106 protein-coding genes, 2 tRNA genes and 1 rRNA gene (1 of these 109 running past the window's edge) are annotated in these 115,343 nt (G+C 54.8%); 54 read left to right on the forward strand and 55 right to left on the reverse strand.

The window, feature by feature from the left end:
• Positions 1-113 (forward strand): 5S ribosomal RNA (gene rrf / locus AB8846_RS08270); the annotation flags it as partial.
• 106 nt (positions 114-219) lie between these two features.
• Here rrf and AB8846_RS08275 read toward each other — a convergent pair.
• From AB8846_RS08275 to AB8846_RS08305, 7 genes are all read right to left on the reverse strand, one after another.
• Entirely contained in the window at positions 220-978 is a 759-nt protein-coding gene (locus tag AB8846_RS08275) for an amino acid ABC transporter ATP-binding protein (RefSeq protein ID WP_014171880.1), read from the reverse strand.
• Positions 979-985: 7 nt separating this feature from the next.
• Entirely contained in the window at positions 986-2,089 is a 1,104-nt protein-coding gene (locus AB8846_RS08280) for an amino acid ABC transporter permease (protein WP_063143615.1), read from the reverse strand.
• A gap of 9 nt (positions 2,090-2,098) precedes the next feature.
• Positions 2,099-3,280: an amino acid ABC transporter permease gene (locus AB8846_RS08285; protein WP_370732498.1), complete on the reverse strand. Its 1,182-nt coding sequence runs from the start codon at positions 3,278-3,280 to the stop codon at positions 2,099-2,101.
• A 67-nt stretch (positions 3,281-3,347) separates the two neighbouring features.
• A complete protein-coding gene (locus tag AB8846_RS08290) occupies positions 3,348-4,373 on the reverse strand; it encodes an amino acid ABC transporter substrate-binding protein (RefSeq protein WP_023333654.1) in 1,026 nt (341 codons plus the stop codon).
• A 473-nt stretch (positions 4,374-4,846) separates the two neighbouring features.
• Positions 4,847-5,068 carry a lipoprotein gene (locus AB8846_RS08295; RefSeq protein WP_063143613.1) on the reverse strand — a complete coding sequence of 74 codons (222 nt, stop codon included), beginning with the start codon at positions 5,066-5,068 and terminating at the stop codon, positions 4,847-4,849.
• Between the two features lie 303 nt (positions 5,069-5,371).
• Positions 5,372-8,485, reverse strand: coding sequence for an efflux RND transporter permease subunit (locus AB8846_RS08300; RefSeq protein WP_370732499.1), 3,114 nt, complete (start codon positions 8,483-8,485; stop codon positions 5,372-5,374).
• Between the two features lie 11 nt (positions 8,486-8,496).
• On the reverse strand, positions 8,497-9,636 hold the full coding sequence (locus AB8846_RS08305; RefSeq protein WP_023333652.1) for an efflux RND transporter periplasmic adaptor subunit: 1,140 nt from the start codon (positions 9,634-9,636) through the stop codon (positions 8,497-8,499).
• Positions 9,637-10,024: 388 nt separating this feature from the next.
• Between AB8846_RS08305 and envR the strand changes: the two genes are divergently transcribed.
• Positions 10,025-10,744, forward strand: a complete 720-nt coding sequence (envR, locus tag AB8846_RS08310; RefSeq protein ID WP_331411125.1) for an acrEF/envCD operon transcriptional regulator — start codon at positions 10,025-10,027, stop codon at positions 10,742-10,744.
• On the opposite strand, the gene AB8846_RS08315 is transcribed toward envR, so the two are convergent.
• The 14 genes from AB8846_RS08315 to AB8846_RS08380 all read right to left on the reverse strand — a co-directional run bounded on the left by AB8846_RS08315 (position 10,660) and on the right by AB8846_RS08380 (position 23,574).
• On the reverse strand, positions 10,660-12,741 hold the full coding sequence (locus AB8846_RS08315; RefSeq protein ID WP_063143611.1) for a bifunctional diguanylate cyclase/phosphodiesterase: 2,082 nt from the start codon (positions 12,739-12,741) through the stop codon (positions 10,660-10,662). The genes envR and AB8846_RS08315 overlap by 85 nt on opposite strands.
• Before the next feature lie 137 nt (positions 12,742-12,878).
• Positions 12,879-13,043 (reverse strand): DUF2556 family protein, encoded by a 165-nt coding sequence (locus AB8846_RS08320; protein ID WP_008502862.1) that lies wholly within the window; start codon positions 13,041-13,043, stop codon positions 12,879-12,881.
• 177 nt (positions 13,044-13,220) lie between these two features.
• On the reverse strand, positions 13,221-13,517 hold the full coding sequence (gene fis, locus AB8846_RS08325) for a DNA-binding transcriptional regulator Fis (protein ID WP_000462905.1): 297 nt from the start codon (positions 13,515-13,517) through the stop codon (positions 13,221-13,223).
• Positions 13,518-13,540: 23 nt separating this feature from the next.
• Positions 13,541-14,506 carry a tRNA dihydrouridine synthase DusB gene (gene dusB, locus AB8846_RS08330; protein ID WP_023309409.1) on the reverse strand — a complete coding sequence of 322 codons (966 nt, stop codon included), beginning with the start codon at positions 14,504-14,506 and terminating at the stop codon, positions 13,541-13,543.
• 330 nt (positions 14,507-14,836) lie between these two features.
• Positions 14,837-15,577, reverse strand: coding sequence for a carbonic anhydrase (locus AB8846_RS08335; protein WP_370732627.1), 741 nt, complete (start codon positions 15,575-15,577; stop codon positions 14,837-14,839).
• 128 nt (positions 15,578-15,705) lie between these two features.
• Positions 15,706-16,587, reverse strand: coding sequence for a 50S ribosomal protein L11 methyltransferase (prmA, locus tag AB8846_RS08340; protein ID WP_370732500.1), 882 nt, complete (start codon positions 16,585-16,587; stop codon positions 15,706-15,708).
• An 11-nt stretch (positions 16,588-16,598) separates the two neighbouring features.
• Positions 16,599-18,050 (reverse strand): sodium/pantothenate symporter, encoded by a 1,452-nt coding sequence (gene panF / locus AB8846_RS08345; RefSeq protein WP_032650448.1) that lies wholly within the window; start codon positions 18,048-18,050, stop codon positions 16,599-16,601.
• Entirely contained in the window at positions 18,040-18,282 is a 243-nt protein-coding gene (locus AB8846_RS08350) for a YhdT family protein (protein WP_063143609.1), read from the reverse strand. The genes panF and AB8846_RS08350 overlap by 11 nt, the downstream gene beginning before the upstream one ends.
• Before the next feature lie 108 nt (positions 18,283-18,390).
• A complete protein-coding gene (gene accC, locus AB8846_RS08355; RefSeq protein ID WP_010436177.1) occupies positions 18,391-19,740 on the reverse strand; it encodes an acetyl-CoA carboxylase biotin carboxylase subunit in 1,350 nt (449 codons plus the stop codon).
• A gap of 10 nt (positions 19,741-19,750) precedes the next feature.
• Positions 19,751-20,212: an acetyl-CoA carboxylase biotin carboxyl carrier protein gene (accB, locus tag AB8846_RS08360; RefSeq protein WP_010436174.1), complete on the reverse strand. Its 462-nt coding sequence runs from the start codon at positions 20,210-20,212 to the stop codon at positions 19,751-19,753.
• A gap of 21 nt (positions 20,213-20,233) precedes the next feature.
• Complete coding sequence (gene aroQ / locus AB8846_RS08365; protein WP_370732501.1) at positions 20,234-20,686, reverse strand: type II 3-dehydroquinate dehydratase; 453 nt, start codon at positions 20,684-20,686, stop codon at positions 20,234-20,236.
• Positions 20,687-20,920: 234 nt separating this feature from the next.
• Positions 20,921-21,520, reverse strand: a complete 600-nt coding sequence (gene msrQ / locus AB8846_RS08370; RefSeq protein WP_213328838.1) for a protein-methionine-sulfoxide reductase heme-binding subunit MsrQ — start codon at positions 21,518-21,520, stop codon at positions 20,921-20,923.
• Entirely contained in the window at positions 21,521-22,522 is a 1,002-nt protein-coding gene (msrP, locus tag AB8846_RS08375; protein WP_063143606.1) for a protein-methionine-sulfoxide reductase catalytic subunit MsrP, read from the reverse strand.
• A 77-nt stretch (positions 22,523-22,599) separates the two neighbouring features.
• A complete protein-coding gene (locus AB8846_RS08380; protein ID WP_063143605.1) occupies positions 22,600-23,574 on the reverse strand; it encodes an MDR family oxidoreductase in 975 nt (324 codons plus the stop codon).
• A 182-nt stretch (positions 23,575-23,756) separates the two neighbouring features.
• Between AB8846_RS08380 and csrD the strand changes: the two genes are divergently transcribed.
• From csrD to tldD, 8 genes are all read left to right on the forward strand, one after another.
• Positions 23,757-25,697 (forward strand): RNase E specificity factor CsrD, encoded by a 1,941-nt coding sequence (gene csrD, locus AB8846_RS08385; protein WP_370732502.1) that lies wholly within the window; start codon positions 23,757-23,759, stop codon positions 25,695-25,697.
• 281 nt (positions 25,698-25,978) lie between these two features.
• Positions 25,979-27,022 carry a rod shape-determining protein MreB gene (mreB, locus tag AB8846_RS08390; protein WP_000913396.1) on the forward strand — a complete coding sequence of 348 codons (1,044 nt, stop codon included), beginning with the start codon at positions 25,979-25,981 and terminating at the stop codon, positions 27,020-27,022.
• A gap of 62 nt (positions 27,023-27,084) precedes the next feature.
• Positions 27,085-28,101, forward strand: coding sequence for a rod shape-determining protein MreC (gene mreC, locus AB8846_RS08395; protein WP_023309400.1), 1,017 nt, complete (start codon positions 27,085-27,087; stop codon positions 28,099-28,101).
• Positions 28,101-28,589 (forward strand): rod shape-determining protein MreD, encoded by a 489-nt coding sequence (gene mreD / locus AB8846_RS08400; protein ID WP_023309399.1) that lies wholly within the window; start codon positions 28,101-28,103, stop codon positions 28,587-28,589. The genes mreC and mreD overlap by 1 nt, the downstream gene beginning before the upstream one ends.
• A 9-nt stretch (positions 28,590-28,598) precedes the next feature.
• Positions 28,599-29,192 (forward strand): nucleoside triphosphate pyrophosphatase, encoded by a 594-nt coding sequence (locus AB8846_RS08405; RefSeq protein ID WP_370732503.1) that lies wholly within the window; start codon positions 28,599-28,601, stop codon positions 29,190-29,192.
• On the forward strand, positions 29,182-30,651 hold the full coding sequence (rng, locus tag AB8846_RS08410) for a ribonuclease G (protein ID WP_010436156.1): 1,470 nt from the start codon (positions 29,182-29,184) through the stop codon (positions 30,649-30,651). The genes AB8846_RS08405 and rng overlap by 11 nt, the downstream gene beginning before the upstream one ends.
• 42 nt (positions 30,652-30,693) lie before the next feature.
• Complete coding sequence (gene yhdP / locus AB8846_RS08415; RefSeq protein ID WP_370732504.1) at positions 30,694-34,497, forward strand: AsmA2 domain-containing protein YhdP; 3,804 nt, start codon at positions 30,694-30,696, stop codon at positions 34,495-34,497.
• 84 nt (positions 34,498-34,581) lie between these two features.
• Positions 34,582-36,027 (forward strand): metalloprotease TldD, encoded by a 1,446-nt coding sequence (gene tldD / locus AB8846_RS08420; protein ID WP_196367259.1) that lies wholly within the window; start codon positions 34,582-34,584, stop codon positions 36,025-36,027.
• 47 nt (positions 36,028-36,074) lie between these two features.
• Here tldD and AB8846_RS08425 read toward each other — a convergent pair whose 3' ends face one another.
• Both AB8846_RS08425 and aaeR read right to left on the reverse strand, forming a co-directional pair.
• A complete protein-coding gene (locus AB8846_RS08425) occupies positions 36,075-36,689 on the reverse strand; it encodes a YagU family protein (protein ID WP_063143600.1) in 615 nt (204 codons plus the stop codon).
• A 219-nt stretch (positions 36,690-36,908) separates the two neighbouring features.
• A complete protein-coding gene (aaeR, locus tag AB8846_RS08430; RefSeq protein ID WP_063143599.1) occupies positions 36,909-37,835 on the reverse strand; it encodes an HTH-type transcriptional activator AaeR in 927 nt (308 codons plus the stop codon).
• 179 nt (positions 37,836-38,014) lie between these two features.
• Here aaeR and aaeX point away from each other — a divergent pair, with 179 nt between their 5' ends.
• From aaeX to AB8846_RS08455, 5 genes are all read left to right on the forward strand, one after another.
• Complete coding sequence (gene aaeX / locus AB8846_RS08435; RefSeq protein WP_003860416.1) at positions 38,015-38,218, forward strand: p-hydroxybenzoic acid efflux pump operon protein AaeX; 204 nt, start codon at positions 38,015-38,017, stop codon at positions 38,216-38,218.
• Between the two features lie 7 nt (positions 38,219-38,225).
• Positions 38,226-39,158, forward strand: coding sequence for a p-hydroxybenzoic acid efflux pump subunit AaeA (gene aaeA / locus AB8846_RS08440; protein WP_063143621.1), 933 nt, complete (start codon positions 38,226-38,228; stop codon positions 39,156-39,158).
• 5 nt (positions 39,159-39,163) lie between these two features.
• Positions 39,164-41,131, forward strand: coding sequence for a p-hydroxybenzoic acid efflux pump subunit AaeB (gene aaeB / locus AB8846_RS08445; RefSeq protein WP_370732505.1), 1,968 nt, complete (start codon positions 39,164-39,166; stop codon positions 41,129-41,131).
• Between the two features lie 90 nt (positions 41,132-41,221).
• On the forward strand, positions 41,222-42,676 hold the full coding sequence (locus tag AB8846_RS08450; RefSeq protein ID WP_370732506.1) for an NAD-dependent succinate-semialdehyde dehydrogenase: 1,455 nt from the start codon (positions 41,222-41,224) through the stop codon (positions 42,674-42,676).
• A gap of 45 nt (positions 42,677-42,721) precedes the next feature.
• Positions 42,722-42,994: a barstar family protein gene (locus AB8846_RS08455; protein WP_063143598.1), complete on the forward strand. Its 273-nt coding sequence runs from the start codon at positions 42,722-42,724 to the stop codon at positions 42,992-42,994.
• Positions 42,995-43,056: 62 nt separating this feature from the next.
• Here AB8846_RS08455 and yhcN (AB8846_RS08460) read toward each other — a convergent pair whose 3' ends face one another.
• The 3 genes from yhcN (AB8846_RS08460) to argR all read right to left on the reverse strand — a co-directional run bounded on the left by yhcN (AB8846_RS08460) (position 43,057) and on the right by argR (position 44,544).
• Entirely contained in the window at positions 43,057-43,323 is a 267-nt protein-coding gene (gene yhcN, locus AB8846_RS08460) for a peroxide/acid stress response protein YhcN (RefSeq protein ID WP_023333630.1), read from the reverse strand.
• Between the two features lie 111 nt (positions 43,324-43,434).
• Positions 43,435-43,698 carry a peroxide/acid stress response protein YhcN gene (yhcN, locus tag AB8846_RS08465; RefSeq protein ID WP_023309389.1) on the reverse strand — a complete coding sequence of 88 codons (264 nt, stop codon included), beginning with the start codon at positions 43,696-43,698 and terminating at the stop codon, positions 43,435-43,437.
• A gap of 375 nt (positions 43,699-44,073) precedes the next feature.
• On the reverse strand, positions 44,074-44,544 hold the full coding sequence (gene argR, locus AB8846_RS08470; protein ID WP_023309388.1) for a transcriptional regulator ArgR: 471 nt from the start codon (positions 44,542-44,544) through the stop codon (positions 44,074-44,076).
• A 397-nt stretch (positions 44,545-44,941) separates the two neighbouring features.
• Here argR and mdh point away from each other — a divergent pair, with 397 nt between their 5' ends.
• Positions 44,942-45,880 (forward strand): malate dehydrogenase, encoded by a 939-nt coding sequence (mdh, locus tag AB8846_RS08475; RefSeq protein WP_370732507.1) that lies wholly within the window; start codon positions 44,942-44,944, stop codon positions 45,878-45,880.
• Between the two features lie 58 nt (positions 45,881-45,938).
• Here the strand turns inward: mdh and degS are convergent, their stop codons facing one another.
• From degS to zapG, 3 genes are all read right to left on the reverse strand, one after another.
• Positions 45,939-47,006, reverse strand: a complete 1,068-nt coding sequence (degS, locus tag AB8846_RS08480) for an outer membrane-stress sensor serine endopeptidase DegS (protein WP_063143597.1) — start codon at positions 47,004-47,006, stop codon at positions 45,939-45,941.
• A gap of 91 nt (positions 47,007-47,097) precedes the next feature.
• Positions 47,098-48,465 carry a serine endoprotease DegQ gene (gene degQ, locus AB8846_RS08485; protein ID WP_063143596.1) on the reverse strand — a complete coding sequence of 456 codons (1,368 nt, stop codon included), beginning with the start codon at positions 48,463-48,465 and terminating at the stop codon, positions 47,098-47,100.
• Between the two features lie 172 nt (positions 48,466-48,637).
• A complete protein-coding gene (gene zapG / locus AB8846_RS08490) occupies positions 48,638-49,036 on the reverse strand; it encodes a Z-ring associated protein ZapG (RefSeq protein ID WP_008502832.1) in 399 nt (132 codons plus the stop codon).
• Between the two features lie 189 nt (positions 49,037-49,225).
• Between zapG and zapE the strand changes: the two genes are divergently transcribed.
• The 5 genes from zapE (at position 49,226) to sspB (ending at position 52,931) form a co-directional block, all read left to right on the forward strand.
• On the forward strand, positions 49,226-50,350 hold the full coding sequence (gene zapE / locus AB8846_RS08495) for a cell division protein ZapE (protein WP_331411135.1): 1,125 nt from the start codon (positions 49,226-49,228) through the stop codon (positions 50,348-50,350).
• 294 nt (positions 50,351-50,644) lie between these two features.
• Entirely contained in the window at positions 50,645-51,073 is a 429-nt protein-coding gene (gene rplM / locus AB8846_RS08500; RefSeq protein WP_006178824.1) for a 50S ribosomal protein L13, read from the forward strand.
• 15 nt (positions 51,074-51,088) lie between these two features.
• Positions 51,089-51,481, forward strand: coding sequence for a 30S ribosomal protein S9 (rpsI, locus tag AB8846_RS08505; protein WP_003860436.1), 393 nt, complete (start codon positions 51,089-51,091; stop codon positions 51,479-51,481).
• Positions 51,482-51,789: 308 nt separating this feature from the next.
• Positions 51,790-52,428, forward strand: a complete 639-nt coding sequence (sspA, locus tag AB8846_RS08510; RefSeq protein ID WP_023333624.1) for a stringent starvation protein SspA — start codon at positions 51,790-51,792, stop codon at positions 52,426-52,428.
• 5 nt (positions 52,429-52,433) lie between these two features.
• Positions 52,434-52,931, forward strand: coding sequence for a ClpXP protease specificity-enhancing factor (gene sspB, locus AB8846_RS08515; protein ID WP_032639781.1), 498 nt, complete (start codon positions 52,434-52,436; stop codon positions 52,929-52,931).
• A gap of 29 nt (positions 52,932-52,960) precedes the next feature.
• Here the strand turns inward: sspB and AB8846_RS08520 are convergent, their stop codons facing one another.
• Positions 52,961-54,379: a glutamate synthase small subunit gene (locus AB8846_RS08520; protein ID WP_063143594.1), complete on the reverse strand. Its 1,419-nt coding sequence runs from the start codon at positions 54,377-54,379 to the stop codon at positions 52,961-52,963.
• Positions 54,380-54,388: 9 nt separating this feature from the next.
• Positions 54,389-58,849 (reverse strand): glutamate synthase large subunit, encoded by a 4,461-nt coding sequence (gene gltB, locus AB8846_RS08525; protein ID WP_063143593.1) that lies wholly within the window; start codon positions 58,847-58,849, stop codon positions 54,389-54,391.
• A gap of 688 nt (positions 58,850-59,537) precedes the next feature.
• Here gltB and AB8846_RS08530 point away from each other — a divergent pair.
• Positions 59,538-60,479, forward strand: coding sequence for a TIGR01212 family radical SAM protein (locus AB8846_RS08530; RefSeq protein ID WP_370732508.1), 942 nt, complete (start codon positions 59,538-59,540; stop codon positions 60,477-60,479).
• Here the strand turns inward: AB8846_RS08530 and AB8846_RS08535 are convergent.
• Positions 60,459-61,961 (reverse strand): helicase HerA-like C-terminal domain-containing protein, encoded by a 1,503-nt coding sequence (locus AB8846_RS08535; protein WP_370732509.1) that lies wholly within the window; start codon positions 61,959-61,961, stop codon positions 60,459-60,461. The two genes, AB8846_RS08530 and AB8846_RS08535, sit on opposite strands and share 21 nt — an antisense overlap.
• Positions 61,962-62,098: 137 nt before the next feature.
• Here AB8846_RS08535 and AB8846_RS08540 point away from each other — a divergent pair, with 137 nt between their 5' ends.
• Complete coding sequence (locus AB8846_RS08540; RefSeq protein ID WP_370732510.1) at positions 62,099-63,736, forward strand: dihydroxyacetone kinase subunit DhaK; 1,638 nt, start codon at positions 62,099-62,101, stop codon at positions 63,734-63,736.
• Between the two features lie 90 nt (positions 63,737-63,826).
• Here the strand turns inward: AB8846_RS08540 and AB8846_RS08545 are convergent, their stop codons facing one another.
• The 5 genes from AB8846_RS08545 to pepA all read right to left on the reverse strand — a co-directional run bounded on the left by AB8846_RS08545 (position 63,827) and on the right by pepA (position 70,485).
• A complete protein-coding gene (locus AB8846_RS08545) occupies positions 63,827-64,846 on the reverse strand; it encodes an NAD(P)-dependent alcohol dehydrogenase (RefSeq protein ID WP_029739607.1) in 1,020 nt (339 codons plus the stop codon).
• An 83-nt stretch (positions 64,847-64,929) separates the two neighbouring features.
• The gene (locus AB8846_RS08550; RefSeq protein ID WP_063143589.1) at positions 64,930-65,433 is read right to left on the reverse strand and encodes a GNAT family N-acetyltransferase; all 504 of its coding nucleotides are present in this window, start codon (positions 65,431-65,433) and stop codon (positions 64,930-64,932) included.
• Positions 65,434-65,556: 123 nt separating this feature from the next.
• Positions 65,557-68,412: a valine--tRNA ligase gene (locus AB8846_RS08555; RefSeq protein ID WP_331411141.1), complete on the reverse strand. Its 2,856-nt coding sequence runs from the start codon at positions 68,410-68,412 to the stop codon at positions 65,557-65,559.
• Positions 68,412-68,855 (reverse strand): DNA polymerase III subunit chi, encoded by a 444-nt coding sequence (holC, locus tag AB8846_RS08560; protein WP_008502815.1) that lies wholly within the window; start codon positions 68,853-68,855, stop codon positions 68,412-68,414. The genes AB8846_RS08555 and holC overlap by 1 nt, the downstream gene beginning before the upstream one ends.
• Positions 68,856-68,973: 118 nt before the next feature.
• A complete protein-coding gene (pepA, locus tag AB8846_RS08565) occupies positions 68,974-70,485 on the reverse strand; it encodes a leucyl aminopeptidase (protein ID WP_032642395.1) in 1,512 nt (503 codons plus the stop codon).
• A 266-nt stretch (positions 70,486-70,751) separates the two neighbouring features.
• Between pepA and lptF the strand changes: the two genes are divergently transcribed.
• The 5 genes from lptF (at position 70,752) to mtgA (ending at position 77,011) form a co-directional block, all read left to right on the forward strand.
• Positions 70,752-71,852 carry an LPS export ABC transporter permease LptF gene (gene lptF, locus AB8846_RS08570; protein WP_063143587.1) on the forward strand — a complete coding sequence of 367 codons (1,101 nt, stop codon included), beginning with the start codon at positions 70,752-70,754 and terminating at the stop codon, positions 71,850-71,852.
• A complete protein-coding gene (gene lptG / locus AB8846_RS08575; RefSeq protein ID WP_063143586.1) occupies positions 71,852-72,934 on the forward strand; it encodes an LPS export ABC transporter permease LptG in 1,083 nt (360 codons plus the stop codon). Before lptF ends, lptG begins: the two co-directional genes overlap by 1 nt.
• Positions 72,935-73,069: 135 nt before the next feature.
• Entirely contained in the window at positions 73,070-75,403 is a 2,334-nt protein-coding gene (gene arcB / locus AB8846_RS08580) for an aerobic respiration two-component sensor histidine kinase ArcB (protein ID WP_063143585.1), read from the forward strand.
• A gap of 232 nt (positions 75,404-75,635) precedes the next feature.
• Positions 75,636-76,289, forward strand: coding sequence for an isoprenoid biosynthesis glyoxalase ElbB (gene elbB, locus AB8846_RS08585; RefSeq protein ID WP_370732628.1), 654 nt, complete (start codon positions 75,636-75,638; stop codon positions 76,287-76,289).
• Positions 76,286-77,011: a monofunctional biosynthetic peptidoglycan transglycosylase gene (gene mtgA, locus AB8846_RS08590; RefSeq protein ID WP_063143583.1), complete on the forward strand. Its 726-nt coding sequence runs from the start codon at positions 76,286-76,288 to the stop codon at positions 77,009-77,011. Before elbB ends, mtgA begins: the two co-directional genes overlap by 4 nt.
• A 38-nt stretch (positions 77,012-77,049) precedes the next feature.
• Here mtgA and npr read toward each other — a convergent pair whose 3' ends face one another.
• From npr to AB8846_RS08645, 11 genes are all read right to left on the reverse strand, one after another.
• Positions 77,050-77,322 carry a PTS phosphocarrier protein NPr gene (npr, locus tag AB8846_RS08595; protein ID WP_003861872.1) on the reverse strand — a complete coding sequence of 91 codons (273 nt, stop codon included), beginning with the start codon at positions 77,320-77,322 and terminating at the stop codon, positions 77,050-77,052.
• Complete coding sequence (rapZ, locus tag AB8846_RS08600) at positions 77,319-78,173, reverse strand: RNase adapter RapZ (RefSeq protein WP_014885397.1); 855 nt, start codon at positions 78,171-78,173, stop codon at positions 77,319-77,321. Before rapZ ends, npr begins: the two co-directional genes overlap by 4 nt.
• 45 nt (positions 78,174-78,218) lie before the next feature.
• On the reverse strand, positions 78,219-78,710 hold the full coding sequence (ptsN, locus tag AB8846_RS08605) for a PTS IIA-like nitrogen regulatory protein PtsN (RefSeq protein ID WP_008501443.1): 492 nt from the start codon (positions 78,708-78,710) through the stop codon (positions 78,219-78,221).
• A gap of 82 nt (positions 78,711-78,792) precedes the next feature.
• Positions 78,793-79,080, reverse strand: coding sequence for a ribosome hibernation promoting factor (gene hpf / locus AB8846_RS08610; protein WP_008501444.1), 288 nt, complete (start codon positions 79,078-79,080; stop codon positions 78,793-78,795).
• 22 nt (positions 79,081-79,102) lie between these two features.
• Positions 79,103-80,536, reverse strand: a complete 1,434-nt coding sequence (gene rpoN / locus AB8846_RS08615; protein ID WP_370732511.1) for an RNA polymerase factor sigma-54 — start codon at positions 80,534-80,536, stop codon at positions 79,103-79,105.
• 47 nt (positions 80,537-80,583) lie between these two features.
• Positions 80,584-81,309 (reverse strand): LPS export ABC transporter ATP-binding protein, encoded by a 726-nt coding sequence (lptB, locus tag AB8846_RS08620; RefSeq protein WP_023309359.1) that lies wholly within the window; start codon positions 81,307-81,309, stop codon positions 80,584-80,586.
• Positions 81,310-81,315: 6 nt separating this feature from the next.
• Positions 81,316-81,870 carry a lipopolysaccharide ABC transporter substrate-binding protein LptA gene (lptA, locus tag AB8846_RS08625; protein ID WP_023333608.1) on the reverse strand — a complete coding sequence of 185 codons (555 nt, stop codon included), beginning with the start codon at positions 81,868-81,870 and terminating at the stop codon, positions 81,316-81,318.
• On the reverse strand, positions 81,839-82,414 hold the full coding sequence (lptC, locus tag AB8846_RS08630; RefSeq protein ID WP_023309357.1) for an LPS export ABC transporter periplasmic protein LptC: 576 nt from the start codon (positions 82,412-82,414) through the stop codon (positions 81,839-81,841). Before lptC ends, lptA begins: the two co-directional genes overlap by 32 nt.
• Positions 82,411-82,977: a 3-deoxy-manno-octulosonate-8-phosphatase KdsC gene (kdsC, locus tag AB8846_RS08635; RefSeq protein WP_370732513.1), complete on the reverse strand. Its 567-nt coding sequence runs from the start codon at positions 82,975-82,977 to the stop codon at positions 82,411-82,413. The genes lptC and kdsC overlap by 4 nt, the downstream gene beginning before the upstream one ends.
• Before the next feature lie 14 nt (positions 82,978-82,991).
• Entirely contained in the window at positions 82,992-83,978 is a 987-nt protein-coding gene (gene kdsD / locus AB8846_RS08640; protein ID WP_032659705.1) for an arabinose-5-phosphate isomerase KdsD, read from the reverse strand.
• 13 nt (positions 83,979-83,991) lie between these two features.
• Positions 83,992-84,969 (reverse strand): calcium/sodium antiporter, encoded by a 978-nt coding sequence (locus tag AB8846_RS08645; protein WP_023309354.1) that lies wholly within the window; start codon positions 84,967-84,969, stop codon positions 83,992-83,994.
• Positions 84,970-85,196: 227 nt separating this feature from the next.
• On the opposite strand from AB8846_RS08645, the gene mlaF reads away from it, so the two are divergent.
• The 7 genes from mlaF to murA all read left to right on the forward strand — a co-directional run bounded on the left by mlaF (position 85,197) and on the right by murA (position 89,990).
• On the forward strand, positions 85,197-86,009 hold the full coding sequence (mlaF, locus tag AB8846_RS08650; RefSeq protein WP_023309353.1) for a phospholipid ABC transporter ATP-binding protein MlaF: 813 nt from the start codon (positions 85,197-85,199) through the stop codon (positions 86,007-86,009).
• 7 nt (positions 86,010-86,016) lie between these two features.
• Positions 86,017-86,799: a lipid asymmetry maintenance ABC transporter permease subunit MlaE gene (mlaE, locus tag AB8846_RS08655; protein WP_023333605.1), complete on the forward strand. Its 783-nt coding sequence runs from the start codon at positions 86,017-86,019 to the stop codon at positions 86,797-86,799.
• A gap of 4 nt (positions 86,800-86,803) precedes the next feature.
• Positions 86,804-87,352, forward strand: coding sequence for an outer membrane lipid asymmetry maintenance protein MlaD (gene mlaD, locus AB8846_RS08660; protein WP_370732514.1), 549 nt, complete (start codon positions 86,804-86,806; stop codon positions 87,350-87,352).
• An 18-nt stretch (positions 87,353-87,370) separates the two neighbouring features.
• Positions 87,371-88,006 carry a phospholipid-binding protein MlaC gene (gene mlaC, locus AB8846_RS08665; protein ID WP_063143581.1) on the forward strand — a complete coding sequence of 212 codons (636 nt, stop codon included), beginning with the start codon at positions 87,371-87,373 and terminating at the stop codon, positions 88,004-88,006.
• A complete protein-coding gene (gene mlaB / locus AB8846_RS08670; protein ID WP_032639716.1) occupies positions 88,006-88,299 on the forward strand; it encodes a lipid asymmetry maintenance protein MlaB in 294 nt (97 codons plus the stop codon). The genes mlaC and mlaB overlap by 1 nt, the downstream gene beginning before the upstream one ends.
• Positions 88,300-88,425: 126 nt before the next feature.
• Positions 88,426-88,680: a BolA family iron metabolism protein IbaG gene (gene ibaG, locus AB8846_RS08675; RefSeq protein WP_023333602.1), complete on the forward strand. Its 255-nt coding sequence runs from the start codon at positions 88,426-88,428 to the stop codon at positions 88,678-88,680.
• Between the two features lie 50 nt (positions 88,681-88,730).
• Positions 88,731-89,990, forward strand: a complete 1,260-nt coding sequence (gene murA / locus AB8846_RS08680; protein ID WP_023309349.1) for a UDP-N-acetylglucosamine 1-carboxyvinyltransferase — start codon at positions 88,731-88,733, stop codon at positions 89,988-89,990.
• Positions 89,991-90,050: 60 nt separating this feature from the next.
• Here murA and sfsB read toward each other — a convergent pair whose 3' ends face one another.
• Both sfsB and ispB read right to left on the reverse strand, forming a co-directional pair.
• Entirely contained in the window at positions 90,051-90,338 is a 288-nt protein-coding gene (gene sfsB / locus AB8846_RS08685; RefSeq protein ID WP_023333600.1) for a DNA-binding transcriptional regulator SfsB, read from the reverse strand.
• A gap of 229 nt (positions 90,339-90,567) precedes the next feature.
• Positions 90,568-91,539, reverse strand: a complete 972-nt coding sequence (gene ispB / locus AB8846_RS08690) for an octaprenyl diphosphate synthase (RefSeq protein WP_370732515.1) — start codon at positions 91,537-91,539, stop codon at positions 90,568-90,570.
• Between the two features lie 257 nt (positions 91,540-91,796).
• Here ispB and rplU point away from each other — a divergent pair, with 257 nt between their 5' ends.
• The 4 genes from rplU to cgtA all read left to right on the forward strand — a co-directional run bounded on the left by rplU (position 91,797) and on the right by cgtA (position 94,637).
• Positions 91,797-92,108, forward strand: a complete 312-nt coding sequence (rplU, locus tag AB8846_RS08695; RefSeq protein WP_003025032.1) for a 50S ribosomal protein L21 — start codon at positions 91,797-91,799, stop codon at positions 92,106-92,108.
• 19 nt (positions 92,109-92,127) lie between these two features.
• On the forward strand, positions 92,128-92,385 hold the full coding sequence (gene rpmA, locus AB8846_RS08700) for a 50S ribosomal protein L27 (RefSeq protein WP_004385076.1): 258 nt from the start codon (positions 92,128-92,130) through the stop codon (positions 92,383-92,385).
• 95 nt (positions 92,386-92,480) lie between these two features.
• On the forward strand, positions 92,481-93,446 hold the full coding sequence (locus AB8846_RS08705; RefSeq protein WP_063143579.1) for a DMT family transporter: 966 nt from the start codon (positions 92,481-92,483) through the stop codon (positions 93,444-93,446).
• A 15-nt stretch (positions 93,447-93,461) separates the two neighbouring features.
• Positions 93,462-94,637 (forward strand): Obg family GTPase CgtA, encoded by a 1,176-nt coding sequence (cgtA, locus tag AB8846_RS08710; protein WP_063143578.1) that lies wholly within the window; start codon positions 93,462-93,464, stop codon positions 94,635-94,637.
• Between the two features lie 32 nt (positions 94,638-94,669).
• Here cgtA and pmrB read toward each other — a convergent pair whose 3' ends face one another.
• From pmrB to dacB, 3 genes are read right to left on the reverse strand one after another with little or no spacing between them, the layout of a single operon-like run.
• Positions 94,670-95,713, reverse strand: a complete 1,044-nt coding sequence (pmrB, locus tag AB8846_RS08715) for a two-component system sensor histidine kinase PmrB (protein ID WP_063143577.1) — start codon at positions 95,711-95,713, stop codon at positions 94,670-94,672.
• On the reverse strand, positions 95,710-96,372 hold the full coding sequence (gene pmrA / locus AB8846_RS08720; protein ID WP_024906362.1) for a two-component system response regulator PmrA: 663 nt from the start codon (positions 96,370-96,372) through the stop codon (positions 95,710-95,712). Before pmrA ends, pmrB begins: the two co-directional genes overlap by 4 nt.
• Before the next feature lie 2 nt (positions 96,373-96,374).
• Positions 96,375-97,808: a serine-type D-Ala-D-Ala carboxypeptidase gene (dacB, locus tag AB8846_RS08725; RefSeq protein WP_370732516.1), complete on the reverse strand. Its 1,434-nt coding sequence runs from the start codon at positions 97,806-97,808 to the stop codon at positions 96,375-96,377.
• 228 nt (positions 97,809-98,036) lie between these two features.
• Here dacB and greA point away from each other — a divergent pair, with 228 nt between their 5' ends.
• On the forward strand, positions 98,037-98,513 hold the full coding sequence (gene greA / locus AB8846_RS08730; RefSeq protein WP_014171793.1) for a transcription elongation factor GreA: 477 nt from the start codon (positions 98,037-98,039) through the stop codon (positions 98,511-98,513).
• A 151-nt stretch (positions 98,514-98,664) separates the two neighbouring features.
• Here greA and yhbY read toward each other — a convergent pair whose 3' ends face one another.
• Positions 98,665-98,958, reverse strand: coding sequence for a ribosome assembly RNA-binding protein YhbY (yhbY, locus tag AB8846_RS08735; protein WP_032614629.1), 294 nt, complete (start codon positions 98,956-98,958; stop codon positions 98,665-98,667).
• A gap of 127 nt (positions 98,959-99,085) precedes the next feature.
• On the opposite strand from yhbY, the gene rlmE reads away from it, so the two are divergent.
• From rlmE to AB8846_RS08765, 6 genes are all read left to right on the forward strand, one after another.
• Positions 99,086-99,712, forward strand: a complete 627-nt coding sequence (gene rlmE / locus AB8846_RS08740; RefSeq protein ID WP_010436004.1) for a 23S rRNA (uridine(2552)-2'-O)-methyltransferase RlmE — start codon at positions 99,086-99,088, stop codon at positions 99,710-99,712.
• A gap of 102 nt (positions 99,713-99,814) precedes the next feature.
• Positions 99,815-101,749: an ATP-dependent zinc metalloprotease FtsH gene (ftsH, locus tag AB8846_RS08745; protein ID WP_010436002.1), complete on the forward strand. Its 1,935-nt coding sequence runs from the start codon at positions 99,815-99,817 to the stop codon at positions 101,747-101,749.
• 98 nt (positions 101,750-101,847) lie between these two features.
• Positions 101,848-102,696: a dihydropteroate synthase gene (gene folP, locus AB8846_RS08750; protein ID WP_370732517.1), complete on the forward strand. Its 849-nt coding sequence runs from the start codon at positions 101,848-101,850 to the stop codon at positions 102,694-102,696.
• Positions 102,689-104,026 (forward strand): phosphoglucosamine mutase, encoded by a 1,338-nt coding sequence (gene glmM, locus AB8846_RS08755; protein WP_331411144.1) that lies wholly within the window; start codon positions 102,689-102,691, stop codon positions 104,024-104,026. Before folP ends, glmM begins: the two co-directional genes overlap by 8 nt.
• A 223-nt stretch (positions 104,027-104,249) precedes the next feature.
• The gene (secG, locus tag AB8846_RS08760) at positions 104,250-104,582 is read left to right on the forward strand and encodes a preprotein translocase subunit SecG (protein WP_023333590.1); all 333 of its coding nucleotides are present in this window, start codon (positions 104,250-104,252) and stop codon (positions 104,580-104,582) included.
• A 9-nt stretch (positions 104,583-104,591) separates the two neighbouring features.
• Positions 104,592-104,678: transfer RNA gene (locus tag AB8846_RS08765), tRNA-Leu, on the forward strand.
• Positions 104,679-104,863: 185 nt separating this feature from the next.
• Here the strand turns inward: AB8846_RS08765 and argG are convergent.
• Complete coding sequence (argG, locus tag AB8846_RS08770; RefSeq protein WP_370732518.1) at positions 104,864-106,210, reverse strand: argininosuccinate synthase; 1,347 nt, start codon at positions 106,208-106,210, stop codon at positions 104,864-104,866.
• A gap of 287 nt (positions 106,211-106,497) precedes the next feature.
• Here argG and AB8846_RS08775 point away from each other — a divergent pair.
• The 8 genes from AB8846_RS08775 to pnp form a co-directional block, all read left to right on the forward strand.
• A tRNA-Met gene (locus AB8846_RS08775) sits at positions 106,498-106,574 on the forward strand.
• Positions 106,575-106,781: 207 nt separating this feature from the next.
• The gene (gene rimP, locus AB8846_RS08780) at positions 106,782-107,234 is read left to right on the forward strand and encodes a ribosome maturation factor RimP (protein WP_032639709.1); all 453 of its coding nucleotides are present in this window, start codon (positions 106,782-106,784) and stop codon (positions 107,232-107,234) included.
• Between the two features lie 28 nt (positions 107,235-107,262).
• Positions 107,263-108,765, forward strand: a complete 1,503-nt coding sequence (nusA, locus tag AB8846_RS08785; protein WP_063143573.1) for a transcription termination factor NusA — start codon at positions 107,263-107,265, stop codon at positions 108,763-108,765.
• Positions 108,766-108,789: 24 nt separating this feature from the next.
• Entirely contained in the window at positions 108,790-111,477 is a 2,688-nt protein-coding gene (infB, locus tag AB8846_RS08790; RefSeq protein WP_370732519.1) for a translation initiation factor IF-2, read from the forward strand.
• 106 nt (positions 111,478-111,583) lie between these two features.
• The gene (gene rbfA / locus AB8846_RS08795) at positions 111,584-111,988 is read left to right on the forward strand and encodes a 30S ribosome-binding factor RbfA (protein ID WP_003024988.1); all 405 of its coding nucleotides are present in this window, start codon (positions 111,584-111,586) and stop codon (positions 111,986-111,988) included.
• Positions 111,988-112,938: a tRNA pseudouridine(55) synthase TruB gene (truB, locus tag AB8846_RS08800; RefSeq protein ID WP_370732520.1), complete on the forward strand. Its 951-nt coding sequence runs from the start codon at positions 111,988-111,990 to the stop codon at positions 112,936-112,938. The genes rbfA and truB overlap by 1 nt, the downstream gene beginning before the upstream one ends.
• Before the next feature lie 154 nt (positions 112,939-113,092).
• The gene (rpsO, locus tag AB8846_RS08805) at positions 113,093-113,362 is read left to right on the forward strand and encodes a 30S ribosomal protein S15 (RefSeq protein WP_003861789.1); all 270 of its coding nucleotides are present in this window, start codon (positions 113,093-113,095) and stop codon (positions 113,360-113,362) included.
• Positions 113,363-113,604: 242 nt separating this feature from the next.
• Positions 113,605-115,343, forward strand: the 5' portion of a protein-coding gene (gene pnp, locus AB8846_RS08810; protein ID WP_063143570.1) for a polyribonucleotide nucleotidyltransferase. 400 nt of this gene lie beyond the right edge of the window; the window shows 1,739 of its 2,139 coding nt (coding positions 1-1,739); its start codon is at positions 113,605-113,607; the stop codon falls past the right edge of the window.

Genomic DNA, 115,343 nt, shown 5'->3' on the forward strand with positions numbered 1-115,343 from the left:
GGCGGCTTTAGCGCGGTGGTCCCACCTGACCCCATGCCGAACTCAGAAGTGAAACGCCGTAGCGCCGATGGTAGTGTGGGGTCTCCCCATGTGAGAGTAGGGAACTGCCAGACATCAATTAAGTGAGAAGGCCATCCGAAAGGATGGCCTTTTTGCGTTTATACGCTGAAAAAACGGTAGGCCGGGTAAGGCGCAGCCGCTACCCGGCAAAGCAAACGACTAATGAATTACCTGCGACAGGAATGCTCGCGTACGTTCTGACTTCGGATGCGCAAAAAACTCATCCGGCGGTGCCTGCTCAACAATCTCCCCGCGATCCATAAAGATCACCCGGTCGGCCACGGTTCGCGCAAACCCCATCTCATGCGTCACGCACAGCATGGTCATGCCGGATTGCGCCAGCCCAATCATGGTGTCCAGAACCTCTTTCACCATTTCCGGATCCAGGGCAGATGTTGGTTCATCAAACAGCATAATTTTCGGTTTCATACACAGCGAACGGGCGATAGCCACACGCTGCTGTTGGCCACCCGATATCTGGCCAGGAAACTTATTGGCATGTTCTGCGATACGTACGCGCTCCAGGTAGTGCATGGCTAATGCCTCCGCTTCCTTTTTAGGCATCTTTCGAACCCAAATTGGCGCAAGCGTACAGTTCTGCAGAACGGTCAGATGCGGAAACAGATTAAAGTGCTGAAATACCATTCCCACTTCCTGACGTACGCGTTCAATATTGCGGATATCTTCATTCAGCTCGATGCCATCAACCACAATGCGTCCTTGCTGATGTTCTTCAAGATGATTAATACAGCGAATGGTTGTGGATTTCCCGGATCCAGAAGGGCCGCAAAGGACAATGCGTTCTCCCTGCTTTACCTTAAGATTAATGTCCTTCAGGACATGAAATTGTCCGTACCATTTATTCACATTTTCCAGCGTAATCATCGCGTCGGCGGGTGTCATAGTTATTTGGCTCATAATTTCCTCAGTGCGGTGTACGCCCGGTGTTAAAGCGCTTTTCCAGATGCTGGCTGTAGCGCGACATGCTAAAACAAAAGATCCAGTAGATCAGCGCTGCAAAGACATATCCTTCGGTGGACATACCCAGCCAGACAGGGTCAACGGTCGCCTGTTGCACGCTGCTAAAGAGATCGAACAATCCGATGATGATCACCAGGCTGGTATCCTTGAAGAGGGCAATGATCGTGTTGACCAGACCCGGGATGACCAGCTTGAGTGCCTGTGGAAGAATGACCAGTCCCTGCGTTTTCCAGTAACCGAGAGCCAGTGATTCCGCCGCTTCGTACTGGCCTTTAGGCAATGCTTGCAGCCCACCTCGCACAACTTCAGCGACATAGGCCGACTGAAAGAGAATCACCCCCACCAGGGCACGGATCAGCTTGTCGATGGTGGTACCTTCTGCCATAAACAGCGGCAGCATGACCGACGACATAAACAGAACGGTGATAAGCGGTACGCCGCGCCAGAACTCAATGAAGATAACGGAGAGCACACGGACGATCGGCATTTTTGAACGCCGTCCCAGGGCCAGTAAAATCCCCCACGGTAGCGCACCGGCTATCCCCACTGAAGCGATAATCAGCGTCAGCGTCAGCCCGCCCCACTGGCGTGTTTCAACGCGTTCTAGCCCAAGGAAACCGCCGTACAACAGCGCCCAGACGATAATCGGATAAACCACTGCCCAGGCGGCAATATAGCGTCCACGATGAGGCAGCTTTTTCCAGAACATGGCTGCAATAGAAACCAGGCCGATAACCAGCGCCAGATTAATCCGCCAGCGCTGTTCATGGGGATACAATCCATACATGAACTGGCCGAAGCGCTCATGAATAAACACCCAGCAGGCGCCGGCTTTTGTGCAGTCAGCTCGGGTTGAACCTACCCAGTTTGCCTGTAAAAACGCCCAGTTCAGCAGGGGAGGAATCAATTCCCACATGAGCCACAGGCAGACAATCGTCAGCAGGCTGTTACTCCAGCTGGAGAAAAGATTCTTACGCGCCCAGAGAACGAAACGTCCACCTGTCGACTTGGCAGGGCGCGAGGAGTGCGACAGTATCGCTTTTGTCATCATGGATCCTTAGCGCTCGACCAGTGCTATACGACGGTTATAAAGGTTCATCAGCAGTGAAATCACCAGGCTGATGATCAGGTAGACAGACATCGTGATGGCGATGGTTTCAATCGCTTGTCCGGTCTGGTTAAGCACGGTTCCGGCGAAGAGTGACACCATATCCGGGTAACCAATGGCAGCGGCCAGCGACGAGTTTTTGACAATATTGAGATACTGGCTGGTCAGGGGCGGAATGATGACCCGTAAAGCCTGCGGAATGATGACCTGGCGAAGCGTCACGGTATGGGGTAATCCCAGTGAGCGTGCCGCCTCGTGCTGTCCATAAGGTACTGCCTGTATCCCTGCACGGATAATCTCTGCGATAAACGCGGACGTATAAATCGACAGCGCCAGCGTCAGGGCTGCCAGCTCGGGAATTAATACCATCCCGCCCTGAAAGTTAAAGCCACGCAGATGTGGAATGTCCCAGTGCAGCGCGGCCCCAAACAGCCAGTGCGCAATTAGCGGCAGGCAAACGACCAGGACAGCTGCCGTGGGCCAGGTTCTACGGAGCTGACCGGTTTTAATCTGATGCTTGCGGTTAAAACGGTATACCCCAGCAGAGAGAGCAAGCGCTATCACAATCGCGCCGATGAAAGCGTACAGGCCTTCACCCACCAGGGGAGAAGGGATGGACAACCCACGGTTACTCAGGAAAAACAACTCAAACGCGTCGACGGCCTGGCGGGGACCGGGAAGGTTACGCAGTACGGCGAAATACCAGAAGAATATCTGCAGCAGCGGGGGGATATTGCGGAACGTCTCAATATAAACAGTCGACAGTTTCCGCAGGAGCCAGTTTTCAGAAAGACGCGCCAGGCCAATAAAGAAGCCCAGTATCGACGCGAAGACGATACAAAGCGCCGATACCAACAGCGTATTCAGTAAACCGACTACGAACACGCGTCCGTACGTGTCACCTTCCTGGTAATCAATAAGGTGCTGAACGATACCAAACCCCGCGCTGCGATCTAAAAACGCGAAACCGGAAGTAATGCCGCGATTATTCAGGTTGGTGATGGTGTTATGGATGAGATACACGGCGATGAGAACAACCGCAACAATAGCAATAATCTGGAATAGCCAGGCGCGGACCGCGGGATGAGAAAAGGATAGCGATCCTTTTACGGCTGAGCGGCGATGGGACATAAAGAAACCTCAGTAACCATGACTCTGGAGTTGGCACTGCCTGAGCAGTGCCCGTTACAGCTATGACTTAACGTACTGGTGGCGCGTACTGAATACCGCCGTTGTTCCAGAGATTGTTCTGGCCGCGTTTGATCTTCAGCGGGCTTTCCGATCCCACGTTGCGCTCAAAGATTTCAGAGTAGTTGCCCACCTGTTTGATGATGTTGTAAGCCCACTTGTTATCCAGCTTCAGATCCTTGCCGAAATCACCTTCTTTACCGAGCAGGTGTGCCATATCCGGGTTGGATGGCTTAGCGGCTTTCTCATCAACGTTTTTAGAGTTGATGCCCATCTCTTCTGCGTTCAGCATGGCAAACAGCGTCCAGCGAACAATGGAGAACCAGTCTTCATCGCCGCGACGAACGACGGGGCCGAGAGGTTCTTTGGAGATCACTTCAGGCAGGACAATCCACTCTGCCGGGTTGCTCAGCTTAATACGTAAGGCATACAGCTGCGACTGGTCAGAGGCCAGCGTGTCGCAACGGCCGGATTCCAGCGCTTTGGCCGATTCATCCGAGCGGTCAAATGTCACCGGGGTGTATTTCATGTTGTTTGCTTTGAAATAATCCGCGACGTTCAGCTCGGTATCGGTGCCCGCCTGGATACAAACGGTGGCACCATCCAGTTCCTTAGCGCTTTTCAGGCCTGCTTTATTGTGGGTCAGGAAGCCGATGCCGTCATAATAGGTCACGCCCGTAAATGACATCCCCATGCCTGCATCACGGGAGGAAGTCCAGGTGGTATTACGGGAGAGCATGTCGACCTCGCCGGACTGCAGCGCCGTAAAGCGTTCTTTCGCCGTCAGCGGGGTGTATTTTACTTTGCTGTCATCGCCAAAAACGGCGGCTGCAACGCCACGGCAGACATCTACATCAATACCGGTAAATTTGCCGTTCGCATCGGCATAAGAGAAGCCAGGCAAACCGTCACTGATACCACATTGAACAAAACCTTTCTTTTTAACGGCATCCAGTGTCGTTCCCGCATGGGCTTGACCGGCTACGGCAAACAACATGCCTGCAGCGGCCAGGCTGGCTATCATCGTCTTTTTCATAATGCATCCTGTGTGGCGAAATTTATCGTTATAGAGGCGTTTTTAAACGCTTAACCTGTCTGTGGCTTTGGCCAACGTTTATAAAGCAAACGTAATGCCAGTTTTGCGTTCGACAAAATAAGAGACGAGTGAACGCTTAATGCTGAGTGTAGACAGGCTTAAATAAAACGAGCGCCCCGAAACGGTGCGAAATTACAACCTGTGCCACAAATCGGAGCAAAAGTTTTGAGTCGGGTCAGGAAAAAGAAGAGATAGTTTCCAGGGTGAATATTGGCAGGGTATTCAATAATATTAATGTGTGAAAATCATCACGATAGAATAAGTAATTTGAATGAGTATGCGAAAAAGTTGTGACTGACTTCAGGCTTGAATTAATTACTTGAATAAATACGGGGCTATTTTTTTACTTATTTGAAAATACTGCACTCATTAAAAGCAAAAGCGCGGCTATAGCCGCGCTTTCTCAACGGATGTTACTTCGTCAGGGCAACAATACCCAGCGTCAAACCTGCTACTGCGGCAGCACCGCCGGCGATAGCACCCGCAGTCTCCCAGTTATCCTGGGTGGTGCCTTTCACACAGGTATTGGTATGAACCAGTCGGCCCTGATCGTCGTAAACCGGTACACATGGAGAGTCGTGCGCGCAACCAGCAAGCAGCGCAGCGAGAAGTGCAACGGAAATGAATCTTTTCATGATGTTACCTCAGTATTATTTCTCATCCGCCATAAAGCCAGGAGGGCTATTAACGAACTGGAGGTTATTTTACCACCGGGGTAAGTCCTCGTTACACGAGGAATAATCTCAAATTATGTAGTTTGTAAAAATCGTGGAGAAAAGTCGGTTTCAGGAGGAATTAATGGAGACATTATGAAGATGTAAGGGGCTGTTTTTACTTAATGCAAATCATCATGTTTTAACACTGCCTTTATGTAAAGCCTAATTTATTGTTTATGTTAAAAATAAAAAAGGCACCATAGGTGCCTTTTCAGGGAAACATTACTCTTTATAGTGAGTAAACCGTCGCCGAACAACCACAAAGAAGACGGGCACGAAGAAAATCGCCAAAAGCGTTGCGGAAAGCATTCCCCCCATAACCCCCGTACCGACGGCGTTTTGCGCGCCGCTCCCGGCCCCGGTGCTGATCACCAGCGGCATGACGCCAAGGATAAAGGCCAGAGACGTCATCAGGATCGGTCGAAGTCGCATCCTGGAAGCTTCCAGCGTGGCTTCAATAATGCCTTTGCCTTCTTTATCCATCAGGTCTTTAGCAAATTCGACGATCAGGATGGCGTTTTTCGCCGATAAACCAATCGTCGTCAGCAGGCCGACCTGGAAATAGACGTCATTATTCAACCCGCGCAGCGACGCTGCGAGAAGCGCCCCAATGACCCCCAGCGGTACAACCAGCATAACGGAGAACGGAATGGACCAGCTTTCATACAGCGCTGCCAGACACAGGAACACCACGATCAGCGAAATGGCGTACAGTGCAGGCGCCTGGTTACCCGAGAGCCGCTCCTGATAAGACATTCCCGTCCAGTCATAGCCGATGCCGGAAGGCAGTTTTGCCGCGAGACTTTCCATCATAACCATGGCCTCACCGGTACTTTTACCCGGGGCTGATTCACCCAGGATCTCTATAGAGGGCATCCCGTTATAGCGCTCCAGTCGAGGTGAACCATAGACCCAGTGAGCGTTGCTAAAGGCTGAGAACGGGACCATTTCCCCATTCGCGCTGCGCACGTAAAGGTTGTTAATATCGCCTGGCAACATACGGAATTTTGCATCGGCCTGTACATAGACCTTTTTCACTCGTCCATGATCGATAAAGTCGTTCACATAGGTGCCACCTAAGGCCGTCGAAATCGTCTGGTTGACGTCAGAAATACTGACGCCCAGCGCCTGCGCTTTTTCCTGATCGACATCCAGCTTGAACTGAGGCGTATCTTCAAGACCGTTAGGGCGCACGCGAACCAGCAGGTCAGGGTGCTCTTTCACCATGCTGAGCAGTTGGTTACGCGCCTGCGTCAGCTGGGTATGCCCCAGGTTGGCCTGATCGATCAATTCAAAGTCGAAGCCCGTGGCGGTACCCAGCTCAATAATTGCAGGCAGGTTAAACGGGAACACAAGGCCATCTTTAATCTGACTGAAGGCTTTCGTCGCGCGACCCACAATGGCTTCGACGCCATTTTCCGCCCCCGGGCGCTCCTCCCAGGGCTTCAGGCTGACGAATGCCATACCGGAGTTCTGACCCTGGCCGCTAAAGCTAAAGCCGTTAACGGTAAAGACGGATTCAACGTTCGCCTTCTCTTTGTTCAGATAGTAGTCCTGAACCTGGTCGAGGACCTGCTGAGTTCGCGTCTGGGTTGCACCTGCCGGGAGTTGAACCATCGTCATAAACACCCCCTGATCCTCTTCGGGCAGGAAGGAGGTGGGCAAGCGCAGGAAGAGCACCGCCATCCCACCGACAATAATGACGTACACCACCAGATAGCGCCCTGTCTTACGCAAAATACCGCTCACGCTGTTGCTGTAGTGCTCCACGCTTTTATCAAAGAGCGCATTAAACCAGCCGAAGAAGCCACCTTTTTTCTCATGATGGTCGCCGGATACGGGCTTAAGCAACGTTGCGCAGAGTGCAGGCGTCAGGATGAGCGCCACCAGTACGGACAACGCCATAGCGGAAACGATAGTCAGCGAGAACTGGCGATAGATCGCCCCCGTCGAGCCGCCAAAAAAGGCCATCGGAATAAAGACCGCCGAGAGCACCATGGCGATCCCGACCAGTGCCCCCTGGATCTGCTCCATCGACTTCTGCGTGGCCTCTTTCGGCGGCAGCTTGTCCTCGACCATGACACGTTCAACGTTCTCAACGACCACGATAGCGTCATCAACCAGCAGACCTATCGCCAGCACCATGCCGAACATCGTCAGGGTATTGATGGAGAAACCAAATGCCGCCAGAACCGCAAAGGTACCCAGCAGAACGACCGGCACCGCGATTGTTGGGATGAGGGTCGCACGCAGGTTTTGCAGGAACAGGTACATGACCAGGAAGACGAGAACGATCGCTTCAAACAGGGTCTTCACCACTTCGTGGATGGAGATTTTTACAAAAGGCGTGGTGTCATAGGGATAAACAACCTTCAGCCCCTGTGGGAAGAACTGCTGCAGTTGCGCCAGCTTGCTCTTTATGGCTGCTGCGGTGTCCAGCGCATTTGCCCCGGTTGCCAGCTTAATCCCCAGACCGGTTGCCGCCTGCCCGTTGATTTTAGTGACCATGTTGTAGTTTTCGCCACCCAGCTCAATGCGGGCCACGTCCTTCAGATGAACCATCGAGCCGTCCTGGTTCACCTTGAGCGTCACGCGGCCAAACTCCTCCGGTGATTTCAGGCGGGTTTGCGCAATGATCGAGGCATTCAGCTGCTGCCCTGGAATGGACGGCGTTCCGCCCAGCTGGCCTGCCGCTATCTGATCGTTCTGCGTTTTCAACTGGTTGATAATATCCAGCGGCGTCAGCTGGTATTTGTTCATCGCGTTGCTGTCGAGCCAGATGCGCATCGCGTACTGAGCGCCAAACAGCTGAACGTCACCGACGCCAGACGTTCGGCTGATGGCATCTTTGACGTTTGAGGCGACATAGTCAGAGATGTCGTTCTGCGTGAGGCTTTTGTTGTCTGAAACAAAACCGGCGACCAGCAGGAAGCTGCTGCTGGATTTCTCCACGCCAATCCCTTGCTGCTGAACCTCTTGCGGCAGCAGCGGCATGGCGAGCTGCAGCTTGTTCTGCACCTGCACCTGAGCGATGTCCGGGTCGGTTCCTGACTCGAAGGTCAGGGTGATGGTGACGTTACCCGCTGAATCGCTGGTGGAGGACATATACATCAGGTTATCGATACCGTTCATATTCTGTTCGATAACCTGGGTCACGGTATCCTGCACCGTTTGAGCGTCCGCTCCCGGGTAGGTCGCGGAAATCGCCACGGCGGGAGGGGCAATGGTTGGATACTGTGCGACGGGGAGTTTGAGAATGGCCAGCCCGCCTGCAATCATCAAAATGATGGCAAGTACCCAGGCGAAAACCGGTCTCTGAATAAAGAAATTAGCCATGTCGTCGTCCCTTAACCGGCTGGAGTCGTGGTGGTATCCGGCGTGGCGACGACGGTTACCCCTGGTCTGACTTTCTGTAGCCCGCTGACAATCACGCGGTCACCGTTTTTCAGCCCTTCCGTCACCAGCCAGCGATCGCCAATTGCCTGAGGGGCCACGACGGTTCGCGGCTCAACCTGGTTTTTATCGTTCACCACCAGCACGGTTGCATCGCCTCGCGGCGTACGGGTCACGCCTTGCTGTGGAACCAGAATTGCGTCCGGCTGGGTGCCTTCATCAATGCGGGCGCGAACAAACATGCCGGGTAACAGCAGATGCTGAGGGTTCGGGAAAATGGCGCGCAGGGTAATCGAGCCGGTACTTTCATCGACCGTGACGTCAGAGAACTGTAACGTGCCTTTCAGCGGATAGGGCTGACCGTTTTCCATCAGCAGTTCGACGCTGCTGGCGGTATCGCCTTTTTGCAGACTCGTCTGTTTCAGGCGCATAAAATCATTACTGGACTGTGTGACATCGACATAAATCGGATCGAGCTGCTGGACCGTTGCCAGTGCTGCGGCTTGTCCGTTCGTCACCAGCGCCCCTTCGGTCACGCTGGATTTCCCGATACGGCCATCAACAGGAGAGGTCACTTTGGTGTAAGCAAGGTTGATACGTGCGCTTTCAACGCCAGCTTTTGCAGCAACAACGCTGGCATCTGCCTGCTGAGCCGTCGCCACGGCCTGGTCATACTCCTGCTTACTGACATATTGGGTGCCTACCAGCGGGAGATAACGTTTTACCGTCAGGTGTGCAATATTGGCCGCCGCCTGAGCCTTCGCCAGTTCGCCTTTCGCGCTGTCATAGGCTGCCTGATAGGTCGCAGGATCAATCTGGTAAAGTGAATCACCCGCTTTTACATCGCTACCTTCCGCGAAGTTGCGGCGAAGGATGATGCCGCTAACCTGAGGACGAACCTCCGCAACGCGAAATGCATCTGTTCTGCCCGGGAGTTCAGTGGTGACAGCCAGAGGCGCGCTTTTCACAATATGCACGCTGACCTGAGGCGCCTGCAGGTGTTGTTGTTGATTTTCCTGACCATCGCATCCAGTGAGCAGTACCGCGCAGACAATGAAACCGGATAAGGGCAAGCGTCTGAAATGATTCGTCATTACTGTTCCTTTAAATACCCATTAACCGATATATGCCGCGAATCGGTATCTGGGGCAGAGGGATAAAAAATAAAATGTAGCTGCGTATAATAATGAGGGTATTTAATGTTTTTTAATTTATAAGTGCGAATGACCATGCTTGTAGAAAAAAATCAGAATCAGACCTGGACCATTCGGGGATATACTTCAGGCATGTTAATCAGGTAAATGCGTTTAATGTTGTCTAATTATTCATTTCGTGAATTTAATTGATTTGATGTATTTGCCTTAATTATAAATTAAGCGGATTGACTTTTTTTGTGCAAAATTAAAACGGATTTTAGTGAATACTTACATTTGCATGAATGCACTATTACCTTTCAACCTTGCGAGTAACGAGTGGTTGCCTATGGCGCGTAAAAAGAAAGAAGAGGCTCAACAAACCCGGCAGCAGCTGATTGAGGCGGCTATCGCACAGTTTGCGACGCGTGGCGTAGCCAGCACGACGCTGACGGATATCGCTGATGCTGCAAAGGTGACGCGCGGCGCGATCTACTGGCACTTCACCAGTAAATCAGAAATATTTAATGCCATCTGGGAGCAGCAATTACCGCTTCGCGACATTATTCGCGACAGGCTTTCTCTTTCCGATAGTGATGATCCATTGTTAAAACTTCGTGAGCAATTTATTACCGCGCTGCAGTATATTGCCCATGAACCCCGGCAATGTGCGCTTTTACAAATTCTCTATCATAAGTGTGAATTTAGCAGTGATATGATTTCAGAGCGTGAAATCAGAAAGCGTATTGGATTCAATGATGACACGCTACGCGCCACGCTGGAGACCTGTATTTCGCGCAATATCATTTCGCCCAAGGTGAATGTTGATCTCACCTTGATCGTATTCCACGGTTTTTTTAGCGGAATAATTAAAAACTGGTTAATGAATAACGACAGTTTTAATCTTTATCAGCAGGCACCCGCTCTGGTCGATAGCATACTGGCGACACTTCCTGTCATTCGCGTGTCGCCTGATGAGGGGGCTTACAGCTCAGCGCCAGGTAACATTTCCCCTCGGGCACAAAGTGCTTCGATGGTCTGCGCGCTGGCGGGTTTACCTAACAGATAACCCTGAAGGGTGTTACAGCCCAGCTCGGTTAAAAAGGCCTGCTGTGCTTCTGTTTCCACACCTTCAGCGACGACCTTCAGGTTAAGGGTTTTAGCGAGGGCCACAATCGCTGAGACAATAGTGGCATCCTCGCTTTCGCCGCTGAGCTCTTTCACAAACGCCCTGTCGATTTTCAATTCACAGGCCGGTAAGCGTTTGAGGTACAGCAGGCTCGAATATCCGGTGCCAAAATCATCAATGGAGGCCTTCACGCCCGCATCCGTCAGCTCTGTCAGCACTCGTACGCTCTCATCAGGGTTGCTCATCGCCGTGGTTTCCGTCACTTCGAGGATCAACATTTCCGGTGGCACACGGTGAAGAGCCAGGCAGTCGAGAACCGTTTTAACCAGCGAGGGTTGTTCAAACTGCAGTGTCGACAGGTTTACCGCCATTGACCAGCTTTGATGCCCCTGAAGATGCCATTCCCGCAGCTGGCGACAGGCTTCATTAATCACCCAGTTGCCAATGGGGATGATCAGCCCCGTTTTTTCCGCTAGCGGCAGAAAAAGGTCCGGCGTCAGTAGCCCCTGTTTAGGATGCTGCCAGCGCAATAACGCCTCGAATCCGAGGACAGGACCCGCGGGGGCGTGAAATTTTGGCTGATAAAGCAGGCGCAGCTCATTGCGATCGAGCGCCATCCACAGATCGTTCATTAACTGGAGATGGGTCTGCGCCAGGGTGTTCATGGAGGGCTGGAAAAAGTGGTAACCGTTACGACCCATATGCTTCGTGTGATACATCGCCGCGTCGGCGTTAAACATCAGCTCACGCTCGGTTTTACCGTCGTGAGGATACAGCGCGATACCAATGCTGAGGGTCACCACCAGTTCATAGGGGCCGAGATTGAACGGGCTATCGATCGCGCGGACCAGCGAATTCGCCAGCGATGCCGCGTCGTCCGGACCTTCTCCCTCGGCCAGCAGAACAAACTCATCACCGCCGATACGTGCAAGGGTGAACTGGCCTTTCAGGAGAAGCAGCAGACGCTGCGTTACGGCGACCAGCAGCTTGTCACCGACATCATGGCCATAGGCGTCATTGATAGCTTTAAAGCCGTCGAGATCCATGAACATCAGGGCAAAGTGGTTCCCTTCACGATCGGCTTTGCTGATGGCCTGATCGAGTCTGTCTTCCAGCAGGATACGGTTGGGCAGACGCGTCAGGGTATCGTGCAGCGCCAGTTGAGCAAGTTCCCGGTTAGCTTCTGCCAGCGAGGAAGCCAGAAGGGCGGTACGTGCCTGAAGGCGGGCATCCAGCATCGACACCAGCAGGGTGATACCCAGAATAGAGAGCGCGACGACGCTAACCAGCACCGCCAGCCAGCTTCCGTTAATCCCCTCATGATGAACCATTGTGGACATGGGAAACTGCGCCGCTTTCATCCCGGCATAGTGCATACCGGCAATGGCAATCCCCATCGTGATGGCGGCCCCCATGCGCATCAGCACGACCTGCGCGGCTTCTCGCCGCAGGCGGAAGGTCAGCCATAATGCCGCGAGCGAAGCGGCAAGCGCAATCGCGATCGAAATGGCCACCCAGACCTTGTCCCAGATAATCCCGGGCATCACTTCCAGCGCCGCCATGCCGGTGTAATGCATAGCAACGATACCGCTGCCCATCACCAGCGCGCCGGGCAGCAGTCGGCGTAAACGTAATTGCTCGCAGCTCACGAGCCATAGCGCAAACAGCGACGAACCCACGGCGATGACCATGGATAACACCGTCAGGGTGGCGTTGTAGCTCATGCTCATGGAGAGGTCCATCGCCAGCATGCCGATAAAATGCATGGCCCACACGCCAATGCCCATTGCAATACCGCCGCCAGCCAGCCAGACGCGGGCAGCGACGCCCTCACTCCCGGCGACGCGTGCAGCCATGTTCAGCGCGGTATACGCCGCAAGGATGGCAACAACAAAGGAGAGGACGACAAGGATATGGTTGTATTGGCTGACCAGCATGAACGGTTCTACTCGAGTGTGGGGTTACGCTAGAGCGGTTAAGAAGGGCGAGACATTATCACCGTCAGGTAATGGCTCAAAGGGATTTAAATCCCCGTTTTTAGTGGGTAATAACGGGGGCTGGCGTAATCGTGCGGTTAGTCGAGTTCGGAGCAGTTCACGAGTTTCAGCGGATTGACGGAGTTCATATTGCGACACTTATCGGTTTCGGTGCTCATCAGTTCAATCCACTGCATCAGGAGTGCATCGAAAATGAGAACGGAGATTGCAAAGACAACCAGCCACCAGTATTTACGAATCATTGTGTCATTCCGCGAGAAGAACGCCAGTAAGGTGGGGGAAATATACACGAAAAACCGTGGTTGAAAAGCGGGATAAGCGAAGGTTTACAATGCGTTGACGGAGAGGCGCAGGTAATAAAAAAGGCGCTTCCCCATGCCGAAGAGCGCCTTTTTAAACAAGCATTTAACTGATTAGTATCAGTTCATGCCGTATTTTTTCAGTTTCTTACGCAGAGTACCACGGTTGATACCCATCATCAGCGCAGCGCGGGTTTGGTTACCGCGGGTGTATTGCATCACCATGTCCAACAGTGGCTGTTCAACTTCAGCCAGTACCAGCTCATACAGGTCATTAACATCCTGACCGTTCAGTTGAGCAAAATAGTTCTTCAGTGCCTGTTTAACCGAGTCACGCAGGGGCTTTTGAGTTACCTGGTCCTGAGAGTTAACGGTAGAAACGGTCAGTACGTCAGAATTTACGCGTTGTTCGAACATAGTTCTGTCAGCTCTTTATTTCATTACGCAAGATTTTCGAAGTATGCCTCCAACGCCTCCAGCTGTACGCTGGCATCCTCTATGGCGTTGAATGTGCGCCGAAACTGGTCATCTGGAGCGTGCTCCTGGAGATACCAGGAGACGTGTTTACGCGCAATTCGGTACCCTTTTGCCTGGCCGTAGTGGTCATGCAGTTCCCGAACATGCGAACAAAGCAAGCGCTTAACCTCTGCCAGAGGCAGCGGGGCAAGCAGCTCCCCAGTGTCCAGATAATGCTGGATTTCCCGGAAGATCCAGGGTCTTCCCTGAGCTGCACGTCCTATCATCAGAGCATCAGCTCCCGTATAGTCGAGTACAGCTCTGGCTTTAAGCGGGTCAGTTATGTCGCCATTCGCGATAATCGGAATGGAAACTTTCTGCTTAACTGCCCGAATGCTGTCGTATTCAGCTTCACCGTTGAACAAACAGGCGCGAGTGCGTCCATGAATGGTCAGGGCCTGAATGCCACAGTCTTCGGCCAGTTGGGCAATCTCTACACAGTTACGGTGTTCCGGCGACCAACCCGTGCGAATCTTCAACGTAACAGGAACGTCCACTGCGCTGACAACCGCCGTCAGGATAGCTTTCACCTGGTCGGGGTATTGCAGAAGGGCTGAACCTGCAAGCTTGCGATTCACTTTTTTGGCCGGGCACCCCATATTGATATCAATAATCTGGGCACCACTTTCCACGTTAATCCGCGCGGCATCTGCCATCTCTTCAGGCACGCTTCCGGCAATTTGCACGGTGCGAATACCTGGTTCATCAACGTGCACCATCCGAAGGCGGGATTTATCGCTTTCCCAAACCTGCGGGTTAGACGACATCATCTCGGATACGGTTAAACCGGCTCCCATCTCATAGCACAGCGTCCTGAACGGCCGGTCTGTAATACCTGCCATAGGGGCTGCGATCAGGCGATTTCTAAGCTGGTGGTGTCCGATGCGCATGAGTTAAGAAATGACCATACTGTGACTGCAAGGCGGCGTATATTACGCATTTTTTGCACGAGATGAAAGGCCAAACTTTGAACAATCCACTGTTGTAGATCAAGGAATCGCCGCTCAATCTTCCTGTTCAAAATTATTCATTATTTAAATCATTAAGTTATACGAGAATGGTTATTTTATGGGCGCTTACAATTTCCCGTAACTTCTCATCATTTCTGAATAAATGCTTCGCTGAAGCGGGATAATCTGCTGTTTTTAGCAGCAGATTTCCCCACTTCTTTGCGATCTGCGTCGCATTTTAGAACATGATCGTTATGCGAAAAATGTGTCTTATTCGACCACTATGCGCCCATGCAGCGACTGTACCGGCCGGTTATTATCGTGATGCATTGTATGGGTGAATCGATCAAGCTGTTCTGCAGAAACCGTCAGGGGCTGCTTTAGCACAATCCAGGTGACGCCTTCTGAACACGGAGGGGTGGTCAATGAACCGCTAAAGCGCCAGTACGTTTTATTTTTTGGCAGCAGTTTATTCAGGTTAAGATCCTGTTTGATGGAGACGTTCTGCTCGGCCTGCTGAGGCATAACGCGCCACAGTTTTTCAAGCTCCGGGTTTGCGGCCCCTTTATCAAACATGACTGCCACTACCGTCAGTTCCCCACTGGCATTTTTATGAACCAGATGCATTTCCATCGCATATTTTTTGCCATGAACGGTGTTTTCGCTCGGCGCGTGGAAATGGAACTGCTGTAACGTCCAGGTTTGCTTATCAAGAGTAAGGGTATCGCGGGTGTCAGCCTGTTCGCTTGCCTGAATGGTATGGCCGTTGTTTGTCAGCGTAACAGGGCCATCAATGTAGTGGGTTTGTAGCGGGGAGAGGTGGGCGTTAGCGGTCGAATCAATATTAATGGGAGACTGGTTCATTCCGCTTTGACAGGTCTTGTATGCCTCGTCCAGTTCGCCCCAGTGTTCCGGCGAACCTTCCCCTTCGTAGCTCCAGTGTGATGCAAATGCTGAAGCCGAGATCATGCTCAGCGCCAGCAGCGCTGCCTTGCCAGTAATGTGTTTCATCATATTCTTCCGGTGAATTTTTATAATACAAATCAACGTGATTTGTAGGGTTATTTTACCGAAGAATGACCGGGGGAGAGAGGATTATCAAAGGGGGAGAGGCGTGGTCAGATGACCACGCCAAATGCTTATTTTTTACGGCCGGTGATGCGGCACCACTCTTCTTTCTCCACCACAGGGTCGAGGGCAAAGAGATCGGCGTAGGCTTCACACACGCTTTCGGCCTGGCTCGCCAGGATACCGGAAAGCCCCAGCAGACCGCCCTCAACGGGCAGCACGCTGATTAACGGGGCCAGCTCGCGCAGTGGGCCCGCCAGAATGTTTGCGACCACCACATCGGCTTTCATGGCGTCTGGCTGAGCATCCGGCAGATACAGCTCCAGACGATCGGAGACGCCGTTACGCTCGGCATTATCGCGGCTGGCCTGAATTGCCTGCGGATCGATATCGATCCCGATCGCTTTTGCCGCGCCCAGTTTCAGGGCTGCAATCGCGAGGATCCCGGATCCACAGCCGAAGTCGATCACTGTCTTACCGTCCAGATCCAGACCATCCAGCCACTGCAGGCACAGGGACGTGGTTGGGTGAGTGCCGGTACCAAACGCCAGACCCGGGTCGAGCATCACGTTGACCGCATTCTCGTCCGGGACGTCGCGCCAGCTTGGACAGATCCACAGACGTTTGCCGAACTGCATCGGGTGGAAGTTATCCATCCACTCGCGTTCCCAGTCTTTGTCTTCCAGCTGTTCGATTTTGTGCACAAAGCCCACGCCCAGCAGAGGATGATTCTCCAGAATCGCGACAACCTCTTTCATATCGGTTTCGGCATCAAACAGGCCAATAACGTCGGTATCACCCCACAGGCGGGTTTCGCCCGGCAGCGGCTCAAAGACCGGCGTGTCATGCGTGTCCTGGAAGGTGATGGAGACCGAACCGGCCTCCATCAGCGCATCGCTCAGTTCCTCGGCGTTAGCGCCGGTTGTGTTCAGTTTTAGTTGGATCCACGGCATGGCAAAACTCTTTATTTATCAGTAGAAATCATAGCGGGCTGTGGGACGGGCTGACCGAAACGGTTCCCCACCACAAACGCCAGTAAACTTAGCAGTAACGAAGGCACAATCGGATGGAAGCCCAGGTACTGAATCTTAAACGTTGCGAGGACGGCATACAGCACACCGCCGACGATCATGCCGCTCAGCGCGCCCGCCGCGTTTGCGCGTTCCCAGTAAAGCCCTAACACCAGCGGCCACAGGAATACCGCCTCAAGCCCACCAAATGCCAGCAGGTTCAGCCAGATGATCATCTCCGGTGGACGCCAGGCGGCGAGCATCATCAGAATGCCGAGCACCAGCGTGGTCCAGGTTGAGATGCGTTTCAGCTTCTGCTCATTATGCATTTTAGCCGGACGCGCGCTAAGCCACAGATCTTTGATGATGGTGGCGGAAGCCTGAAGCAGGTGCGCGTTAACGTTAGACATGATTGCCGCCATCGGTGCAGCAAGGAACAGCCCGGCGGCCCACGGCGGCAGAACCTGCACCATCAGCGTAGGGATCACCTGATCCGGCACGGTCAGGTGAGGTAATACGGCCCGTCCAAGCGCGCCCGCCAGATGCATGCCCAGCATAAGAAGGGCGACAACGACGGTACCAATCACAATCCCGCGGTGAACGGCTTTGCTGTCTTTATAGGAGATACAGCGCACGGCGGTGTGCGGCAGACCGATAACCCCAAAGCAAACCAGCACCCAGAAGGAGGTCATAAACGCGGGCGTCAGGATATCGTCAGCACCATGAGGGCTGACCAGCTTAGGATCAATCTGTTCCAGCGTTTGCACCGCATTGTGTAACCCGCCGGCCGCGTAGATGACGCCAACCAGCAGCACAAGGGTGCCTATCAGCATCACCATTCCCTGCATGGTGTCGTTCAGCACGCTGGCGCGGAAACCGCCAAACGCGGTGTACAGTGCAATCGTGATCCCGAAGATGAGCAACCCGGTCTCGTACTTGATACCCGCAGCCGTTTCCAGCAGGCGTGCGCCGCCAATAAACTGAACGGCAATGGCGCCAACGAAGGCGACAATCAGGCTGATACTGGCAATCCAGACCACCGCACGGCTCTGATAGCGTGCCTGCAGCATGTCGTTCAGCGTAATGGCGTTATAGCGACGGGCGAGAATGGCAAATTTTTTGCCCAGAATGCCCAGCGACAGCCAGATTGTGGGCACCTGAATCATGGCCAGCAATACCCAGCCCAGGCCGTATTTATATGCGGCTCCCGGCCCGCCGATGAACGAACTGGCGCTCACGTAGGTGGCGGTCAGCGTCATCGCCAGCACAAACCCGCCCATCGAACGGCTGCCGAGGAAATATTCGCTCAGAAACGACCCGGTGCTGCGTTTGCGCATGGCATAGAAAGAGAGACCAAATACCACGATCAAATAGACAACCAGCACGGTGATGATTTCAGTTTGCATCACTGTCCTCCAGCGGGAAATCCCGGAAGATAAAACGCACCATCAGCCAGCTGAGCAAAATAAAAATCAGCGGTACTAACAGACATGCCATTTCAAACCAGTGCGGCAGGCCGGTTATGCCTGTGGTTGAGTCTGGTAAGTAAGCGGTCACTAACCATGCAGCGAGATAGAGAAGGGTCAGCCACAGCGCCCAGCGCGCTTCTTTATGGGCCTGAACAAAACGTTTGTCCATTGTTTGTCCCTTGTGGATGAAGAAAGCGGGGATTGTACATGATGAGGCTTTCCAGGCCCCAGAAATAAAAAAGGCCGGATAATCCGGCCTTTTCGCAAAGATGCTGTATTACTTCTCGTGCAGACCGAGTTTTTTCTCCAGATAGTGGATGTTGGTTCCACCATTCTGGAAGTGCTCGTCGCTCATAATGCGCATCTGCAGATCAACGTTGGTTTTAATACCGTCGATGATCAGCTCCTGCAGGGCGTTCTTCATGCGGGCAATCGCCACGTCACGGTTTTCGCCATAGCAGATAAGCTTGCCGATCATTGAGTCATAGTACGGCGGTACGGTGTAACCAGCGTAGATATGAGATTCCCAACGCACGCCAAAGCCACCCGGCGCGTGGAAACGCGTGATTTTACCCGGGCTTGGCAGGAAGGTGTTCGGGTCTTCGGCGTTGATACGGCATTCTACCGCATGGCCTTTCACCACAACTTCTTCCTGCTTGATGGACAGCGGCTGGCCTGCAGCGATACGCAGCTGTTCTTTGATCAGGTCAACGCCGGTGATCATTTCGGTAACCGGGTGTTCAACCTGAATACGGGTGTTCATTTCGATGAAATAGAACTCGCCGTTTTCGAACAGGAACTCGAAGGTACCTGCACCGCGATAGCCGATATCGACACACGCTTTGGAGCAACGCTCGCCGATGTAGCGACGCAGCTCTGGGGTAATGCCCGGTGCTGGCGCTTCTTCGACCACTTTCTGGTGACGACGCTGCATGGAGCAGTCACGTTCTGCCAGATAGATCGCGTTACCCTGACCGTCAGCCAGCACCTGAATTTCGATGTGGCGTGGGTTTTCCAGGTATTTTTCCATGTACACCATGTCATTGCTGAAAGCGGCTTTCGCTTCTGCTTTGGTCATGGAGATGGACTGCGCCAGTTCAGCATCGCTACGCACAACGCGCATACCGCGACCGCCGCCGCCGCCGGACGCTTTGATGATAACCGGGTAGCCAATGCGTTTAGCATGAGCACGGTTAGCATCCATGTCGTCGGTCAGAGGGCCGTCAGAGCCTGGTACGGTTGGAACACCGGCTTTTTTCATCGCGGTGATTGCAGACACTTTGTCGCCCATCAGGCGAATGGTGTCGGCTTTCGGGCCGATGAAGATAAAGCCAGAGCGTTCAACCTGCTCAGCAAAGTTGGCGTTCTCAGAGAGGAAGCCGTAACCCGGATGAATTGCCACCGCGCCGGTGATTTCAGCGGCGCTGATGATAGCCGGGATGTTCAGATAGCTTTTTACGGACGGAGCCGGGCCAATACAGACCGTCTCATCCGCCAGCAATACGTGTTTTAAATCGCGATCCGCGCTTGAGTGCACAGCGACGGTCTTGATGCCCAGCTCTTTACAGGCACGAAGAATACGCAGTGCGATCTCGCCGCGGTTGGCGATAACAATTTTATCCAGCATGTACGCCTCGTTACTCGATGACGACCAGCGGCTCGTCAAATTCAACCGGCTGACCACTTTCGACCAGAATCGCTTTCACAGTACCTGATTTGTCTGCTTCGATCTGGTTCATCATTTTCATCGCTTCAACGATGCACAGGGTATCGCCTACGTTGACTTTCTGACCCACTTCGATGAACGCCTTCGCGTCCGGGCTCGGGGTGCGGTAGAAAGTACCAACCATTGGGGAACGTACGATGTGACCACTGATTTCTGCTGCAGCGGCAGGTGCGGCTTCAGCTGCTGGTGCAACGGCTGCGGAGAGCGCAGGCTGCTGCACTGGCGCAGCATAAGCTTGCTGCATTACCGGGAAGCTAGCGGCTGGGGCTGCACGGCTGATGCGTACAGACTCTTCGCCTTCAGAAATTTCCAGTTCGGAGATGCCTGATTCTTCAACCAGCTCGATCAGTTTTTTAATCTTACGAATATCCATGAGTGGGTTCCGTACTCTTGTTTAGTGTGATTGTGACAAGCGTTTTACCGCTGTCTGTAAAGCGTATGAATAGCCGTCGGCGCCCAGCCCACAAATAACGCCAACAGCGATATCTGACAGATATGAGTGGTGGCGGAACGGCTCTCGGGCGTGCACATTACTCAGGTGGATCTCGATAAACGGGATACTCACCGCGAGCAGTGCGTCGCGGATAGCAACACTGGTGTGCGTAAACGCGGCCGGATTGATCAGGATATAGTCCACAGTGTCTTTAGCCTGATGAATACGGTCGATGAGTGCGTACTCCGCATTCGACTGAAAATGATCCAAATCCACATTCAGTGACGCTGCTTCCGTTCCCAGACGGTTAACAATTTCACCCAATGTTAGCGTGCCGTACTTCTCTGGCTCACGGGTGCCGAGCATGTTCAGGTTCGGCCCGTTCAAAACTAAGATATGGAACTTATCAGTCATTATGCCGCTATCTCCTGCGATTTTCGGGTAAAAAACAAAATATACCTTCGAAGCGCAAATGTCACCTTTTCAGAGGCTTAAAACCGCTGTCAGGCGAACCAAGGTCGCACATTATAACGATTTCGTAGCATTTAGCAGCTAAATACTGGTCTTATCAGGGAAGATTATCAACCGCTATCCGAAAAAGATTTGCGGTTGACGGGGAATCTGCGGGAAAACGCACAGTTTCGCGAACTATCGCCACCACTGGCGGAACTTCTTGTAACGCCATGCTAAAAGCGCCACGGCCGCCAGTGCATATAGGACCGGCTGCGGGGAGAGGATCTTCACCGACCACAGGTAGTGAATGGGGGCGAGGATCGCGACAAGATAGACGAAGTTGTGCAGCAGCTGCCAGCGCCTGCCCAGTTTCCGCTGCGCATATTGCGTGGATGTCAGCGCTAACGCCAGTAAAACCACCCAGCTCACGATACCCAGCGTCAGATAAGGACGCGTCACCAGTTCGCGGCCAAGCAGCGCCAGATTGTTAATTCCCAGCTCCAGCAGGGCATAGCTGGTGAGATGCAGCGTCGCCCAGGCAAAACACCATAGCCCTAACAGCCGACGGGTACGTATCAATAATGGCTGTTTAGCGTAGCGCGCCAGCGGCGAGACGAGCAAGGTGGCCAGCAAAAATTTCAGAGCCATCCGACCGGTAAAATGCTGGATATCCTTCGCCGGGTCTGCGCTAAAGAGCCCCTGGCTGGCGGCCCAGAACAGCCATATAAAAGGAAGCAGCCCGGCCAGATGCAGCAGCACTTTCAGCCAGGTAATCTGTTTTGCCGTTAAACGCACTCAGAAGTTCTCCCGTAAATTGAGACCACGGTAAAGCGAGGCCACTTCATCCGCATAGCCGTTAAACAGCAGCGTCGGCTGGCGCTTCACGTCCAGCGCACCGCCGGAACCAATAAACCGCTCGGTTGCCTGCGACCAGCGCGGATGATCCACGTGCGGGTTCACGTTGGCGAAGAAGCCGTATTCGTCCGGAGCCGCCAGATTCCAGGTGGTTGGCGGACGCTCGCGGGTAAGCTTAATGCTGACGATAGATTTAATCCCTTTGAAACCATATTTCCACGGTACGGTTAAACGGATGGGGGCACCGTTCTGCGGCGGAAGCGCTTTGCCATAAACGCCGACGGTCAACAGGGTAAGAGGGTGCATCGCTTCATCGAGGCGTAACCCTTCCACATACGGATACTCAAGCCCGCCGCCGATAAACCGATCTTTCTGCCCTGGCATCTCGTCCGGCGCATAGCGCGTCTGGAAAGCGACATATTTTGCGTTGCTGGTGGGCTCAACCATCGCCAGCAGTTTATGCAGCGGGAAGCCGATCCACGGCACCACCATCGACCACGCTTCCACGCAGCGCATGCGATAGATACGTTCTTCGAGCGGGAAACGGGTGGTGAGATCGTGGTGGTCCAGCGTCAGGGGTTTCGCCACTTCGCCATCAATCTTCAGCGTCCACGGATCGGTTTTGAGGCTTCCCGCGTTCGCGGCAGGATCGGCCTTATCGAGACCAAATTCGTAGAAGTTGTTGTAGCCGGTGACTTTATCTTCCGGCGTGAGCGTCAGTTTGTTTTGCCATTGGGCGGGTTTGGTAAAGGTGAGCGGGGCGCCGGAAGGGGCCTTCGGCCGATCGTTGCCTTTAAACCAGTCGAGCAGGTCGGCGTGGGCCGCCGGAGAGAGCGTCAGGGCAGTGGCGCTGATGCCAAGCATTTTCAGGATCTGGCGGCGCTGTAGCATAAAGACAGATTCAGACGTTACGTCGGCTTCCGTCAGTTTTCGGTTTTTCATGGCATCCTCCGTCATGCGTTTTTCTAAGCATGACGGAGGAGAGGGATTCGCGCGAATATGTCACGAAAATTTGAAGATTAGGCGATTTTTACCAGCGCACGACCGTGGAACTGGTTGTCCATGATCTTACTGGCGTATTCCGGCGCCTGGCTGAGGGTTATCTCCGTTGCGCTCTGGGTATAGAAAGATTCAGGCAGATCGCGTACCAGCCGTTCCCAGGCTTCATGACGACGGGAAGGCGGGGTCATCACGGAATCCACACCCTGCAGGCGTACGTTACGCAGAATAAATGGCATCACGGTGGTTGGCAGGGCAAATCCGCCCGCCAGACCGCAGGCTGCCACGCAGCCGCCGTAGTTCATCTGCGCCAGGACTTTCGCCAGCACTTTGTCTCCGACGGTATCCACCGCCCCTGCCCAAACCTGTTTTTCCAGCGGACGGGTTTCGGCAAATTCGTCGCGGCTGAGAATGCGGCTGGCGCCGAGCTGGCGCAGATAATCATGGGTACTTTCACGGCCGGAAACCGCAGCGACCTGATAGCCCAGCTTGTGCAGCAGCGCGACTGCCGTACTGCCCACGCCGCCGCTGGCGCCGGTGACGACAATTTCACCCGACTCAGGGCGAATACCCGCATCTTCCAGCGCCATCACGCACAGCATGGCGGTAAAGCCTGCCGTGCCGACGATCATCGCCTTGCGGCCATCCATACCTTTCGGCATTGGCACCAGCCACTCGCCCTTCACGCGCGCCTGCGTTGCCAGCCCGCCCCAGTGATTTTCACCTACGCCCCAGCCGGTAAGCAGCACCTGCTGGCCCGCGTGGAAACGCGGATCTTCGCTGGTATGAACCCGGCCAGCGAAATCAATACCTGGCACCATAGGGAAATTTCGGATGATTTTACCCTTACCGGTAATCGCCAGCGCATCTTTATAATTTAAACTGGACCAGTCGATGTCGACGGTTACTTCGCCTTCCGGCAGGCGACTCTCTTCTACCGCCTGCACTGAGGCAAGCGTTTTGCCATCCTGCTGTTCTAAGATCAAAGCCTGCATACGGGGTCCTCTCGACTCAGATGATTGGAAAATAATTTCTGAAGACTATACTCGCTCAGGGAAACGCAGTGCCGATTTAACGCAATAAATTGCCAGATACGCCCGATTTGGTAGTATGCCGCATTTGAAATGCTAGTTAGCGCTTACTCGCTACCCCATCAACCCACGGAGTAATCTCAAGGATGCGATTAACGACGAAGTTCTCGGCTTTTATCACCTTGCTGACGGGGCTTACCATTTTTGTCACCCTTCTGGGCTGCTCCCTGAGCTTTTACAACGCCATTCAGGACAAGCTGGTCAACCGGGTACAGTCTGTTGCCTCGGTGATTGATACGCGTCTGCTGACGACGCCGCTGCCGGCGCTGTCCCGCGAGCTCGATGAGTTGATGGTACCTGTTGATATTGTTCAGATCGACATTCAGCAGGGAAAGCATCGTGTTTTAAGCCACGAACGGTCGGGAAGTTATTTGCCTGCGGGCGTGGTGAGCCAGTATCGGGAAGTGACGGTACACTCCCTTAAAAATCCGGGGATGACCATACGCATGGTCTACCTCGATCCGATGGCGAGCTATTTCCGTTCCATGATGACCACCGCGCCGCTCACCGTCGCCGTTGCGTTTATCGTCCTGCTGATCTTTCTCGCGGTTCGCTGGCTGCGCCGCCAGCTCTCCGGTCAGGAGCTGCTGGAGATGCGCTCTGTACGGATCCTTAACGGTGAACGCGGCCCGCAGGTGCGTGGCTCCGTCCACGAGTGGCCGTCGCGCGCCAGCAGCGCGCTGGATACCCTGCTCTCCGAAATCCAGTTTGCCAGCGACCAGCGCAGCCGTATGGATACGCTGATCCGCTCTTATGCGGCGCAGGATAATAAAACCGGCCTTAACAACCGTCTTTTCTTTGATAATCAGCTCGCCACGCTGCTCGACGATTCAGAAAAAGTGGGGACACACGGGGTAGTGATGATGATCCGCCTGCCCGATTTCGATCTCCTGCGCGACACCTGGGGACAGCGGGTCGCGGAAGAAAACCTCTTTACGCTGATCAACCTGCTCTCCACCTTTATTATGCGCTACCCGGGCGCGCTGCTGGCCCGCTATCACCGCAGCGACTTTGCCGTATTGTTGCCTCACCGCACGCTGAAGGAATCGGAAAGCATCGCCAGCCAGCTGCTGAAGGCGGTGGATGCGCTGCCGCAGAGCAAAATGCTCGACAGGGACGATATGGTCCACATGGGGATCTGCGCCTGGCGCGGCGGACAATCCACAGAACAGGTGATGGAACATGCGGAAGCCGCTACCCGCAACGCCGTGTTGCAGGGGGCGAACGGGTGGGCGGTTTATGATGACTCGCTGCCGGAAAAAGGGCGCGGCAACGTGCGCTGGCGAACGCTGATTGAGCAAATGCTCAGCCGCGGCGGGCCACGTATTTATCAAAAACCCGCGGTCATGAAAAACGGCAACGTTCATCACCGTGAACTGATGTGTCGTATTTTTGACGGCGCGGAAGAGGTTATTTCTGCGGAATATCTGCCGATGGTGCTGCAATTTGGCCTGTCTGAAGAGTATGACCGCCAGCAAATTACCCGGCTGATTCCGTTTTTATCCTTCTGGCCTGAAGAAAACCTGGCGTTACAGGTCACCGTGGAGTCGTTAATACGCCCACGTTTTCAGCGCTGGCTACGTGATACATTAATGCAATGCGAAAAATCGCAACGCAAACACATTATTTTTGAACTTGCTGAGGCCGACGTAGGTCAACACATCAGCCGGTTACGTCCGGTGGTACGTTTGATCAATGCGCTTGGTGCGCGTGTAGCGGTGACGCAGGCAGGTTTAACGCTGGTCAGTACCAACTGGATCAAGGAGCTGGATGTGGAGTTATTAAAGCTACATCCGGGGCTGGTAAGGAATATTGAGAAGCGTACGGAAAACCAGCTGCTGGTACAGAGTCTGGTTGAAGCATGCAAGGGAACGCGAACACAAGTATTTGCCGCGGGCGTGCGCTCCAGAAGCGAATGGCAGATGTTAACAGAGCGCGGTGTGATGGGTGGTCAGGGGGATTTTTTTGCTGCCTCTCAACCGCTTGACACCAACGTGAAAAAATATTTGCAAAGATACTCGGTTTGACCTGCCGTTTACGCTGTTTTCACGTAGAATATCGCGCCTGTAGCTTTGAGTATGTCGAGCAAAAAGCCAGTGAACGACCTGTAACGGGTTACAAACGTCAGTGGGGAACGCTACTGTTTACTCAGCCCTGAGGGAGTCAGGGGATAGTTTGTAACATCAGGAAACGTACTGCACAAATTTTCACCGTTGCAGATGATTTTTGCGCCTTGTCGCTGCTGCGTGTGGTTGGTAAAGTAAGCGGATTTTGTTTTCCGCCCCAGCTTTCAGGATTATCCCTTAGTATGTTGAAAAAATTTCGTGGCATGTTTTCCAATGACCTGTCCATTGACCTGGGTACCGCGAATACCCTTATTTATGTAAAAGGACAAGGCATCGTATTGAATGAGCCTTCCGTTGTGGCCATTCGTCAGGATCGTGCGGGCTCGCCGAAAAGCGTGGCCGCTGTGGGTCATGACGCGAAGCAGATGCTGGGTCGTACCCCTGGCAACATCGCCGCCATTCGCCCAATGAAAGACGGCGTTATCGCCGACTTCTTCGTGACTGAAAAAATGCTTCAGCACTTCATCAAGCAGGTTCACAGCAACAGCTTCATGCGTCCAAGCCCGCGTGTTCTGGTGTGTGTGCCGGTTGGCGCAACCCAGGTAGAACGTCGCGCAATCCGTGAATCTGCCCAGGGGGCAGGTGCACGTGAAGTGTTCCTGATTGAAGAGCCAATGGCTGCGGCCATCGGTGCTGGCCTGCCTGTTTCCGAAGCTACCGGTTCTATGGTGGTGGATATCGGTGGTGGTACCACTGAAGTGGCTGTTATCTCTCTGAACGGCGTGGTGTACTCCTCTTCCGTACGTATCGGTGGTGACCGCTTCGATGAAGCCATCATTAATTATGTGCGCCGTAACTACGGCTCTCTGATCGGTGAAGCCACCGCAGAGCGTATCAAACACGAAATCGGCTCTGCGTATCCGGGCGATGAAGTGCGCGAGATCGAAGTACGCGGTCGTAACCTGGCTGAAGGTGTTCCACGCGGTTTTACCCTGAACTCCAACGAAATTCTGGAAGCACTGCAGGAACCACTGACGGGCATCGTGAGCGCGGTAATGGTTGCGCTGGAACAGTGTCCACCAGAGCTGGCGTCCGATATCTCCGAGCGCGGTATGGTTCTGACCGGTGGTGGTGCGCTGCTGCGTAACCTCGACCGCCTGTTAATGGAAGAGACAGGTATTCCTGTCGTAGTTGCAGAAGATCCACTGACTTGCGTCGCCCGTGGTGGTGGCAAGGCGCTGGAAATGATCGACATGCACGGCGGCGATTTGTTCAGCGAAGAGTAGTCGAGTTTGAGAGGGTAGCAATTTGCTACCCTTTCTCTCTGACGCGAGAATACGCATAGCCTATGAAGCCAATTTTTAGCCGTGGCCCATCGCTACAGTTTCGCCTCATCCTGGCGGTTCTGGTTGCGCTTGGGGTCATTATTGCCGATAGCCGCCTCGGTACGTTCAGCCAGATCAGAACGTACATGGATACCGCCGTCAGTCCTTTCTACTTTGTTTCAAATGGTCCCCGTGAACTGCTCGACTCCGTTTCTCAAACGCTGTCTTCGCGCGACCAACTCGAACTCGAAAACCGGGCATTACGTCAGGAACTGCTGCTGAAAAACAGCGAACTGCTGATGCTGGGGCAATACAAGCAGGAAAACGCGCGTCTGCGTGAACTGCTCGGCTCGCCGCTGCGTCAGGATGAGCAGAAAATGGTCACGCAGGTAATCTCCACCGTGAACGACCCCTACAGCGATCAGGTTGTGATCGACAAAGGGAGCGTGAACGGGGTGTATGAAGGTCAGCCTGTTATCAGTGATAAAGGCGTCGTGGGCCAGGTTGTTGCCGTGGCCAAACTGACCAGCCGCGTGCTGCTGATTTGCGATGCCACGCATGCGCTGCCGATCCAGGTCCTGCGCAACGACATCCGCGTGATTGCGGCCGGTAACGGCTGTACGGACGACCTGCAGCTGGAACACCTGCCGGCTAACACGGATATCCGCGTGGGCGACGTTCTGGTGACGTCCGGCCTGGGTGGACGCTTCCCTGAAGGCTATCCGGTTGCGGTGGTCTCTTCGGTCAAGCTGGATACTCAGCGTGCCTATACCGTGATTCAGGCGCGTCCAACCGCCGGTTTGCAGCGTCTGCGCTATCTGCTGCTGCTGTGGGGCGCCGATCGTAACGGTGCTAATCCGATGACGCCTGAAGAGGTGCATCGCGTAGCAAATGAGCGCCTGATGCAGATGATGCCGCAGGTTCTCCCGCCTGCGGATTCCATGGGGCCGCCTGCGCCAGTACCGGCGCCGGCCACAGGGTTAACGCAGCCGCTGCCGGATGCGCCGCCACCGCCTAAACTCTCTTCGGGAGGGCAGTAGTGGCAAGCTATCGTAGCCAGGGGCGCTGGGTCATCTGGCTCTCGTTTCTCATTGCACTGTTACTGCAAGTGATGCCCTGGCCGGATGACATTCTCGTTTTCCGGCCAAACTGGGTATTGCTCATTTTACTCTACTGGATCCTTGCCCTGCCGCATCGCGTAAATGTCGGCACAGGTTTCGTGATGGGTGCCATACTGGATCTCATTAGCGGCTCTACGCTTGGCGTACGCGCCTTGTCCATGAGCATTATTGCGTACCTCGTCGCACTCAAATTCCAGCTCTTTCGTAACCTTGCGCTCTGGCAACAGGCCCTGGTGGTGATGCTATTGTCGCTCGCTGCGGATATCGTTGTTTTCTGGGCAGAGTTTTTAGTGATCAACGTCTCTTTCCGACCGGAAGTGTTCTGGAGTAGTGTAGTAAACGGTGTGCTCTGGCCATGGTTATTCCTGCTGATGCGTAAGGTTCGCCAGCAGTTTGCTGTGCAATAAAAGGTTTCTATGACGTCTTTGTATCTCGCTTCCGGCTCCCCGCGCCGTCAGGAACTCCTGACGCAGCTAGGGGTTTCTTTTGAACGCATCGTGACCGGCATTGAAGAAAAACGTGCTGAGGGCGAAAGCGCTCAACAGTACGTGTCTCGCCTGGCGCGCGAGAAAGCGCAGGCGGGCGTGGCCAGTGTGCCACGCGATCTTCCCGTGCTGGGAGCAGATACCATCGTTATTCTGAACGGTGAAGTGCTTGAGAAACCGCGCGACGCCGATCATGCGGCGCGCATGCTGCGCAAAATGTCCGGACATACGCATCAGGTGATGACGGCCGTCGCGCTGGCTGACAGCCAGCATGTGCTGGATTGCCTGGTGGTGACGGATGTGACGTTCAGAGTACTTACCGACGACGAGATTGCCGCTTATATTGCCAGCGGTGAACCAATGGATAAAGCAGGTGCATACGGTATTCAGGGGCTGGGTGGCTGTTTTGTCAGGAAGATTAATGGCAGCTATCACGCCGTAGTCGGCTTACCGCTGGTGGAAACGTATGAGTTGCTGAGCAATTTTAACTCACTGCGTGAGGGAAGGGATAATTATGACGGCTGAATTGTTGGTAAACGTAACGCCATCGGAAACCCGTGTGGCCTATATTGATGGTGGCATTCTTCAGGAAATTCATATTGAGCGTGAAGCGCGGCGCGGAATAGTAGGCAATATCTACAAAGGTCGTGTCAGTCGTGTACTACCGGGTATGCAGGCGGCTTTTGTAGATATTGGACTGGATAAGGCGGCATTTTTACATGCCTCCGATATCATGCCGCACACCGAGTGCGTCGCGGGCGAAGAGCAAAAGCAGTTTGCCGTGCGCGATATTTCTGAGCTGGTACGTCAGGGACAGGATCTGATGGTGCAGGTGGTGAAAGATCCCCTCGGCACCAAAGGCGCCCGTCTGACCACCGACATCACCTTACCTTCCCGCTATCTGGTCTTTATGCCCGGCGCGTCGCACGTGGGCGTTTCGCAGCGTATTGAGAGCGAAACCGAGCGCGAGCGTCTGAAGAAAGTGGTCAGCGCCTACTGCGATGAGCAGGGTGGCTTTATCATCCGTACCGCTGCGGAAGGGATCAGCGAAGAAGATCTGGCGTCGGATGCGGCTTACCTGAAGCGCGTCTGGACCAAAGTGATGGAGCGTAAAAAACGCAACCAGACCCGCTACCAGCTCTACGGTGAACTGGCGCTTGCTCAGCGCGTACTGCGTGACTTTGCTGATGCCCAGCTCGACCGCATTCGCGTGGACTCGCGCCTGACCTATGAAGCACTGCTAGAATTTACCGCCGAGTACATCCCGGAGATGCCTGGCCTGCTGGAGCATTATTCAGGGCGTCAGCCAATCTTCGATCTCTATGATGTCGAAAACGAGATCCAGCGTGCGCTGGAGCGTAAGGTCGAGCTGAAGTCAGGCGGCTATCTGATCATCGATCAGACCGAAGCGATGACCACCGTCGATATTAACACCGGTGCGTTTGTCGGCCATCGCAACCTGGATGACACCATCTTCAACACCAACATCGAAGCCACGCAGGCGATTGCGCGCCAGCTTCGTCTGCGCAATCTGGGCGGCATTATCATCATCGACTTCATCGATATGAGTAATGAAGACCATCGTCGCCGCGTGCTGCACTCGCTTGAGCAGGCGCTGAGTAAAGATCGCGTGAAAACCAGCATCAACGGCTTCTCACAGCTGGGGCTGGTGGAAATGACGCGTAAGCGCACCCGTGAAAGCGTTGAGCATGTGCTGTGTAATGAATGCCCAACCTGCCATGGACGCGGAACGGTAAAGACGGTTGAGACCGTCTGCTACGAAATTATGCGTGAAATCGTCCGTGTTCATCATGCCTACGACTCCGATCGTTTTCTGGTCTATGCTTCCCCTGCGGTGGCTGAAGCGCTGAAAGGCGAAGAGTCGCACGCGCTGGCGGAAGTGGAAATCTTTGTCGGCAAACAGGTAAAAGTACAAATTGAACCGCTCTATAACCAGGAGCAGTTTGACGTCGTGATGATGTAAGACGCAGTACGCTGCGTGACGAAAGCTGACAAGGAGAGATGCGTGAGGCGATTGCCGGGGATTTTATTGCTTACAGGGGCAACGCTGGTCGTGATTGTCGCGTTGCTCGTGAGCGGGCTACGCCTCGTATTACCGCATCTGGACAGCTGGCGTCCGCAGCTGCTGGCTAAAATCGAATCCACCACCGGCGTGCCGGTGAACGTAAGTCAGATTAGCGCTAACTGGCAGAATTTTGGCCCGACGCTCGATGTCCGGGATATCAACGCCAGCCTGAAAGATGGCGGCCACCTCAAAATCAAACGCGTAACCCTGGCGCTGGACGTCTGGCAAAGCCTGCTGCATCTGCGCTGGCAGTTTCGCGATCTCACCTTTTATCAACTCCAGTTCCTGACCAATACGCCACTGTCCGGCGGCGATAGCGGTCAGGGTCTTGAAGCCAACCGCTTCAGCGATCTTTTCCTCCGCCAGTTCGATCATTTCGATCTGCGCGACAGCGAAGTGAGCTTTATTACCCTTTCCGGCCAGCGCGCCGAACTGGCGATCCCTCAGCTGACCTGGCTCAACGGTAAAGAACGTCACCGCGCCGAGGGGCAGGTCAATCTCTCAAGCCTGAACGGCCAGCACGGCGTGATGCAGGTGCGTATGGATCTGCGGGACGACGACGGCCTGTTAAACAACGGCAAAGTCTGGCTGCAGGCCGACGATGTGGACGTGAAGCCGTGGCTGGGCGACTGGATCCAGCAAAATATGCAGCTGGAGACTGCCCGTTTCAGCCTTGAAGGCTGGCTGACCCTGACCAAAGGCGAATTTGCCAGCGGCGATATCTGGCTCAAGCAGGGGGGCGCAAGCTGGAAAGGCGAAAAACAGCAGCATCAGCTTTCCGTCGATAACCTCACCGCGCACGTGACGCAGGAGAAAGAGGGCTGGCAGTTTGCCATTCCCGATACCCGCATCACCATGGACGACAAGCCGTGGCCGCGCGGTGCGCTGACGCTGGCCTGGATGCCGGAGCAGGACGTTGGCGGCGCGGCCAGTAAACGCAGCGACGAGCTGCGCATCCGCGCCAGCAACCTCGATTTGGCTGCCATTGAAGGCCTGCGCTCGATGGCGGCAAAGATATCTCCGGACCTGGGCGAGATCTGGCTGGCAACGCAGCCGAGCGGGAAAATAGACGCCCTGGCGCTGGATATCCCGCTCCAGGCGACGGAAAAAACCCGCTTCCAGGCAGCGTGGAAAGATCTTGCCTGGAAGCAGTGGAAGCTGCTGCCCGGGGCAGAGCACTTTAGCGGCAAGCTGGAAGGCAGCGTGGAAAACGGCAGGCTGACGGTTGATATGCACGACGCCAAAATGCCTTACGAGACGGTCTTCCGCGCGCCGCTGGAAATCGAACAGGGCAGCGCGGTGCTTAACTGGCTCCGTAACGACAAGGGTTTCCAGCTTGATGGCCGCCATATCGATGTGAAAGCCAAAGCGTTACACGCGCGCGGCGATTTCCGCTATCTGCAGCCTGAAGGTGATGAGCCGTGGCTGGGCATTCTGGCCGGGATCAGCACCGATGACGGCTCTCAGGCCTGGCGCTACTTCCCGGAAAACCTGATGGGAAAAGCCCTGGTAGACTATCTCAGCGGCGCGATTCAGGGCGGTCAGGCGGACAATGCCACGCTGGTCTACGGCGGTAATCCGCATCTTTTCCCGTACAAACATAATGAAGGCCAGTTCCAGGTGCTGGTGCCGCTGCATAACGCGACCTTCGCTTTCCAGCCCGGCTGGCCCGCGCTGAAAGACCTGGATATCGAACTCAACTTCCTCAATGACGGACTATGGATGAAGTCCGACAGCGTAGCGCTGGGCGGCGTGACGGCCAGCAACCTGACGGCCAACATCCCGGACTACTCAAAAGAGAAGCTGCTGATTGATGCCGACATCAACGGTCCCGGCAAAGCGGTGGGACCGTACTTTGAGGAGACACCGCTGAAAGAGTCGCTGGCGGCGACGCTTCAACAGCTGCAGCTTGATGGCGATGTGAATGCTCGCTTACATCTTGATATCCCGCTGGACGGGGAGATGACCACCGCCAAAGGCGACGTCCGTCTGAAGAACAACAGCCTGTTCATCAAGCCTCTTGAGAGCACGCTGAAAAATCTCAGCGGGCAGTTCAGCTTTGAGAACGGTAACCTGAAGAGCGAGCCGCTTACGGCCAGCTGGTTTAATCAGCCCGTGAATATTGACTTCACGACCACCGAGGGTGAAAAGGCTTATCAGGTGGCCGTCAATCTGGACGGTAACTGGCAGCCATCACGTATGGACGTCCTGCCGAAGCCCATGGAGAAGTCCGTAGAGGGCTCAGTTGCCTGGCAGGGTAAAGTGGCAATCGACCTGCCTTATCACGCGGGTGCCCGGTATAAGGTCGACATCACGGGCGATCTGAAAAACCTTCACAGCCAGCTGCCTGCGCCGCTGGATAAACAGTCCGGACAGCCGCTGCCGGTAAAGCTGAACGTCGATGGCAACCTGAACAGCTTCGAGCTGACCGGCAGCGCGGGTGGGACAAACCACTTCAACAGCCGCTGGCTGCTTAACCGCAAGCTCACCCTCGACAAAGCCATCTGGACAACGGATAGCCGCTCCACGCCGCCGCTGCCGGAGCAGCCGGGCATTGAGCTGAACCTCCCGCCAATGGACGGTGCAGAGTGGCTGGCGCTGTTCCAGAAAGGGGTTGGGCAAAACGTTGATGAAACCGCCCAGTTCCCGCAGGCCATTACCGTACGTACGCCGTCGCTGATGCTGGGCGGGCAGCAGTGGAACAACCTGAGCATTGTCTCGCAGCCTGGCGCTAACGGCACGAAGGTGGAGGCCCAGGGCAGAGAGATCAACGGTACGCTGACCATGCGCAATCACGCGCCGTGGCAGGCGGCGATCCGCTACCTCTACTACAACCCGGCAAGCGCCGCGAGCGGGAAAGACAAACCGGCAGAGACGTCGCCGCTGAGCCATACCACCCGCGTCGATTTTAGCGGCTGGCCCGATCTCCAGCTGCGCTGTGCGGAATGCTGGCTGTGGGGGCAGAAATATGGCCGTATCGACGGTGATTTCACCATCCAGGCAAATACGCTTACGCTCTCCGGCGGCCTGGTTGATACCGGCTTTGGCCGCATGACGGCCGCGGGGGAATGGGTGAATAACCCGGGCGAGCAGCGAACCTCCCTGAAGGGTGACATTAAAGGCAACAAGCTGGACGCGGCAGCCAATTTCTTTGGTATCAGCACGCCGCTGCGCGGCTCGTCATTTGACGTCGATTACGATCTTCACTGGCGTGACGCCCCGTGGAAGCCGGATGAGGCCTCGCTGAACGGCATTCTGAAAACCCACTTTGGCAAAGGTGAAATTGCCGACGTAAGCACGGGGCGCGCCGGGCAGATCTTGCGCCTGCTGAGTTTTGACGCGCTGCTGCGCAAGCTGCGCTTCGATTTCAGCGATACCTTCAGCGAAGGTTTCTACTACGATTCCATCCGCAGCACGGCGTGGATCAAGGACGGCGTTCTGCACACGGACGACACGCTGGTGGATGGCCTGGAAGCGGATATCGCCATGAAAGGCTCCGTCAACCTCGTGCGGCGCGAGCTGGATATGGAAGCCGTGGTGGCACCGGAAATTTCCGCAAGCGTGGGCGTTGCGGCGGCCTTTGTGGTGAACCCGATTGTCGGTGCGGCGGTGTTTGCCGCCAGTAAAGTGCTGGGTCCACTCTGGAGCAAGGTCTCCATTCTGCGCTACCGCATTACCGGTCCGGTAGATAAACCGCAGATTAACGAGGTGCTGCGCCAGCCGCGCAAAGAAGCACAGCAATGATTTGACGTGGGCAGGTAATTGCCTCACTCTCAATAAATACGATCTTTATACCGCCACGGGCGGCAACGAACGAGTAGCAATACGATGAGTCTGAACCTGGTAAGTGAACATTTGCTCGCAGCGAACGGCCTGAGCCATCAGGACCTGTTCTCCATTCTTGGTCAACTGACCGAACGCCGTCTCGACTACGGCGACCTTTATTTCCAGTCGAGCTATCACGAATCCTGGGTTTTAGAAGACAGCATCATCAAAGATGGCTCCTACAACATCGACCAGGGCGTCGGCGTCCGTGCCGTCAGCGGCGAGAAAACCGGTTTTGCCTATGCCGATCAGATTAGCCTCACCGCACTTGAGCAGAGCGCGCAGGCCGCGCGTACCATTGTGCGTGATACCGGCGATGGTCGCGTGAAAACCCTGGGAGAAGTGCAGCACTCTGCGCTCTATACCAGCATCGATCCGCTGCAGAGCATGAGCCGTGAAGAGAAGCTGGATATCCTGCGTCGCGTGGACAAAGTCGCCCGCGCGGCGGACAAACGCGTGCAGGAAGTTTCTGCCAGCCTGAGCGGTGTGTATGAGTTGATTCTGGTTGCGGCAACGGACGGTACCCTGGCGGCAGATGTTCGCCCGCTGGTGCGTCTCTCCATCAGCGTGCAGGTCGATGACGACGGCAAACGCGAGCGCGGCTCAAGCGGCGGCGGCGGTCGTTTCGGCTATGACTGGTTCCTGGGCGACGTTGACGGTGAAGCACGCGCTGACGCGTGGGCAAAAGAAGCCGTGCGCATGGCGCTGGTGAATCTGAATGCCGTCGCGGCGCCGGCGGGCTCATTCCCGGTGGTGCTGGGCGCTGGCTGGCCGGGCGTGCTGCTGCATGAAGCGGTGGGTCACGGTCTGGAAGGCGACTTTAACCGTCGCGGGACGTCCGTGTTCAGCGGTCAGATTGGGCAGCTCGTCTCCTCCGAACTGTGTACCGTGGTGGATGACGGCACCATGCTCGATCGCCGCGGCTCGATTTCTATCGACGATGAAGGCACCCCGGGCCAGTACAACGTGCTGATCGAAAACGGCGTGCTGAAAGGCTACATGCAGGACAAACTCAACGCGCGCCTGATGGGCGTAGCGCCGACGGGCAACGGACGCCGTGAATCTTACGCGCACCTGCCGATGCCGCGCATGACCAACACTTACATGCTGCCAGGCAAATCCACGCCGCAGGAGATTATCGAATCCGTTGATTACGGTATCTTTGCGCCAAACTTTGGCGGCGGCCAGGTGGACATCACCTCCGGTAAGTTTGTTTTCTCCACGTCAGAAGCGTATCTGATCGAGAAAGGCAAAGTGACCAAAGCGGTGAAAGGCGCGACGCTGATTGGCTCCGGTATTGAAGCCATGCAGCAGATCTCCATGGTCGGCAACGATCTGAAGCTGGATAACGGCGTGGGCGTCTGCGGTAAAGAGGGCCAGAGCCTGCCGGTTGGCGTGGGCCAGCCAACGCTGAAAGTGGACAACCTGACGGTGGGCGGAACAGCCTGACCTGACCCTGCATAAAAAAAGGGCGCTACTGATGTAGCGCCTTTTTTTTAACGTAAGTTACCCAGCGGTATCTCCGGATCCGGCTCGTGGGTGATGCGGTTACGCAAGTCACGACGAATGATTTCGATCGACCAGAACCAGATCAGATGGCCCACGATCTCTGACACGTGTTCATACCACGGCAGCTCAAACAGCGGTGGCGTCAGACCCATCAGCGGGAAGGAGATCATATGCACAAAGAGCTGAGCTAACGCACCCGCCAGCAAACCCTGCCAGAGTTTAATTTTCGGGAAGACTTCAGCAACGACACAATATCCAACAGCGAAGACGATAGAGAAGATAATATGCGTCACGCCGACCCAGTTAAATATATGTCCGGCAAATGTATAAACCGCCGCGTTAGGATCGGCCACGCCCAGCCAGTCGCGTAAAAATACATAGGGAGGATTTAAAAAATTACGTGAACAGTCAATCTGGCTTGCGGCTCTTATTAATTGCTCAGGCCCGCATGCGCCGGTGAATAAATCGGTGGGGCTGCGTGGTGGAAGAGGCACCTCGGCTCCCCATTTGACAAACGCGGAGACAATCCCTGCAATTAAACCAATGAACGCGGCGAGTCCATAGCGCCTGCGTGAAGGCGGTGTTTGTTCAAATAGATTCATTTCTTTTCCTTGTTTAATGTCATCCTGCGAAATACATTTTATTATTCAAATTAGCAACAAATTAATAACAGCCTGAAAGACAGGCTCTTATTAAGGTAAAGGGCAGGCGGCGGCAGTGTCAATTCGCTATTACTGATAGTGACGAAGGAATATTCCAGAATGCAGAGGGGTTTCATCCTGGAAATATTCATCGCTCATATATTTTCAGCGTTAAATTGACTATTCCTTCCTTCTTCCCCGCATCCCCTGAAACAGCTCCGCCACGTCCACAAAATACTCGGTCAGATAGTTAATACACACCTGTACCTTGAGCGGGAGTTTGTCTTTTTCGGTATACAGGGCGTAGACCGGACGCGGATCGGACTGGTAGCGCGGGAAGAGGATCTCCAGCACGCCGCTGTTGATCTCGTTGATCACCCACATTAACGGCACGTAGGCGATCCCGGCACCGGCCACCAGCCAGCGCGAAATAGTCATTGGATCGTTGGTGACAAACCGCCCTTCCGGCAGCAGTTTGGTGGAGATCCCTTCCGGGGCAATCAGCTCGAATTCATTATCGGGCCGCACGCTGTATTCCAGCCACGAGTGGTTGGTGAGATCGGCGGGCTTCTCCGGAACGCCGTACTGCGCCAGATAGCTTTTCGAGGCACAGACCACCATCGGCATGCTGCCCAGCCTGCGCGAGAACAGGCTGGAATCCTGCAACGCACCGACGCGGATCACCACGTCCAGGCCGTCGGCAATCAGGTCCGGCGCCGGGATACCCGTCACCAGATTGACGGTCAGCCCAGGGTACTCTTTCAGCATTTCCGCGGTCATGGCAGCGAGAACATTTTGTGCCATAGTTGAAGAACACCCGATGCGCAGCGTGCCGATGGGGGTGTTATTGAAGGCATAGAGCTGTTCGTGAACATCCTGCACTTCAAGCAGCATGCGGCGACAGCCCTGATAGTAAATTTTACCCGCTTCCGTCAGCCCAATGCTGCGGGTACTGCGGTTGAGCAGCTTGACCTGAAGCTCATCTTCCAGTTTGGACACCGTCTGGCTGATGGATGAGACGCTCATCTGAAGCTGGCGGGCAGCGGCGGTAAACGAGCCCAGCTCAACCACTTTGGCGAAGACCGACATGCGTTTTAAACGTTCCATTGTTCACTCTGGCTTAAAAGTGATTTAGATCACATATTATAGATAACAGCATAACAGTTACGTTAATATATTATTAATTACATAACGGCTGCGCCATTCTCGCCCGGCGTTTCTTGCTCTCCTGCGGTGGCGTGCGCTTAAAAATTCTGAAGCCTGCACTCTCTCTTATCAAGGTCAACATGAGTCTGTTTCCCGTTATCGTGGTGTTCGGTCTGTCGTTCCCACCGATATTTTTCGAGCTTCTTTTATCACTGGCGATCTTCTGGCTGGTGCGCAAGGTGCTGGTCCCTACCGGGATCTACGATTTCGTCTGGCACCCTGCATTGTTCAATACCGCGCTGTATTGCTGCCTGTTTTACCTGATATCGCGCATGTTTGTCTGAGGTTGATGTGAAAACGCTAACAAGAAAAATCTCCCGCACTGCCATCACGATGGCGCTGGTTATCCTCGCCTTCATCGCTATTTTCCGCGCCTGGGTTTATTACACCGAATCACCGTGGACGCGTGATGCACGCTTCAGCGCCGATGTGGTGGCAATAGCCCCTGACGTGGCCGGTCTTATCACGGCGGTCAACGTCCATGACAACCAGCTGGTGAAGAAAGATCAGGTCCTGTTCACCATCGACCAGCCTCGTTACCAGAAAGCGCTGGAAGAGGCGGAGGCGGACGTGGCCTATTACCAGGCGCTGGCTGCGGAGAAACGCCGCGAGGCAGGCCGCCGTAATCAGCTGGGCGTTCAGGCAATGTCCCGCGAAGAGATTGACCAGTCCAACAACGTGCTGCAAACCGTGCTGCACCAGCTGGCGAAAGCGCAAGCAACGCGCGATCTGGCGAAGCTCGATCTGGAGCGCACCGTGATCCGCGCGCCGTCCGATGGCTGGGTGACCAACCTGAACGTCTATGCCGGAGAATTCATTACCCGTGGCTCAACCGCCGTGGCGCTGGTTAAACAGAACTCCTTCTACGTGCTCGCCTATATGGAAGAGACCAAGCTGGAAGGCGTGCGTCCGGGCTTCCGGGCGGAAATTACGCCGCTGGGCAGTAACCGCGTCTTTAAAGGCACCGTCGACAGCGTTGCCGCAGGGGTGACTAACTCCAGCAGTTCTAACGATACCAAAGGGATGGCGACGGTAGATTCCAACCTGGAGTGGGTGCGTCTGGCCCAGCGCGTGCCGGTGCGCATTCACCTTGACGAACAGCAGGGAAATCTGTGGCCTGCGGGTACCACGGCGACGGTAGTGATTACCGGTGAAAAGGACCGGGATGCCAGCCAGGACTCGTTCTTCCGTAAAATTGCCCACCGCCTGCGCGAGTTTGGTTAATCGCCATGGGTATCTTTTCCATCGCCAGCCAGCACATTCGCTTCGCCGTGAAGCTGGCGTGCGCCATCGTGCTGGCGCTGTTTGTCGGCTTCCACTTCCAGCTTGAAACTCCTCGCTGGGCGGTGTTAACGGCCGCCATTGTCGCGGCGGGTCCTGCCTTCGCCGCGGGCGGGGAGCCCTATTCTGGCGCGATCCGCTATCGCGGGATGCTGCGTATCATCGGGACGTTTATCGGCTGTTTCGCGGCGCTGACCATTATTATTTTGATGATCCGCACCCCGCTGCTGATGCTGATGGTCTGCTGTATCTGGGCGGGTTTCTGCACCTGGATCTCGTCTCTGGTGAAAGTGGAGAACTCCTACGCCTGGGGGCTGGCGGGCTATACCGCGCTGATTATTATCATCACCATTCAGTCTGAACCGCTGCTCGCCCCGCAGTTTGCCGTTGAGCGCTGCAGCGAGATTGTGATTGGTATTGTTAGTGCGATCGTCGCTGACCTGCTTTTCTCCCCGCGCTCCATCAAGCAGGAAGTCGACCTTGAGCTTGACGCGCTGATTGTTGCTCAGTATCAGCTGATGCAGCTCTGCATTAAGCATGGCGACAGCGAGGAGGTGGATAAAGCCTGGAGCGGCCTGGTACGTCGTACCCAGGCCCTGGAAGGGATGCGCAGCAACCTTAACATGGAGTCCTCGCGCTGGGCTCGTGCGAATCGTCGCCTGAAAGCCCTCAACACCGTCTCTCTGACGCTAATTACTCAGGCATGTGAAACCTATCTGATTCAGAACACCCGCCCGGAAGTGGTCACCGATACGTTCCGCGAACTGTTTGCCGAGCCGGTGGAAACCGTGCAGGACGTCCATAAGCAGCTCAAACGCATGCGCAGGGTGATTGCCTGGACAGGCGAGCGCGACACGCCGGTAACGATTTACACCTGGGTCGGCGCCGCGACGCGCTACCTGCTGCTGAAGCGCGGAGTGATCGGCAATACCAAAATCAGCGCGGCGGAAGAAGAGGTGCTGCAGGGGGAAGTGGTGATCAAGGCGGAATCCGCCGAGCGCCATCACGCCATGGTCAACTTCTGGCGTACGACGCTTGCCTGCATGCTCGGCACGCTGTTCTGGCTGTGGACGGGCTGGACGTCCGGCAGCGGCGCGATGGTGATGATTGCCGTCGTGACCGCACTGGCGATGCGTCTGCCTAACCCGCGTATGGTCGCCATTGATTTCCTCTACGGCACCATTGCCGCCCTGCCGATAGGCGCGCTCTATTTCCTGGTCATCATCCCGTCGACGCAACAGAGCATGCTGCTGCTCTGTATTAGCCTGGCGGTAATGGCGTTCTTTATCGGCATTGAAGTACAAAAGCGGCGCCTGGGATCGCTGGGGGCGCTGGCGAGTACGATTAACATCATCGTGCTCGATAACCCGATGACCTTCCATTTCAGCCAGTTCCTGGACAGCGCGTTAGGTCAGCTGGTGGGCTGTTTCCTGGCCATGATGGTGATACTGCTGGTTCGGGATAATTCGCAGGCAAGAACGGGCCGCGTGCTGTTAAACCAGTTCGTGTCGGCTGCCGTGTCGTCGATGACAACCAATACCGCGCGCCGTAAAGAGAACCACCTGCCCGCGCTCTACCAGCAGCTGTTTTTACTGCTGAACAAGTTCCCGGGCGATATCGCGAAGTTCCGTCTGGCGTTAACCATGATCATCGCGCACCAGCGTCTGCGTAACGCGCCCGTGCCGATCAACGACGATCTGTCGGCCTGGCACCGCCAGCTGCGTCGTACCGCCGATCACGTGCTTTCCGCCAGCAGCGATGACAAACGGCGTCGTTACTTTACGCAGCTGCTTGAAGAGCTCGATATCTATCAGGAAAAGCTCAAGCACTGGGAGGCACCGCCTCAGGTGACCGAGCCGGTAGGACGGCTGGTGTTTATGCTGCATCGTTACCAGAATGCCCTCACCGATAACTGACAGAAGTAAAAAAACCGACGCCAAAAGCGTCGGTTTTTTTGTGGCTATACTTATTCCAGCACGTTCTTACATTTCAGAAAGGGAGAACACATGACGACGCAGGCGCTTCAGGACCACATCCTTTTTCAGACCGGTTATCTGGTCAACGGAATCTGGAAAACGCTGGATACAACCTTTGATGTGCTGAACCCCGCGACCGGTGAGGTCATTGCTAAAGTTGCAAAAGCGGGTAAAGCGCAAACCGAAGACGCTATCGCAGCGGCTACCCAGGCCTTCCCGGCATGGCGTGCCAAAACCGCGAAAGAACGCTCGGCCATTCTCTACCGCTGGTATGAACTGATTATTGAGAATAAAAGCTGGCTCGGGCGGTTAATGACCACCGAACAGGGCAAACCCCTGAAAGAGGCGGAGGGAGAAGTCGAGTACGCCGCCAGCTTTATCCAGTGGTTTGCCGAAGAGGCCAAACGCGCGAACGGTGAAATTATTCCGCCGATCAAGCCCGGCTCACGCATTCTGGCGACCCGTGAACCCATTGGTGTAGTCGCGGCGATTACGCCGTGGAACTTCCCGATGGCCATGCTCACCCGCAAGTTGGGCCCGGCGCTGGCCGCGGGGTGTACCGGGGTGATCAAACCGGCCAACAACACGCCGCTCAGCGCCTTTGCGCTGCTTACGCTGGCGAAACAGGCCGGCGTGCCCGACGGCGTTCTCAACGCCGTGGCCGGGAATACGCATGAAATCAGCGATGCGATCATGGCAAGCCGCGACGTGCGTAAAATCTCCTTTACCGGTTCAACCTCCGTCGGCAAAACGCTGGTGCGTAACGCCGCAGAAACCATGAAAAAAGTCTCGATGGAGCTGGGGGGAAATGCCCCGTATATCGTTTTTGAGGATGCGGACATCGACGCAGCGGTTAAGGGGGCGATCGCCAACAAGTTCCGTAATGCCGGGCAGGTCTGCGTCAGCGTGAACCGTTTTTATATTCAGGAAACCGTCTACGACAAATTTGTGAATAAACTTGCCGATGCGGTGAGTGCGCTGAAGGTGGGGAATGGTCTTGAGGAGGGCGTGGTCGTCGGGCCGCTGATTGAATCTTCTGCGGTCAACAAGGTGCGTGAGCATGTCGACGATGCCGTTGCCCGGGGCGCAACCGTACTGGCTGGAGGTAAGCCCCATCCGCTTGGCGGGAATTTCTGGATGCCAACCGTACTGGGCGACTGCCATGAAGGCATGAAGCTGGCAGAAGAAGAGACGTTTGGCCCGGTGGCGGCGTGCTTCCGTTTTACCTCGGAAGATGAAGTCATCCAGCGCGCCAATAATACGCCGTATGGGCTGGCGGCTTACTTCTATACCCAGAACCTCTCACGGGTCTTCCGCGTTTCGCAGGCCATCGAAAGCGGGATGATCGGTATTAACGAGTGTGCCGTCTCCACGGAGCTGGGGCCTTTTGGCGGCGTGAAAGAGTCAGGCCTTGGACGAGAGGGCTCCGTGCTGGGGCTGGAAGAATATCTGGAAGTTAAAACCCTGCATATTGGGGGATTATAATAGACAGGGCGGCATCTGCCGCTCGCCTGGACTGGGTGGCTGGCAATGAAAACCTATACGTTTGATTTTGACGAGATCGACAGTCAGGAAGACTTCTACCGTGAATTTATCCGGGCGTTTGATCTTGAACGGGAAAGCGTGACGAATCTGGATACGCTGTGGGACGTGGTTACCGGCAGTCTGTTGCCGCTACCGCTGGAGATTGAGTTCATCCATTTGCCCGATAAGCTTCGCAGACGTTTTGGCGCGCTGATATTGCTGTTCGATGAGGCGGAAGAAGAGCTTGAAGGACAGCTGCGCTTTAACGCGCGGCATTGAATGAAAAAAAGCCCCTGACCATGAGGCCAGGGGCAAGTCGTATGATGAGATACGACGAGGGTTTATTTATACAGCTCTGCCGTTGCATGCCAGTGGTCACCCTGATTCAGTTCGGTGACGCGATAGCTGCTGGCGCCTGCTTTTTCAGCTTTGGCGGCAAGTTCGTGACGGATATCCATCGGTGAACCGGTGACAGACGTTACGGAGATGCTGCCCATACGCTGTAGATTTTGTGCCTGGTCGGCATTCACCTGCTGTACGGCTGCGCTTGCGCCGAAAGAGAGAACAGATGCCAGACCGAGGGTTGCGATGATCAATTTGGTTTTCATAGTCTTTACTCCTGAATAGGGTTTTTTACTCAACGGCGAGAAGGGTTGAACCGCTATTTTTATGCCTGGTGCCGTTGAGTGGAGATTTACGTTTTCAGTTATTACTAAAACTTATTTGTAGAGCTCAGCGGTGGCGTGCCAGTGGTCACCTGAACGCGCTTCGATGATGCGATAGGATGACGCACCCTGTTCTTCCGCTTTTTTGTTCAGCATCTCATGCATGTCCATTGGCGATGTGCCGACCGCGCCGACAGAAACCGTACCGATAGCCTGGCGGGATTGCGCCTGGTCAGCATTGATAGAGTCAGCCGCGAAAGCACCGAATGACAGGACGGACAGGACGCTCAGCGCCGCTACAGTTGATTTGATTTTCATGATTCTTACCTCGTCGAATTTTTTAGTGGGGTCTTGTTTCGTGACCCTCATCACAAAATCAAGTATACACTAATAACGGTAAAAATTAATACCAGACTAATGGTTTCCCTTGTTATTACGTGTTAACCAGTCTGTTTTTTATAACCAAATTGCATAATGTTGGGCGTTTTCTGTTCGCTTTTGATGGTTATATCTAATTAAATCATATGGATATGAGCTTTTGATTTTTTGTGCGATTTTTTGATTTAGCATTCACCAGATGAATGTTAATGGGTGGTAAAAAGCACTATTTGTCAAAGTGAATGGCAGTGTAAAAGAGGGGGAAATGCAGCAGAAGCAGAACGATCCCCGCAGCGGCGCTACGGGGAGAGGGGATTAAAGTTCCTGTTCGAACAGAACCAGAATCGCTTCGTGGAGATCTTTCACGGAGAAACCGCTAGCCGGTGTGGTAAAGATGGTGTCATCGCCGGCGATAGTGCCGAGGATACCCTCCGTTTTACCCAGCGAGTCCAGCATGCGGGCAATCAGCTGCGCGGCACCCGGGCTTGTGTGGATCACCACTACGGCGTCGTTATGATCGATATCCAGAACCAGATTCTTGAGCGGGCTGGAGGTGGTCGGCACGCCAAGTTCTGCTGGCAGGCAATAGACCATCTCCATCTTGGCGTTACGGGTACGCACCGCGCCAAACTTCGTTAACATGCGGGAGACTTTCGACTGATTGATGTTATCGAAGCCTTGTTCCTGCAGCGCCTGAACAATTTCTCCCTGAGAACTGAATTTCTCTTCTTTGAGTAGCGCCTTAAACGCCTTTACTAATTCTTCTTGCTTAGACGAGCTTCGCATAAGTCACCCGGAATATGACGATAGAAACAACATTATTATGCATGTGGATGAATTTTTATGCAAATTATCTACCCAGCGGTAGGCTGAAATAATGTTATGAAAGGGAGTGATTTTATCAGATTTCGTTATCAGAAAACATGCCTGGGTCACGCCGCGCAAATAAGCTTAAAAGTAAATTAAATGTTATCAAAATGATGTTGTTTTGGTGGCGGGGCAGGGTGTATTGTAACCACCTCTTAAAGCGTTGCCCTCTGTCGTCAGATAGTCTTCTGGTGAGAGATAAAGCCGCGTGACCTCAAATTCTTTAGCTACGAAAATTGTAATTATTTACTTGCTGAATTATGGTCGCCGCAACGGATTTACAGATACTTAAGTTAACCATAATAAGGAGTTTAGGATGAAAGTCGCAGTCCTCGGCGCTGCTGGTGGTATCGGCCAGGCGCTTGCCCTACTACTGAAAACCCAACTGCCTTCAGGCTCAGAACTCTCCCTGTACGACATTGCCCCGGTAACCCCAGGTGTGGCGGTTGACCTGAGCCACATCCCGACCGCTGTAAAAATCAAAGGCTTCTCCGGTGAAGATGCACGTCCTGCACTGCAGGGTGCCGACGTGGTGCTGATTTCTGCGGGCGTGGCGCGTAAGCCAGGCATGGATCGTTCAGACCTGTTCAACGTCAACGCGGGCATCGTGAAAAACCTGGTGCAGCAGATTGCAGAAATCTGCCCAAAAGCATGCATTGGTATCATCACTAACCCAGTGAACACCACTGTGGCTATCGCGGCAGAAGTGCTGAAGAAAGCGGGTGTTTACGACAAAAACAAACTGTTCGGCGTGACCACGCTGGATATCATCCGTTCCAACACCTTTGTTGCTGAGCTGAAAGGCAAGCAGCCAACAGAAGTGGAAGTTCCGGTCATCGGCGGTCACTCTGGCGTCACCATCCTGCCTCTGCTGTCGCAGATCCCAGGCGTGAGCTTCACCGAGCAGGAAGTGGCTGACCTGACCAAACGCATCCAGAACGCGGGTACCGAAGTGGTAGAAGCGAAGGCGGGTGGCGGTTCTGCAACCCTGTCTATGGGCCAGGCAGCTGCGCGTTTTGGTCTGTCACTGGTTCGCGCTCTGCAGGGCGAGAAAGGCGTTGTTGAATGCGCTTACGTTGAAGGCGATGGCGCACACGCTCGCTTCTTCTCTCAGCCGCTGCTGCTGGGTAAAAACGGTATCGAAGAGCGTAAATCCATTGGTACCCTGAGCGCGTTTGAACAACACGCGATGGAAGGCATGCTGGATACGCTGAAGAAAGATATCACCCTGGGCGAAGAGTTCGTTAACAAGTAAAACGAACCGTCTCCCGGTAAAAAAAAACGGAGCTTATCGCTCCGTTTTTTTATGCCTGTCAGTTAGTGGCCGGGTATTCCTGAATCGTCACGTGCAGCGTCAGTTTTTTATCGTTGCGCATGACCTCAACAGGGATGATAGAACCCGGGCGAATTTCTGCCACCTGATCCATCGTCTCCAGCGCGGAGACCGCTGGCGTGCCGTTGACCGACACAATGACATCATTGACCTGAATACCCGCATTAGCGGCCGGGCCACCAGGCGACACTTCATTCACCACAATTCCCTGAATCTGATCGATACCGCCGCCCTGGGTATGCATCGGCGCAATTTCACGCCCGCCGATACCGATATAGCCGCGGATCACGCGTCCGTCGCGGATCAGCTTATCCATAATTTTGGTCGCCAGCTGGAACGGAATGGCAAAGCCGATCCCTTCCGGCGTCTCACCGTCGTTACTCTTATCGAACGAGAGGGTGTTGATGCCCATCAGTTCGCCCAGCGAGTTGACCAGCGCCCCGCCGGAGTTACCGTGGTTGATTGAGGCATCGGTTTGCAGGAAGTTCTGTCGCCCGGAGGGGTTCAGACCAATACGACCGGTCGCGCTGATAATCCCCTGGGTGATGGTCTGGCCGAGGTTGTAAGGGTTGCCGATAGCCATTACGACGTCACCAATATGCGGGGTACGCTTACGGTTTATCGGTATGACCGGCAAACCGCCCGTAGCGTTAATTTTAAGGACGGCCAGGTCGGTAAGGCTGTCAGACCCAACGAGTAACGCCTCAAACACGCGGCCATCCTGCAGAGCGACGATAATCTGGTCGGCATCGTTAATGACGTGCTTGTTGGTAATAATGTAGCCGCGCTCGTCCATGATCACGCCAGAGCCGAGGGTACGGATCTCCAGCTGGTTATGGGCTGAGGTATTCAGGCCACGGTTATAGACATTAACCACGGCAGGTGCGGCACGGCGGACGGCCCCGTTATAGGTGGCCGGCGTTTCATCCGTGCTATCGAACTGGGGAGCCGACAGTTTATTGAACTGACGTAAAGACGGCAGTGCCAGCAGCAGTAGGCCAGCGACAATCAAACCGATGACAATAGAACGTAAGAGCTTTAAAAGCATGATGCGCGTGTCGTTAAAAAAGGAACGATTTGCAGCATAACATGAGTTATCCGGACATCACACGCAGCGGTGATGTCCGGGTCGCAAATGCTTAGCGCAACAGAATATAGATGGACTCATTGCCACGCATGACCTGCAGGGCAATAACCGCCGGTTTACTTTCCAGCACCTTGCGCAGTTCGGCAATGGACTGCACGCGATTGCGGTTTACACCGATGATCACGTCATCCTGATGCAGTCCAGCCTGTGCCGCAGGGCTGCTCTTCTCGACGGTGTCGATGCTAATGCCTTTCGTACCGTCTTTCAGCTGCCCATCGCTCAACGTAGCCCCTTGCAGCGCCGGGGCGATAAGCTCCGCACTGGCCGAGGAAGAGGTGCTCTTATCCAGCGTCACTTCAACGTCCAGCGGCTTACCGTCACGTATCAGGCCCAGCTTCACTTTGGCGCCAGGTTCCGTTGTGGCAATCCGCGAACGCAGTTCTGCAAAGCTGCTCAGCGGTTTGTCGTTCAGGCTGACGATCACATCACCCGATTTCACGCCCGCCTTTGCGGAGCCGGAGTTTGGCAGCACTTCACTGACAAACGCCCCGCGCTGTACGTTGATGTTGAACGCTTTTGCGATATCCGCGCTCATCTCCATACCTTTAATCCCCAGCAGCCCGCGTTTGATTTCACCGAACTGGATGAGTTGCTGCGCCAGCGTTTTGGCCATATTGCTGGGGATAGCAAAACCGATCCCAATGCTGCCGCCGCCCGGAGCCAGAATCGCCGTGTTGATCCCAATCAGCTCGCCGTTAAGGTTAAGCAATGCTCCACCGGAGTTCCCGCGGTTGATTGAGGCATCGGTCTGGATAAAGTTTTCCAGCCCTTCGAGATTGAGGCCGCTGCGTCCGAGTGCCGAGACGATCCCGGAGGTGGCGGTTTGCCCTAAGCCAAAGGGGTTGCCCACGGCGACGGCAAAATCGCCGACGCGCAGTTTGTCGGAGTCCGCGATGGCAATCTGGGTCAGGTTGCTCGGGTTTTGAACCTGCAAAAGCGCGATGTCGCTCTGGTCATCGCCGCCGATCAGTTTGGCATCAAATTCGCGGCCATCGTTCAGCTGGACGCTGATTTTATCGGCCTGGCTGATGACGTGATTGTTGGTCAGAATATAGCCTTTTGCCGCATCAATAATGACGCCAGAACCCAGGCCTTCAAAAGGCTGCGCCTGCTGGTCCGGAGACTCATCGCCAAAATATTTTTTCAGTTCTTCAGGGACGCGCTGGCTTTGTACTGCGGTGCCCTCAACCTGAACGCTGACGACCGCAGGCAACACTTTTTCCAGCATGGGGGCGAGGCTTGGAATGGCCGCCTGGCCAGGCACCTGGGTGGGAATGGCGGCGAATACAGGGACGGACGCCGAGAGAGATAACCCGACACTTAACGCGATAGCGCTCAACAGCTGGTTTTTTTTCTTCATCGATGTTGACTCTCGTAACCTGGAATAAAGGAAAAACGGCCCCAAAAAACACGTTGATGTTATTGAATTTTAAACCGCTGAACAATGAGGTGTTTAACTAAATGATAGCTGGGGTCATCAAGAAAGGACGGGCGCAATCGCTGCGCCCGTAAAATAAATTCAGGTTGTGCGATTAATCGCGTTTTACACCGCCGCGCAGCAGGCCGGACGCGCCATCGGAATAATCGCGAGGCATCTGAACGGGCGCCTGATCGTTACCGGCTTCAGAGTCAGCGAGACGGTTGCGGAACGGGTTGGTTTCCGCGGTCATTTCCGGCAGCAGGCTGCTGGAGCTTTTTGCCATATGTTGATACAGCTGGCGATAGTCGGTTGCCATGTTGTCCAGCAGCTCGGCGCTACGGGCAAAATGGCTGACCAGCTCTTCACGATACTCTTCCAGCTCTGCTTTGTTCTTTTCCAGTTCGTACTGCAGTGACTGCTGCTGACGCAATTTGCGATTACCGAAACGCATGGCCACAGCACCGATGACGATGCCGACGACTAAACCGATTAGCGCATATTCCCAGGTCATGAACTTCTCCCGTTGTCTTGTTGTTCCGTAGGGTGTTGGCTCGGCTCCTGCCTGTGCCTGATAATGCCACTATAACCGCTATTTCCGCAGAAGTGGAATCCTGACGTATCATCGCGTAGTGTAGAACGGCCTTTTTTTCATCAGTCACGTCTGCTGGTGAGCGTTAATTGAAGGAATAACAATAAGATTATGCAAAACCTGTCCCCTGCATCGCGATATCAACTGGCCCTTAACGAGGGCACTCATCAGCCTGATGACGTCCAACGTGAGGCGGTAAACCGTCTGGAGATGATTTATCAGGAGCTCACGGCAAAACCCGCTGAAGTTGAACAGAATGGTGGGCTAAAGGCGGCATTTGGGCGGTTGCTCGGTAAAAAAGCGCCACAGGCTCACGCGCCGGTGCGCGGTTTGTATATGTGGGGCGGGGTAGGTCGCGGAAAAACCTGGCTGATGGACCTGTTTTATCTGAGCCTGCCCGGCGCACGTAAACAGCGTCTGCACTTCCATCGTTTTATGCTGCGGGTGCATGAAGAGCTGACCGCACTGCAGGGCAAAAGCGATCCGCTGGAGATTGTGGCCGACAGGTTCAAGGCGGAAACGGACGTGCTCTGTTTCGATGAGTTTTTTGTGTCTGACATCACCGATGCCATGCTGTTAGGCGGCCTGATGAAAGCGTTATTTGCCCGCGGTATCACGCTGGTGGCCACGTCGAATATCCCGCCGGATGAGCTCTATCGTAACGGCCTGCAGCGGGCACGCTTCCTGCCCGCCATTGATGCCCTCAAGCAGCACTGTGACATCATGAACGTCGATGCCGGTGTCGATTATCGTCTGCGCACGCTGACCCAGGCGCACCTGTGGCTTTCACCATTAAATGCAGAGACCACCCGCGAGATGGATGCACTTTGGCTGGCGCTGGCGGGGGCAAAACGCGAGCACGCCCCTGAACTCGAGATTAACCATCGCCCGCTGCCCACCCTCGGCGTAGAAAACCAAACGCTGGCGGTCTCCTTTACGACGCTCTGCGTGGATGCCCGCAGCCAGCATGACTACATTGCGCTTTCGCGTCTGTTCCACACCGTGATGGTGCTGGATGTGCCGGTGATGACGCGGCTGATGGAGAGCGAAGCACGGCGCTTCATTGCGCTGGTGGACGAGTTTTATGAGCGTCACGTCAAGCTGGTGGTCAGCGCCGAGGTACCTTTATATGAGATTTACCAGGGCGAGCGGCTGAAGTTTGAGTTCCAGCGCTGCCTGTCGCGCCTGCAGGAGATGCAGAGCGAGGAATACCTGAAGCTGGAGCATATGCCGTAACAAATGCCACCCTCTCCCCGTGGGAGAGGGGCTGGGGGTGAGGGCACCAGACCGCACAATACCCACCCCCGAAAAACCCAATTCCAAATCGCATTTAAGGGTCGATCTTTGACCTCAACTTCTCTATAATCTTGCGACCCCACGTTACGAGAAGGTTTTTTTCCCAAAACTTTCTATGTGTCGGCATGTGCTATTCGAAGGGGTAGGTTTGCCGGACTTTGTCGTGTGAGCCTCAACTGACTAAACGTTTGGGTGTTCACCAACGTGTAACTTATTTATTTGGGTAAGCTTTTAATGAAAACTTTTACAGCTAAACCAGAAACCGTACAGCGCGACTGGTATGTTGTTGACGCGACCGGTAAAACTCTGGGCCGTCTGGCTACTGAACTGGCTCGTCGCCTGCGCGGTAAGCATAAAGCGGAATACACTCCGCACGTTGATACCGGTGATTACATCATCGTTCTGAACGCTGATAAAGTTGCTGTAACCGGCAACAAGCGTACTGACAAAGTGTACTATCACCACACCGGCCACATCGGTGGTATCAAAGAAGCGACCTTTGAAGAGATGATTGCCCGCCGTCCTGAGCGTGTGATTGAAATCGCGGTTAAAGGCATGCTGCCAAAAGGCCCGCTGGGTCGTGCTATGTTCCGTAAACTGAAAGTTTACGCAGGCAACGAGCACAACCACGCGGCACAGCAACCGCAAGTTCTTGACATCTAATCGGGATTATAGGCAATGGCTGAAAATCAATACTACGGCACTGGTCGCCGCAAAAGTTCCGCAGCTCGCGTTTTCATCAAACCGGGCAGCGGTAAAATCGTAATCAACCAGCGTTCTCTGGAACAATACTTCGGTCGCGAAACTGCCCGCATGGTAGTTCGCCAGCCGCTGGAACTGGTTGATATGGTAGAAAAACTGGATCTGTACATCACCGTTAAAGGTGGTGGTATCTCCGGTCAGGCAGGTGCGATCCGTCACGGTATCACCCGCGCTCTGATGGAGTACGACGAATCCCTGCGTTCTGAACTGCGTAAAGCTGGCTTCGTTACTCGTGACGCGCGTCAGGTTGAACGTAAGAAAGTGGGTCTGCGTAAAGCACGTCGTCGTCCACAGTTCTCCAAACGTTAATCCATTCTGCTTACGCAGAACGATTGGCGAAAAACCCGCTTCGGCGGGTTTTTTTATGGATAATGCGCAGGTTATCCACAATCTCCATGCATATATCTTCTCTTTTTCCACATTTCCAGAATCCCCTCACCACAAAGCCATCAAAATCTGGTAAACTATCATCCAATTTTCTGCCCAAATATCGGTGAATACTCGATTTTTGTTCGTTTCTTGAACAATGTGTTTTCTCTGGGATGGGCGATACAACATCTGGCTGGCCCCTGTTGGGCTGGTAGCAGTAAAAATTCTGAATATACCTGGAGGTTTTCATGGCTGTCGCTGCCAACAAACGTTCGGTAATGACGCTGTTTTCTGGTCCTACTGACATTTATAGCCATCAGGTTCGTATCGTGCTGGCCGAGAAGGGTGTCAGTTTTGAGATCGAGCATGTGGAAAAGGATAACCCGCCTCAGGATCTGATCGATCTCAACCCGAGCCAAAGCGTGCCGACGCTGGTGGATCGCGAGCTGACCCTGTGGGAATCCCGTATCATTATGGAATATCTGGATGAGCGTTTCCCGCATCCGCCACTGATGCCTGTTTACCCTGTCGCGCGTGGTGAAAGCCGCCTGTACATGCAGCGTATCGAAAAAGACTGGTACTCGCTGATGAACGTGATCGTTAGCGGTTCCGCTTCTGAAGCCGACGCTGCGCGTAAGCAGCTGCGTGAAGAGCTGCTGGCAATCGCGCCTGTGTTTGGTCAGAAACCATTCTTCCTGAGCGATGAGTTCAGCCTGGTGGATTGCTACCTGGCACCGCTGCTGTGGCGTCTGCCAACCCTGGGCGTAGAGTTCAGCGGTCCTGGCGCGAAAGAGCTGAAGGGCTATATGACTCGCGTATTTGAACGCGACTCTTTCCTGGCATCCTTAACTGAACCGGAACGTGAAATGCGTCTCGGCCGAGGCTAATGACTGTGGAAATGTCACAACTTACCCCACGCCGTCCGTATCTGCTGCGCGCCTTCTATGAATGGCTGCTGGATAACCAGCTCACGCCGCACCTGGTTGTGGATGTGACGTTGCCGGGCGTGCAGGTTCCTATGGAATACGCGCGTGACGGGCAAATCGTACTGAACATAGCCCCGCGCGCGGTGGGTAACCTGGAGCTGGCAAACGATGAAGTGCGCTTCAACGCGCGTTTCGGCGGCGTGCCGCGCGTGGTCTCCGTACCGCTGGCAGCGGTGCTGGCTATCTACGCCCGTGAAAACGGTGCAGGTACCATGTTCGAGCCGGAAGCGGCGTATGATGAAGATGTTGCCAGCCTGAATGATGACAACGCATCCGATGAGCGCGAAAGCGACACGGTGATGTCACTTATTGATGGCGATAAACCCGATCGTCACGACGACAATGACCCTGATGACGATCCGCCTCCGCGCGGTGGTCGTCCGGCTCTTCGCGTCGTGAAATAAAAAAACAGGCCCAATCGGGCCTGTTTTTTTTACACTTCGAGGTAGTTCAGTATGCCGTCAGCCGCCTTGCGGCCTTCGGCAATCGCCGTTACCACCAGGTCAGAACCGCGAACGATATCGCCACCGGCGAAGATTTTCGGGTTGCTGGTCTGGAACGCATTATCGCTACCTTCTGGCGCGATGACGCGGCCCTGTGAATCCAGCTCGACGCTGTGCTTCGCCAGCCACTCCATGCTGTGAGGACGGAAACCGAACGCCATCACCACGGCATCGGCCGGGATCACGTGTTCAGAACCGGCGACGATCTCGGCGCGACGACGGCCTTTCGCATCCGGTGCCCCCATCTCAGTGCGCGCCATCTTCACGCCGCTCACTTTACCGTTGGCATTCACTTCAATACCCAGAGGCTGGATGTTGAACTGGAACTCCACGCCCTCTTCACGCGCGTTTTTCACTTCGCGTTTAGAGCCCGGCATGTTCTCTTCGTCACGACGGTAGGCGCAGATCACGTGTGCCGCATTCTGACGAATGGAGGTACGCACGCAGTCCATCGCGGTATCACCGCCGCCCAGCACCACCACGCGTTTGCCTTCCATGCTGACGAACGGCTCATCGGCGGTTTCACCGTAGCCCATGATCTGCTTGGTGTTGGCAATCAGGAACGGCAGGGCGTCAAACACGCCCGGTGCGTCTTCGTTTTCCAGACCGCCGCGCATGGACTGATAGGTGCCTACGCCAAGGAACACGGCATCGTAATCCTTCAGCAGGTCGTCGAGCTGCACGTCGCGGCCCACTTCCACGTTCAGTTTGAACTCAATGCCCATGCCGGTGAAGATTTCACGGCGGCGGGTCATGACCTCTTTTTCCAGCTTGAAGGCCGGGATACCGAAGGTCAGCAGACCGCCGATTTCCGGATGACGGTCAAAGACTACCGCCTTCACGCCGTTGCGGGTCAGCACATCCGCACAGGCCAGGCCCGCCGGGCCCGCGCCGATGATGGCTACGCGCTTGTCGGTTTGACGCACGCCGGTCATATCCGGACGCCAGCCCATCTCAAACGCTTTATCGTTGATATAGCGCTCGATGTTGCCGATGGTCACCGCACCGAACTCGTCGTTCAGCGTACAGGAGCCTTCGCAAAGACGGTCCTGAGGACACACGCGGCCGCACACTTCCGGCAGGGTGTTGGTCTGGTGAGACAGCTCGGCGGCTTCAAAAATACGCCCTTCATTGGCCAGCTTCAGCCAGTTCGGGATGTAGTTGTGTACCGGACATTTCCATTCGCAGTAAGGGTTACCGCAGGACAGGCAGCGGTCTGCCTGCGCTTTGGCCTGGCCTTCTGAAAACGGCTCGTAGATTTCAACAAATTCAATTTTGCGGATCTTCAGCGGTTTCTTTGGCGGATCAACACGCTGCAGGTCGATAAACTGGTATACGTTCTGGCTCATCTGAATTCCTTACTGCGCCTGCACGCGCAGCTCTGCTGCGCTACGACTACGGTGACCCAACAGGGCTTTAACATCGCTGGACTTCGGTTTAACCAGCGCGAATTTCGCCGAGAACGCCGGCCAGTTCGCCAGGATCTCTTCGCCGCGTGAAGAACCGGTATGCTGCACGTGTTCGGTAATCAAGCCGCGCAGGTGTTCTTCATGGATAGCCAGCGTATCGACGTCCAGCACTTCCACCAGCTCCGGGTTCACGCGTTTGCGGAACTCACCGTCTTCGTCCAGGACGTACGCAAAACCGCCCGTCATGCCCGCGCCGAAGTTCACGCCGGTTTTACCCATTACGCAAACAATCCCGCCCGTCATGTATTCACAACCGTTATCGCCAATGCCTTCCACCACGGTGATAGCACCGGAGTTACGCACCGCAAAACGCTCGCCCGCACGGCCTGCTGCAAACAGACGACCGCCGGTCGCGCCGTACAGGCAGGTGTTACCGATGATGCTGGCTTCGTGGCTGCGGAAGGCTGAGCCGACCGGAGGACGCACCGCCAGCAGACCGCCCGCCATGCCTTTACCGACGTAGTCGTTGGCATCGCCGGTCAGGTAAAGCTCAACGCCACCTGCGTTCCAGACGCCGAAGCTTTGACCCGCGGTGCCGCTGAAGTGCGCGGTAATCGGATCCGCCGCCAGCCCCTGGTCACCGTGCGTCTGCGCGATATAACCGGAAAGGGAGGCGCCCACGGAGCGGTCAGTGTTGCGGATATCAAACCAGAACGTTTTGCTCTGCTTGTCGTCCACGTACGGCTTCGCCTGCTGCAACAGCTGCGCGTTCAGCACGCCGTTATCAAACGGCGGGTTGTTCTCGGTGCAGTAGACCGCTTTCCCAGGGTGCGGCTGCGCGGTTTCCAGCAGTTTGCTCAACTCCAGCTTCTGCTGCTTAGCGGTGAAGCCTTCCAGCTCTTTCAGCAGGTCGGTACGGCCAATCAGGTCCACCAGGCGTTTAACGCCCAGCTGCGCCATCAGCTCGCGGGTTTCGCGGGCGATGAAGTCAAAGTAGTTGGTCACTTTGAACGGCAGACCGTGATAGTGGTTCTTACGCAGCTTCTCGTCCTGGGTCGCAACGCCGGTTGCACAGTTGTTCAGGTGGCAAATACGCAGGTATTTACAGCCGAGCGCAACCATTGGGCCGGTACCGAAACCGAAGCTTTCAGCGCCCAGAATCGCCGCTTTGATGATGTCGAGGCCGGTTTTCAGGCCACCGTCTACCTGCAGGCGGATCTTGTGACGCAGACCGTTAGCCACCAGCGCCTGCTGGGTTTCCACCAGGCCAAGCTCCCACGGGCAGCCCGCATATTTCACGGAGGAGAGCGGGCTTGCGCCGGTACCGCCGTCGTAGCCGGCGATGGTGATGAGATCCGCATAGGCTTTCGCCACGCCGGTGGCGATGGTGCCGACGCCCGGTTCGGAAACCAGCTTCACGGAGATCATCGCCTTCGGGTTGACCTGCTTCAGGTCGAAAATCAGCTGCGCTAAGTCCTCGATAGAGTAGATATCGTGGTGCGGCGGCGGAGAGATCAGCGTCACGCCCGGCACGGAATAGCGCAGTTTGGCGATGTACGGGGTAACTTTATCACCCGGCAGCTGACCGCCTTCGCCCGGTTTAGCACCCTGAGCGACTTTAATTTGAATCACGTCGGCGTTGACAAGGTACGCAGGGGTCACGCCAAAGCGGCCGGATGCCACCTGCTTGATACGGGACACCTTGTTGGTGCCGTAACGCGCCGGATCTTCACCGCCTTCGCCGGAGTTGGAGTTGCCGCCGATGCTGTTCATGGCTTCCGCCAGCGCTTCGTGGGCTTCCGGGCTCAGCGCGCCGATGGACATCGCCGCGGTATCGAAGCGTTTGAACAGTTCGGATGCAGGCTCAACTTCGTCAATGCTGACCGCTTCATCACCCGGGTTGAGGGCAATGAGGTCGCGCAGCGTTGCCGCCGGACGGTTGTTTACCAGCTCAGCGTACTGCTGGTAATCACTGTATTCGCCGCTCTGAACCGCCTGCTGCAGCGTGCGCACCACGTCCGGGTTGTAGGCATGATACTCGCCGCCGTGAACGTATTTCAGCAGACCGCCCTGATCGAGCGGCTTACGTGCCAGCCAGGCGCGTTTGGACAGGTTCACCAGATCCTGCTGGAAGTCAGCAAAACCGGCGCCGCCGATGCGGCTGACCACGCCCTGGAAGCAGAGATTGGCGACCTCGTCATGCAGGCCGACCGCTTCAAACAGCTTCGAACAGCGGTAGGAGGCAATGGTCGAGATGCCCATTTTGGACATGATCTTGTACAGACCTTTGTTGATGCCGTTACGGTAGTTCAGCATCACCGCGCGGTAATCTTTGTCGATCGCGCGGGTATCCACCAGACGGGCCAGCGTTTCGTAGGCCAGGTACGGGTAGATCGCCGTCGCACCGAAGCCTAACAGCACGGCAAAGTGGTGCGGGTCGCGGGCGCTGGCGGTTTCAACAATGATGTTGGCGTCGCAGCGCAGGCTCTTATCGACCAGACGCGTCTGGATAGCGCCAACCGCCATGGGGGCAGGCACCGGCAGACGGTTTTTCGCGATATTACGGTCGGACAGCACCAGCAGAACGGTACCGTTACGCACCATCTGTTCGGCCTTGTCACACAGCGCATTCACCGTCTCTTCGAGGCTCGCTTCGTTCACGTCAAACGTAATGTCGAGCGTGTCGGCGCGGTAGTGCTCCTCTTTCATGGTGGTGAGCTGTTTGAAATCGGAGTACAGCAGGATCGGCGATTTAAAGGTCAGACGGTGCGCCTGGCCTTCGGCTTCGCAGAAGACGTTCATCTCGCGACCGATGCTGGTCGCCAGCGACATCACGTGCGCTTCACGCAGCGGGTCGATCGGCGGGTTGGTGACCTGCGCGAACTGCTGACGGAAGTAATCGTAAATGATGCGTGGCTGGCTGGAGAGCACGGCAAACGGGGTATCATCCCCCATGGAGCCGACCGCCTCCTGGCCGTTTTCACCCAGTACGCGAATCACAGAGTCCAGCTCTTCCGCGCTGTAGTTAAACTGTTTCTGGAAGCTCGCAAGCATATCGTCGTCCAGTTCGCGACGACCCACTTCTTCATCCGATAAATCTTCGAACGGCACGAGGCGACGCACGTTCTTCTCCATCCACTCTTTGTACGGATGGCGACTTTTCAGATCGTGATCGGTTTCGGCAGAGTGCAGAATGCGCCCACCGCGGGTGTCGATAACCATCAGCTCGCCCGGACCGACGCGGCCCTTCTCGACCACTTCGTCAGGCTGGTAATCCCAGATACCGACTTCCGAGGCGCAGGTGATGAGCTTGTCTTTGGTGATGACGTAGCGCGCCGGACGCAGACCGTTACGGTCCAGGTTACAGGCGGCAAAACGGCCGTCGGACATGACGATGCCCGCCGGGCCGTCCCACGGCTCCATGTGCATGGAGTTAAAGTCGAAGAACGCGCGCAGCTCAGGGTCCATATCCGGGTTGTTCTGCCAGGCCGGTGGTACAAGCAGACGCATGGCGCGCACGATGTCCATCCCGCCTGCCAGCAGCAGTTCCAGCATATTATCCATTGAGCTGGAGTCAGAGCCGGTTTCGTTCACGAACGGCGCGGCATCGTGCAGATCAGGGATCAGTGGCGTCTGGAACTTATAGGTACGGGCGCGGGCCCACTGGCGGTTACCGGTGATGGTGTTGATCTCGCCGTTGTGCGCCAGGTAGCGGAACGGCTGAGCCAGCGGCCAGCGTGGAACGGTGTTGGTGGAGAAGCGCTGGTGGAACAGGCAAATGGCCGATTCCAGACGCAGGTCCGCCAGGTCCAGGTAGAAGCGCGGCAGGTCAGCCGGCATACACAGACCTTTATAGATGTTCACCAGGTTAGAGAGACTACAAACGTAGAACTCTTTATCGTCCTGGAGACGTTTTTCAATGCGGCGGCGGGCGATAAACAGACGGCGTTCCATATCACGTGGACGCCAGCCCGCAGGCGCGTTAACGAAAATCTGTTCAATACGAGGCAGCGAGGAGAGGGCAATTTCACCGAGCACCCCTTCGTTGGTTGGCACATTGCGCCAGCCGACAATCGACAGGGTTTCACGCTGAAGTTCTTCTTCGACGATGCGGCGTGACGCGGCAGCCTTTTCAGGATCCTGATTCAGGAACAGCATGCCGACAGCGTAGTTTTTGGCTAAACGCCAGCCGCGCTCTTCCGCTACGATGCGGAAGAAACGATCCGGTTTTTGCAGCAGCAGGCCGCAACCGTCGCCGGTTTTGCCATCGGCAAGAATAGCGCCACGGTGCTGCATTCGGGCCAGTGCGTGAATAGCAGTACGCACTACCTTGTGGCTAGGTTCGCCTTCTATGTGGGCGATCAGGCCGAAACCACAGTTATCCTTCTCAAGGGATTTATCGTACAACATATCAGTGAACCTCCCCAGGCTCGTCGGGCTTCCCACTGAACTTTACCGTGGCGCACAGGCACAGAAAGAGCATGGCGACGGGGTTTGCGTATCATACGCGGACCTCGCATTCGCCCTCTTTTTTCATCCTTTCGCGCAGGTAAACAAGTTTGAGGACTTGCTTCAGAGGGAATCTCAATTACTGCATAAATATGATGAGCAGGCCGCTCATCCAGAAAGCTTCCAGCGGATTTCCAACTTATCGGGAATTGGTACACAGGTCAAATGGCAATCTTATTTATACAAAAATGTGCTAAAGAGAGTTTATCTGATTGTAATTAAAAGGTATTTAACTATTTTTACATTGATTGTATGCCCTGGCAGGACGCAGCGGAGTGTGATCTGACTCACTATATGAAAGCGGTATTATCAATGTAGCGTGCTGAATAGCAGTTTTATAGCAGAATATTAATCTGGCATTGACCGCAAACCCGCATAAAGCCACTGTTTTTCAGTGATGGCGCTATAAATGAAAAAAACAATCAGAACATAAGGAAAAGTAATCACAAATAGCGTGAATGAAATTGCAGTAATCTTGAGTATTTATTCATATAGATAAAGGCCGTCCAGGGCGATTGATCCAGGTCATCGCCGACAGAGGCTAAAAGTGGCAGGCTTGTCCCCTTTCTCCGGGACGGTCTATCAGATTATGCAGTTACAGAAATTAGTCAATATGTTTGGTGGGGATCTTTTGCAGCGGTACGGGCAAAAGGTTCATAAGCTGACGCTGCACGGCGGGTTTAGCTGCCCGAATCGCGATGGCACCATCGGGCGCGGCGGCTGCACCTTCTGTAACGTTGCGTCCTTTGCTGACGAAGCCCAGCAGCATAAATCTATCGCTGAACAGCTTGCCCATCAGGCGAGCCTGGTGAACCGCGCGAAGCAATATCTGGCCTATTTCCAGGCCTACACTAGCACGTGGGCGGAGGTGCAGGTGCTGCGCTCTATGTATCAGCAGGCCATCAGCCAGGCTAACATCGTTGGGCTGTGCGTGGGCACGCGCCCGGACTGCGTACCGGAGGCGGTGCTGGACCTGCTCAGCGAGTACAAAGAACAAGGCTACGAGATCTGGCTGGAGCTGGGCCTGCAAACCGCGCACGACAAAACCCTGCACCGCATTAACCGTGGCCATGATTTCGCCTGCTACCAGCGCACCACGCGTCTGGCCCGTGCGCGTGGGCTGAAGGTCTGTTCGCACCTGATTGTTGGGTTACCCGGCGAAGGTCAACAGCATGGCATTGAAACGCTGGAAAAGGTGGTTGAGACCGGCGTGGACGGCATTAAGCTGCACCCGCTGCATATTGTTACGGGAAGCATCATGGCGAAAGCCTGGGAAGCGGGGCGGTTAAGCGGTATTGCGCTAGAGGATTATACGGTGACGGCGGGGGAGATGATTCGCCACACGCCGCCGGAAATTGTCTACCACCGTATTTCGGCCAGCGCCCGGCGTCCAACGCTTCTGGCACCGCTATGGTGTGAGAACCGCTGGACGGGGATGCTGGAAATCGACCGCTATCTACAGGAGAACGGCGTGCAGGGGACGGCGCTTGGCCGCCCGTGGGTTCCCCGTCTACCGGCGACGGCCGCCTAACAGACTCCCCAGCATGCCGCGCACTATCTGATTGGTGACCTGCCGTGCAGCGCTTTTCGCCATGGTTTGTACCACGCCGTCGCGCTTGCCGCCGCGCGGCCCGGTACTGCCGAACAGGATGTCTTTGAGCCCCCCGAGAATACCGTCATCCACGGCGACAGACTGCCCTTTAGCGGCAGGCGCATCCTGCGATTCGGTGGTCGCCTGCACCCCTTTTTGCAGCATCTCGAACGCGGACTCGCGATCCACCTCGTCTTCGTACTTCCCGTAAACCGGAGAGTGGTTAATCAGGCCGTTACGTTCATCGTCGGTAACCGGCCCCATGCGGGAGCAGGGCGCGATCACCATGGCGCGTTCCACCACGGATGGGCTGCCCTTCGCATCCAGGAACGAGATCAGCGCTTCACCGGTGCCTAACGCCTGAATCGCCGCTTCGGTATCAAAGGCCGGATTGGCGCGCATGGTCTGCGCGGCGGCTTTCACCGCTTTCTGATCCTTCGGCGTAAAGGCGCGCAGGGCGTGCTGCACGCGGTTACCGAGCTGGCCGAGCACGTTATCCGGAATATCCGACGGGTTTTGCGAAACAAACCAGACGCCGACCCCTTTGGAGCGGATCAGGCGAATGACCTGTTCAATTTTATCCAGCAACACCTGCGGCGCGTCGTTAAACAGAAGGTGCGCTTCGTCAAAGAAGAACACCAGCTTCGGTTTTTCCAGATCGCCCGCTTCCGGTAACTGCTCGTACAGTTCGGAGAGCATCCACAGCAGGCTGGCAGCGTAGAGCTTTGGCATCTGGTAGAGCTTCTCTGAACTCAGAATGTTGATGATGCCTTTGCCGCTGCTGTCGGTGCGCATCCAGTCTTTGATATCCAGCATCGGCTCGCCAAAGAAGTGTTCGGCACCCTGTTGCTCCAGGGTCAGCAACCCACGCTGAATGGCGCCCACCGAAGCGCTGCTGATATTGCCGTACTGGTTCTGGAAGGATTTTGCGTTATCGCCGATGTACTGTGTAATGGCGCGCAGATCTTTGAAATCAAGCAGCAGCAGTCCCCGATCGTCGGCAATGCGGAAGATAATATTCAGCACGCCGGACTGCACGTCGTTGAGGTTAAGCAGACGGGCCAGCAGCAGCGGGCCGAGATCGGAGACTGTAGCGCGCACCGGATGGCCTTTCTCACCGAAGATATCCCACACCACCACCGGATTGTTGTGCGGCGTCCAGTCCGTGATGCCAATATTTTTCAGCCGTTCGAGCAGTTTTTCAGAGGCCGTCCCTTCCTGAGCCACACCGGTTAAATCGCCTTTCACGTCAGCCATAAAGACCGGTACGCCAATCTCCGAAAGCGACTCCGCCAGCTTTTGCAGGGTGACGGTTTTCCCCGTCCCGGTCGCTCCGGTGATCAGGCCGTGGCGGTTCGCCATTGCGGGCAGTAAATACAGCTCTTTTTCCAGCGTCCGGGCAATTAACAATGGTGTACTCATGATGCGCTTCCTCTCTTAGTCCTGGGTGGAGTATAGGCAACCTGATAGCAATTTGGTTGAGTAAATTCCTGACTTTGCGGCGCATTATCCAGCGCGGACTATGCTTTTGCATACGGTTCACAAAATAGTGGGAAACTATGTCCAGATTCTTCTTTAACGATCGCAAACAGCTGGTCAACGATGCCATTGAAGGCATACTGCTTTCTGCGCCACACGCAAACCTCGTCAAACTTGATATCGATCCGGCCATCAGGATCGTCGCACGCGGCGACTGGGACAAAAGCCGCGTGGCGGTGATCTCCGGCGGCGGCTCAGGCCACGAACCCGCGCACGCCGGGTTTGTCGGCAAAGGGATGCTGACGGCGGCAGTGTGTGGCGATCTGTTTGCCTCGCCGAGCGTGGATGCGGTGCTGAATGCCATTGTGGCGGTCACGGGCGATCGCGGCTGTCTGCTTATCGTCAAAAACTACACCGGCGATCGCCTGAACTTTGGTCTGGCGGCAGAAAAGGCCAAACGCTACGGCCTCAAGGTGGAGATGGTTATCGTGGCGGACGATATCGCGCTGCCGGATAACAAACAGCCGCGCGGTATTGCCGGTACGGCACTGGTGCATAAGATTGCGGGCTATGCGGCGGAGCACGGGAAATCGTTGAGTGAAGTGCGGGAGATTGCGCAACAGGCCTGCGACAACCTCTGGAGCCTGGGCGTTGCGATGCAAACGTGCAACCTGCCGGGCAGCGACGAGGAAGAGGGGCGTATTAAGCAAGGTCACGTCGAGCTGGGTCTGGGCATTCACGGCGAGCCGGGAGCTTCCGTCGTGGATACGCAGAACAGCAAAGCCATTATCGACACGCTGGTGACGCCGCTACGCGCGCAGGCGGGAGAGGGGCGCTTTGCGGTATTGATTAACAATCTTGGGGGCGTATCGGCGCTCGAAATGGCGCTGCTGACCAAAGAGCTGGCGTATTCGGCGCTGAAAGAGGAGATCGCGTACCTGATAGGCCCCGCGCCGCTGGTGAGCGCGCTGGACATGAAGGGCTTTTCGCTCACGCTGCTGAAGCTTAATGATTTCTTCGAAAAGGCGATTCACGCCGAGGTCGAAACGCTGGGCTGGCAGAAGCCCGTGGCGTTTGCGCCACCGCGCACCGTGGCGCATAGCGCCATCCACGATCGCGTGGAATACACCCCGTCGGAGAACACGCGGGTGGGTGAGTATGTCTCTTCGGTAACGAGGACGCTGATCGAACTTGAAAACCGACTGAACGCGCTGGATGCGAAAGTGGGCGACGGTGATACCGGCTCAACTTTTGCGCAAGGCGCGCGGGATATTGCGCAGCGCCTGGAGGATCGCAAGCTCCCGCTTGATAACGTATCGACGCTGCTGCTGCTGGTGGGCGAGCGGCTGGCCACGGTGATGGGCGGATCGAGCGGGGTGCTGATGTCGATCTTCTTCACCGCTGCCGGGCAAAAGCTTCACGATGGACAGCCGCTACCGGAGGCATTGCTCGGCGGGCTGGCGCAGATGAAGCAGTACGGTGGGGCAGATCTCGGCGATCGTACCCTGATCGACGCGCTGCAGCCGGCGCTGGAGGCGTTGCACAAAGGCGATATCGAGGCTGCGGCGAAGGCCGCACAGCAGGGGGCTGAAGCGACTGCGAAGATGATGAAAGCGGGCGCGGGCCGCTCGTCGTATGTGAACAAAGAGAATCTGGACGGGGTAATGGACCCGGGGGCGGTCGCGGTGTCAGAGGTGTTTTCTGCACTGGCGAGATAGGTGAGAATAGCCCGGTGGCGCTGCGCTTACCGGGCCTACAAAACCGGATCCAGGCCGGGTAAAGCGAAGCCGCCACCCGGCAATCTCACATCAAAAATCCGCTTTCAACACCACGCGGTAGCGGGCTTTGCCGTCACGCACGTGCTGGATCGCTTCGTTGATTTTCGACATCGGATACAGTTCGGTGGTCGGGGCCACTTTGGTGCGTCCGGCAAACTTCATCAGCTTGCGCAACTCAAACGGCGTACCGGTCGCGGAGCCTGACACGCTGCGATCGCCGCCGATCAGGGTAAACGCCGGAACTGGCAGCGGCTTCATTACGGCACCTACGGTATGGAAGTTACCGCCGTAGGCCAGTGCTTCAAAGTACGGCTGCCAGTCGAGATCCACGTTAACGGTGTTGATGATCAGGTCAAACTGCCCAGCCAGCGCGTTCAGCGCTTCAGGATCGCGGCTGTTCACGACTTTATCCGCACCCATCGCCAGCACTTCTTTCTCTTTTGCCGGGTTCGAGCTAAACGCCGTCACTTCACAGCCCATCGCGTGCAGCAGCTTGATGGCGATATGGCCAAGACCGCCAATACCGATCACGCCCACGCGGCTGGTGGCGGTGATATGGTGCATCAGCAGGGGTTTGAAGACGGTGATACCGCCGCACAGCAGCGGACCGGCGGATTCGATATCAATGCTGTCCGGCAGCGGGATGACCCATTGCCAGTCGGCGCGCAGTTTATCGGCAAAACCGCCTTTGTTGAGAATGGTGGGAACGGCGCCCTCGAGGCAGTTGATCTGATTGCCGCTGATACAGGCATCGCAGTGACCACAGCTGCGTGCCGTCCAGCCAATGCCCACGCGCTGGCCCACTTTCAGCCCTTTGTCCTGCGCGGCGCTACCGAGCGCCACGACGCGGCCAATGACTTCGTGCCCGGCAACCAGCGGATAGCTCGAGAAGCCCCATTCGTTGTCGATCATCGAGAGATCTGAGTGGCAGATCCCGCAGTAATCCACCTGCACTTCGACGTCTTCTGCTTTTAGTTCGCCCGCATCGTACTCGTACAGCTCAAGTTCTGCACCCGCCTGCGGTGCGGCGTAGCTTTTTATCTTCGACATCGTCTTTCCCCCGTTATGGTGTGAACTGAGAGTGTAGAGCATTCAGTTTACAGCCGCTTAACAGAAGAGGGCAGGAATGAACGTTACAGACTTTTCAGCATTCTGACTTCGCAATCAACGTGGCCGGTACAGCCCAATGGCGCATCAATATGCTCAAAGCCCAGATGTTCATACAGGCCAATGGCCTCTTTGAGGAAAGCGGTCGTTTCAAGGTAGCAGCGGGTAAAACCCTGCTTGCGCGCGTGGTCCAGCGCAATCAGCGCCAGCTTTTTCGCCAGTCCTTGCCCGCGCGCCGTTGGCAGAAAATACATTTTCTGTAGCTCGCAGATATCCGGCTCGCTGCAGCTGAGGGGGGCCACGCCGCCACCGCCCACAACCTGGCCATTCTGCTCGATTACCCAGTAGGCATGTCCTGGCTGGCTGTAGAGCTGAAAAAGGTCGTCCAGGTTCGGATCAGCAACCGTGTAGCCTTTGTCAGCCGTCAGACCATACTCGGCTGAAACGGTGCGGATAACGGCGGCGATAGCCGGATTATCCTGCTCAGTGATCCGACGCATCGTCGTCGCGACGGGGGTAATCACGCTCATAGCATTACTCATTACAAAAATTGACACATAACTGCTGTTAATAGCACTGCAGAAAGGGGAGTGCAAGCGAGGAGTTTTCAGGAAGGTTACCCCTTACGCCCTGAAGCGTAAGGGGTAAAAGCATTACAGGGCAGCGATAACCGCCTGCTGCTCAATCAGCTTGGTCTTCGCATCGGCGAAAGCAACCAGACGCTCACGCTCTTTCGCGATGACCGCTTCCGGCGCGCGGGCGACAAAACCTTCGTTCGCCAGCTTGCTTTCGATTTTGCCAATTTCCACGTCGACTTTCGCCACTTCTTTCGCCAGACGAGCCAGCTCAGCGTCTTTGTCGATCAGGCCCGCCATCGGGATCAGCAGCTCGGCGCCGTCGATGATTTTGGTCACGGAAACCGGACCTTTGTCATCCGCAGGCAGCACGGTGATGCTTTCCAGGCGCGCCATGGTCTTGAGGAAGGTATTGTTCTCGGTGACGCGACGAACAGCCGCTTCGCTGCAGCCACGAAGCAGCAGCTCCAGCGGTTTGCCAGGGGCGATGTTCATTTCTGCACGGATGTTACGTACCGCAACGATCGCCTGCTTCAGCCACTCGGTATCCGCGGACGCCGCTTCATCAACCTTAGCCGCATCGAATTCCGGGAACGGCTGCAGCATGATGGTATCGGCGTTGATGCCTGCAATCACCTTCACGCGCTGCCAGATGGTTTCCGTGATAAATGGAATGACCGGATGCGCCAGGCGCAGCAGACCTTCCAGAACGGTAATCAGCGTGTTGCGCGTGCCGCGCAGTTCCGCCTCGGTTCCGCCGTTCATCACCGGCTTCGCCAGCTCCAGATACCAGTCGCAGAACTGGTTCCAGGTGAATTCGTACAGGATGCCCGCTGCGATATCGAAGCGGTAGCTGTCCAGCGCGTCGCGGAACGCTTTCACCGTCTGGTTGAATTCCGCCAGGATCCAGCGGTCCGCCAGAGACAGGGTCATTTCGCCGCCGTTGAAGCCGCAATCCTGATCTTCGGTGTTCATCAGCACGAAGCGGCTGGCGTTCCACAGCTTGTTACAGAAGTTACGGTAACCTTCCAGACGCTTCATGTCCCAGTTGATGTCACGACCGGTAGAGGCCAGTGCCGCCAGGGTGAAGCGCAGGGCGTCGGTACCGTGAGACTCGATCCCGTTCGGGAACTGCTTCTCGGTGCGCTTGCGGATTTTCTCAGCCAGCTGCGGCTGCATCATGTTGCCGGTACGTTTTTCCAGCAGGTCTTCCAGAGAGATACCGTCAACCATATCCAGCGGGTCAATCACGTTACCCTTGGACTTGGACATCTTCTGGCCTTCGTCGTCGCGGATCAGGCCTGTCATGTAGACGGTATGGAACGGAACCTGCGGCTTGCCGTCTTCGTCTTTGATGAAGTGCATGGTCATCATGATCATGCGGGCAATCCAGAAGAAGATAATGTCGAAACCGGACACCATCACGCTGGTTGGGTGGAACTGACGCAGCGCGTCGGTGTTTTCTGGCCAGCCGAGGGTGGAGAAGGTCCACAGCGCGGAAGAGAACCAGGTGTCCAGCACGTCTTCGTCCTGACGCAGCGCAACGTCCGCGCTCAGGTTGTTTTCCTGACGCACTTCGTCTTCGGTGCGGCCAACGTAGACGTTGCCTTCGTTGTCGTACCACGCCGGAATACGGTGACCCCACCACAGCTGACGGGAGATACACCAGTCCTGAATGTCACGCATCCAGGAGAAGTACATGTTTTCGTACTGCTTCGGCACGAACTGAATGCTGCCGTTCTCAACCGCTTCGACAGCCGGTTTCGCCAGCACGTCGGCACGCACGTACCACTGGTCGGTCAGCATTGGCTCGATCACCACGCCGCCACGGTCGCCGTACGGCACGGTCAGGTCGTGAGGTTTGATCTCTTCCAGCAGGCCGAGCGCGTCAACGGCAGCCACGATGGCTTTACGCGCGGCAAAGCGTTCCAGCTTCTGGAACTCAGCTGGGATCTCGCTGGAGTAAACGTCGGATTCGTTGCCTTTGGTGTCATACACTTCTGCGCTTTCACGGATATCGCCGTCGAAGGTCAGAATGTTGATCATCGGCAGGGCGTGACGACGGCCGACTTCATAGTCGTTAAAGTCGTGTGCCGGGGTGATTTTCACGCAGCCGGTGCCTTTTTCCATGTCGGCGTGTTCGTCGCCCACAATCGGAATACGGCGGTTTACCAGCGGCAGCACCACAAATTTGCCGATCAGATCTTTATAACGCGGATCTTCCGGGTTAACGGCCACGCCGGTATCGCCCAGCAGGGTTTCCGGACGGGTCGTTGCGACCACCAGGTAATCTTTACCGTCGGCGGTTTTTGCGCCGTCGGCCAGCGGATAGCGGATGTGCCACATGGAGCCTTTAGACTCGCGGTTTTCCACTTCCAGATCAGAGATGGCGGTGCGCAGTTTTGGATCCCAGTTTACCAGGCGTTTGCCACGGTAAATCAGGTCTTCTTTGTACAGGCGGACGAAGACTTCTTTAACGGCGTTGGACAGGCCTTCATCCATGGTGAAGCGCTCGCGCTCCCAGTCCACGGAGTTGCCGAGACGGCGCATCTGACGGGTAATGGTACCGCCGGATTCCGCTTTCCACTGCCAGATTTTGTCGATGAACGCGTCGCGACCGTAGTCGTGGCGGGTTTTTCCTTCTTCAGCGGCAATTTTACGCTCAACCACCATCTGGGTCGCGATACCCGCGTGGTCAGTCCCCGCCTGCCACAGGGTATTTTTACCCTGCATGCGCTGGTAGCGGATCATGGTGTCCATGATGGTCTGCTGGAAAGCATGACCCATATGCAAACTGCCGGTGACGTTCGGCGGCGGGATCATGATGCAGAAGGACTCTTTGCTTTCGTCGCCGTTAGGCTTGAAATAGCCCTGCTGTTCCCAGTGCTCGTAAAGCGGCTGTTCGATATCGCGTGGGTTATATGTCTTTTCCATTATTTCCAGGTTGCCGTATTCAGGTTAAAACCAGCCAGGCGGTACGCTTTATAGCGTTCGCGCGCCAGTTGTTTCAAAGATTCTTCGTAAGGGACAAAGTCTACCACTTCTGTGAAAGCGGTGGCAAAATCTGCAAAATCTATCCGCAGGCTAATCAGAATATCGCGCGCGCTGCTGTTGCGCTTTTGCGGCCAGGCAATTTCAACCGGGGCTCCACCACGCGGGCCTTCGCCCGACAGGTTATGCGGGACAAAACTCTCCGGCGGGCGCGCCCACAGCGCCTCATCAAGGCGAATGGCCTGCTGTTCATCTTCACAGGCAATCAGAACGCGTTTACCTGCGCGCCAACGTTCTGCGGCAATTTCACACACCAGCTGTTCGACGGCGCTGAGGCCATCCTGATGGGTGTCGTTGTCCAGAAGGTAGAACGTTGCATTCTTCATATATGGGGCTTCTTGTCGTGGATTTAAATGCAAAGCCGGGTGGCGCTACGCTTACCCGGCCTACGGTTGAGTGACGCTGTAGGCCGGGTAAGGCGAAGCCGCCACCCGGCGTTTTACATCACTCGTCGCCGTTAAAACCCGCACGATTGAGCAGGAACTGCGACAGCAGCGCCACTGGACGACCGGTTGCGCCTTTGGCTTTACCGGAGCGCCATGCGGTGCCCGCGATATCCAGGTGTGCCCAGTTGTACTTGCGGGTGAAGCGAGCCAGGAAGCAGCCCGCGGTGATCGCACCGCCAGGACGTCCGCCAATGTTCGCCATATCCGCAAAGTTAGACTCCAGCTGATCCTGATACTCGTCACCCAGCGGCAGACGCCATGCGCGGTCCCCGGCCTGCTCTGAGGCACCAATAAGCTCGTGCGCCAGCGGATTGTGGTTCGACATCAGGCCGGTGATGTGGTGGCCCAGCGCAATCACACAGGCACCGGTGAGGGTAGCGACGTCAATCACCGCTTCAGGCTCGAAGCGCTCAACGTAGGTCAGCACGTCACAGAGTACCAGACGGCCTTCGGCGTCGGTGTTCAGCACTTCAACGGTCTGGCCGGACATGGTGGTCAGAACGTCACCCGGACGATAAGCGCGGCCGCCAGGCATGTTTTCGCAGCCTGCCAGTACGCCGATCACGTTGATAGGCAACTGAAGTTCCGCCACCATGCGCATCACGCCGTAAACCGCCGCCGCGCCGCACATGTCGTACTTCATCTCATCCATGCCTTCGGCAGGCTTGATGGAGATGCCGCCGGAGTCGAAGGTCAGGCCTTTACCGACCAGCACGACAGGACGCGCGTCTTCGGACGGATTGCCTTTGTACTCGATGACGGACATTAGGGATTCGTTTTGCGAGCCGTTACCGACCGCCAGGTAAGAGTGCATCCCCAGCTCTTTCATCTGCTGTTCGCCGATGACGCGGGTAATGACGTTTTTGCTGTAGGCGTCGGCCAACTGACGCGCCTGGGAGGCCAGGTACGCCGCGTTACAGATGTTAGGCGGCATGTTGCCGAGATCTTTGGCCGCTTTAATGCCGGCTGCGATCGCCAGACCGTGCTGGATCGCGCGTTCGCCGCTGGTCAGTTCGCGACGGGTAGGCACGTTAAAGACCATTTTACGCAGCGGACGACGCGGCTCGCTTTTATTGGTCTTCAGCTGATCGAAGCTGTACAGGCTCTCTTTTGCCGTTTCAACCGCCTGACGTACTTTCCAGTAGGTGTTACGTCCTTTGACGTGCAGCTCGGTCAGGAAGCAGACGGCTTCCATTGAGCCAGTATCATTCAGCGTATTGATTGTTTTCTGAATCACCTGCTTATACTGACGTTCATCCAGCTCGCGCTCTTTGCCGCAGCCAATCAGCAGAATACGCTCTGACAGTACGTTCGGAACATGGTGCAGTAACAGCGTCTGCCCAGGTTTGCCTTCCAGTTCGCCACGGCGCAGCAGGGCGCTAATATAGCCGTCACTGATTTTATCGAGTTGCTCGGCGATCGGGGAGAGTCGGCGTGGTTCAAAGACGCCCACAACGATGCAGGCACTCCGCTGTTTCTCCGGGCTACCGCTTTTTACACTGAACTCCATGCACTACGCTCCTGAATCTTAAAGACAACGGCGGCTGCTACGGATAGAATTGAAACCTTTCGTAACTCATGTCCGCTGTTGTGGTGACTTCGTGTTAATCTTACGTTACTACGGTTTCGACACGTCAGAAAAAGTCCTGAAGCGTGAATCCGCTGGATGTTTTAATCTTAGCGATGATTTCGACGACTCAAGAGAATAAATGACGTTTAAGCCATGAAACAAGCGAAATTCCTGCAAAGAGACGGGTTTTTACGGGCGTATTTAAAGTGATAATCATAAGATATCTGGTGCGGGAGACGCTCAAGAGCCAACTGGCGATCCTCTTCATCCTGCTGCTGATTTTTTTCTGTCAGAAGCTGGTTAAGATCCTCGGTGCGGCCGTTGACGGCGAAATTCCAACAAATCTGGTGCTTTCCCTGCTTGGTTTAGGGATCCCGGAAATGGCGCAGCTCATCCTGCCGCTAAGTCTTTTCCTTGGCCTGCTCATGACGCTTGGGAAACTCTACACCGAGAGTGAAATCACGGTGATGCATGCCTGCGGCCTGAGCAAAGCGGTACTGGTGAAAGCGGCCATGATACTGGCGCTGTTCACGGGGATTGTTGCGGCGGTGAATGTGATGTGGGCGGGCCCCATGTCTTCCCGTCATCAGGACGAAGTGCTGGCCGAAGCGAAAGCAAACCCCGGCATGGCGGCGCTAGCCCAGGGGCAGTTCCAGCAGGCGACCGACGGCAACTCCGTGCTGTTTATTGAGAGCGTTGACGGCAGTAAATTCAACGACGTCTTCCTGGCGCAGTTACGTCCCAAAGGTAACGCGCGTCCGTCAGTGGTGGTTGCAGACTCCGGTCAGCTTGCTCAGCGCAAAGATGGTTCTCAGATCGTGACGCTGAACAAAGGCACCCGTTTCGAAGGCACCGCGATGCTGCGCGACTTCCGTATTACGGATTTCCAGAACTATCAGGCCATTATCGGCCATCAGGCGGTGGCGCTCGATCCATCGGATACCGAGCAAATGGACATGCGTACCCTCTGGAATACCGATACCGACCGAGCGCGCGCTGAGTTCCACTGGCGTATTACGCTCGTCTTCACCGTGTTTATGATGGCGCTGATTGTCGTTCCGCTGAGCGTGGTGAACCCGCGTCAGGGACGCGTGCTCTCTATGCTACCAGCGATGCTGCTTTACCTGATCTATTTCCTGCTGCAAACCTCGATTCGTTCTAACGGCGCGAAAGGTAAGCTGGACCCTATGGTCTGGACATGGTTCGTCAACAGCCTGTACATCTTACTGGCGCTGGGATTAAACCTGTGGGATACGGTGCCTGTGCGCCGCATACGTGCCCGATTCTCGCGTAAAGGAGCCATCTAATGCAGGCGTTTGGCGTTCTTGATCGCTATATCGGTAAAACCATTTTTACCACCATCATGATGACGTTGTTCATGCTGGTGTCGCTCTCCGGCATTATCAAATTTGTCGACCAGTTGAAAAAAGCCGGGCAGGGGAGCTATGACGCGCTGGGCGCGGGGATGTATACCCTACTCAGCGTGCCGAAAGATGTGCAGATCTTCTTCCCGATGGCGGCCCTGCTGGGGGCGCTGCTGGGGCTGGGGATGCTGGCGCAGCGCAGTGAGCTGGTCGTCATGCAGGCCTCGGGTTTTACCCGCATGCAGGTTGCGCTGTCGGTAATGAAAACCGCGATCCCACTGGTGCTGTTGACCATGGCGATTGGCGAGTGGGTCGCGCCGCAGGGCGAACAGATGGCGCGTAACTACCGTGCCCAGGCCATGTACGGCGGTTCACTGCTCTCGACTCAACAAGGTTTATGGGCGAAAGACGGTAAAAACTTCGTCTACATCGAACGGGTAAATGGGAATGATGAACTGGGTGGGGTGAGCATCTACGCTTTTGATGACCAGCGCCGTCTGAAGTCAGTTCGCCACGCCTCTTCGGCGAAATTTGATGCCGACAAAAAACAGTGGCGCTTGTCCCAAGTCGATGAATCTGACCTGACCGATCCGAAACAGATCGCCGGTTCTCAGACGGTCACCGGTACGTGGAAGACCAACCTGACGCCCGATAAGCTCGGGGTCGTGGCGCTGGATCCTGACGCGCTCTCCATCAGCGGTTTACACAACTATGTGAAATACCTGAAGTCGAGCGGGCAGGATGCAGGACGTTATCAGCTCAACATGTGGAGCAAGATCTTCCAGCCGATGTCCGTGGCGGTGATGATGCTGATGGCGCTATCGTTTATCTTCGGCCCGTTGCGTAGCGTGCCGATGGGCGTGCGCGTTGTGACCGGTATCAGCTTCGGCTTTGTGTTCTACGTGCTTGACCAGATCTTCGGTCCGCTGACGCTGGTTTATGGTATTCCGCCGATGATTGGTGCGCTGCTGCCAAGCGCCAGTTTCCTCCTGATCAGCCTCTGGCTGCTGTTAAGACGCTCCTGATAGACCTCTCCTCGCTTCCGGTTAACCGGAAGCGAGGCTAATCTCCTGTTTCACCCCGCACTTTTTCTCACAACCTTCAACGCCCCGCCCTGAATTTGAGTATTATTGAGCGATAAAGTCGTGAAGGGATCCTCTATGAAGCAAATTCGAATGCTTGCCCAGTATTACGTCGACCTGATGATGAAGCTTGGGCTGGTGCGTTTCTCCATGCTGCTTGCGCTGGCGCTGGTCGTTCTGGCCATTGTCGTGCAAATGGCCGTCACCATGGTTCTGCATGGTCAGGTCGAGAGTATCGACGTCATCCGCTCCATCTTCTTTGGCTTGCTCATTACTCCCTGGGCGGTCTATTTCCTTTCCGTGGTGGTTGAACAGCTGGAAGAGTCCCGTCAGCGTTTGTCAAAACTGGTTGATAAACTGGAAGAGATGCGTGAACGCGACCTGAAGCTCAACGTCCAGCTCAAAGACAACATTGCGCAGCTGAACCAGGAGATTTCAGATCGTGAGAAGGCGGAGGCCGAGCGTCAGGCTACCCTTGAGCAGCTGAAAATCGAAATGAAAGAGCGCGAGGTCACGCAGATCCAGCTTGAGCAGCAATCCTCTTTCCTGCGGTCGTTCCTCGATGCTTCGCCGGATCTGGTGTTTTACCGTAATGAAGATAAAGAGTTTTCCGGCTGTAACCGGGCGATGGAGCTGCTCACCGGGAAAAGCGAGAAGCAGCTGATTAATCTGAAGCCGCAGGACGTTTACTCTGAAGAGGCGGCGGCCAAGGTCATGGAGACGGACGAAAAAGTCTTCCGCCATAACGTCTCGCTGACCTATGAACAGTGGCTGGATTACCCGGACGGACGCAAAGCCTGCTTTGAGATCCGTAAGGTGCCCTACTATGACCGCGTCGGAAAACGCCACGGCCTGATGGGCTTTGGCCGCGATATCACCGAGCGTAAGCGCTATCAGGACGCCCTGGAGCGCGCCAGCCGTGACAAGACCACCTTTATCTCCACCATCAGCCACGAGCTGCGTACGCCGCTTAACGGCATTGTCGGGCTGAGCCGTATTCTGCTGGATACCGACCTGACCGCAGAGCAGGAAAAATATCTCAAGACTATCCATGTCTCAGCGGTCACGCTGGGTAATATCTTCAACGATATTATTGATATGGATAAGATGGAGCGCCGTAAAGTTCAGCTTGATAATCAGCCTGTTGATTTCACCAGCTTCCTTGCCGATCTGGAAAACCTGTCCGGCTTGCAGGCGCAGCAGAAGGGACTGAGTTTTGTCATGGATCCAACCCTGCCGCTGCCGCATAAAGTGGTGACTGACGGCACGCGTCTGCGCCAGATCCTGTGGAACCTTATCAGCAACGCGGTGAAATTTACCCAGAAGGGGCAGGTGGCGGTGCGCATCCGCTTTGACGAAGGCGATATTCTGCACTTCGAAGTGGAAGACTCCGGGATGGGTATTCCGCAGGAGGAGCAGGACAAAATTTTCGCGATGTACTACCAGGTGAAGGACAGCAACGGCGGGAAACCGGCTACCGGAACGGGCATTGGCCTGGCGGTCTCTAAACGGCTGGCAAAGAGTATGGGGGGCGATATCACCGTTGCCAGCCAGCCGGGTAAAGGGTCAACCTTCACGCTGACGGTCCATGCGCCGGCGGTGGCGGAGGAGGTTGAGGATACCTTTGAAAACGACGATATGCCGCTGCCTGCGCTGCACGTCCTGCTGGTGGAAGACATTGAGCTGAACGTGATTGTGGCGCGCTCCGTGCTGGAAAAACTGGGCAACAGCGTGGATGTCGCGATGACCGGTAAGGCCGCGCTCGAGATGTTTAAACCGGGCGAATACGATCTTGTCCTGCTGGATATTCAGCTACCGGATATGACCGGGCTGGATATCTCGCGTGAGCTGACGCGTCAGTACGCGGCCGACGAACTGCCGCCGCTGGTGGCGCTGACGGCGAACGTACTGAAAGATAAAAAAGAGTATCTCGATGCCGGTATGGACGATGTACTCAGCAAGCCGCTGGCGGTGCCTGCTCTGACCGCCATGATTAAGAAGTTCTGGGATACCCGTGATGAAGAGGAGAGCACCATGACGTCTGTTGATAGCGCAAAAGCCCAAACGATACTCGATACCGCGATGCTGGAGCAGTACATCGATCTGGTCGGCCCGAAACTGATTACCGACGGTCTGGCGGTATTCGAAAAAATGATGCCGGGCTATCTGAGCGTGCTGGAATCAAACCTGACGGCTCGTGACCAGAAGGGCATTGTGGAAGAAGGACATAAAATTAAAGGTGCCGCCGGCTCGGTTGGCCTACGCCACCTGCAGCAGCTGGGCCAACAGATTCAATCGCCTGATTTACCTGCATGGGAAGATAACGTGGGTGATTGGGTTGAAGAGATGAAACAAGAGTGGCAAAACGATGTGGCGGTGCTTAAAGCCTGGGTCGATGCCAGAAAAAAATGACCCCGGCTTAACCGGGGTGCGCGAATACTGCGCCAACACCAGGGAAATCGTGGCTGCGCCTGTTTTTTAAAGTTATTTTCGAAAGGGCGCTGCCTGAAAAATTTAGGCCGCACGCAGATAAGATAGCAAATCTTAAATGGTTTGTTACATGAATCAGTGAAATGTGTGAAGCATAGCGTTTTAATCAAAATTATTAATGTGCTTCAGCAAGTTGCAGAAAAGGATTGTCATGATGAAAAAGATTGGTGTCGTGCTGAGCGGATGCGGTGTTTACGATGGTTCTGAGATACATGAAGCCGTCATCACGCTGCTGGCCCTGGCTAAGCAGGGAGCAGAGGTTATTTGTTTTGCGCCAGACAAAAATCAGGCGGATGTAATTAATCATCTGACCGGCGAGCCGATGACGGAAACCCGTAATGTGCTAATTGAAGCCGCGCGCATTGCGCGAGGTGATATCCATCCTCTTATTCAGGCAGACCCGACAGAGCTTGATGCGCTGATTGTGCCGGGTGGGTTTGGCGCGGCCAAAAATCTCAGTACCTTTGCTGCGCAGGGCGCGGAGTGTCAGATCGATCCTCATCTAAAAGCGCTGTCGCAGGCCATGCATGCGGCAGGAAAACCGCTGGGCTTTATCTGCATCGCGCCGGCAATGCTGCCCAGGATTTTTGATTTCCCGCTGCGCCTGACTATCGGGACGGATATTGATACCGCAGAGATCGTCGAGGAAATGGGGGGCGAACACGTTCCGTGCCCGGTTGATGACATTGTGGTTGATGAAGATAACAAAATTGTCACCACGCCAGCGTATATGCTGGCGAATAATATCGCTGAGGCTGCCTCAGGAATTGAAAAGCTGGTGGCCCGCGTGCTGGTGCTGACTGAATGAGGCGTAAATTTGCCGCAGGCGCAGGGGTGAAGCGTATTCTCTTGCGTATCGTTCTTGTACTGGCGGTATTTTGGGGAGGTGGGTTGGCTTTATTCAGCATTATGCCGGTTCCGTTCTCTGCCGTTATGGTTGAGCGCCAGCTCGGCGCGTGGTTCAGCGGCGATTTCAGCTATGTTGCCCACTCAGACTGGGTGAGCATGGACGAGATCTCACCGTTCATGGGGCTGGCGGTCATCGCGGCGGAGGACCAGAAATTCCCGGAGCACTGGGGGTTCGACGTTGCGGCCATTGAGAAGGCGCTAGCCCATAACGAACGCCATGAAAACCGCGTGCGCGGCGCGTCAACCTTGTCGCAGCAGACGGCCAAAAATCTGTTTCTGTGGGATGGTCGAAGTTGGGTGCGAAAAGGGCTGGAAGCGGGGCTGACCCTGGGGATGGAAACGGTCTGGAGCAAAAAACGCATTCTGACCGTCTATCTCAACGTCGCTGAGTTTGGCGACGGTGTTTTTGGCGTGGAAGCTGCCGCGCAGCGTTATTTCAATAAGCCAGCCAGCCGTCTGAGCATGTCAGAAGCAGCGCTATTGGCCGCTGTTTTACCGAATCCCATCCGCTTTAAAGCCAGTGCCCCATCAGGGTACGTGCGAAGTCGTCAGGCGTGGATCATACGCCAGATGAATCAGCTGGGCGGAGAGGGTTTTATGCAGCGTAATAATCTTATGTAGGGCGGGTAAGCGTAGCGCCACCCGCCGAGGGGCGAACGTTAGTCTTCGTCAAAGCCGGCGTTAAACAGGGCAATTACCGCCGCCAGCGCTTCCTCTTCCTGAGGTCCGGTGGCTTCTACTTCAATCTGGCGCCCTTTGGCGGAATCCAGCATCAGCAGGGCGATCACGCTGTTTGCTTCCGCTTCGGTACCTTCGTCATTCCGCAGCAGAACCTCTGCATCAAAACCCTGCATCAGCTCAAACAGTTTCATCGCCGGGCGTGCATGCATACCCAGCTTATTGGTGATCTCAACGGTTTGTTTTACGGTCATGTTTTACGTTTTTCCAGCGTGCGATGACGGGACTGAACGTTCTTCCCGCGCGAGCGGAAATAGTCGGCCAGCTGTTCGGCGATGTAAACCGAACGATGTTTACCACCGGTACAGCCAATCGCCACCGTCAGGTAGCTACGATTGTTTGTCTCCAGCATAGGTAACCATAGCTCAAGGTAGCTTCGCGTCTGGTAGATAAAATTGTGAACTTCTGTGTGCCGGTCGAGGAAGGCCGCGACGGGTTTATCCAGGCCGGTCATTGGACGCAGCTTCGGATCCCAGTGCGGGTTCGGCAGGAAGCGCACGTCGAAAACGTAATCCGCATCAATCGGAATACCGTGCTTAAAGCCGAAGGATTCGAACACCATTGTCAGTTCACGCTCGCGTTTACCCAACAACCGGGTACGAAGCATTTCCGCCAGTTCGTGAACGGACATCTCAGAGGTGTCGACAATCAGGTCGGCACGAGAACGCAGCGGCTCCAGCAGGTCGCTCTCTTCATCGATAGCGCTCTCCAGAGAGAGGTTCTTGCTGGAAAGCGGGTGTAAACGACGGGTATCGCTGTAGCGACGGATCAGCGTATTGCGGTCTGCATCAAGGAACAGCAGCTGAGGCGAGAACGCATCAGGCAGGTTGCTCATGGCCTGTTCGAAGATCTCTGGCGATTCAGGCATGTTACGGACGTCGATACTGACGGCAGCAGAGGTTTGTCTCTCCGCAAGCGTGCGTGCCAGGTCAGGCAACAACACGACCGGCAGGTTATCGACGCAGTAAAAACCCATGTCTTCCAGCGCGCGCAGAGCAACGGATTTCCCCGACCCTGAACGGCCACTGACAATCATCAGCACCATGTTCCGTTTCTCCTCAGGACAACAGATGTGAAGGCCATCTCCTGGTTATGCATCATCCTGATTGCCTTCTGCTTCAGTGATAATTTGATAGAGCTCTTCATCACTTTGGGCCGAGCGCAGTCGACGGCAAATGGTTTTATCGGCCAGACGTTTTGCGACCAGCGACAGCGTATGCAGATGGGTTTTCGTCTGGTCGGCAGGCACCAGCAGCGCGAAGAGGAGATCGACGGGCTGGTTATCAATGGCATCGAAGGCGATGGGTGTTTCAAGCTGCACAAACACACCAACGGCACGCAGGGTATCCTCTTCCAGTTTCCCGTGCGGGATCGCGATGCCGTTGCCGATACCGGTACTGCCCATTTTTTCACGGGTCAGAATCGCTTCGAACACCACCTGCGGCGGCAGGCCCAGCTGTTTTGCAGCCAGCTCACTGATGATCTCCAGCGCACGTTTTTTGCTCTGGCAGTGAACCGCACTGCGGGTACATTCCTGGTTAAGGACATTGCTCAGTTGAAGAGCGGAATCGTTGTTCATCATAATTTCACCTAAGCGCTAACTGTACAAATGGCCTGTTGTGTTTCACAACAGGCCGTCCTGCACCCGTTAACTGCCCGGACAATTAGTGTTGTTTCAGTTTATCTTTATGTTTATTGAGCTGTCGTGCAAGCTTATCAATCAAGCCGTCGATAGCAGCGTACATGTCTTGCCCTTCCGCACTGGCATGCAGTTCACCCCCGTTAACATGCAGGGTGGCATCCGAGATATGAGTCACTTTCTCCACTTTCAACACAATATAGACCTGATTGATCCTTTCGAAATACTGCTCGAGTTTTGCAAACTTCGCGTTCACAAAGTCGCGTAAAGCTTCAGTAATTTCGACGTTTTGTCCAGTGATGTTGAGCTGCATAGTGTCTTCCTTATCGGTTGTGTCAGACCAGCTGTTTACGCTGGTTGGACGGCGGAATGGATAAAGACTCTCGATACTTCGCAACAGTACGACGTGCCACCATAATACCCTGATCGGACAGCATGGTGGTTAACTTACTGTCGCTTAGTGGCTTCGCGGGGTTCTCCGCGGCGATCAACTTCTTCACCAGGGCACGAATGGCCGTTGACGACGCTTCGCCGCCGCCCTCGGTATTCACATGGCTGGAGAAGAAATACTTAAGCTCAAAAATACCGCGTGGACTGTGCAGATACTTCTGCGTGGTGACACGGGAAATGGTTGATTCATGCATTTCGACGGCCTGGGCGATATCCGCCAGTACCATCGGTTTCATATACTCTTCGCCCTGCTCAAAGAACGCCTGCTGCTGTTCGACAATACAGCGGCTGACGCGTAGCAGCGTATCATTTCGGCTCTCCAGACTTTTGATCAACCATCGCGCTTCCTGAAGATTGCTACGAATATATTGATTGTCGGAGTCGTTACGCGCGCTGGTGCACATGGAGGCATACTGCTGGTTGATTTGCAGGCGAGGGATGCTGTCTGAATTCAGTTCAACGACCCAGCGGTCATTGTGTTTTCTGACCAGCACGTCCGGGATCACGTACTCGGGCTCGCCGGTCTGGATCGACTGTCCCGGGCGCGGATCGAGCGACTGGATCAGATTCACCGCTTCTTTCAGCACCTCTTCCTTCAGGCGCGTGACGCGCATCAGGGAGCGGAAATCGTGGTTAGCCAACAGATCCAGATGATCGCTGATGATTAAGCGCGCCTCGTCGATCCATGGCGTCTCTTTGCTGAACTGAGAAAGCTGGATCAGCAGGCAGTCGCGCAGATCTTTTGCGGCCACGCCTACCGGATCGAAACGCTGAATGCGCTTCAGAACGGCTTCGATCTCCTCAAGCTCAATCTCTTCATCGCCCATGCTTTCCAGAATATCGTCCAGCGTGACGGTCAAATAGCCGGTGTCGTCAACGGCATCGACAATTGAGGTGGCAATCGCGCGGTCGGTATCGGAGAAAGGGGTGAGTTCCACCTGCCACATCAGATAATCCTGCAGCGACTGGGTGGTTTCTCCCTGATAGACCGGTAGCTCATCGTCCTGGTAGTCTGCACGCGTACCGGAAGGCGTTCCGGCGGTGTAGATTTCATCCCAGCTGGCATCCAGCGGAAGCTCGTCGGGCATCTCTTTTTGTTCGAGTGCATCCGCGGTGTCGAGCGCTTCTGTATCCTGAGATTGCTGGGTATCTACCTCGTCATGAAGATCGGTTTGTTCCAGCAGGGGGTTGCTGTCCAGCGCCTGCTGGAGCTCCTGCTGAAGTTCTAACGTGGACAGTTGCAACAGGCGAATTGCCTGCTGTAGCTGCGGCGTCATCGCCAGTTGTTGGCTGAGCCTTAATTGCAAACCTTGCTTCATGTTCAGAGCATTTTTCTCCGGTTCGGCGTTACGTTACCTCTACCCTATCAGAGTCTGAAGTCTTCCCCAAGATAGACGCGCTTAACATGATCGTCTTCGAGGATCTGCTGCGGCGTACCGTGGGCGATCAAATTGCCCTGGCTCACAATATACGCGCGTTCACACACGGCCAGCGTTTCACGGACGTTGTGGTCGGTGATTAATACGCCAAGCCCGCTGTCACGCAGGTGTTCAATGATACGTTTGATGTCGATTACCGAAATCGGGTCAACGCCCGCAAACGGTTCATCCAGAAGGATAAATTTCGGGTTTGCGGCCAGCGCACGCGCAATCTCAACACGACGGCGTTCACCCCCGGAGAGGGCCTGACCGAGGCTGTCACGCAGATGCTCAATATGGAACTCTTCCATCAGCTCGTTGGCACGATCCTGACGCTGTTCGCTGGTCAGGTCGTTACGAATTTGCAGGACCGCCATCAGGTTATCGTAAACGCTAAGACGACGGAAAATGGAGGCTTCCTGCGGCAGGTAGCCGATCCCGCGACGCGCGCGCGCGTGCAGCGGCAGAAGGCTGATGTCTTCATCGTCAATGATAATGTTGCCGGCATCGCGCGGCACAATGCCAACGACCATGTAGAAGGTGGTGGTTTTACCCGCACCGTTAGGGCCAAGCAGCCCTACAATTTCGCCGGAGTTGACGGTCAGACTGACATCTTCTACGACACGGCGGCCCTTATAGGCCTTCGCGAGATTTTTTGCAGTTAATGTTGCCATAACGAATTAGTTACTCTTCTTCTGTGCCGGGGCCTGGCCTTTGCCTTTGTCCTGCAGCTGCGACGGAACCAGTACGGTCGTGACGCGTTTGCCTTTCTCGCTGGAGGCCTGCATTTTTTGCTCTTTCACCAGATAGGTGATTCGGTCGCCAGTAATATTGCTGTCCAGCTGTTCCAGATACGCGTTTCCGGTCAGGATGACCAGATCCTTCGCCAGCTCGTAGTGCATATGCGAGGCGTGACCTTTCACAGGCTTGCCGTTGTCCTGCATCTGGTAGAAGGTTGCCGGGTTACCGTAACCATCAATGATCTCTTTGCCCTGCTCGCCACCCGGACGGGTCACGACCACTTTGTCGGCGTTGATTTTGATGGTGCCCTGAGTCATGACGACGTTACCCGTAAAGGTGACGACGTTGCCCTGCATATCGAGAGACTGGGTATCGGACTCGATATGGATCGGTTGGTCGGTATCGCCCGTTACAGCAAGCGCGGGGAGACTGGTCGCCAGCATCGCGCTGGCGATAATTACTTTAAGGCTGAGTTTGTTTGTTTTGAATTTCATAGGAGGTTCTAACCTTTTCAATCAGCTCGGCGTTCTTGCTGCGTAAGTTCCCGCGCATTCTCAAACCGCTGGAATTAAATGTTGTGCCATACAGTGTGACCAGATCCTGCGAGGTCACGTCCTGGGTTACCAGGTTAATCTGGGCATTATCCGTCGTAATTTTTCGCAGTTGTGAGTCAGCGGTCAGGGCGTTGACTTCAACGTGGCCATACAGATAAAGCATACGGTCATTTGTCAGTTTTGCCCGATCTGACTTAATTGACCACGTCGGCACCTTGTCCTTATCAAACGTGGTCATGACAGGCTGGGTAAACCACGAAATACCGTCATCTGAAAAATATTCAACGTGCTGGGCAATCAGACGATAGTTCAGCGCGCCTTCCGGGCTGTAGACCACGGTGTCGCTGTGATCGCTTTTATAGGTTGGATCGTTATTGTTGACCACTTCCGTTTGCGTATCGTCGCGATCGGCAAGGTTCACGCCAATCAATACTAGTGCGACAAGCGAAAGCAAAATGATAATCCAACGTCTGGTTTTACTCATATCGATTGCCCTTTGGCCTCATCAAGCTTGCCCTGCGCCAGCAAAAGCAGATCGCAGACTTCACGTACTGCACCACGGCCCCCGTTGATGTGGGTAACGTAGTCAGCGCGCGGGATCAGCAGCGGATGCGCATCGGCAACAGCGATACTCAGACCGACTTCAGCCATCACGGGCCAGTCAATCAGATCGTCCCCGACGTAGGCCACGTTTTCCGGTGCGATAGCCAGTTTACCCAGTAAATCCTTAAACGCCGCCATCTTATCGGACTGACCCTGATACAGATGGGTAATTCCTAAGGTTTCACAGCGGTCTTCTACCAGTTTAGCTTTTCGCCCGGTGATGATAGCCACCTCAATACCAGAAGTGAGCGCACAGCGGATACCATAGCCGTCGCGAACGTTAAACGCTTTCAGCTCTTCACCATTATTGCCCATGTAAATCAGGCCATCGGAGAGTACACCATCCACATCCAGGATGAGCAGACGAATGTTTTCCGCCTTTGCCATAATCTGGGTACTGACCGGACCATAACAGGTTGCAAGGGATGCACCCGCATTACTCATTGTCTTATCCTTCATTACACTACGCCTGCGCGCAGCAGATCATGCATATGTACCACACCCAGCAACTGGTCGCCATCGGCAACCATAACGGAGGTGATATGACGGGACTGCATCAGGTTCAGCACATCCACTGCCAGCGTACCCGGACGAACGCGGATACCGCCCGGCGTCATCACGTCGGCAATGCCGAGCGTGCGGACATCGACACCCATATCGAACACGCGACGCAGGTCGCCATCGGTGAAGATCCCCTGAATTTTCATCAGATCGTCGCACACGACCGTCATACCCAGATTCTTACGGGTGATTTCCAGCAGCGCATCACGCAGGGAGGCTTCTTTACTGACGTGAGGGATCTCATCCCCGGTGTGCATAATATCGTTTACCCGAAGCAGCAGCTTGCGCCCCAGCGCACCGCCCGGATGGGAAAGCGCGAAATCTTCCGGCGTAAAACCGCGGGCTTCGAGCAGCGCGACGGCGAGCGCATCGCCCATGACCAACGCTGCGGTAGTGCTGGACGTCGGCGCCAGGCCGAGCGGACAGGCCTCCTTGGGCACTTTCACGCACAGGTGAATATCGGCCGCACGCGCCATGCTGCTTTCCGGACGGCTGGTCATGCAAATAAGCGGCACCTGCAGTCGCTTCAGTACCGGGATCAGCGCCAGAATTTCATTGGACTCACCGGAGTTGGACAGCGCGATGACGATATCCTGCGGCGTGACCATACCCAGGTCGCCGTGCGCGGCTTCCCCTGGGTGTACAAAGAAGGAAGAGGTTCCGGTGCTGGCAAATGTTGCCGCCATTTTGCGTCCAATGTGGCCGGACTTACCCATCCCCATCACCACGACTTTGCCGGCACAGTAGAACATCTTCTCACATGCCAGACTAAAATCCTGATTAATGTACCGATCTAACTGCGCCAGACCTTCACGTTCAATCTCCAGAACCTCTTTGCCTGCTTTCTGAAAGTCAAAACCCGGCTGCAATTCTATTTGCGACATAATGCGTTTCCGATTACCCAGAGAGAAGAGGCGAGAGCCAGTACAGCATCGCCATCCATACGATAAATCCACCCGTCAGCAGCGCGCCTGCGCCTTTGCCGATCTGTCGTTGCCGCCGCCAGCAGAGCAGGGCAAATATCACGCTGACCAATAACATCACGCCGTAGTCGCGTGAGAATGCCAGGGGATTAAAGGGCCCTGGCGTAATCAGGGCCGGCAGGCCCATCACAATGGCGATATTAAAAATGTTAGAACCGATGATATTACCAATGGCAATGTCATCCTCACCTTTACGCGCCCCCGCAATGGCCGTGGCCAGCTCCGGCAGGCTGGTACCGATGGCAATCACCGTCAGGCCAATGGTCAGTTCACTGATGGCGAAATAGTTCGCCAGCACCGTCGCGTTATCCACGACCATGCGCGTTGCCATCGGCATGATGATCAGCGCAACGCCAAGCCAGAGCAGGGCAACAGGCAGCGTGCCTTCTCGTGGAAGTTCGGCAACCTGCTCACGCGTAAGGCTATCCTGGCCCTGCTTCTCAGCCAGACGGGCGATTTTAACACTATACAGCAGCCAAATGACGGCCAGCGCCAGCAAGAAAATGCCGTCGCTATAGCTCAATACACCATCGTAAAATACGCAGCCTGCCAGCAGGCTTACGATTAACATTAGCGGCAATTCACGGCGCAGAACATCAGAATGCACGCGAAATGGATGGAGCAGGGCGGCCAGGCCTAAAATCAAGAGTATATTGACGATGTTAGAGCCAATCGCGGTGCCGACTGCCAGGTCTAACTGACCATGCAGCGATGCCGAGACAGAGACGATGATCTCAGGAAGTGACGTTCCAACACTGACCACGGTCATCCCGATGACGACAGGCGGTACGCCCGTCAGGCGACACAGAATAGATGCAGCAAACACTAAACGGTCAGCACTGTAGACCACCAATAGTAAACCAATTATTAACAGTGCTGTTGCTAAAAGCATCAAAAGTCCTTTCTTCAGGTATACTCGTCGGTCCATCGCGCGGGAATGGCTGGACTGCATACAGTCTGAGGCGTAACGAATTCCTAATTTTGACTTTATGCGCCGGAAAAGTAAAACAAATGCCAGCTTTCGCTAACCTCAACGGCTATTATTCTGTAAAAATGCGGAGTTGAGGGCTGATTCAGGCGTCATGCCTTAACGTGAGCAGGGTAATAAAGGAACCATAAATGAGCCAAACGATGGCGAATTTAGTCGATGTTCGCGGTGTGAGTTTTTCTCGCGCCAACCGATTGATATTTGATGATATTTCGTTGACCGTACCGCGTGGCAAGATCACTGCCATCATGGGGCCGTCCGGGATCGGTAAAACGACCCTGCTGCGCCTTATTGGTGGGCAGATCCCACCCGATCGCGGTGAAATCCTCTTTGATGGTGAAAACATCCCGGAGATGTCACGCTCGCGCCTGTATACTGTTCGCAAACGCATGAGCATGCTCTTTCAGTCGGGAGCCTTGTTCACCGACATGAATGTCTTTGATAACGTGGCCTATCCGCTGCGCGAGCATACCAGCCTGCCGCCGGAACTGCTGAAAAGCACGGTGATGATGAAGCTCGAAGCCGTCGGTTTGCGGGGCGCCGCGAAGCTGATGCCTTCGGAACTTTCCGGAGGGATGGCGCGCCGTGCCGCGCTGGCGCGAGCCATTGCATTAGAACCTGATTTAATCATGTTCGACGAACCGTTTGTTGGACAGGATCCCATCACGATGGGCGTGCTGGTGAAGCTCATCTCTGAACTGAACAGCGCGCTTGGTGTCACCTGCATTGTGGTATCTCACGATGTACCGGAAGTATTGAGCATTGCCGATTACGCCTATATCGTGGCGGACAAAAAGATCGTCGCACACGGTAGCGCCCAGGCGCTGCAGGAAAATTGCGATCCGCGCGTGCGGCAGTTCCTCGACGGTATTGCCGATGGCCCTGTGCCGTTCCGCTACCCGGCGGGCGACTATCGTGACGATTTACTGGGAATAGGGAGTTAAGCCACTCATGCTGTTAAATGCGTTGGCCGCTCTCGGACACCGTGGCATAAAAACCATCAGGACGTTCGGGCGTGCCGGATTGATGTTATTCAACGCGCTGGTCGGCAAGCCGGAATTCCGTAAGCACGCACCGCTGCTGGTGCGGCAGCTTTATAATGTCGCCGTGCTGTCGATGCTCATCATCATTGTTTCCGGTCTGTTTATCGGTATGGTGCTTGGGCTACAGGGCTATCTTGTTCTGACAACCTACAGTGCGGAAACCAGCCTCGGGATGCTGGTGGCGCTCTCGCTGCTGCGTGAACTGGGGCCGGTTGTGGCGGCGCTGTTGTTCGCCGGGCGTGCGGGGTCGGCATTAACGGCTGAAATTGGCCTGATGCGTGCGACCGAGCAGCTCTCCAGCATGGAGATGATGGCGGTCGATCCGCTGCGTCGCGTGATCTCACCGCGTTTCTGGGCGGGGGTGATCTCTTTACCGCTGCTGACGATTCTGTTTGTCGCCGTGGGGATCTGGGGCGGTTCGCTGGTTGGCGTGCACTGGAAAGGCATTGATGCCGGTTTCTTCTGGTCCGCGATGCAGGACGCCATTGACCTGCGAATGGATCTGGTTAACTGCCTGATTAAAAGCGTGGTATTTGCCATTACGGTCACCTGGATTGCATTGTTCAATGGTTACGATGCCATCCCGACGTCGGCGGGCATTAGCCGTGCAACTACACGTACAGTCGTACATTCGTCGCTGGCCGTACTGGGTCTGGATTTTGTGCTCACCGCACTGATGTTTGGGAATTGAGTTCATGCAAACGAGAAAAAATGAAATTTGGGTCGGTGTATTCCTGGTGCTGGCGCTGCTGGCCGCGCTGTTTATCTGCCTGAGAGCGGCGGATATTACGTCTGTGCGCACCGAACCGACGTATCGCATCTATGCCACTTTCGATAACATCGGCGGGCTGAAGGCGCGCTCACCGGTTCGTATCGGCGGCGTGGTGATCGGACGCGTATCTGACATTACGCTTGATGAGAAAACCTATCTGCCACGCGTCGCGATGGATATCGAAGAGCGTTACAACCATATCCCGGACACCAGTTCTCTTTCTATCCGTACTTCCGGCCTGCTGGGCGAACAATATCTGGCGCTTAACGTTGGCTTTGAAGACCCCGAGCTGGGAACGACTATCCTTAAAGACGGTAGCGTCATTCAGGATACGAAATCCGCGATGGTGCTGGAGGATATGATTGGTCAATTCCTTTACAGCAGTAAAGGGGATGAGAAAAAATCCGACGCTGCCCCAGCGCAGAGCGAAGATCATACCGACGTCGCACCGACGCCTGGCGCGACGAATTAATATCAGGAGAAGTCATTCATGTTTAAACGACTGTTAATGGTTGCCATGCTGGTCATCGCCCCTCTTACCGCCGCTCACGCTGCGGATCAGAGTAACCCGTACAAACTGATGGACGAAGCGGCGAAGAAGACCTTCGACCGTCTTAAAAACGAACAGCCTAAAATTCGTGCTAATCCTGATTATCTGCGCGACGTCGTTGACCAGGAGCTGCTGCCGTACGTGCAGATTAAGTACGCGGGTGCGCTGGTGCTGGGACGTTATTACAAAGACGCGACCCCTGCGCAGCGTGATGCTTACTTTGCCGCGTTCCGTGAATACCTGAAACAGGCTTACGGCCAGGCGCTGGCGATGTACCACGGTCAGACCTATCAGATTGCGCCTGAGCAGCCGCTGGGCGATGCGACTATCGTCCCTATCCGTGTGACGATCAACGATCCTAACGGTCGTCCGCCGGTTCGTCTGGATTTCCAGTGGCGTAAAAACAGCCAGACCGGTCACTGGCAGGCGTATGACATGATTGCCGAAGGGGTAAGCATGATCACCACCAAACAAAACGAATGGAGCGACCTGCTGCGCACCAAGGGCATCGATGGCCTGACCGCGCAGCTGCAGTCTATCTCTCGTCAGAAAATTAGCCTGGATGAGAAGAAGTAATGTCACAGCAACTCAGCTGGTCGCGTGAAGGCGAGACATTAAAGCTGTCCGGTGAGCTGGATCAGGATCTGCTGAACCCACTGTGGGACAAACGCCATGAAGCGATGCAGGGCGTGACGCTCATCGACTTAACCGACGTCACGCGGGTGGATACGGCGGGGGTTGCGCTGCTTGCCCATCTGGTTGCGGTAGGGAAAAAGCAGGGGGCTAGCGTTACGCTTCACGGCGCGAGCGATAATGTCGTGACCCTTGCGCAGCTCTACAACCTCCCTCAGGACGTACTGCCTCGTTAATATTTTCAGTGCGTTACTTCCGAAAGCCCTGACAGTTTCATCGTCGGGGCTTTTTGCTTGTTTAAGACAACGCCACTTTGCTCTAAGATGTTGGGCTTGTTTTCACTATCAGATGATTAAGAGCCCATGGAAAATCATGAAATCCAGACAGTGCTGATGAATGCACTCTCCCTTCAGGAAGCCCACGTCTCTGGCGATGGCAGTCACTTCCAGGTTATTGCTGTGGGTGAGATGTTCGACGGTATGAGCCGTGTGAAGAAACAGCAGGCTGTGTACGCGCCGCTGATGGAATATATTGCGGATAACCGCATCCACGCCCTGTCGATTAAAGCGTTCACCCCGCAAGAGTGGGCACGCGATCGCAAACTAAACGGTTTTTGAGCTGAGGGCGACAGGCCCGCAGCACGGTTGAATTTATAAGAGAGCACACAATGGATAAATTTCGTGTACAGGGGCCAACGCGTCTCCAGGGCGAAGTCACAATTTCTGGCGCGAAAAACGCCGCGCTGCCAATCCTCTTTGCTGCGCTGCTCGCGGAAGAGCCGGTAGAAATTCAGAACGTACCGAAGCTGAAAGATATCGATACCACCATGAAGTTGCTCACCCAGTTGGGCACGAAAGTCGAGCGTAACGGTTCCGTCTGGATCGACGCCAGCAAGGTGAATAACTTCTCAGCCCCATACGATCTGGTGAAAACCATGCGCGCATCCATCTGGGCGCTTGGTCCGCTGGTGGCGCGTTTTGGTCAGGGTCAGGTCTCTCTGCCGGGCGGCTGCGCCATCGGTGCGCGTCCGGTTGACCTGCACATCTTTGGTCTGGAAAAACTGGGCGCAGAGATCAAGCTGGAAGAAGGTTACGTTAAAGCGTCCGTTAATGGCCGTCTGAAAGGCGCGCACATTGTCATGGACAAAGTGAGCGTGGGCGCAACGGTCACCATTATGTCTGCGGCGACGCTGGCAGAAGGGACCACTATCATCGAAAACGCCGCGCGCGAACCGGAAATTGTGGATACCGCCAACTTCCTCGTGGCGCTGGGCGCGAAGATCTCCGGTCAGGGTACTGACCGTATCACCATTGAAGGCGTTGAGCGTCTGGGCGGTGGTGTTTATCGCGTACTGCCGGACCGTATCGAAACCGGTACCTTCCTGGTCGCTGCGGCGATCTCTGGCGGTAAGATTGTTTGTCGCAACGCGCAGCCTGATACCCTGGATGCGGTGCTCGCGAAACTGCGCGATGCGGGTGCGGATATCGAAATCGGTGAAGACTGGATCAGCCTTGATATGCACGGCCAGCGTCCAAAAGCGGTCAATGTGCGTACGGCACCGCATCCGGCGTTCCCAACGGATATGCAGGCGCAGTTCACCTTGCTGAACCTGGTCGCAGAAGGGACTGGCTTCATCACTGAAACTATTTTCGAGAACCGCTTTATGCACGTACCGGAGCTGATCCGTATGGGTGCGCATGCTGAGATCGAAAGTAATACCGTGATTTGCCATGGCGTTGAGAAACTGTCAGGTGCTCAGGTGATGGCAACCGATCTGCGTGCGTCTGCAAGCCTGGTGCTGGCGGGTTGTATCGCGGAAGGCACAACGATCGTGGATCGTATTTATCACATCGATCGTGGCTATGAGCGTATCGAGGATAAACTGCGCGCGCTGGGTGCCAATATCGAGCGTGTGAAGGGCGAGTAATCGTTCCGGCAGCCCCCTGCCAGCAATGACCGGGGGGTTGCTGTTCCCGCCAAAAAAACGTTATTCCTTCGGTTCTTTCTTTGCCTTTCTCTGGCGAATCATGCGCGTTCTGTCGATAAACTCATGGGTAATGGGATCGTGATAGCGCGAAGGCCAAATCACCCACGGATGCGTATCCAGCGCCGTCGCGATAATTAATTCTCCCTTGGGCCAGGGGCGGGTGAGGGCGTTTGCCAGTGTTGAAGAGCTCAGACCATGGCGACGGGACTCTGCTGCCAGAGAAGTGCCTCTTTTGCGCAGCGCGGCAATAATATCAGCCGTGTGCCAGTCGATAAATTTCGTATCCATAACGCTGTCCTTAAGTTCGGATTCACCTACGCCGTTTCCTCTGAAACGACGAGGTTACTATACCCATTTCAAACTCTTGTTCTAAAAAGTTCGCGTTACTTGAAGGGATATTCAGAATAAGACACGCCTTTATTCATGCGGTCTCTAAACCGATGAATTTACATGAAGGCGGAATTTACAGGTGTGTACTGGAATCTCCCCGCTATGGTCGCGGGGAGAAACAAGGGGATTAACGGTCGCGCTGAACGGCGATGTGGGCAAGACCAATTAGCGCATCGCGCCATGGGCTGTCGGGAATGACCTGGAGAGCTTCGATGGCTTTGTCGGCTTCTTCTTCCGCACGCTGACGCGTCCATTCCAGCGATCCGCAGAAAGCCATAGTTTCCAGAACAGGTTCCAGAAGATGGCGGCCATTTCCCTGCTCGATCGCTTCACGGATCATTTTCGCCTGATCGGCCGTTCCGTTGCGCATGGCGTGAAGCAGCGGCAGTGTCGGTTTACCTTCGTTCAGGTCATCACCCACGTTTTTGCCGAGCGTCTCGCCGTCTGCACTGTAGTCCAGCAAATCGTCAATCAGCTGGAATGCCGTACCCAGATAGCGGCCATAGTCCTGCAGGCCCTTTTCCTGAGCTTCGGTACAGTCAGCCAGAATGCCGGAACACTGGGCTGCCGCTTCAAACAGGCGCGCGGTTTTGCTGTAGATGACGCGCATGTAGTTTTCTTCGGTGATGTCAGGGTCGTTGACGTTCATCAGCTGCAGCACTTCGCCTTCAGCAATGACGTTTACGGCTTCGGACATCACTTCCAGCACTTTCAGGGAGCCCAGACTGGTCATCATCTGGAAGGCGCGGGTATAGATAAAATCCCCCACCAGTACGCTGGCTGCGTTCCCGAAAGCGGCGTTTGCCGTGGCTTTGCCACGACGCATATCCGATTCATCCACCACATCGTCATGCAGAAGCGTCGCCGTGTGAATAAATTCGATGAGCGCTGCGATACTGATGTGAGCATTTCCCTGATAACCAACGGCTCTGGCAGCCAGAATGGCGATCATCGGACGAATGCGTTTACCGCCGCCGCTGACGATGTAATAGCCCAACTGATTGATCAGCTGAACGTCAGAGTTGAGTTGCTCCAGGATTGCTGCATTCACACCCGCCATATCTTGCGCGGTTAACTCGTTGATTTTTTCTAAATTCATCGCAAAAGCCGGGCTTTTTATCCTGTTGATCCCATCTTCAATGGGGTAACGAAGGGTTTCGGTTTATCAATAGTAGTGCTGATTGTACTGAAAAAACGGCACAGATAAACGTTACCGTACGTGTTGTGTTTTTTTTCTTCATGTATTGACGGTAGCACTTGTCAAAGGCTCGCGTTTTGCGTAATATTCGCGCCCTATTGTGAATATTTATAGCGCACTCTGAATCATACGAGGACGTGCGCGGAAGCGGAGTTTATATGTACGCGGTTTTCCAAAGTGGTGGTAAACAACACCGAGTAAGCGAAGGTCAGACCGTTCGCCTGGAAAAGCTGGACATCGCAACTGGCGAATCTGTTGAGTTCGCAGAAGTTCTGATGATCGCAAACGGTGAAGAAGTCAAAATCGGCGTTCCTTTCGTTGATGGCGGCGTTATCAAAGCTGAAGTTGTTGCACACGGTCGTGGCGAGAAAGTTAAAATCGTTAAGTTTCGTCGTCGTAAGCACTACCGTAAGCAGCAGGGCCACCGTCAGTGGTTCACTGATGTGAAAATTACTGGCATCAGCGCCTAAGACCTGAGGAGAGATTTAAATGGCACATAAAAAGGCTGGCGGCTCCACACGTAACGGTCGCGATTCAGAAGCTAAACGCCTTGGCGTTAAGCGTTTCGGTGGCGAATCCGTTCTGGCGGGTAGCATCATCGTTCGTCAACGTGGTACCAAATTCCACGCTGGCAACAACGTAGGTTGCGGTCGTGACCACACTCTGTTTGCTAAAGCAGACGGTAAAGTGAAATTTGAAGTTAAAGGCCCGAACAACCGTAAATACATCAGCATCGTTGCTGAGTAAGGTTTTCTCGGTCCGGTAACGGATTAAAGCCCCGCAACGTGTTGCGGGGCTTTTTACATTGGAAACCCGGAAAATTTTCTGTAGGGAAAACGGGCATGAAGCAGCAGGCCGGCATGGGTATTCTTTTGGCGCTCACCACCGCAATGTGCTGGGGTGCGTTGCCAATTGCAATGAAGCAGGTACTGGAAGTGATGGAGCCGCCTACGGTGGTCTTTTATCGCTTTCTGATGGCAAGCATCGGCCTCGGGGCCATTCTGGCTATCAAAGGTAAGCTCCCATCGCTACAGCTCTTTCGTAAACCGCGCTGGCTGGTATTGCTGGCTATTGCGACGGGCGGTCTGTTCGGTAACTTCATCCTGTTCAGCTCTTCCCTGCAATATCTCAGCCCCACGGCGTCGCAGGTGATAGGTCAGCTTTCACCGGTGGGCATGATGGTCGCCAGCGTCTTTATCCTCAAGGAGAAGATGCGCGGTACGCAGATTATCGGGGCGAGCATGCTGTTGTGCGGTCTGGTGATGTTCTTCAACACCAGTCTGATAGAGATTTTTACCCGCCTGACGGATTACACATGGGGTGTCATTTTCGGTGTGGGGGCAGCGACGGTCTGGGTGAGCTATGGCGTCGCACAAAAGGTGTTATTGCGTCGACTTGCCTCACAGCAGATCCTCTTTTTACTGTACACTTTGTGTACAATAGCATTGCTGCCATTAGCAAAGCCGGGCGTGATTACCCAGCTTAGCGACTGGCAACTGGCGTGCCTCATTTTTTGTGGGCTGAACACGCTGGTCGGTTATGGTGCGCTGGCTGAGGCAATGGCGCGCTGGCAGGCAGCGCAGGTGAGCGCGTTAATTACGCTGACTCCGCTGTTTACGCTGTTATTTTCAGATTTGTTATCAATGGCCTGGCCCGATGTCTTCGTCAAGCCGATGCTCAACCTGTTGGGTTATCTCGGTGCGTTTGTCGTGGTTGCGGGCGCGATGTATTCCGCCATTGGTCATCGTCTTTGGGGACGTTGGCGCAAAAATGAAGCGGTTGTAGTAGTCCCCCGCTCAGGCGAATGAGTTACGGAGAGTAAAATGAAGTTTGTTGATGAAGCGACGATCCTGGTCGTGGCTGGTGATGGCGGCAATGGTTGCGTGAGCTTCCGCCGTGAAAAGTATATCCCACGTGGCGGTCCTGATGGCGGCGACGGTGGGGATGGTGGTGACGTGTGGCTGGAGGCGGATGAAAACCTCAACACGCTGATCGACTACCGTTTCGAAAAATCTTTCCGTGCCGAGCGCGGCCAGAACGGCCAGAGCCGTGACTGTACGGGTAAACGTGGTAAAGACGTCAACATCAAGGTTCCGGTCGGTACGCGTGTGATTGACCAGGGCACCGGTGAAACCATGGGTGATATGACCAAACACGGTCAGCGCCTGCTGGTTGCTAAAGGTGGCTGGCACGGTCTCGGTAACAGCCGTTTTAAATCATCGGTTAACCGTGCTCCGCGTCAGAAAACCATGGGGACACCGGGCGATACGCGCGAGCTGCAGCTGGAGTTGATGCTTCTGGCAGACGTGGGTATGCTGGGTATGCCTAACGCCGGTAAATCGACGTTTATCCGTGCTGTATCAGCAGCGAAGCCAAAAGTGGCGGATTATCCGTTTACGACGCTGGTGCCAAGCCTGGGCGTTGTTCGTATGGACCACGAAAAGAGCTTTGTGGTTGCTGATATCCCCGGTTTGATCGAGGGCGCAGCTGAAGGCGCAGGACTGGGTATTCGCTTCCTGAAACACCTTGAGCGCTGCCGCGTATTGCTGCACATCGTTGATATTAATCCAATCGATGAGTCCGATCCGGTCGAAAACGCCCGTATCATCATCGGTGAACTTGAAAAATACAGCGAAAAACTCGCAGGTAAGCCACGCTGGCTGGTCTTTAACAAGATCGACCTGATGGATAAAGCCGAAGCTGAAGCAAAAGCGAAAGCGATTGCTGAAGCGATGGGTTGGGAAGATAAATACTACCTGATCTCTGCGGCAAGCCAGGTTGGCGTGAAGGATCTGTGCTGGGATGTGATGACCTTTATCATCGAGAACCCAATCGTTCAGGCGGAAGAAGCGAAACAGCCTGAAAAAGTCGAATTCATGTGGGATGACTACCACCGCCAGCAGCTCGAAGAGCTGGAAGGTGAAGAGGATGATGAAGACTGGGACGATGACTGGGATGAAGACGACGAAGAAGGCGTCGAGTTCATCTATAAGCACTAATATCTGTCTAAAGCCCCCATTATGGGGGCTTTTTATTCCAGCGTTGAGGGCAGCCAGCAGCTGGCGATCAAACCACCTTCAGCGCCATTCTCAAGCGTCAACCTGCCGTGGTGGAGTTGCACGATACGCTGCACGATGCTCAGGCCCAGACCGCTGCCACCGTAGCGCTGGTCAAGACGGCGGAATGGCTCAGTAATTGACTGTCGGTGCGCTTCATCAATACCAGGACCTTGATCGATAACGCCGATCTGCGTTCCACCCTCGACCTCGGTTAATGTCACCGTAATCGTTGTCCCAGATGGGCTGTAACGCCCGGCATTCTCAAGCAGGTTGCGCAGCATCAGGCGCAGGAGCACGGCGTCTCCCTGTACCGTGAGTGCGCTTTTAGCGGGCCAAATCACCTTATGCTCTTTGGCTTCATGCCCCAGGCCGAGAGGTTCAATGATATTTTCCGTCCAGCTCACGGTTTCGTAGTGGCCGCTCGCCATTGCCTGTCCGGCGCGGGCCAGCATCAGCAGTTGCTCAACGGTATGCATGAGCTGATCGATACGGGTAATTAGCGTCGCGGCCTGAGGCGCGCCTGACTGCGCCATGAGCTCCAGATGAAGCCGGATACCGGCAAGAGGCGTTCGAAGCTCGTGTGCGGCGTCAGCGGTGAAGAGACGCTCCTGCTGAATGGTATTGTCCAGCCGGGCGAGCAGCTGGTTCAGGGAGGTTGTCACCGCGCCAATTTCTTCCATGTCGGAATACATGGGAAGCGGAGTTAAGTTATCCGCCGAGCGGTTAGCCAGGCTGTCACGCAGTTTATTCAGCGGTCGGGTTATCCAGGTGACCGCCCAGAATGAAAATAGCAGCGTGAAACCGACCATCACCAGAGAAGGGACGAGAAGAGAAGCAATCGCCTCGCGGATCTCTTTCTCGACATGGTTATTGCGGGCTTTTGCCGACAGCGTTTCACTGACCAGAAAACCAATCTGCTCGCGGCTTTCATGCCACAGCCAGATGACGCTTATCAGCTGGAAAAATAACAGAATGACCGCCAGCAGTACCATCAAACGCCGACGCATGCTGTTCATTTCTGGCTCTCAAGGCGATAGCCAACGCCACGGACGGTTTTGATTCTGTCCTTGCCGAGCTTGCGACGCAGGTTGTGAATGTGCACTTCAAGGGTATTGGACCCCGGATCGTCCTGCCAGGAGTAGATATCCTGCTGGAGCGTTTCTCTGTGCACCGTTTGCCCGCTGCGCATGATCAGACGCGTAAGCAAGGCGAACTCTTTTGGCGTCACCTCTACCGCCTGATCCTGGCGCAGTACCTGCTGGGTTTGCAGATTCAGCGTAATATCGCCGTCGGTCAGTAAGTTATCACTATGGCCCTGATAGCGGCGAATCAACGCTCGCACGCGAGCCTGCAGCTCCGCAAGCGCAAAAGGCTTCACCAGGTAATCATCTGCGCCTGCATCGAGGCCGGTGATACGATCCTCAATGGCATCGCGTGCCGTCAGGATCAATACCGGGTTGGCGATGCCGCGGCGTCGCCACTGGCTGAGCAGCGTGGCGCCGTCTTTATCAGGCAAGCCCAAATCGAGGATCACCAGACTGTATTCGCCGCTTTGAATCAGGGCGTCCGCCTCCGCTGCGGTGCCGGCACAGTCGAGCGCATACCCCTCATTAGCCAGCCCCAGCGCCAGCCCTTCCTGCAATAACAGATCGTCTTCAACTATGAGTAGTTTCATCGCTAGTTATTCTGGTAGATGTCCTTATAAAGCCTGCTTTCGAAGCGAACGAGCGGAATACGACGATTGCGCTGGTCGGTCGGTTCGACGGCATAGCCGGAAAGATACTGCACGAATGCCATGCGCTGTCCGCTGGCGGTAGTGATGAAGCCTGCAAGGTTGTAAACCCCCTGCAGTGAGCCTGTTTTAGCGGATACTTTGCCATCCACACCGGCAGCGTGAAGCCCGGCGCGGTACTGCAGTGAACCGTCATGCCCGGCCAGCGGCAGCATTGAAATAAAGTTTAGCTCAGTGTCGTGCTGCGCAATGTACTGAAGCACCTGCATCATCGTGGCCGGGGAGATCAAATTATGACGCGATAATCCGGAGCCATCGACCGCGATGGTATTACCCAGCTCGATCCCGGCCTGCTGGCGCAGGATCTGACGAACGGCGTCTGAACCCGCGCGCCAGGTGCCCGGCACGCCGAAACGTGCGTGACCAATCATACGGAATACGGTGTCGGCAATCATGTTGTCAGACTTTTTCAGCATGATTCGCAGTAAATCGTGCAGCGGCGGAGACTGTTTGCTGGCGATGACCGTACCGGGCTGGTTGACCTGCGTCTGGCGAAGCAGCGTGCCGGAGTAGGTGATTCCCGCCTGTTTCAGTTCATCTTTCAGAATGGCGCCCGCGTAGCTGGCACCGTCCTGTATCGCAAAGGCCAGCGGCAGCGGATCGGCGCGCTGCGTCAGGCAGCCGGTAAGCGTGAAGCGGTTTAGATCGCCTGGCACGACGTCCAGCTCACAATATTGCGCGTCCGGGGAGCCTTTCGCCAGCGTGCGGACCTGGCTAAACATCGTGACCGGGTAGTAGGACGCTATGCGGATAAACGCTAAATCATCTGGCTTTGGCGCGCTGTAAAGCGAAACCGAGAAGCAGTTACGGTCGACAATCGCGGCGGCGGGCGGGGCGCTAAAGCACTGGGTCATGTCGTTCCACGGCCAGCCAGGGGCTTTATCGTGGCTGGCAAAGATGGACGTGTCGATCAGCACATTGCCATCAATTTTCTGCACGCCAGATTTTTTCAGCACCGCAACCATATTGCGGATATCCTGACGCTTAAAGGTCGGATCGCCGCCGAAACGGGCGATAAGATCGCCTTTCAATTCACCGCCTTCGACGCTACCTCTGGTCTCAAGCGTGGTTGTAAAACGGAAGTCAGGCCCGAGCTGGAGCAGGGCGGCGAGGGCAGTGATCACCTTTTGGGTACTGGCAGGCAGGGCCATCTGTTGACTGTGATAGTCAATCTCGGGAGCCTGCGCGCCAACCTTCTGCACCATCAGGGCAAGGTTCGCGCCTGCGGGGAGCTGATTAATGTACTCATCAACATTCGCGGCCTGGGCGGTGAACGTTATACTGGTAGTCAATCCGATGATAAATCTGGAAAATCGCATAATCTCGCGCTAACAACCCGAAAACAAACCGTCATACTACGGTGCATGGCACTGCAAAGTAAACGATGACCCATAGTGAACTTCGCGGTAAAATGCATATCAAATTGAAAAATTGCTGCTGACCTGGGGCATTGCTCCCGGGTCGGTTTTCTTTTTGCTTCTTGCCCGCTTAGGGGGGCAGGAGCAGGGAACACTGCTCCCAACAGGAATGTTTAAGAGGTATAACAAATGCAAGCTATTCCGATGACCTTACGTGGTGCCGAAAAACTGCGCGAAGAGCTGGATTTTCTGAAATCCGTGCGTCGCCCTGAAATCATCGCCGCTATCGCGGATGCGCGCGAGCATGGCGACCTGAAAGAAAACGCTGAATACCACGCCGCGCGTGAGCAGCAGGGCTTCTGTGAAGGGCGTATTAAAGATATCGAAGCAAAACTGTCCAATGCACAGGTTATCGATATCACCAAAATGCCTAACAACGGGCGTGTGATCTTTGGTTCTACGGTGACCGTGCTGAACCTGGACAACGACGAAGAGCAGACCTATCGCATCGTGGGTGATGATGAAGCCGACTTCAAACAGAACCTGATTTCAGTGAACTCTCCGATTGCTCGCGGCCTGATTGGCAAAGAGCAGGACGATGTTGTCACCATCCGCACCCCTGGCGGTGAAGTGGAATACGAAATTATTAAGGTTGAATACCTGTAATTCGCTTCTCTACTAAGATGTTGATACATTGTAAAGAAAAGAAAAAGGCCGCATAGCGGCCTTTTATCAACTCAAGGAGCATGGCATTTTGCTCGCCTGCTGACAGAAATCCCTCGTTTCACACAGAAAATGTGTTTGATTCAGGATATCCTTAGCGTGGCAGCGAGATTTTGCGCTCTTTAGATGGGCGATAGAGCACCAGCGTTTTACCGATGACCTGTACATTACAGGCGCCGGTTTCGCGCACGATGGCTTCCACGATCAAGGTTTTAGTGTCTCTGTCTTCAGAGGCGATTTTCACCTTGATCAGCTCGTGGTGTTCCAGCGCTTGTTCAATCTCGGCAAGCACCCCTTCGGTCAAACCATTGTTGCCAAGCATGACTACAGGCTTGAGCGGATGTGCCAGACCTTTAAGGTGCTGTTTTTGTTTAGTACTCAGATTCATCGTATATTTTTGCTTACGTTGGGATTGAAAACGGTTCATTCTACCGCCATCTCCCTTATATCGCCAAATAGCAGCGTAGAAATTTACGTCAAAAGTAGGCAACGATGAACCCGGACGGAAAAGTTAAATGACAGGTAAAAAGCGTTCTGCCAGTTCCAGCCGCTGGCTTCAGGAACACTTTAGCGATAAATATGTTCTGCAGGCGCAGAAAAAGGGGTTACGTTCCCGCGCCTGGTTTAAACTTGATGAAATACAGCAAAGTGACAAACTTTTTAAGCCGGGGATGACGGTTGTCGACCTCGGTGCGGCACCTGGCGGATGGTCCCAGTATGCGGTAACGCAGATTGGCGGAGCGGGTCGAATCATCGCATGCGATCTTTTACCAATGGATCCCATCGTCGGTGTCGACTTCCTTCAGGGCGATTTTCGTGATGAATTAGTGCTGAAAGCGTTACTTGAACGTGTGGGTGACAGTAAGGTTCAGGTTGTCATGTCTGATATGGCACCAAATATGTGTGGAACACCGGCGGTGGATATCCCCCGCGGCATGTATCTGGTGGAGCTAGCGTTAGAAATGTGTCGTGATGTACTAGCGCCTGGTGGTAGTTTTGTTGTGAAGGTGTTTCAGGGCGAAGGTTTCGAGGAGTATCTTAAGGAAATTCGCTCCCTGTTTGCGAAGGTTAAAGTTCGTAAGCCGGACTCTTCCCGGGCCCGTTCCCGTGAAGTGTATATTGTAGCGACCGGGCGAAAATGATAACCGGTAGATTTCAGGCGAAAGTTTGAATGAAACTGGATATAGAGTATCCTGACGCTGTTTTTAACACAGTTGTAATGTGAGGTTAATCCCTTGAGTGACATGGCGAAAAACCTAATTCTCTGGCTGGTCATTGCCGTCGTGCTGATGTCAGTATTCCAGAGCTTTGGGCCCAGCGAGTCGAATGGCCGCAAGGTGGATTATTCTACCTTCCTGCAGGAGGTCAATCAGGACCAGGTTCGCGAAGCGCGTATCAACGGACGTGAGATCAACGTTACCAAGAAAGATAGTAACCGTTACACGACTTACATCCCGGTGAACGATCCTAAGCTGCTTGATAACCTTCTGACCAAAAACGTCAAGGTGGTTGGCGAGCCGCCAGAAGAACCAAGCCTGCTGGCTTCTATCTTCATTTCCTGGTTCCCGATGCTGCTTCTTATCGGCGTCTGGATCTTCTTTATGCGCCAGATGCAGGGCGGCGGTGGCAAAGGTGCCATGTCGTTCGGTAAGAGCAAGGCGCGTATGTTGACGGAAGACCAGATCAAGACCACATTCGCTGACGTCGCCGGTTGTGACGAAGCGAAAGAAGAAGTGGGTGAACTGGTTGAATACCTGCGTGAACCGAGCCGTTTCCAGAAACTCGGCGGTAAGATCCCGAAAGGCGTGCTGATGGTTGGCCCTCCGGGTACCGGTAAAACCCTGCTGGCGAAAGCCATCGCGGGTGAAGCGAAGGTGCCGTTCTTTACTATTTCAGGTTCTGACTTCGTTGAAATGTTCGTGGGTGTCGGTGCATCTCGTGTGCGTGACATGTTCGAGCAGGCCAAGAAGGCAGCACCGTGCATTATCTTCATCGATGAAATCGACGCCGTAGGCCGCCAGCGTGGCGCAGGTCTGGGCGGTGGTCACGATGAACGTGAACAGACGCTGAACCAGATGCTGGTTGAGATGGACGGCTTCGAAGGTAACGAAGGTATCATCGTTATCGCGGCGACTAACCGTCCGGACGTACTTGACCCTGCGCTGCTGCGTCCAGGCCGTTTCGACCGTCAGGTTGTTGTGGGTCTGCCGGACGTTCGCGGTCGTGAACAGATCCTGAAAGTCCACATGCGTCGCGTACCGCTGGCGCCAGATATCGACGCGGCAATCATTGCGCGCGGTACCCCGGGCTTCTCCGGTGCGGACCTGGCTAACCTGGTCAACGAAGCTGCACTGTTTGCCGCTCGCGGTAACAAGCGCGTCGTATCCATGGTGGAATTTGAGAAAGCGAAAGACAAAATCATGATGGGTGCGGAACGTCGCTCCATGGTGATGACGGAAGCGCAGAAAGAGTCCACGGCATACCACGAAGCGGGTCACGCGATTATCGGTCGCCTGGTGCCGGAACACGATCCGGTGCATAAAGTGACGATTATTCCGCGCGGTCGTGCGCTGGGTGTGACCTTCTTCCTGCCTGAAGGCGACGCAATCAGCGCCAGCCGTCAGAAGCTGGAAAGTCAGATTTCTACCCTGTACGGCGGTCGTCTGGCTGAAGAGATTATCTACGGTGTGGAACATGTTTCTACCGGTGCGTCCAACGACATCAAAGTCGCGACAAACCTGGCGCGTAACATGGTGACGCAGTGGGGCTTCTCCGACAAACTCGGTCCGCTGCTGTATGCAGAGGAAGAGGGGGAAGTCTTCCTGGGCCGTTCTGTGGCGAAAGCGAAACATATGTCCGATGAGACGGCTCGTATCATCGACCAGGAAGTAAAATCTCTGGTAGAGCGTAACTATGCACGTGCTCGCCAGATCCTGAACGACAATATGGACATTCTGCATTCGATGAAAGATGCGCTCATGAAATATGAGACCATCGATGCACCGCAGATTGACGACCTGATGGCGCGCCGTGAAGTGCGTCCGCCAGCAGGCTGGGAAGACCCAGGCGCTTCCAATAATTCTGACAACAATGGCACCCCGCGTGCGCCGCGTCCGGTTGATGAACCGCGTACGCCAAACCCGGGCAACACCATGTCAGAACAGTTGGGCGATAAGTAAGCCACTGCTGTTGACGCATTTGTCTGTACTTCAAACCCTGGAGCTTGCTCCGGGGTTTTTCATTTCTGTTTAACGATATAGATATCAGGGATTTCGCCATGAAATTATTCGCTCAGGACACGCATCTCGATCTTTCACACCCCCATGTGATGGGGATCCTGAATGTTACCCCTGACTCCTTCTCTGACGGCGGCACGCATAACACGCTTATCGAGGCGGTTAAGCACGCGAATTTAATGATTAATGCGGGTGCCACCATCATTGACGTTGGCGGCGAATCGACGCGTCCTGGTGCGGCGGACGTGTCTGTGGAAGAAGAGCTTGCGCGCGTGGTGCCGGTGGTTGAAGCGATTGCACAGAGATTTGAAGTGTGGATCTCCGTTGATACCTCCAAACCGGAAGTGATTCGTGAAGTGGCGAGAGTGGGCGCTCACATTATTAATGATATTCGCTCACTCACAGAGCCTGGCGCACTCGAAGCTGCGGCAGAAACGGGGTTACCGGTATGCCTGATGCACATGCAGGGTCAGCCGAAAACCATGCAGGAAGCACCGAAGTACGACGATGTCTTTGCCGACGTGAATCGCCTCTTTATTGAGCATATCGCGCGCTGTGAACGTGCTGGTATCCCAAAAGAGAAATTGCTGCTCGACCCGGGGTTCGGTTTCGGTAAAAATCTCTCACACAATTATGCGTTGCTTGCGCGCCTGTCGGAATTCCATCACTTTGGTCTGCCGCTGCTGGTGGGTATGTCGAGAAAGTCGATGATTGGGCAGTTGCTGAACGTGGGGCCGAGCGAACGCCTGAGCGGCAGCCTGGCCTGCGCGGTGATTGCGGCGATGCAGGGTGCGCACATTATTCGTGTCCATGACGTCAAAGAAACAGTAGAAGCCATGCGTGTGGTGGAAGCCACACTGGCAGCGAAGGAAAACAAACGCTATGAGTAATCGTAAATATTTTGGTACCGACGGTATCCGTGGGCGCGTAGGCGATGCTCCCATCACCCCTGATTTTGTCCTGAAGCTCGGCTGGGCTGCTGGCAAGGTACTGGCGCGTCATGGCTCACGTAAAATTATCATCGGTAAAGACACCCGCATTTCCGGCTATATGCTGGAGTCCGCGCTGGAAGCGGGGCTGGCGGCTGCTGGACTTTCCGCTTCCTTTACAGGCCCAATGCCAACGCCTGCGGTTGCGTATCTGACGCGCACCTTCCGTGCGGAAGCGGGGATTGTCATCTCGGCTTCTCACAACCCGTTCTACGACAACGGCATTAAATTCTTCTCCATTGACGGCACCAAGCTCCCGGATGAGGTGGAAGAAGCCATTGAAGCCGAAATGGAAAAAGAGATCACCTGTGTTGATTCCGCAGAGCTGGGTAAAGCGAACCGTATCGTTGATGCTGCGGGTCGCTATATCGAATTCTGTAAAGGCACTTTCCCGAATGAGCTGAGCCTGGCTCACCTCAAAATTGTGGTGGACTGTGCTAACGGTGCGACCTATCACATCGCCCCGAATGTCTTCCGCGAGCTGGGTGCGAAAGTGATCGCCATTGGCTGCGAGCCGGATGGTCTGAACATTAACGAGCAGGTGGGGGCAACTGACGTTCGTGCCCTGCAGGCGCGTGTTCTGGCGGAGAAAGCCGATCTGGGTATTGCGCTGGACGGCGACGGTGACCGCGTGATCATGGTCGACCACGAAGGTAACAAGGTCGACGGCGATCAGATCCTCTACATCATTGCACGTGAAGGTCTGCGTCAGGGACAGCTGCGCGGTGGTGCGGTGGGTACGCTGATGAGTAACATGGGCCTGGAACTGGCGCTGAAACAGCTCGGTATTCCGTTTGTCCGCGCGAAAGTGGGTGACCGCTATGTGCTGGAAAAATTGCAGGAGAAAGGCTGGCGTATCGGTGCTGAGAACTCAGGTCACGTGATCCTGCTCGACAAAACCACCACCGGTGACGGTATTGTGGCCGCGCTGCAGGTGGTTGCCGCGATGGCGCGCAACCACATGAGTCTGCACGATCTGTGCAGCGGAATGAAAATGTTCCCTCAGATCCTGGTAAACGTACGTTTCACAGCCGGTAAAGGCGATCCGCTGGAAAATGAGAACGTTAAAGCGGTGATGGCTGACGTAGAAGCGGCTCTGGGCAATCGTGGACGCGTGCTGCTGCGTAAGTCCGGTACCGAACCGCTAATCCGCGTGATGGTGGAAGGTGAAGACGAAGCGCAGGTAACCGAATTTGCGCACCGTATTGCGGATGCCGTGAAAGCTGCATAATCTTGCACGCTAAATGTTTAAAAAGGCGGCGTTTGCCGCCTTTGTTTTAAGCAATTAATGGCTTTTTGCTGTTTTTTTCCGCAGTTGATACAATGCGTCGAAAATGCCCTTGCGAAGGTGATTCGCTTTGGTTAGTATTCACACCCGCTTCAGTGGGAAACAGAAATCCTGCTAATTGGTCGAAGCATTGGTATGCGGCAAATCCGCAAGGAACAGGTTGATTATGTACGAAGCTCTTTTAGTTATTTTCCTTATTGTAGCCATCGCTCTCGTAGCGCTGATTATGCTGCAGCAAGGTAAAGGCGCTGATATGGGAGCCTCCTTCGGAGCAGGCGCTTCCGGTACGCTGTTTGGTTCAAGTGGTTCTGCGAACTTCATGACCCGCACAACGGCGATTCTGGCTACGCTGTTCTTCATTATCAGTCTGGTGCTTGGCAATATCAACAGCAACAAGACCAGCAAAGGAAGCGAGTGGGAAAATCTGAGCGCGCCAGCGAAAACTGAGCAGACTCAGCCAGCTGCACCGGCTAAGCCAACCAGCGATATCCCGCACTAAGTATTCTGTACCGAGGTGGTGGAATTGGTAGACACGCTACCTTGAGGTGGTAGTGCCCTAACGGGCTTGTGGGTTCGAGTCCCATCCTCGGTACCAATATTCCAGAAAAAAGACGTCGAAAGACGTCTTTTTTTTCGTCTGTATATCCTGAGTAGTGGTTTTGTAGGCCCGGTAAGCGCAGCGCCACCGGGCAAAATGGCGGGTGGCGCTGCGCTTACCCGCCCTACGAAAGTCCACAAAAAAGGCGCCCTGTGGGCGCCTTTTGCATGTTACATCAGCGACTACTTCTTATCGCTGTGTTCCAGGTTATCAACCTGCGGCAGGCCGTTACCGGAGTTCGCGGAGAGCAGGCCATTCTCAACATAGTTGAACAGCTTCTCGCGGGTATCGGTGATGTCCAGGTTACGCATGGTCAACTGGCCAATACGGTCATCCGGAGAGAAGACTGAATCACCTTTCTCCATGGTCAGACGCTCTGCTTTATAGGTCAGGTTGTCAGACACGGTGTTCAGGATGGAGTAGTCGTTACCGCGACGCAGTTCCAGCGTCACTTCACCGGTGATCGCGCTTGCCACCCAACGCTGCAGCGCATCACGCAGCATCAGCGCCTGTGGATCGAACCAGCGGCCCTGATACAGCAGTTTACCCAGCTGACGGCCATGGGAGTGATACTGCTCAATGGTGTCTTCGTTGTGAATGCCGGTCAGCAGACGCTCGTAAGCGATGTGCAGCAGTGCCATTCCCGGGGCTTCATAGATGCCACGGCTTTTCGCTTCGATGATGCGGTTTTCAATCTGATCGCTCATGCCCAGACCGTGACGACCGCCAATACGGTTAGCTTCCAGCATCAGCTCAACATCATCAGAGAAGGTTTTACCGTTCAGCGCAACCGGATGGCCGCGTTCGAAACGCACGGTCACTTCTTCAGCCTGGATTTTGACGTTCTCGTCCCAGAACTTCACGCCCATGATCGGGTTAACGATCTTCACGCTGGAGTTCAGGAATTCCAGGTCTTTCGCTTCGTGCGTCGCACCCAGCATGTTGGAGTCGGTGGAATAGGCTTTCTCGACTGACATCTTATAGTCGAAACCGCAGGCGATCATAAACTCGGACATCTCATGGCGGCCACCCAGCTCGTCGATGAAGTCGGTGTCCAGCCACGGCTTGTAGATCTGCAGTTCGGCATTGGTCAGCAGGCCATAACGATAGAAACGCTCGATATCGTTACCTTTATAGGTGCTACCGTCACCCCAAATGTTGACGCCGTCTTCTTTCATCGCCGCAACCAGCATGGTGCCGGTGACCGCACGGCCCAGCGGGGTGGTGTTGAAATAGGTCAGGCCGCCGGTGGTGTTGTGGAACGCACCACACTGAATAGCCGCGATACCTTCAGCGACCAGTTGCTTACGGCAGTCAATCAGGCGCGCGTTCTCTGCACCATACTCTTTAGCGCGACGAGGAATGGCATCGTAGTCGTCCTCATCCGGCTGACCCAGGTTCGCAGTATAGGCGTACGGAACCGCTCCCTTCTGGCGCATCCACAGCAGTGCAGCGCTGGTATCCAGGCCACCTGAGAAAGCGATGCCAATACGTTGTCCAACCGGAAGATGCTTGAGAATCGTCGTCATAGAATAAAACCCTGCTTGATTGACTGATTAGAGACCGCTTTCGCTCTCTTGTGCATTTTTATGCAAAATAAGTGAGTATTCATTTAATCATCTTTTGGCGAAGACCGGAAGAGAGTCGTGCGTTTTTTGTAAAAATTTTGGTCTGATCGATCTGGCGGAAGTCGCCTTGACAGGTGGGGTCAACTATCAATATACTAAACGCCGATTTTACGTCCCGTCTTCGGTACCAAATCCCAGCATTATTTGCAAATTCTGTCCAAAACGCGTAGAATTTGCCACGTTTCAGGCGCGGGGTGGAGCAGCCTGGTAGCTCGTCGGGCTCATAACCCGAAGGTCGTCGGTTCAAATCCGGCCCCCGCAACCACTTTCCCATAAAGTTCTTTTTCAAATATACTGTGAAGACTTAGAGCCTTCGTAGCTGGATTTGAAAAAATTCTTTCGGAAAGTGCTCCAGGCCACAGTTGTGGCTATAGGGTTCAGTTATCTAAAGCCCCGATTTATCGGGGTTTTTTGTTATCTGACTACAGAATAACTGGGCTTTACGCCCTTTTTTTATGTCTTGGGGGTGGGCTTGTCCACATTAGAGCAAAAATTAACAGAGATGATTACTGCACCGGTCGAAGCACTGGGCTACGAACTGGTCGGCATCGAATTCGTTCGCGGCCGTACATCGACGCTGCGCATCTATATTGATAGTGAAGATGGCATCAATGTTGATGATTGTGCTGATGTCAGCCACCAGGTGAGTGCGGTTCTTGATGTTGAAGACCCGATTACCGTTGCGTACAACCTGGAAGTTTCCTCACCTGGCCTCGATCGTCCGATGTTCACGGCCGAGCACTATGTGCGCTTTACCGGTGAAGAAGTGGCTCTCGTTCTGCGTATGGCCGTACAGAACCGCCGTAAATGGCAGGGAATTATCAAAGCCGTTGATGGTGAAATGATCACGGTGACAGTCGACGGCAAAGATGAAGTGTTCGCGCTGAGTAATATCCAGAAGGCGAACCTGGTTCCCCACTTTTAACAGTCTGGATTGAGGTGAAAAGCCCGCGATGAACAAAGAAATTTTGGCTGTTGTTGAAGCCGTCTCCAACGAGAAATCACTGCCGCGTGAGAAGATTTTCGAAGCGCTGGAAAGTGCACTGGCTACAGCAACCAAGAAAAAATACGAACAAGAGATCGATGTTCGCGTAGAAATCGATCGTAAAAGCGGTGACTTCGATACATTCCGTCGTTGGGTAATCGTAGAAGAAGTGACCCAGCCGACCAAAGAGATCACGCTGGAAGCCGCCCGTTTTGAAGACGAAAGTCTGAACGTGGGCGAGTACGTTGAAGATCAGATTGAATCTGTCACCTTTGACCGTATCACGACCCAGACCGCTAAACAGGTTATCGTGCAGAAAGTTCGCGAAGCCGAGCGCGCGCTGGTTGTCGATCAGTTCCGCGATCAGGAAGGCGAGATCATCACCGGCGTGGTGAAGAAAGTGAACCGCGACAACATCTCCCTGGAGATCAAATCCGAAGGGTTGCCGGGTAACGCTGAAGCCGTGATCCTGCGTGAAGATATGCTGCCGCGTGAAAACTTCCGTCCAGGCGACCGTATTCGCGGCGTTCTGTACGCCGTTCGCCCTGAAGCGCGTGGTGCACAGCTGTTCGTGACCCGTTCTAAACCAGAAATGCTGGTAGAACTGTTCCGTATCGAAGTACCGGAAATCGGTGAAGAAGTTATCGAGATTAAAGCGGCGGCTCGCGATCCGGGCTCCCGTGCGAAAATTGCGGTGAAAACCAACGACAAGCGTATCGACCCGGTCGGTGCTTGCGTCGGTATGCGCGGTGCGCGCGTTCAGGCAGTTTCTACTGAGCTGGGCGGCGAACGTATTGATATCGTTCTGTGGGATGACAACCCGGCGCAGTTCGTGATCAACGCAATGGCTCCAGCTGATGTGGCGTCTATCGTTGTTGACGAAGACAAACACACCATGGATATCGCTGTTGAAGCGGGCAACCTGGCGCAGGCAATCGGCCGTAACGGTCAGAACGTACGCCTGGCGTCACAGCTGAGCGGCTGGGAACTCAACGTTATGACCGTTGATGACCTGCAGGCTAAGCATCAGGCTGAAGCCCATGCGGCGATCGATACCTTCACTAAATACCTGGATATTGACGAAGACTTCGCCACTGTTCTGGTTGAAGAAGGTTTCTCTACGCTGGAAGAACTGGCCTATGTGCCAATGAAAGAGCTGCTGGAAATTGACGGTCTGGATGAACAGACTGTTGAAGCCCTGCGTGAACGCGCTAAAAACGCACTGACCACCCTGGCGCTGGCTCAGGAAGAAAGCCTTGGCGATAAGAAGCCGGCTGATGACCTGCTGAATCTGGAAGGTCTTGATCGTGCGATTGCGTTCAAGCTGGCTGCCCGTGGTGTTTGTACGCTGGAAGATCTCGCTGAGCAAGGCGTTGATGACCTGGCTGATATCGAAGGTTTAACCGACGAGAAAGCCGGCGAGCTCATCATGGCCGCACGTAATATTTGCTGGTTCGGCGACGAAGCGTAATAAACTGTAGCAGGAAGGAACAGCATGACTGATGTAACTGTAAAATCGCTGGCTGCTGAGATTCAGACCTCCGTGGACCGCCTGGTACAGCAATTTGCTGATGCAGGGATCCCGAAGTCCGCTGATGACTCGGTGACCGCGCAAGAAAAACAAACCTTGTTAACGCACCTGAACCGTGAACACGGTTCTACGCCTGACAAGTTAACGCTGCAGCGCAAAACGCGTAGCACGTTAAACATCCCTGGTACCGGTGGCAAAAGCAAATCGGTACAAATTGAAGTCCGCAAGACGCGCACCTTTGTAAAACGTGATCCGCAAGAGGCAGAACGCCTTGCCGCGGAAGAGCAGGCACAGCGTGAAGCGGAAGAACAAGCTCAGCGTGAGGCGGAAGCAATCGCCAAACGTGAAGCAGAATTAAAAGCTGAACGTGAGGCCGCAGAAAAAGCGAAACGCGACGCAAGTGATAAAGTGAAGCGTGACGCTGCGGAAAAAGACAAAGTGAGCAATCAACAGACAGACGAAATGACCAAAACCGCCCAGGCTGAAAAAGCCCGCCGTGAAAATGAAGCTGCCGAGCTGAAGCGTAAAGCGGAAGAAGAAGCCCGCCGTAAGCTGGAAGAAGAAGCTCGCCGTGTGGCTGAAGAAGCGCGCCGTATGGCAGAAGAAAACGAGAAGAACGGTGTGAATACCGTTGAGCCGACTGAAGACACCAGCGATTATCACGTGACCACTTCTCAGCATGCGCGTCAGGCTGAAGACGACAACGACCGTGAAGTTGAAGGTGGTCGCGGTCGTACTCGCAGTACTAAAGCTGCGCGTCCGGCGAAAAAAGGCAATAAGCACGCTGAATCCAAAGCTGACCGTGAAGAAGCACGCGCTGCCGTTCGCGGCGGTAAAGGCGGTAAGCGTAAAGGTTCCGCTCTGCAGCAGAGCTTCCAGAAGCCCGCTCAGGCCGTAAACCGTGACGTCGTGATCGGCGAAACCATCACCGTTGGCGATCTGGCGAACAAGATGGCGGTTAAAGGCTCTCAGGTCATCAAAGCGATGATGAAGCTGGGCGCTATGGCAACCATCAACCAGGTCATCGATCAGGAAACCGCACAGCTGGTTGCTGAAGAGATGGGCCATAAAGTTATCCTGCGTCGTGAAAACGAGCTGGAAGAAGCAGTAATGAGCGACCGTGATACAGGCGCTGCGGCTGAACCGCGTGCACCGGTTGTGACCATCATGGGTCACGTTGACCACGGTAAAACCTCTCTGCTTGACTACATTCGTTCTACTAAGGTTGCCTCTGGTGAAGCGGGTGGTATTACCCAGCACATCGGTGCTTACCACGTAGAAACCGAAAACGGCATGATCACCTTCCTGGATACCCCTGGCCACGCAGCGTTTACCTCAATGCGTGCTCGTGGTGCTCAGGCGACGGATATCGTTGTACTGGTTGTTGCAGCAGACGACGGCGTGATGCCACAGACCATCGAAGCTATTCAGCACGCGAAAGCGGCGCAGGTGCCTCTGGTTGTTGCGGTCAACAAAATCGATAAGCCAGAAGCCGATATGGACCGCGTGAAGAACGAGCTGTCCCAGTACGGCGTTATGCCGGAAGAGTGGGGCGGTGAAGCGCAGTTCATCCCAGTATCTGCTAAAGCGGGTACCGGTATTGACGACCTGCTGAACGCGATCCTGCTGCAGGCTGAAGTTCTGGAGCTGAAAGCGATCCGTAATGGTATGGCGAGCGGCGCGGTGATCGAATCCTTCCTGGATAAAGGTCGTGGTCCGGTTGCAACCGTTCTGGTTCGTGAAGGTACCCTGAACAAGGGCGACATCGTTCTGTGTGGCTTCGAATACGGCCGCGTTCGTGCGATGCGTAACGAACTGGGTCAGGAAGTTCTGGAAGCGGGTCCGTCCATTCCAGTGGAAATCCTGGGTCTGTCCGGTGTTCCGGCTGCCGGTGACGAAGTGACCGTCGTGCGTGACGAGAAGAAAGCGCGTGAAGTGGCACTGTACCGTCAGGGCAAATTCCGTGAAGTTAAACTGGCTCGTCAGCAGAAATCTAAACTCGAGAACATGTTTGCCAACATGACCGAGGGCGAAGTTCACGAAGTGAACATCGTTCTGAAAGCTGACGTTCAGGGTTCTGTGGAAGCGATCTCCGACTCCTTGCTGAAACTGTCTACCGACGAAGTGAAAGTGAAGATCATCGGTTCTGGCGTAGGTGGTATCACCGAAACCGACGCTACCCTGGCTGCTGCCTCCAACGCTATCCTGGTTGGCTTCAACGTTCGTGCGGATGCATCTGCGCGTAAAGTGATTGAAGCGGAAAGCCTGGACCTGCGCTACTACTCCGTCATCTATAACCTGATCGACGAAGTGAAAGCAGCGATGAGCGGCATGCTGTCTCCTGAGCTGAAACAGCAGATCATCGGTCTGGCTGAAGTACGTGACGTGTTCAAATCACCGAAATTCGGTGCGATCGCGGGCTGTATGGTTACCGAAGGTAACATCAAGCGTCACAACCCAATCCGCGTACTGCGTGACAACGTGGTTATCTACGAAGGCGAGCTGGAATCCCTGCGCCGCTTCAAAGATGACGTTAACGAAGTCCGTAACGGCATGGAATGTGGTATCGGCGTGAAGAACTACAACGACGTTCGCGTTGGCGATATGATCGAAGTGTTCGAGATCATCGAAATTCAGCGTACCATCGCGTAATCTTCGTCGACAGAAGATTGTTTAGCGTAGGCCGGGTAAGCGAAGCGCCACCCGGCAATAATTTAAAAAAGGGGCTTTAGCCCCTTTTTTGTCTGGAGAATTTATTATGGCGAAAGAATTTGGTCGCCCTCAGCGCGTAGCGCAGGAAATGCAGAAAGAGATCGCGCTCATTCTGCAACGTGAAATTAAAGACCCGCGTGTCGGCATGATGACCACCGTTTCCGGTGTCGAAATGTCCCGCGATCTGGCGTATGCAAAAGTGTTCGTCACCTTCCTGAACGATCAGGACGAAGCGGCAGTGAAAAACGGCATTAAAGCGCTGCAGGAAGCCTCTGGTTTCATCCGCTCCCTGCTTGGCAAAGCGATGCGCCTGCGTATCGTGCCTGAACTGACCTTCTTCTACGACAACTCGCTGGTCGAAGGTATGCGTATGTCCAATCTGGTGACCAGCGTGGTTAAACATGACGACGAGCGTCGTGTTAACCCGGCGGACGACAGCAAGGAGGACTGATGAGTCGTCCTCGTCGTCGCGGTCGCGACGTGCATGGTGTGCTGCTGCTGGATAAACCCCAGGGCGCTTCCAGCAACGACGTGCTGCAAAAAGTTAAGCGTATTTATAACGCCAACCGTGCGGGCCACACCGGCGCGCTCGATCCGCTGGCAACCGGCATGCTGCCGGTCTGCCTGGGAGAGGCGACAAAGTTTTCCCAGTACCTGCTCGACTCCGATAAGCGTTACCGCGTTATCGCTAAACTGGGCCAGCGCACGGATACCTCCGACGCGGACGGCCAGGTAGTGGAAGAGCGCCCGGTGACCTTCAGCGCAGAGCAGCTTGATGCGGCGCTGGAAAGCTTCCGTGGTGACACGATGCAGGTGCCGTCGATGTATTCGGCGCTGAAATATCAGGGCAAGAAGCTCTACGAATATGCGCGCCAGGGCATTAACGTCCCGCGTGAAGCCCGTCCGATAACCGTGTATGAGCTGCTGTTTATTCGCCATGAAGGCGATGAGCTGGAGCTGGAAGTGCACTGTTCGAAAGGGACCTATATTCGCACCATCGTCGACGACCTCGGTGAAAAGCTGGGCTGCGGCGCGCATGTGATTTACCTGCGTCGTCTGGCGGTGAGCAAGTACCCGGTGGAGCGGATGGTGACCCTGGAACATCTGCACGCGCTGGTTGAACAGGCGGAAGCGCAGGGGATCGCGCCGGCAGATTTGCTGGATCCATTGCTGATGCCGATGGACAGTCCGGCAGCGGACTTCCCGGTTGTTAATCTTCCTTTAACATCGTCCGTTTACTTTAAGAACGGCAACCCGGTTCGTACGGCGGAAGCGCCGCTGGAAGGACTGGTACGTGTGACCGAAGGTGACGAAGGGAAATTCATCGGTATGGGCGAAATGGACGGCGAAGGGCGCGTTGCGCCGCGTCGTCTGGTCGTCGAATATCCGGTCGACGCGTGACGGTGATAACGGCTCACCTTGCGATAAGCAGGGGAGACGAGTAGAATATCGCCGCTTAACGCCTGGTAAATTGTTTAACAATCTGCGGGGCGTACATTGGATTGCTGAATTAGAGATCGGCATCCTTACATTCTTTATACTTTGGAGTTTGAAAATGTCTCTAAGCGTTGAAGCTAAAGCTAAAATCGTTTCTGAGTTTGGTCGTGGTACTAACGACAGCGGTTCTACCGAAGTTCAGGTTGCACTGCTGACTGCACAGATTAACCACCTGCAGGGTCACTTTGCAGAGCACAAAAAAGATCACCACAGCCGTCGTGGTCTGCTGCGTATGGTTTCTCAGCGTCGTAAACTGCTCGACTACCTGAAACGTAAAGATGTTGCACGCTACACCGCGCTGATCGAGCGTCTGGGTCTGCGTCGCTAAGTCTTGCGAGTTTCAGAAAAGGGGGCCTGATGGCCCCTTTTTTCAACCAGACGGCAGCAATTCACTGGAAACTATTGTATTGTTGCTATAAATGATCTTCATTGCAGAGGTTCGCGCGGCTAATGAGAGGCTTCACCCATGGGGGTGTTGGTTGTCATTAGTCGCGAGGATGCGAAGAAGGTCGGGTTAAATCGACAGCACACCGGTGGTGTGCTGTCAAACATTTAAGAAAGGACAGAACTTTGCTGAATCCGATCGTTCGTAAATTCCAGTATGGTCAACATACCGTCACGCTGGAAACCGGCATGATGGCACGTCAGGCTACTGCTGCCGTTATGGTAAGCATGGATGACACTGCGGTATTCGTTACCGTTGTTGGCCAGAAAAAAGCTAAACCAGGTCAGGACTTCTTCCCGCTGACCGTTAACTACCAGGAGCGTACCTACGCTGCCGGTAAAATCCCGGGTGGTTTCTTCCGTCGTGAAGGCCGTCCAAGCGAAGGCGAAACCCTGATTGCGCGTCTGATTGACCGCCCGGTTCGCCCTCTGTTCCCGGAAGGCTTCGTTAACGAAGTACAGGTTATCGCGACCGTTGTTTCCGTTAACCCTCAGGTTAACCCGGACATCGTTGCCATGATCGGCGCATCCGCTGCCCTGTCACTGTCTGGTATTCCATTCAATGGCCCAATCGGTGCCGCGCGCGTTGGCTACATCAACGACCAGTACGTGCTGAACCCAACCCAGGAAGAGCTGAAAGAAAGTAAGCTGGACCTGGTTGTTGCGGGTACTGAAGCCGCTGTGCTGATGGTTGAATCCGAAGCTGAACTGCTGAGCGAAGACCAGATGTTGGGCGCCGTGGTATTTGGCCACGACCAGCAGCAGGTTGTTATCCAGAACATCAACGATCTGGTGAAAGAAGCCGGTAAACCACGTTGGGACTGGCAGCCAGAAGCGGTAAACGACGCGCTGAACGCACGCGTTGCAGCCCTGGCAGAATCTCGCCTGAGCGATGCATACCGTATCACTGACAAACAGGAGCGTTATGCTCAGGTTGACGTGATCAAGTCTGAAACTATCGCGACGCTGGTTGCTGAAGACGAAGCGCTGGATGCTAACGAGCTGAGCGAAATTCTGCACGCAATCGAGAAAAACGTTGTTCGTAGCCGCGTTCTGGCAGGCGAGCCGCGTATCGATGGCCGTGAAAAAGACATGATCCGCGGTCTGGATGTGCGCACTGGCGTACTGCCACGTACTCACGGTTCCGCGCTGTTCACCCGTGGCGAAACGCAGGCGCTGGTTACCGCGACCCTGGGTACTGCACGTGATGCACAGAACATCGACGAACTGATGGGCGAGCGTACTGACAGCTTCCTGTTCCACTATAACTTCCCTCCGTACTCCGTAGGTGAAACCGGTATGGTGGGTTCGCCTAAGCGTCGTGAAATTGGTCACGGTCGTCTGGCGAAGCGCGGCGTGCTGGCAGTGATGCCAGAAGCGGATAAATTCCCGTACACCGTTCGTGTGGTTTCTGAAATCACCGAATCCAACGGTTCTTCTTCCATGGCTTCCGTGTGTGGCGCATCTCTGGCGCTGATGGATGCAGGCGTGCCGATCAAAGCCGCTGTTGCGGGTATCGCAATGGGTCTGGTGAAAGAAGGCGACAACTATGTTGTTCTGTCTGACATTCTGGGCGACGAAGACCACCTGGGCGATATGGACTTCAAAGTGGCGGGTTCCCGCGACGGTATCTCTGCGCTGCAGATGGATATCAAAATTGAAGGTATCACCAAAGAGATCATGCACGCTGCTCTGAACCAGGCTAAAGGTGCGCGTCTGCACATCCTGGGCGTGATGGAACAGGCGATTAACGCGCCGCGTGGCGACATTTCTCAGTTCGCTCCACGTATCCACACCATCAAGATCAATCCAGACAAGATCAAAGATGTTATCGGTAAGGGCGGTTCCGTAATCCGTGCGCTGAC

Origin of the sequence: Enterobacter sp. KB-221C9 (assembly GCF_041320715.1) — a bacterium.
GTDB lineage: Bacteria > Pseudomonadota > Gammaproteobacteria > Enterobacterales > Enterobacteriaceae > Enterobacter > Enterobacter asburiae_D.

Bases quoted from the DNA above. Each gene is read 5' to 3' on its own strand.
- yhcN (WP_023309389.1), bottom strand. From the start codon at position 43,698: ATGAAAATCAAATCAACTGTAGCGGCGCTGAGCGTCCTGTCCGTCCTG.
- aroQ (WP_370732501.1), bottom strand. From the start codon at position 20,686: ATGACTGATAAGTTCCATATCTTAGTTTTGAACGGGCCGAACCTGAAC.
- argR (WP_023309388.1), bottom strand. From the start codon at position 44,544: ATGCGAAGCTCGTCTAAGCAAGAAGAATTAGTAAAGGCGTTTAAGGCG.
- AB8846_RS08290 (WP_023333654.1), bottom strand. From the start codon at position 4,373: ATGAAAAAGACGATGATAGCCAGCCTGGCCGCTGCAGGCATGTTGTTT.
- zapG (WP_008502832.1), bottom strand. From the start codon at position 49,036: ATGACCTGGGAATATGCGCTAATCGGTTTAGTCGTCGGCATCGTCATC.
- murA (WP_023309349.1), top strand. From the start codon at position 88,731: ATGGATAAATTTCGTGTACAGGGGCCAACGCGTCTCCAGGGCGAAGTC.
- kdsD (WP_032659705.1), bottom strand. From the start codon at position 83,978: ATGTCGCAAATAGAATTGCAGCCGGGTTTTGACTTTCAGAAAGCAGGC.
- arcB (WP_063143585.1), top strand. From the start codon at position 73,070: ATGAAGCAAATTCGAATGCTTGCCCAGTATTACGTCGACCTGATGATG.
- rplU (WP_003025032.1), top strand. From the start codon at position 91,797: ATGTACGCGGTTTTCCAAAGTGGTGGTAAACAACACCGAGTAAGCGAA.
- lptB (WP_023309359.1), bottom strand. From the start codon at position 81,309: ATGGCAACATTAACTGCAAAAAATCTCGCGAAGGCCTATAAGGGCCGC.
- glmM (WP_331411144.1), top strand. From the start codon at position 102,689: ATGAGTAATCGTAAATATTTTGGTACCGACGGTATCCGTGGGCGCGTA.
- rplM (WP_006178824.1), top strand. From the start codon at position 50,645: ATGAAAACTTTTACAGCTAAACCAGAAACCGTACAGCGCGACTGGTAT.
- elbB (WP_370732628.1), top strand. From the start codon at position 75,636: ATGAAAAAGATTGGTGTCGTGCTGAGCGGATGCGGTGTTTACGATGGT.
- npr (WP_003861872.1), bottom strand. From the start codon at position 77,322: ATGACCGTAAAACAAACCGTTGAGATCACCAATAAGCTGGGTATGCAT.
- aaeX (WP_003860416.1), top strand. From the start codon at position 38,015: ATGAGTCTGTTTCCCGTTATCGTGGTGTTCGGTCTGTCGTTCCCACCG.
- tldD (WP_196367259.1), top strand. From the start codon at position 34,582: ATGAGTCTGAACCTGGTAAGTGAACATTTGCTCGCAGCGAACGGCCTG.
- holC (WP_008502815.1), bottom strand. From the start codon at position 68,855: ATGAAGAATGCAACGTTCTACCTTCTGGACAACGACACCCATCAGGAT.
- AB8846_RS08705 (WP_063143579.1), top strand. From the start codon at position 92,481: ATGAAGCAGCAGGCCGGCATGGGTATTCTTTTGGCGCTCACCACCGCA.
- gltB (WP_063143593.1), bottom strand. From the start codon at position 58,849: ATGTTGTACGATAAATCCCTTGAGAAGGATAACTGTGGTTTCGGCCTG.
- AB8846_RS08335 (WP_370732627.1), bottom strand. From the start codon at position 15,577: ATGAAACACATTACTGGCAAGGCAGCGCTGCTGGCGCTGAGCATGATC.
- lptC (WP_023309357.1), bottom strand. From the start codon at position 82,414: ATGAGTAAAACCAGACGTTGGATTATCATTTTGCTTTCGCTTGTCGCA.
- dusB (WP_023309409.1), bottom strand. From the start codon at position 14,506: ATGCGCATCGGACACCACCAGCTTAGAAATCGCCTGATCGCAGCCCCT.
- msrP (WP_063143606.1), bottom strand. From the start codon at position 22,522: ATGAAAAACCGAAAACTGACGGAAGCCGACGTAACGTCTGAATCTGTC.
- AB8846_RS08315 (WP_063143611.1), bottom strand. From the start codon at position 12,741: ATGCTGGTCAGCCAATACAACCATATCCTTGTCGTCCTCTCCTTTGTT.
- greA (WP_014171793.1), top strand. From the start codon at position 98,037: ATGCAAGCTATTCCGATGACCTTACGTGGTGCCGAAAAACTGCGCGAA.
- AB8846_RS08320 (WP_008502862.1), bottom strand. From the start codon at position 13,043: ATGATTCGTAAATACTGGTGGCTGGTTGTCTTTGCAATCTCCGTTCTC.
- mlaB (WP_032639716.1), top strand. From the start codon at position 88,006: ATGTCACAGCAACTCAGCTGGTCGCGTGAAGGCGAGACATTAAAGCTG.
- aaeB (WP_370732505.1), top strand. From the start codon at position 39,164: ATGGGTATCTTTTCCATCGCCAGCCAGCACATTCGCTTCGCCGTGAAG.
- AB8846_RS08530 (WP_370732508.1), top strand. From the start codon at position 59,538: ATGCAGTTACAGAAATTAGTCAATATGTTTGGTGGGGATCTTTTGCAG.
- prmA (WP_370732500.1), bottom strand. From the start codon at position 16,587: ATGCCGTGGATCCAACTAAAACTGAACACAACCGGCGCTAACGCCGAG.
- hpf (WP_008501444.1), bottom strand. From the start codon at position 79,080: ATGCAGCTCAACATCACTGGACAAAACGTCGAAATTACTGAAGCTTTA.
- secG (WP_023333590.1), top strand. From the start codon at position 104,250: ATGTACGAAGCTCTTTTAGTTATTTTCCTTATTGTAGCCATCGCTCTC.
- aaeR (WP_063143599.1), bottom strand. From the start codon at position 37,835: ATGGAACGTTTAAAACGCATGTCGGTCTTCGCCAAAGTGGTTGAGCTG.
- AB8846_RS08425 (WP_063143600.1), bottom strand. From the start codon at position 36,689: ATGAATCTATTTGAACAAACACCGCCTTCACGCAGGCGCTATGGACTC.
- yhbY (WP_032614629.1), bottom strand. From the start codon at position 98,958: ATGAATCTGAGTACTAAACAAAAACAGCACCTTAAAGGTCTGGCACAT.
- csrD (WP_370732502.1), top strand. From the start codon at position 23,757: ATGCGATTAACGACGAAGTTCTCGGCTTTTATCACCTTGCTGACGGGG.
- rpoN (WP_370732511.1), bottom strand. From the start codon at position 80,536: ATGAAGCAAGGTTTGCAATTAAGGCTCAGCCAACAACTGGCGATGACG.
- AB8846_RS08545 (WP_029739607.1), bottom strand. From the start codon at position 64,846: ATGTCGAAGATAAAAAGCTACGCCGCACCGCAGGCGGGTGCAGAACTT.
- mlaF (WP_023309353.1), top strand. From the start codon at position 85,197: ATGAGCCAAACGATGGCGAATTTAGTCGATGTTCGCGGTGTGAGTTTT.
- mreB (WP_000913396.1), top strand. From the start codon at position 25,979: ATGTTGAAAAAATTTCGTGGCATGTTTTCCAATGACCTGTCCATTGAC.
- AB8846_RS08645 (WP_023309354.1), bottom strand. From the start codon at position 84,969: ATGCTTTTAGCAACAGCACTGTTAATAATTGGTTTACTATTGGTGGTC.
- sfsB (WP_023333600.1), bottom strand. From the start codon at position 90,338: ATGGATACGAAATTTATCGACTGGCACACGGCTGATATTATTGCCGCG.
- AB8846_RS08550 (WP_063143589.1), bottom strand. From the start codon at position 65,433: ATGAGCGTGATTACCCCCGTCGCGACGACGATGCGTCGGATCACTGAG.
- AB8846_RS08450 (WP_370732506.1), top strand. From the start codon at position 41,222: ATGACGACGCAGGCGCTTCAGGACCACATCCTTTTTCAGACCGGTTAT.
- pmrB (WP_063143577.1), bottom strand. From the start codon at position 95,713: ATGAACAGCATGCGTCGGCGTTTGATGGTACTGCTGGCGGTCATTCTG.
- lptG (WP_063143586.1), top strand. From the start codon at position 71,852: ATGCAGGCGTTTGGCGTTCTTGATCGCTATATCGGTAAAACCATTTTT.
- pepA (WP_032642395.1), bottom strand. From the start codon at position 70,485: ATGGAGTTCAGTGTAAAAAGCGGTAGCCCGGAGAAACAGCGGAGTGCC.
- mreC (WP_023309400.1), top strand. From the start codon at position 27,085: ATGAAGCCAATTTTTAGCCGTGGCCCATCGCTACAGTTTCGCCTCATC.
- rbfA (WP_003024988.1), top strand. From the start codon at position 111,584: ATGGCGAAAGAATTTGGTCGCCCTCAGCGCGTAGCGCAGGAAATGCAG.
- AB8846_RS08305 (WP_023333652.1), bottom strand. From the start codon at position 9,636: ATGACGAATCATTTCAGACGCTTGCCCTTATCCGGTTTCATTGTCTGC.
- rapZ (WP_014885397.1), bottom strand. From the start codon at position 78,173: ATGGTGCTGATGATTGTCAGTGGCCGTTCAGGGTCGGGGAAATCCGTT.
- folP (WP_370732517.1), top strand. From the start codon at position 101,848: ATGAAATTATTCGCTCAGGACACGCATCTCGATCTTTCACACCCCCAT.
- AB8846_RS08520 (WP_063143594.1), bottom strand. From the start codon at position 54,379: ATGAGCCAGAACGTATACCAGTTTATCGACCTGCAGCGTGTTGATCCG.
- AB8846_RS08285 (WP_370732498.1), bottom strand. From the start codon at position 3,280: ATGTCCCATCGCCGCTCAGCCGTAAAAGGATCGCTATCCTTTTCTCAT.
- ispB (WP_370732515.1), bottom strand. From the start codon at position 91,539: ATGAATTTAGAAAAAATCAACGAGTTAACCGCGCAAGATATGGCGGGT.
- rpsI (WP_003860436.1), top strand. From the start codon at position 51,089: ATGGCTGAAAATCAATACTACGGCACTGGTCGCCGCAAAAGTTCCGCA.
- envR (WP_331411125.1), top strand. From the start codon at position 10,025: ATGGCGCGTAAAAAGAAAGAAGAGGCTCAACAAACCCGGCAGCAGCTG.
- yhcN (WP_023333630.1), bottom strand. From the start codon at position 43,323: ATGAAAACCAAATTGATCATCGCAACCCTCGGTCTGGCATCTGTTCTC.
- ibaG (WP_023333602.1), top strand. From the start codon at position 88,426: ATGGAAAATCATGAAATCCAGACAGTGCTGATGAATGCACTCTCCCTT.
- AB8846_RS08295 (WP_063143613.1), bottom strand. From the start codon at position 5,068: ATGAAAAGATTCATTTCCGTTGCACTTCTCGCTGCGCTGCTTGCTGGT.
- ftsH (WP_010436002.1), top strand. From the start codon at position 99,815: ATGGCGAAAAACCTAATTCTCTGGCTGGTCATTGCCGTCGTGCTGATG.
- degS (WP_063143597.1), bottom strand. From the start codon at position 47,006: ATGCTTTTAAAGCTCTTACGTTCTATTGTCATCGGTTTGATTGTCGCT.
- rng (WP_010436156.1), top strand. From the start codon at position 29,182: ATGACGGCTGAATTGTTGGTAAACGTAACGCCATCGGAAACCCGTGTG.
- zapE (WP_331411135.1), top strand. From the start codon at position 49,226: ATGCAAAACCTGTCCCCTGCATCGCGATATCAACTGGCCCTTAACGAG.
- AB8846_RS08275 (WP_014171880.1), bottom strand. From the start codon at position 978: ATGAGCCAAATAACTATGACACCCGCCGACGCGATGATTACGCTGGAA.
- kdsC (WP_370732513.1), bottom strand. From the start codon at position 82,977: ATGAGTAATGCGGGTGCATCCCTTGCAACCTGTTATGGTCCGGTCAGT.
- AB8846_RS08555 (WP_331411141.1), bottom strand. From the start codon at position 68,412: ATGGAAAAGACATATAACCCACGCGATATCGAACAGCCGCTTTACGAG.
- AB8846_RS08535 (WP_370732509.1), bottom strand. From the start codon at position 61,961: ATGAGTACACCATTGTTAATTGCCCGGACGCTGGAAAAAGAGCTGTAT.
- mlaE (WP_023333605.1), top strand. From the start codon at position 86,017: ATGCTGTTAAATGCGTTGGCCGCTCTCGGACACCGTGGCATAAAAACC.
- degQ (WP_063143596.1), bottom strand. From the start codon at position 48,465: ATGAAGAAAAAAAACCAGCTGTTGAGCGCTATCGCGTTAAGTGTCGGG.
- rpmA (WP_004385076.1), top strand. From the start codon at position 92,128: ATGGCACATAAAAAGGCTGGCGGCTCCACACGTAACGGTCGCGATTCA.
- AB8846_RS08280 (WP_063143615.1), bottom strand. From the start codon at position 2,089: ATGACAAAAGCGATACTGTCGCACTCCTCGCGCCCTGCCAAGTCGACA.
- sspA (WP_023333624.1), top strand. From the start codon at position 51,790: ATGGCTGTCGCTGCCAACAAACGTTCGGTAATGACGCTGTTTTCTGGT.
- ptsN (WP_008501443.1), bottom strand. From the start codon at position 78,710: ATGATGAACAACGATTCCGCTCTTCAACTGAGCAATGTCCTTAACCAG.
- cgtA (WP_063143578.1), top strand. From the start codon at position 93,462: ATGAAGTTTGTTGATGAAGCGACGATCCTGGTCGTGGCTGGTGATGGC.
- rlmE (WP_010436004.1), top strand. From the start codon at position 99,086: ATGACAGGTAAAAAGCGTTCTGCCAGTTCCAGCCGCTGGCTTCAGGAA.
- fis (WP_000462905.1), bottom strand. From the start codon at position 13,517: ATGTTCGAACAACGCGTAAATTCTGACGTACTGACCGTTTCTACCGTT.
- AB8846_RS08350 (WP_063143609.1), bottom strand. From the start codon at position 18,282: ATGGACAAACGTTTTGTTCAGGCCCATAAAGAAGCGCGCTGGGCGCTG.
- infB (WP_370732519.1), top strand. From the start codon at position 108,790: ATGACTGATGTAACTGTAAAATCGCTGGCTGCTGAGATTCAGACCTCC.
- nusA (WP_063143573.1), top strand. From the start codon at position 107,263: ATGAACAAAGAAATTTTGGCTGTTGTTGAAGCCGTCTCCAACGAGAAA.
- truB (WP_370732520.1), top strand. From the start codon at position 111,988: ATGAGTCGTCCTCGTCGTCGCGGTCGCGACGTGCATGGTGTGCTGCTG.
- panF (WP_032650448.1), bottom strand. From the start codon at position 18,050: ATGCAAACTGAAATCATCACCGTGCTGGTTGTCTATTTGATCGTGGTA.
- mlaC (WP_063143581.1), top strand. From the start codon at position 87,371: ATGTTTAAACGACTGTTAATGGTTGCCATGCTGGTCATCGCCCCTCTT.
- rpsO (WP_003861789.1), top strand. From the start codon at position 113,093: ATGTCTCTAAGCGTTGAAGCTAAAGCTAAAATCGTTTCTGAGTTTGGT.
- lptA (WP_023333608.1), bottom strand. From the start codon at position 81,870: ATGAAATTCAAAACAAACAAACTCAGCCTTAAAGTAATTATCGCCAGC.
- mtgA (WP_063143583.1), top strand. From the start codon at position 76,286: ATGAGGCGTAAATTTGCCGCAGGCGCAGGGGTGAAGCGTATTCTCTTG.
- mlaD (WP_370732514.1), top strand. From the start codon at position 86,804: ATGCAAACGAGAAAAAATGAAATTTGGGTCGGTGTATTCCTGGTGCTG.
- dacB (WP_370732516.1), bottom strand. From the start codon at position 97,808: ATGCGATTTTCCAGATTTATCATCGGATTGACTACCAGTATAACGTTC.
- AB8846_RS08405 (WP_370732503.1), top strand. From the start codon at position 28,599: ATGACGTCTTTGTATCTCGCTTCCGGCTCCCCGCGCCGTCAGGAACTC.
- pmrA (WP_024906362.1), bottom strand. From the start codon at position 96,372: ATGAAACTACTCATAGTTGAAGACGATCTGTTATTGCAGGAAGGGCTG.
- AB8846_RS08540 (WP_370732510.1), top strand. From the start codon at position 62,099: ATGTCCAGATTCTTCTTTAACGATCGCAAACAGCTGGTCAACGATGCC.
- AB8846_RS08380 (WP_063143605.1), bottom strand. From the start codon at position 23,574: ATGCAGGCTTTGATCTTAGAACAGCAGGATGGCAAAACGCTTGCCTCA.
- AB8846_RS08455 (WP_063143598.1), top strand. From the start codon at position 42,722: ATGAAAACCTATACGTTTGATTTTGACGAGATCGACAGTCAGGAAGAC.
- argG (WP_370732518.1), bottom strand. From the start codon at position 106,210: ATGACGACGATTCTCAAGCATCTTCCGGTTGGACAACGTATTGGCATC.
- AB8846_RS08300 (WP_370732499.1), bottom strand. From the start codon at position 8,485: ATGGCTAATTTCTTTATTCAGAGACCGGTTTTCGCCTGGGTACTTGCC.
- mdh (WP_370732507.1), top strand. From the start codon at position 44,942: ATGAAAGTCGCAGTCCTCGGCGCTGCTGGTGGTATCGGCCAGGCGCTT.
- accB (WP_010436174.1), bottom strand. From the start codon at position 20,212: ATGGATATTCGTAAGATTAAAAAACTGATCGAGCTGGTTGAAGAATCA.
- accC (WP_010436177.1), bottom strand. From the start codon at position 19,740: ATGCTGGATAAAATTGTTATCGCCAACCGCGGCGAGATCGCACTGCGT.